The 115,343-nt window shown below is 37.4% G+C and carries 111 protein-coding genes, 10 tRNA genes, 2 other RNA genes, 1 pseudogene, 2 riboswitches and 1 other annotated feature (2 of these 127 only partly in view); of the genes and pseudogenes, 94 read left to right on the forward strand and 30 right to left on the reverse strand.

What is annotated here, in order from left to right; genetic code table 11:
* The 10 genes from PYW42_RS04445 to PYW42_RS04490 all read left to right on the forward strand — a co-directional run.
* Nucleotides 1-48: transfer RNA gene (locus PYW42_RS04445), tRNA-Glu, on the forward strand (it extends 24 nt beyond the left edge of the window).
* Nucleotides 49-75: 27 nt separating this feature from the next.
* Nucleotides 76-148 (forward strand) — tRNA-Val (locus tag PYW42_RS04450).
* Nucleotides 149-158: 10 nt separating this feature from the next.
* A tRNA-Asp gene (locus PYW42_RS04455) sits at nucleotides 159-234 on the forward strand.
* A 45-nt stretch (nucleotides 235-279) separates the two neighbouring features.
* Nucleotides 280-352, forward strand: a tRNA-Phe gene (locus PYW42_RS04460).
* 5 nt (nucleotides 353-357) lie between these two features.
* Nucleotides 358-438, forward strand: a tRNA-Tyr gene (locus PYW42_RS04465).
* 4 nt (nucleotides 439-442) lie between these two features.
* Nucleotides 443-516 (forward strand) — tRNA-Trp (locus PYW42_RS04470).
* Nucleotides 517-552: 36 nt separating this feature from the next.
* Nucleotides 553-625: transfer RNA gene (locus PYW42_RS04475), tRNA-His, on the forward strand.
* A gap of 14 nt (nucleotides 626-639) precedes the next feature.
* A tRNA-Gln gene (locus tag PYW42_RS04480) sits at nucleotides 640-711 on the forward strand.
* A 25-nt stretch (nucleotides 712-736) separates the two neighbouring features.
* Nucleotides 737-807: transfer RNA gene (locus PYW42_RS04485), tRNA-Cys, on the forward strand.
* 13 nt (nucleotides 808-820) lie between these two features.
* Nucleotides 821-904: transfer RNA gene (locus tag PYW42_RS04490), tRNA-Leu, on the forward strand.
* Between the two features lie 17 nt (nucleotides 905-921).
* Here PYW42_RS04490 and PYW42_RS04495 read toward each other — a convergent pair.
* From PYW42_RS04495 to PYW42_RS04505, 3 genes are all read right to left on the reverse strand, one after another.
* Nucleotides 922-1,182, reverse strand: coding sequence for a hypothetical protein (locus PYW42_RS04495; protein WP_002363651.1), 261 nt, complete (start codon nucleotides 1,180-1,182; stop codon nucleotides 922-924).
* 68 nt (nucleotides 1,183-1,250) lie between these two features.
* Nucleotides 1,251-1,418: riboswitch (M-box (ykoK) riboswitch) on the reverse strand.
* A gap of 62 nt (nucleotides 1,419-1,480) precedes the next feature.
* Nucleotides 1,481-2,260 carry an ABC transporter ATP-binding protein gene (locus PYW42_RS04500; protein ID WP_002410992.1) on the reverse strand — a complete coding sequence of 260 codons (780 nt, stop codon included), beginning with the start codon at nucleotides 2,258-2,260 and terminating at the stop codon, nucleotides 1,481-1,483.
* Nucleotides 2,261-2,348: 88 nt separating this feature from the next.
* Entirely contained in the window at nucleotides 2,349-4,121 is a 1,773-nt protein-coding gene (locus tag PYW42_RS04505; protein ID WP_002384764.1) for an ABC transporter permease subunit, read from the reverse strand.
* Nucleotides 4,122-4,165: 44 nt separating this feature from the next.
* Nucleotides 4,166-4,333: riboswitch (M-box (ykoK) riboswitch) on the reverse strand.
* A gap of 314 nt (nucleotides 4,334-4,647) precedes the next feature.
* Here PYW42_RS04505 and PYW42_RS04510 point away from each other — a divergent pair.
* From PYW42_RS04510 to PYW42_RS04520, 3 genes are all read left to right on the forward strand, one after another.
* Nucleotides 4,648-5,163, forward strand: coding sequence for a P-loop nucleotide/nucleoside kinase family protein (locus PYW42_RS04510; protein ID WP_002388943.1), 516 nt, complete (start codon nucleotides 4,648-4,650; stop codon nucleotides 5,161-5,163).
* A gap of 268 nt (nucleotides 5,164-5,431) precedes the next feature.
* Nucleotides 5,432-7,030 carry an Nramp family divalent metal transporter gene (locus tag PYW42_RS04515; protein WP_002382010.1) on the forward strand — a complete coding sequence of 533 codons (1,599 nt, stop codon included), beginning with the start codon at nucleotides 5,432-5,434 and terminating at the stop codon, nucleotides 7,028-7,030.
* Nucleotides 7,030-7,455 (forward strand): universal stress protein, encoded by a 426-nt coding sequence (locus tag PYW42_RS04520; protein ID WP_002358161.1) that lies wholly within the window; start codon nucleotides 7,030-7,032, stop codon nucleotides 7,453-7,455. The genes PYW42_RS04515 and PYW42_RS04520 overlap by 1 nt, the downstream gene beginning before the upstream one ends.
* Nucleotides 7,456-7,509: 54 nt before the next feature.
* Here PYW42_RS04520 and PYW42_RS04525 read toward each other — a convergent pair whose 3' ends face one another.
* Entirely contained in the window at nucleotides 7,510-9,180 is a 1,671-nt protein-coding gene (locus PYW42_RS04525; RefSeq protein ID WP_002388916.1) for a PucR family transcriptional regulator, read from the reverse strand.
* Between the two features lie 380 nt (nucleotides 9,181-9,560).
* On the opposite strand from PYW42_RS04525, the gene PYW42_RS04530 reads away from it, so the two are divergent.
* From PYW42_RS04530 to PYW42_RS04550, 5 genes are all read left to right on the forward strand, one after another.
* Nucleotides 9,561-11,222 carry a peptide ABC transporter substrate-binding protein gene (locus PYW42_RS04530; protein ID WP_002409356.1) on the forward strand — a complete coding sequence of 554 codons (1,662 nt, stop codon included), beginning with the start codon at nucleotides 9,561-9,563 and terminating at the stop codon, nucleotides 11,220-11,222.
* Nucleotides 11,223-12,473, forward strand: a complete 1,251-nt coding sequence (locus PYW42_RS04535) for an amidohydrolase family protein (RefSeq protein ID WP_002409355.1) — start codon at nucleotides 11,223-11,225, stop codon at nucleotides 12,471-12,473.
* Nucleotides 12,470-13,687, forward strand: coding sequence for an amidohydrolase (locus tag PYW42_RS04540; protein ID WP_002388777.1), 1,218 nt, complete (start codon nucleotides 12,470-12,472; stop codon nucleotides 13,685-13,687). Before PYW42_RS04535 ends, PYW42_RS04540 begins: the two co-directional genes overlap by 4 nt.
* Nucleotides 13,688-13,921: 234 nt before the next feature.
* Nucleotides 13,922-14,401 (forward strand): GAF domain-containing protein, encoded by a 480-nt coding sequence (locus tag PYW42_RS04545; protein WP_002358155.1) that lies wholly within the window; start codon nucleotides 13,922-13,924, stop codon nucleotides 14,399-14,401.
* Between the two features lie 66 nt (nucleotides 14,402-14,467).
* Nucleotides 14,468-14,899, forward strand: a complete 432-nt coding sequence (locus PYW42_RS04550; protein WP_002395025.1) for a VOC family protein — start codon at nucleotides 14,468-14,470, stop codon at nucleotides 14,897-14,899.
* A gap of 44 nt (nucleotides 14,900-14,943) precedes the next feature.
* Here the strand turns inward: PYW42_RS04550 and PYW42_RS04555 are convergent, their stop codons facing one another.
* From PYW42_RS04555 to galM, 3 genes are all read right to left on the reverse strand, one after another.
* Nucleotides 14,944-15,582 (reverse strand): sugar O-acetyltransferase, encoded by a 639-nt coding sequence (locus PYW42_RS04555; protein WP_002379300.1) that lies wholly within the window; start codon nucleotides 15,580-15,582, stop codon nucleotides 14,944-14,946.
* A 120-nt stretch (nucleotides 15,583-15,702) separates the two neighbouring features.
* Entirely contained in the window at nucleotides 15,703-15,849 is a 147-nt protein-coding gene (locus PYW42_RS04560) for a hypothetical protein (RefSeq protein ID WP_002384758.1), read from the reverse strand.
* 130 nt (nucleotides 15,850-15,979) lie between these two features.
* A complete protein-coding gene (gene galM, locus PYW42_RS04565; RefSeq protein ID WP_002406988.1) occupies nucleotides 15,980-17,038 on the reverse strand; it encodes a galactose-1-epimerase in 1,059 nt (352 codons plus the stop codon).
* A 198-nt stretch (nucleotides 17,039-17,236) separates the two neighbouring features.
* Here galM and PYW42_RS04570 point away from each other — a divergent pair, with 198 nt between their 5' ends.
* The 19 genes from PYW42_RS04570 (at nucleotide 17,237) to PYW42_RS04660 (ending at nucleotide 31,389) form a co-directional block, all read left to right on the forward strand.
* Nucleotides 17,237-18,400 carry a galactokinase gene (locus PYW42_RS04570; RefSeq protein WP_002384756.1) on the forward strand — a complete coding sequence of 388 codons (1,164 nt, stop codon included), beginning with the start codon at nucleotides 17,237-17,239 and terminating at the stop codon, nucleotides 18,398-18,400.
* A gap of 15 nt (nucleotides 18,401-18,415) precedes the next feature.
* Entirely contained in the window at nucleotides 18,416-19,405 is a 990-nt protein-coding gene (gene galE / locus PYW42_RS04575) for a UDP-glucose 4-epimerase GalE (protein ID WP_002361578.1), read from the forward strand.
* Between the two features lie 14 nt (nucleotides 19,406-19,419).
* Nucleotides 19,420-20,910, forward strand: a complete 1,491-nt coding sequence (gene galT / locus PYW42_RS04580) for a UDP-glucose--hexose-1-phosphate uridylyltransferase (RefSeq protein ID WP_002411158.1) — start codon at nucleotides 19,420-19,422, stop codon at nucleotides 20,908-20,910.
* Between the two features lie 6 nt (nucleotides 20,911-20,916).
* The gene (locus PYW42_RS04585; protein WP_002388863.1) at nucleotides 20,917-21,921 is read left to right on the forward strand and encodes a LacI family DNA-binding transcriptional regulator; all 1,005 of its coding nucleotides are present in this window, start codon (nucleotides 20,917-20,919) and stop codon (nucleotides 21,919-21,921) included.
* A gap of 9 nt (nucleotides 21,922-21,930) precedes the next feature.
* Nucleotides 21,931-22,497: a kinase gene (locus PYW42_RS04590; protein WP_002414355.1), complete on the forward strand. Its 567-nt coding sequence runs from the start codon at nucleotides 21,931-21,933 to the stop codon at nucleotides 22,495-22,497.
* Between the two features lie 27 nt (nucleotides 22,498-22,524).
* Nucleotides 22,525-22,824, forward strand: a complete 300-nt coding sequence (locus tag PYW42_RS04595; RefSeq protein WP_002384750.1) for a hypothetical protein — start codon at nucleotides 22,525-22,527, stop codon at nucleotides 22,822-22,824.
* 66 nt (nucleotides 22,825-22,890) lie between these two features.
* On the forward strand, nucleotides 22,891-23,403 hold the full coding sequence (locus PYW42_RS04600; protein WP_002407075.1) for a GNAT family N-acetyltransferase: 513 nt from the start codon (nucleotides 22,891-22,893) through the stop codon (nucleotides 23,401-23,403).
* A 30-nt stretch (nucleotides 23,404-23,433) separates the two neighbouring features.
* Entirely contained in the window at nucleotides 23,434-24,192 is a 759-nt protein-coding gene (locus tag PYW42_RS04605; protein WP_002386017.1) for an aminoglycoside adenylyltransferase domain-containing protein, read from the forward strand.
* Between the two features lie 23 nt (nucleotides 24,193-24,215).
* The gene (locus PYW42_RS04610) at nucleotides 24,216-24,656 is read left to right on the forward strand and encodes a GNAT family N-acetyltransferase (protein WP_002388826.1); all 441 of its coding nucleotides are present in this window, start codon (nucleotides 24,216-24,218) and stop codon (nucleotides 24,654-24,656) included.
* A gap of 192 nt (nucleotides 24,657-24,848) precedes the next feature.
* Nucleotides 24,849-26,003, forward strand: coding sequence for a multidrug efflux MFS transporter EmeA (gene emeA, locus PYW42_RS04615; RefSeq protein WP_002358140.1), 1,155 nt, complete (start codon nucleotides 24,849-24,851; stop codon nucleotides 26,001-26,003).
* A 151-nt stretch (nucleotides 26,004-26,154) separates the two neighbouring features.
* The gene (locus PYW42_RS04620; RefSeq protein ID WP_010816104.1) at nucleotides 26,155-27,471 is read left to right on the forward strand and encodes a Y-family DNA polymerase; all 1,317 of its coding nucleotides are present in this window, start codon (nucleotides 26,155-26,157) and stop codon (nucleotides 27,469-27,471) included.
* A gap of 4 nt (nucleotides 27,472-27,475) precedes the next feature.
* Entirely contained in the window at nucleotides 27,476-27,865 is a 390-nt protein-coding gene (locus tag PYW42_RS04625; RefSeq protein ID WP_002358138.1) for a hypothetical protein, read from the forward strand.
* Nucleotides 27,866-27,936: 71 nt separating this feature from the next.
* Nucleotides 27,937-28,134 (forward strand): hypothetical protein, encoded by a 198-nt coding sequence (locus PYW42_RS04630; RefSeq protein WP_002409887.1) that lies wholly within the window; start codon nucleotides 27,937-27,939, stop codon nucleotides 28,132-28,134.
* 17 nt (nucleotides 28,135-28,151) lie between these two features.
* A complete protein-coding gene (locus PYW42_RS04635; protein WP_002358136.1) occupies nucleotides 28,152-28,457 on the forward strand; it encodes a hypothetical protein in 306 nt (101 codons plus the stop codon).
* Between the two features lie 52 nt (nucleotides 28,458-28,509).
* On the forward strand, nucleotides 28,510-28,941 hold the full coding sequence (locus tag PYW42_RS04640) for a universal stress protein (RefSeq protein WP_002388824.1): 432 nt from the start codon (nucleotides 28,510-28,512) through the stop codon (nucleotides 28,939-28,941).
* Nucleotides 28,942-29,011: 70 nt separating this feature from the next.
* A complete protein-coding gene (locus tag PYW42_RS04645) occupies nucleotides 29,012-29,254 on the forward strand; it encodes a hypothetical protein (protein WP_002358134.1) in 243 nt (80 codons plus the stop codon).
* A 369-nt stretch (nucleotides 29,255-29,623) separates the two neighbouring features.
* Complete coding sequence (locus PYW42_RS04650; RefSeq protein ID WP_002386013.1) at nucleotides 29,624-30,070, forward strand: GNAT family N-acetyltransferase; 447 nt, start codon at nucleotides 29,624-29,626, stop codon at nucleotides 30,068-30,070.
* 139 nt (nucleotides 30,071-30,209) lie between these two features.
* The gene (locus PYW42_RS04655; RefSeq protein ID WP_002369662.1) at nucleotides 30,210-30,923 is read left to right on the forward strand and encodes a DsbA family oxidoreductase; all 714 of its coding nucleotides are present in this window, start codon (nucleotides 30,210-30,212) and stop codon (nucleotides 30,921-30,923) included.
* 70 nt (nucleotides 30,924-30,993) lie between these two features.
* Nucleotides 30,994-31,389, forward strand: coding sequence for a DUF805 domain-containing protein (locus PYW42_RS04660; protein WP_002358131.1), 396 nt, complete (start codon nucleotides 30,994-30,996; stop codon nucleotides 31,387-31,389).
* 185 nt (nucleotides 31,390-31,574) lie between these two features.
* On the opposite strand, the gene ebpR is transcribed toward PYW42_RS04660, so the two are convergent.
* Entirely contained in the window at nucleotides 31,575-32,996 is a 1,422-nt protein-coding gene (gene ebpR, locus PYW42_RS04665; RefSeq protein ID WP_002382000.1) for a pilus transcriptional regulator EbpR, read from the reverse strand.
* Nucleotides 32,997-33,170: 174 nt separating this feature from the next.
* On the opposite strand from ebpR, the gene ebpA reads away from it, so the two are divergent.
* The 4 genes from ebpA to srtC all read left to right on the forward strand — a co-directional run bounded on the left by ebpA (nucleotide 33,171) and on the right by srtC (nucleotide 40,900).
* Entirely contained in the window at nucleotides 33,171-36,635 is a 3,465-nt protein-coding gene (gene ebpA, locus PYW42_RS04670) for an endocarditis and biofilm-associated pilus tip protein EbpA (RefSeq protein WP_147594668.1), read from the forward strand.
* A gap of 3 nt (nucleotides 36,636-36,638) precedes the next feature.
* On the forward strand, nucleotides 36,639-38,069 hold the full coding sequence (gene ebpB / locus PYW42_RS04675) for an endocarditis and biofilm-associated pilus minor subunit EbpB (RefSeq protein WP_002388884.1): 1,431 nt from the start codon (nucleotides 36,639-36,641) through the stop codon (nucleotides 38,067-38,069).
* The gene (gene ebpC, locus PYW42_RS04680) at nucleotides 38,066-39,949 is read left to right on the forward strand and encodes an endocarditis and biofilm-associated pilus major subunit EbpC (RefSeq protein ID WP_002388874.1); all 1,884 of its coding nucleotides are present in this window, start codon (nucleotides 38,066-38,068) and stop codon (nucleotides 39,947-39,949) included. The genes ebpB and ebpC overlap by 4 nt, the downstream gene beginning before the upstream one ends.
* 93 nt (nucleotides 39,950-40,042) lie before the next feature.
* Nucleotides 40,043-40,900: an Ebp pilus assembly class C sortase gene (gene srtC, locus PYW42_RS04685; RefSeq protein WP_002360607.1), complete on the forward strand. Its 858-nt coding sequence runs from the start codon at nucleotides 40,043-40,045 to the stop codon at nucleotides 40,898-40,900.
* 21 nt (nucleotides 40,901-40,921) lie between these two features.
* Here srtC and PYW42_RS04690 read toward each other — a convergent pair whose 3' ends face one another.
* Both PYW42_RS04690 and PYW42_RS14145 read right to left on the reverse strand, forming a co-directional pair.
* Nucleotides 40,922-41,200: a hypothetical protein gene (locus PYW42_RS04690; protein ID WP_002363681.1), complete on the reverse strand. Its 279-nt coding sequence runs from the start codon at nucleotides 41,198-41,200 to the stop codon at nucleotides 40,922-40,924.
* Nucleotides 41,201-41,213: 13 nt separating this feature from the next.
* Nucleotides 41,214-41,507, reverse strand: a complete 294-nt coding sequence (locus PYW42_RS14145; protein WP_002358125.1) for a hypothetical protein — start codon at nucleotides 41,505-41,507, stop codon at nucleotides 41,214-41,216.
* A gap of 194 nt (nucleotides 41,508-41,701) precedes the next feature.
* On the opposite strand from PYW42_RS14145, the gene PYW42_RS04695 reads away from it, so the two are divergent.
* The 3 genes from PYW42_RS04695 (at nucleotide 41,702) to PYW42_RS04705 (ending at nucleotide 42,947) form a co-directional block, all read left to right on the forward strand.
* A complete protein-coding gene (locus PYW42_RS04695; RefSeq protein ID WP_002381996.1) occupies nucleotides 41,702-41,905 on the forward strand; it encodes a DUF378 domain-containing protein in 204 nt (67 codons plus the stop codon).
* 359 nt (nucleotides 41,906-42,264) lie between these two features.
* The gene (gene entV / locus PYW42_RS04700) at nucleotides 42,265-42,777 is read left to right on the forward strand and encodes an enterococcin EntV (protein ID WP_002358120.1); all 513 of its coding nucleotides are present in this window, start codon (nucleotides 42,265-42,267) and stop codon (nucleotides 42,775-42,777) included.
* Nucleotides 42,762-42,947, forward strand: coding sequence for a hypothetical protein (locus PYW42_RS04705; RefSeq protein WP_002384733.1), 186 nt, complete (start codon nucleotides 42,762-42,764; stop codon nucleotides 42,945-42,947). The genes entV and PYW42_RS04705 overlap by 16 nt, the downstream gene beginning before the upstream one ends.
* Before the next feature lie 134 nt (nucleotides 42,948-43,081).
* On the opposite strand, the gene ssrA is transcribed toward PYW42_RS04705, so the two are convergent.
* Together ssrA and PYW42_RS04715 are read right to left on the reverse strand one after the other, a co-directional pair.
* Nucleotides 43,082-43,448: a transfer-messenger RNA gene (gene ssrA / locus PYW42_RS04710) on the reverse strand.
* A 138-nt stretch (nucleotides 43,449-43,586) separates the two neighbouring features.
* Entirely contained in the window at nucleotides 43,587-43,892 is a 306-nt protein-coding gene (locus tag PYW42_RS04715; RefSeq protein ID WP_002360604.1) for a DUF898 family protein, read from the reverse strand.
* A gap of 334 nt (nucleotides 43,893-44,226) precedes the next feature.
* Here PYW42_RS04715 and PYW42_RS04720 point away from each other — a divergent pair, with 334 nt between their 5' ends.
* The 3 genes from PYW42_RS04720 (at nucleotide 44,227) to PYW42_RS04730 (ending at nucleotide 48,493) form a co-directional block, all read left to right on the forward strand.
* On the forward strand, nucleotides 44,227-45,969 hold the full coding sequence (locus PYW42_RS04720; RefSeq protein ID WP_010730748.1) for a collagen binding domain-containing protein: 1,743 nt from the start codon (nucleotides 44,227-44,229) through the stop codon (nucleotides 45,967-45,969).
* A gap of 124 nt (nucleotides 45,970-46,093) precedes the next feature.
* On the forward strand, nucleotides 46,094-47,689 hold the full coding sequence (locus PYW42_RS04725) for an ATP-binding cassette domain-containing protein (protein ID WP_002411160.1): 1,596 nt from the start codon (nucleotides 46,094-46,096) through the stop codon (nucleotides 47,687-47,689).
* Between the two features lie 69 nt (nucleotides 47,690-47,758).
* Nucleotides 47,759-48,493, forward strand: coding sequence for a methyltransferase domain-containing protein (locus tag PYW42_RS04730; RefSeq protein WP_002409881.1), 735 nt, complete (start codon nucleotides 47,759-47,761; stop codon nucleotides 48,491-48,493).
* Here PYW42_RS04730 and PYW42_RS04735 read toward each other — a convergent pair.
* The 4 genes from PYW42_RS04735 to PYW42_RS04750 all read right to left on the reverse strand — a co-directional run bounded on the left by PYW42_RS04735 (nucleotide 48,490) and on the right by PYW42_RS04750 (nucleotide 51,178).
* Nucleotides 48,490-48,891, reverse strand: coding sequence for a YxeA family protein (locus PYW42_RS04735; protein ID WP_010708640.1), 402 nt, complete (start codon nucleotides 48,889-48,891; stop codon nucleotides 48,490-48,492). The genes PYW42_RS04730 and PYW42_RS04735 overlap by 4 nt on opposite strands.
* A 110-nt stretch (nucleotides 48,892-49,001) precedes the next feature.
* Complete coding sequence (locus tag PYW42_RS04740; RefSeq protein WP_002409879.1) at nucleotides 49,002-50,354, reverse strand: amino acid permease; 1,353 nt, start codon at nucleotides 50,352-50,354, stop codon at nucleotides 49,002-49,004.
* Nucleotides 50,355-50,524: 170 nt separating this feature from the next.
* Nucleotides 50,525-50,710 (reverse strand): hypothetical protein, encoded by a 186-nt coding sequence (locus PYW42_RS04745; RefSeq protein ID WP_002358046.1) that lies wholly within the window; start codon nucleotides 50,708-50,710, stop codon nucleotides 50,525-50,527.
* A 180-nt stretch (nucleotides 50,711-50,890) separates the two neighbouring features.
* The gene (locus PYW42_RS04750) at nucleotides 50,891-51,178 is read right to left on the reverse strand and encodes a hypothetical protein (protein ID WP_002384728.1); all 288 of its coding nucleotides are present in this window, start codon (nucleotides 51,176-51,178) and stop codon (nucleotides 50,891-50,893) included.
* A 369-nt stretch (nucleotides 51,179-51,547) separates the two neighbouring features.
* Between PYW42_RS04750 and PYW42_RS04755 the strand changes: the two genes are divergently transcribed.
* The 9 genes from PYW42_RS04755 to pheT all read left to right on the forward strand — a co-directional run bounded on the left by PYW42_RS04755 (nucleotide 51,548) and on the right by pheT (nucleotide 66,973).
* Nucleotides 51,548-52,309 carry a (Fe-S)-binding protein gene (locus tag PYW42_RS04755; RefSeq protein WP_002365495.1) on the forward strand — a complete coding sequence of 254 codons (762 nt, stop codon included), beginning with the start codon at nucleotides 51,548-51,550 and terminating at the stop codon, nucleotides 52,307-52,309.
* A 12-nt stretch (nucleotides 52,310-52,321) separates the two neighbouring features.
* The gene (locus PYW42_RS04760) at nucleotides 52,322-53,794 is read left to right on the forward strand and encodes a LutB/LldF family L-lactate oxidation iron-sulfur protein (RefSeq protein ID WP_002365496.1); all 1,473 of its coding nucleotides are present in this window, start codon (nucleotides 52,322-52,324) and stop codon (nucleotides 53,792-53,794) included.
* Complete coding sequence (locus tag PYW42_RS04765; RefSeq protein WP_002361597.1) at nucleotides 53,787-54,506, forward strand: LutC/YkgG family protein; 720 nt, start codon at nucleotides 53,787-53,789, stop codon at nucleotides 54,504-54,506. Before PYW42_RS04760 ends, PYW42_RS04765 begins: the two co-directional genes overlap by 8 nt.
* Before the next feature lie 220 nt (nucleotides 54,507-54,726).
* The gene (gene lepB, locus PYW42_RS04770; RefSeq protein WP_002358039.1) at nucleotides 54,727-55,275 is read left to right on the forward strand and encodes a signal peptidase I; all 549 of its coding nucleotides are present in this window, start codon (nucleotides 54,727-54,729) and stop codon (nucleotides 55,273-55,275) included.
* Nucleotides 55,276-55,385: 110 nt separating this feature from the next.
* Nucleotides 55,386-58,976, forward strand: a complete 3,591-nt coding sequence (locus tag PYW42_RS04775; protein ID WP_002409878.1) for a PD-(D/E)XK nuclease family protein — start codon at nucleotides 55,386-55,388, stop codon at nucleotides 58,974-58,976.
* Entirely contained in the window at nucleotides 58,969-62,763 is a 3,795-nt protein-coding gene (addA, locus tag PYW42_RS04780) for a helicase-exonuclease AddAB subunit AddA (protein WP_002409876.1), read from the forward strand. The genes PYW42_RS04775 and addA overlap by 8 nt, the downstream gene beginning before the upstream one ends.
* Before the next feature lie 69 nt (nucleotides 62,764-62,832).
* Complete coding sequence (locus tag PYW42_RS04785) at nucleotides 62,833-63,177, forward strand: winged helix-turn-helix transcriptional regulator (RefSeq protein WP_002358035.1); 345 nt, start codon at nucleotides 62,833-62,835, stop codon at nucleotides 63,175-63,177.
* 43 nt (nucleotides 63,178-63,220) lie between these two features.
* Nucleotides 63,221-63,439, forward strand: a binding site (T-box leader).
* Nucleotides 63,440-63,495: 56 nt separating this feature from the next.
* Nucleotides 63,496-64,542: a phenylalanine--tRNA ligase subunit alpha gene (gene pheS, locus PYW42_RS04790; RefSeq protein WP_002358034.1), complete on the forward strand. Its 1,047-nt coding sequence runs from the start codon at nucleotides 63,496-63,498 to the stop codon at nucleotides 64,540-64,542.
* A gap of 7 nt (nucleotides 64,543-64,549) precedes the next feature.
* On the forward strand, nucleotides 64,550-66,973 hold the full coding sequence (gene pheT / locus PYW42_RS04795) for a phenylalanine--tRNA ligase subunit beta (protein ID WP_002358033.1): 2,424 nt from the start codon (nucleotides 64,550-64,552) through the stop codon (nucleotides 66,971-66,973).
* Between the two features lie 197 nt (nucleotides 66,974-67,170).
* Here pheT and PYW42_RS04800 read toward each other — a convergent pair whose 3' ends face one another.
* Genes PYW42_RS04800 through PYW42_RS04815 form a run of 4 tightly spaced genes read right to left on the reverse strand, consistent with a single transcriptional unit; the run spans nucleotide 67,171 to nucleotide 70,200 of the window.
* On the reverse strand, nucleotides 67,171-67,836 hold the full coding sequence (locus PYW42_RS04800; protein ID WP_002411163.1) for an amino acid ABC transporter permease: 666 nt from the start codon (nucleotides 67,834-67,836) through the stop codon (nucleotides 67,171-67,173).
* Nucleotides 67,837-67,847: 11 nt separating this feature from the next.
* Nucleotides 67,848-68,561: an amino acid ABC transporter permease gene (locus PYW42_RS04805; RefSeq protein ID WP_002363695.1), complete on the reverse strand. Its 714-nt coding sequence runs from the start codon at nucleotides 68,559-68,561 to the stop codon at nucleotides 67,848-67,850.
* 45 nt (nucleotides 68,562-68,606) lie between these two features.
* Complete coding sequence (locus tag PYW42_RS04810; protein ID WP_002409875.1) at nucleotides 68,607-69,434, reverse strand: transporter substrate-binding domain-containing protein; 828 nt, start codon at nucleotides 69,432-69,434, stop codon at nucleotides 68,607-68,609.
* 34 nt (nucleotides 69,435-69,468) lie between these two features.
* Nucleotides 69,469-70,200: an amino acid ABC transporter ATP-binding protein gene (locus PYW42_RS04815; RefSeq protein ID WP_002361604.1), complete on the reverse strand. Its 732-nt coding sequence runs from the start codon at nucleotides 70,198-70,200 to the stop codon at nucleotides 69,469-69,471.
* A gap of 264 nt (nucleotides 70,201-70,464) precedes the next feature.
* On the opposite strand from PYW42_RS04815, the gene racE reads away from it, so the two are divergent.
* From racE to PYW42_RS04830, 3 genes are read left to right on the forward strand one after another with little or no spacing between them, the layout of a single operon-like run.
* A complete protein-coding gene (gene racE, locus PYW42_RS04820; RefSeq protein WP_002409874.1) occupies nucleotides 70,465-71,292 on the forward strand; it encodes a glutamate racemase in 828 nt (275 codons plus the stop codon).
* Entirely contained in the window at nucleotides 71,285-72,640 is a 1,356-nt protein-coding gene (gene rph / locus PYW42_RS04825) for a ribonuclease PH (protein ID WP_002409873.1), read from the forward strand. The genes racE and rph overlap by 8 nt, the downstream gene beginning before the upstream one ends.
* A gap of 12 nt (nucleotides 72,641-72,652) precedes the next feature.
* Nucleotides 72,653-73,165, forward strand: coding sequence for a metallophosphoesterase (locus PYW42_RS04830; RefSeq protein ID WP_002381991.1), 513 nt, complete (start codon nucleotides 72,653-72,655; stop codon nucleotides 73,163-73,165).
* Between the two features lie 93 nt (nucleotides 73,166-73,258).
* Here PYW42_RS04830 and PYW42_RS04835 read toward each other — a convergent pair whose 3' ends face one another.
* Complete coding sequence (locus PYW42_RS04835; protein WP_002409872.1) at nucleotides 73,259-74,023, reverse strand: DeoR/GlpR family DNA-binding transcription regulator; 765 nt, start codon at nucleotides 74,021-74,023, stop codon at nucleotides 73,259-73,261.
* A 193-nt stretch (nucleotides 74,024-74,216) separates the two neighbouring features.
* Between PYW42_RS04835 and ulaG the strand changes: the two genes are divergently transcribed.
* From ulaG to PYW42_RS04885, 10 genes are all read left to right on the forward strand, one after another.
* Nucleotides 74,217-75,284 carry an L-ascorbate 6-phosphate lactonase gene (gene ulaG / locus PYW42_RS04840; protein WP_002378184.1) on the forward strand — a complete coding sequence of 356 codons (1,068 nt, stop codon included), beginning with the start codon at nucleotides 74,217-74,219 and terminating at the stop codon, nucleotides 75,282-75,284.
* A gap of 17 nt (nucleotides 75,285-75,301) precedes the next feature.
* The gene (locus PYW42_RS04845) at nucleotides 75,302-75,760 is read left to right on the forward strand and encodes a PTS sugar transporter subunit IIA (RefSeq protein WP_002409871.1); all 459 of its coding nucleotides are present in this window, start codon (nucleotides 75,302-75,304) and stop codon (nucleotides 75,758-75,760) included.
* A 12-nt stretch (nucleotides 75,761-75,772) separates the two neighbouring features.
* Nucleotides 75,773-77,260, forward strand: a complete 1,488-nt coding sequence (locus PYW42_RS04850) for a PTS ascorbate transporter subunit IIC (RefSeq protein WP_002366460.1) — start codon at nucleotides 75,773-75,775, stop codon at nucleotides 77,258-77,260.
* A 14-nt stretch (nucleotides 77,261-77,274) separates the two neighbouring features.
* Complete coding sequence (locus PYW42_RS04855) at nucleotides 77,275-77,574, forward strand: PTS sugar transporter subunit IIB (protein WP_002358018.1); 300 nt, start codon at nucleotides 77,275-77,277, stop codon at nucleotides 77,572-77,574.
* 13 nt (nucleotides 77,575-77,587) lie between these two features.
* A complete protein-coding gene (locus PYW42_RS04860; protein ID WP_002411164.1) occupies nucleotides 77,588-78,226 on the forward strand; it encodes a 3-keto-L-gulonate-6-phosphate decarboxylase UlaD in 639 nt (212 codons plus the stop codon).
* Between the two features lie 4 nt (nucleotides 78,227-78,230).
* Nucleotides 78,231-79,091, forward strand: a complete 861-nt coding sequence (locus PYW42_RS04865) for an L-ribulose-5-phosphate 3-epimerase (RefSeq protein ID WP_002410357.1) — start codon at nucleotides 78,231-78,233, stop codon at nucleotides 79,089-79,091.
* Nucleotides 79,081-79,791: an L-ribulose-5-phosphate 4-epimerase gene (locus PYW42_RS04870; RefSeq protein WP_002409869.1), complete on the forward strand. Its 711-nt coding sequence runs from the start codon at nucleotides 79,081-79,083 to the stop codon at nucleotides 79,789-79,791. The genes PYW42_RS04865 and PYW42_RS04870 overlap by 11 nt, the downstream gene beginning before the upstream one ends.
* Before the next feature lie 256 nt (nucleotides 79,792-80,047).
* Nucleotides 80,048-80,536, forward strand: coding sequence for a cyclic-di-AMP-binding protein CbpB (cbpB, locus tag PYW42_RS04875; protein ID WP_002358013.1), 489 nt, complete (start codon nucleotides 80,048-80,050; stop codon nucleotides 80,534-80,536).
* An 80-nt stretch (nucleotides 80,537-80,616) separates the two neighbouring features.
* Complete coding sequence (dapD, locus tag PYW42_RS04880) at nucleotides 80,617-81,318, forward strand: 2,3,4,5-tetrahydropyridine-2,6-dicarboxylate N-acetyltransferase (RefSeq protein ID WP_002358012.1); 702 nt, start codon at nucleotides 80,617-80,619, stop codon at nucleotides 81,316-81,318.
* A gap of 36 nt (nucleotides 81,319-81,354) precedes the next feature.
* Nucleotides 81,355-82,524 (forward strand): N-acetyldiaminopimelate deacetylase, encoded by a 1,170-nt coding sequence (locus tag PYW42_RS04885; protein ID WP_002393436.1) that lies wholly within the window; start codon nucleotides 81,355-81,357, stop codon nucleotides 82,522-82,524.
* Between the two features lie 44 nt (nucleotides 82,525-82,568).
* Here PYW42_RS04885 and PYW42_RS04890 read toward each other — a convergent pair whose 3' ends face one another.
* Complete coding sequence (locus PYW42_RS04890) at nucleotides 82,569-83,489, reverse strand: mechanosensitive ion channel family protein (protein WP_002382128.1); 921 nt, start codon at nucleotides 83,487-83,489, stop codon at nucleotides 82,569-82,571.
* A 169-nt stretch (nucleotides 83,490-83,658) separates the two neighbouring features.
* On the opposite strand from PYW42_RS04890, the gene PYW42_RS04895 reads away from it, so the two are divergent.
* Nucleotides 83,659-84,021, forward strand: coding sequence for a hypothetical protein (locus PYW42_RS04895; RefSeq protein WP_002358008.1), 363 nt, complete (start codon nucleotides 83,659-83,661; stop codon nucleotides 84,019-84,021).
* Nucleotides 84,022-84,049: 28 nt separating this feature from the next.
* Nucleotides 84,050-84,922: an aldo/keto reductase gene (locus PYW42_RS04900; RefSeq protein WP_002382129.1), complete on the forward strand. Its 873-nt coding sequence runs from the start codon at nucleotides 84,050-84,052 to the stop codon at nucleotides 84,920-84,922.
* 50 nt (nucleotides 84,923-84,972) lie between these two features.
* Here the strand turns inward: PYW42_RS04900 and PYW42_RS04905 are convergent.
* Both PYW42_RS04905 and gloA read right to left on the reverse strand, forming a co-directional pair.
* A pseudogene (locus tag PYW42_RS04905) lies at nucleotides 84,973-85,683 on the reverse strand (gamma-glutamyl-gamma-aminobutyrate hydrolase family protein).
* A 153-nt stretch (nucleotides 85,684-85,836) separates the two neighbouring features.
* Nucleotides 85,837-86,211, reverse strand: coding sequence for a lactoylglutathione lyase (gene gloA, locus PYW42_RS04910; protein WP_002409866.1), 375 nt, complete (start codon nucleotides 86,209-86,211; stop codon nucleotides 85,837-85,839).
* Between the two features lie 148 nt (nucleotides 86,212-86,359).
* Between gloA and PYW42_RS04915 the strand changes: the two genes are divergently transcribed.
* On the forward strand, nucleotides 86,360-86,806 hold the full coding sequence (locus PYW42_RS04915; RefSeq protein ID WP_002358001.1) for an NUDIX hydrolase: 447 nt from the start codon (nucleotides 86,360-86,362) through the stop codon (nucleotides 86,804-86,806).
* Between the two features lie 63 nt (nucleotides 86,807-86,869).
* Here the strand turns inward: PYW42_RS04915 and yidA are convergent, their stop codons facing one another.
* The 3 genes from yidA to PYW42_RS04930 are packed head-to-tail and all read right to left on the reverse strand — an operon-like array spanning nucleotide 86,870 to nucleotide 89,883.
* The gene (gene yidA, locus PYW42_RS04920) at nucleotides 86,870-87,682 is read right to left on the reverse strand and encodes a sugar-phosphatase (protein ID WP_002409865.1); all 813 of its coding nucleotides are present in this window, start codon (nucleotides 87,680-87,682) and stop codon (nucleotides 86,870-86,872) included.
* 18 nt (nucleotides 87,683-87,700) lie between these two features.
* Nucleotides 87,701-89,071: a dNTPase gene (locus tag PYW42_RS04925; RefSeq protein WP_002357999.1), complete on the reverse strand. Its 1,371-nt coding sequence runs from the start codon at nucleotides 89,069-89,071 to the stop codon at nucleotides 87,701-87,703.
* The gene (locus tag PYW42_RS04930; RefSeq protein ID WP_002390086.1) at nucleotides 89,068-89,883 is read right to left on the reverse strand and encodes a lipoate--protein ligase family protein; all 816 of its coding nucleotides are present in this window, start codon (nucleotides 89,881-89,883) and stop codon (nucleotides 89,068-89,070) included. Before PYW42_RS04930 ends, PYW42_RS04925 begins: the two co-directional genes overlap by 4 nt.
* Before the next feature lie 331 nt (nucleotides 89,884-90,214).
* Between PYW42_RS04930 and PYW42_RS04935 the strand changes: the two genes are divergently transcribed.
* The 3 genes from PYW42_RS04935 (at nucleotide 90,215) to PYW42_RS04945 (ending at nucleotide 93,264) form a co-directional block, all read left to right on the forward strand.
* A complete protein-coding gene (locus PYW42_RS04935) occupies nucleotides 90,215-90,652 on the forward strand; it encodes a YwiB family protein (protein ID WP_002382132.1) in 438 nt (145 codons plus the stop codon).
* 76 nt (nucleotides 90,653-90,728) lie between these two features.
* On the forward strand, nucleotides 90,729-91,346 hold the full coding sequence (gene rpoE / locus PYW42_RS04940) for a DNA-directed RNA polymerase subunit delta (RefSeq protein ID WP_002357996.1): 618 nt from the start codon (nucleotides 90,729-90,731) through the stop codon (nucleotides 91,344-91,346).
* 307 nt (nucleotides 91,347-91,653) lie between these two features.
* Entirely contained in the window at nucleotides 91,654-93,264 is a 1,611-nt protein-coding gene (locus PYW42_RS04945) for a CTP synthase (RefSeq protein WP_002409864.1), read from the forward strand.
* A gap of 40 nt (nucleotides 93,265-93,304) precedes the next feature.
* Here PYW42_RS04945 and PYW42_RS04950 read toward each other — a convergent pair whose 3' ends face one another.
* Both PYW42_RS04950 and recU read right to left on the reverse strand, forming a co-directional pair.
* The gene (locus tag PYW42_RS04950) at nucleotides 93,305-95,641 is read right to left on the reverse strand and encodes a PBP1A family penicillin-binding protein (RefSeq protein WP_002409863.1); all 2,337 of its coding nucleotides are present in this window, start codon (nucleotides 95,639-95,641) and stop codon (nucleotides 93,305-93,307) included.
* A gap of 41 nt (nucleotides 95,642-95,682) precedes the next feature.
* Nucleotides 95,683-96,300, reverse strand: coding sequence for a Holliday junction resolvase RecU (recU, locus tag PYW42_RS04955; protein WP_010730750.1), 618 nt, complete (start codon nucleotides 96,298-96,300; stop codon nucleotides 95,683-95,685).
* Between the two features lie 62 nt (nucleotides 96,301-96,362).
* On the opposite strand from recU, the gene PYW42_RS04960 reads away from it, so the two are divergent.
* From PYW42_RS04960 to PYW42_RS05035, 16 genes are all read left to right on the forward strand, one after another.
* Complete coding sequence (locus PYW42_RS04960; protein WP_002360568.1) at nucleotides 96,363-96,905, forward strand: SLOG family protein; 543 nt, start codon at nucleotides 96,363-96,365, stop codon at nucleotides 96,903-96,905.
* 93 nt (nucleotides 96,906-96,998) lie between these two features.
* Nucleotides 96,999-97,409 carry a cell division regulator GpsB gene (gpsB, locus tag PYW42_RS04965; protein WP_002357990.1) on the forward strand — a complete coding sequence of 137 codons (411 nt, stop codon included), beginning with the start codon at nucleotides 96,999-97,001 and terminating at the stop codon, nucleotides 97,407-97,409.
* A gap of 107 nt (nucleotides 97,410-97,516) precedes the next feature.
* An RNA gene (gene rnpB / locus PYW42_RS04970) (RNase P RNA component class B) lies at nucleotides 97,517-97,885 on the forward strand.
* Between the two features lie 237 nt (nucleotides 97,886-98,122).
* Nucleotides 98,123-99,286: a THUMP domain-containing class I SAM-dependent RNA methyltransferase gene (locus PYW42_RS04975; RefSeq protein ID WP_002357989.1), complete on the forward strand. Its 1,164-nt coding sequence runs from the start codon at nucleotides 98,123-98,125 to the stop codon at nucleotides 99,284-99,286.
* Between the two features lie 18 nt (nucleotides 99,287-99,304).
* Nucleotides 99,305-100,801, forward strand: coding sequence for a carboxypeptidase M32 (locus PYW42_RS04980; protein ID WP_002384705.1), 1,497 nt, complete (start codon nucleotides 99,305-99,307; stop codon nucleotides 100,799-100,801).
* 32 nt (nucleotides 100,802-100,833) lie between these two features.
* Nucleotides 100,834-101,550, forward strand: a complete 717-nt coding sequence (locus PYW42_RS04985) for a DnaD domain protein (protein ID WP_002357986.1) — start codon at nucleotides 100,834-100,836, stop codon at nucleotides 101,548-101,550.
* Between the two features lie 14 nt (nucleotides 101,551-101,564).
* The gene (gene nth, locus PYW42_RS04990; RefSeq protein WP_002357985.1) at nucleotides 101,565-102,212 is read left to right on the forward strand and encodes an endonuclease III; all 648 of its coding nucleotides are present in this window, start codon (nucleotides 101,565-101,567) and stop codon (nucleotides 102,210-102,212) included.
* Nucleotides 102,213-102,385: 173 nt separating this feature from the next.
* Nucleotides 102,386-103,150: a GntR family transcriptional regulator, LSA1692 subfamily gene (locus tag PYW42_RS04995; protein ID WP_002357984.1), complete on the forward strand. Its 765-nt coding sequence runs from the start codon at nucleotides 102,386-102,388 to the stop codon at nucleotides 103,148-103,150.
* Nucleotides 103,147-104,445, forward strand: coding sequence for a Sapep family Mn(2+)-dependent dipeptidase (locus PYW42_RS05000; protein ID WP_010816105.1), 1,299 nt, complete (start codon nucleotides 103,147-103,149; stop codon nucleotides 104,443-104,445). The genes PYW42_RS04995 and PYW42_RS05000 overlap by 4 nt, the downstream gene beginning before the upstream one ends.
* Before the next feature lie 169 nt (nucleotides 104,446-104,614).
* Nucleotides 104,615-105,568, forward strand: a complete 954-nt coding sequence (locus PYW42_RS05005; RefSeq protein WP_002361636.1) for a N(4)-(beta-N-acetylglucosaminyl)-L-asparaginase — start codon at nucleotides 104,615-104,617, stop codon at nucleotides 105,566-105,568.
* A gap of 19 nt (nucleotides 105,569-105,587) precedes the next feature.
* Nucleotides 105,588-105,917 (forward strand): PTS sugar transporter subunit IIB, encoded by a 330-nt coding sequence (locus PYW42_RS05010; protein WP_002408283.1) that lies wholly within the window; start codon nucleotides 105,588-105,590, stop codon nucleotides 105,915-105,917.
* Between the two features lie 18 nt (nucleotides 105,918-105,935).
* On the forward strand, nucleotides 105,936-107,291 hold the full coding sequence (celB, locus tag PYW42_RS05015) for a PTS cellobiose transporter subunit IIC (protein ID WP_002384702.1): 1,356 nt from the start codon (nucleotides 105,936-105,938) through the stop codon (nucleotides 107,289-107,291).
* A gap of 17 nt (nucleotides 107,292-107,308) precedes the next feature.
* Complete coding sequence (locus tag PYW42_RS05020; protein ID WP_002409860.1) at nucleotides 107,309-107,827, forward strand: GrdB-related putative oxidoreductase; 519 nt, start codon at nucleotides 107,309-107,311, stop codon at nucleotides 107,825-107,827.
* Nucleotides 107,828-107,863: 36 nt separating this feature from the next.
* Nucleotides 107,864-110,326, forward strand: coding sequence for a helicase C-terminal domain-containing protein (locus tag PYW42_RS05025; protein WP_002409859.1), 2,463 nt, complete (start codon nucleotides 107,864-107,866; stop codon nucleotides 110,324-110,326).
* Nucleotides 110,323-111,288, forward strand: coding sequence for an asparaginase (locus tag PYW42_RS05030; protein ID WP_002357976.1), 966 nt, complete (start codon nucleotides 110,323-110,325; stop codon nucleotides 111,286-111,288). Before PYW42_RS05025 ends, PYW42_RS05030 begins: the two co-directional genes overlap by 4 nt.
* Before the next feature lie 21 nt (nucleotides 111,289-111,309).
* A complete protein-coding gene (locus PYW42_RS05035; RefSeq protein WP_002409858.1) occupies nucleotides 111,310-111,993 on the forward strand; it encodes an HD domain-containing protein in 684 nt (227 codons plus the stop codon).
* Between the two features lie 16 nt (nucleotides 111,994-112,009).
* On the opposite strand, the gene PYW42_RS05040 is transcribed toward PYW42_RS05035, so the two are convergent.
* Complete coding sequence (locus tag PYW42_RS05040; protein ID WP_002409857.1) at nucleotides 112,010-112,504, reverse strand: YajQ family cyclic di-GMP-binding protein; 495 nt, start codon at nucleotides 112,502-112,504, stop codon at nucleotides 112,010-112,012.
* A 231-nt stretch (nucleotides 112,505-112,735) separates the two neighbouring features.
* On the opposite strand from PYW42_RS05040, the gene PYW42_RS05045 reads away from it, so the two are divergent.
* From PYW42_RS05045 to PYW42_RS05055, 3 genes are all read left to right on the forward strand, one after another.
* Entirely contained in the window at nucleotides 112,736-113,692 is a 957-nt protein-coding gene (locus tag PYW42_RS05045) for a YitT family protein (protein WP_002381974.1), read from the forward strand.
* A 202-nt stretch (nucleotides 113,693-113,894) separates the two neighbouring features.
* Nucleotides 113,895-114,764, forward strand: a complete 870-nt coding sequence (locus PYW42_RS05050; protein WP_002357972.1) for a class II fructose-bisphosphate aldolase — start codon at nucleotides 113,895-113,897, stop codon at nucleotides 114,762-114,764.
* 173 nt (nucleotides 114,765-114,937) lie between these two features.
* Nucleotides 114,938-115,343: the 5' end (the start) of a UDP-N-acetylglucosamine 1-carboxyvinyltransferase gene (locus PYW42_RS05055; protein WP_002409855.1), read on the forward strand. 887 nt of this gene lie beyond the right edge of the window; the window shows 406 of its 1,293 coding nt (coding positions 1-406); its start codon is at nucleotides 114,938-114,940; its stop codon lies off the right edge, out of view.

Raw genomic sequence — 115,343 nt, forward strand, 5'->3', positions numbered from 1 at the left:
CACCGCCCTTTCACGGCGGTAACACGGGTTCGAGTCCCGTACGGGTCATTTATTTTAATAGTAACATTCCTTTTTGGAGGTTTAGCTCAGCTGGGAGAGCACCTGCCTTACAAGCAGGGGGTCAGCGGTTCGATCCCGTTAACCTCCATTACTCGGTTGGTTCCGTGGTGTAGGGGTTAACATGCCTGCCTGTCACGCAGGAGATCGCGGGTTCAAATCCCGTCGGAACCGCCATTTAATGTTGTTACTTGAAAATTATTTGAACAAGCTTTTGTTTTAGGCGTGGTAGCTCAGTTGGTAGAGCAACGGATTGAAGCTCCGTGTGTCGGCAGTTCGACTCTGTCTCACGCCATTTATGGAGGAATAGCGAAGTGGCTAAACGCGACGGACTGTAAATCCGTTCCTTAGGGTTCAGTGGTTCGAATCCACTTTCCTCCATTTTAGGGGCATAGTTTAAAGGTAGAACAACGGTCTCCAAAACCGTTGGTGTGGGTTCAATTCCTGCTGCCCCTGCCATTTAATTATTTAATAGATACACTTTTTAAGATTACGGCGATCGTGGTGAAGTGGTTAACACACCAGATTGTGGCTCTGGCATTCGTGGGTTCGATTCCCATCGGTCGCCCTTTGTAATTTTATTGGGGTATAGCCAAGCGGTAAGGCAACGGACTTTGACTCCGTCATGCGTTGGTTCGAATCCAGCTACCCCAGTTTTTTTGTAACAAAAATGGAATATGGCGGTATAGCCAAGTGGTAAGGCAGAGGTCTGCAAAACCTTCATCACCGGTTCAAATCCGGTTACCGCCTTCCAAAATATCTTGCCGGCGTGGCGGAATTGGCAGACGCGCTGGACTCAAAATCCAGTTCCTTCACGGGAGTGCCGGTTCGACCCCGGCCGCCGGTATACTAAAGACTGTTAAATCATTGATTTAACAGTCTTTTTTGTTTATTATTTTCTAGAATACATAAAAAAACCATCTCAAAAAAATGAGATGGAAAGTTAAGTGAGAGAGTGATAAGTATAGTGCGAATAAATACAAGGGTTACAGAAGAATGTGGGGGTTCTGCATCATCGTCATTAAATGTTCCTGCAGTAGGAATATGAATTTCTGTCATATTATATTCAATAACTTGAACTGTGATGATTGCAACAGTTCCAATGATTGCTAACATAGTAGTCATACTTTCACTCCTCTCTTAATTTTAAATAAAAGTACTTACTTAACTGATTGACTAGAGACTAAAAATATATATCAACATGAACGTTGAGCTTTAGCACTATACAACGTAAAGATCACTCTTAGCTATTTTGAGAAAAGCCTTCTCCTCGACCAGTCTTGTTCTACTCATTGGTGTCTCTCGACATTTCTGAGCAATAGCCTATGTTTGTATAGGAGCCTCACCTAACTTATTACAAAGAAATAATAGTCTTTTAAGTAACTCTTTGTCAAGACATAAGCAGAAGTCAAAACAGTTCTATTTACAAATGAATGCGACGAACCATTTCTTCTGTTATTTGTTCTACAATATCAATGGTTGTTTTTGGCGAACGTTGATTTCTGGGGATATCGATTGAGTAAATTTTGGCAATACGACCAGGATTTGCATCCATTAATACAACCCGATCAGAAAGTTGAACTGCTTGTTGAACATCATGCGTGATCATCACAATTAATTTAGTCGCAATTTGATTGTTTAGCCAAATTTCTAATAAATCGTTAGATAATTGGCTGGCTGTAATGATATCTAAAGCTGAAAAAGGTTCGTCTAAGAGCAATAAGCTAGGTTCGATGGCTAAAGCACGAGCAAAGCCTACACGCTGTTTCATTCCACCAGATAACTCTCTGGGATAAGCTTTTTCAAAACCAGTTAAACCAATCATTTCAATGAGATTACTGACTCTTTTATTTATTTGTTCGCGAGAAATTTCTTTACGGTTTTCTAAGCCAAAGCTGATATTTTTTTCAACTGTCAACCAAGGAAAAAGGGCAAAATGTTGAAAAACCATGCCGATATTGGCATCAGGCTCATTAATGATTTTATCTTCAAAAGTAATTTCACCTCTAGTTGTACGAAGAAGTCCAGCAATACTTCTGAGCAACGTTGATTTTCCTGTTCCTGATTGTCCGATAATACTTAAAAATTCATTCGTTTTAACTGTTAAATCAATATTTTCAAGGACTTTTAAATGTTCTGAATGTCCTTCAATTTCAAATTCTTTATATACTGATTTTATGCTTAATAATTCTTTATTTTCCATCGTCTTATTAGATAGGTCAAGGGAAATCACCTATCGTTCTCCTCTCTAGTTTATCTTAAAAATTTAGTCGAGTTGAGTCGTCCAGCTATTAATAGTGAAATTTTTGTTTTGCTGCTCGATATAAAGGTTGCCAAACAAAGGCGATACATAAACCAACAACGAAACACATCGCTAAGGTTCCTAAGGCAGATTTATCTTTTACGCCATCGTTTGCCGCAATATATTGTCCTAGGCCAGTAACATCTATTGATTTTTTGCCCCATTGAATGCTTTCTGCTGCGATATCAGCGTTCCAAGCAGCACCAGCAGCGTTAATAATTGCTGTAATGAGGTAAGGTAAAATAGAAGGGATCAAAAATTTTGTCCACCATTGCCATTTAGATAATTTAAAAAGTTTGGTTACGTCACGAATATCATCAGGGATGGCTAAGTAGCCAGCAATTACATTAAAGAAAAAATACCATTGGCAACCAACCATGATGAGTGGTAAAATCCACCATTCTAATTTGTTGAAGCCCATACTAATAATCAACACAATGAATGGAGTATAAACATTTGACGGAATGGAGCCTAAAATTTGTCCAATCGGTTGAACGATACTTAAGCGCCGATTATCATTCGCAACCCAGATTGCTAAGGGAGTAAAGATAATGCCAGCAACGACCATGGCCAAGGTAACCCGTAGTGTAGTATAAAGGGTTAATCTAGGAATCATGCTGAAATCTTGATGGGGCAAGAAATGATAGAGCTTAATAGAACAATAAACCCCAATAATGGTTAAGCTGACATACCATAATGTTTTGAAGAAATGGCGTAATTTTGCTAGTAATCGATAGAGATAGTCTAGCTTGAAAAAGTACCAAACTTTTGGTAAATCGTAAATCCAAAAATGACTGAATTTCACAAAAGCTTTTGAAAAGTATTTCGTTAAAGTTGCTTTTTTTAATAAATGATAAATGATGGATTTAGGTGGCGTCGTACTTTCGACATCTGTTTCATATTTAAAATAATAAGTGGCTCGAACTAAAGGTTGAAAAACTAAAAAGTTTAAAATCACCACATTGATTAATAAGGCAAAAACAGCCCATAAACAGGATTTAAAGTCGGCTCGATTTAATGCTACTTGGATATAAGAACCAATTCCTGGTAAATAAAGGTTGGTTTCTTTAGGAAAGGCAACAGAAGCTTGCTCGCTGGCCACCAAGGCAAACCAAGCCGCAGTTTGAGAAATAATAACGTTCCAAAGTAAGCCAGGAATTGAGTAAACAAATTCAAGCCGCCAAAATTTTTCCCAAGCATTGTACTTGAACTGATCGGTCACATTGACTAGATCTGAAGGAATAACTTCCATTATTTGATAAAGAGTCAACATGATGTTCCAAGCTTGACCTGTGAAGATGGCAAAAATAGCAACCGCTTCTGCGCCCATCACATTTCCTGGAAATAAACCAAGTAACCAAGCAGTTGTAAAGGTCAAAAAACCTAGCAATGGAACAGATTCAAGGAAATTAACTAATGGTAAAATGACTCTTCGTGCCGTTTTATATTTTACGGCTAAAATACCAAAAACAAAGGAAAACAGGAAGGACCAAGCCATCCCCACAATCATTCGAAACATGGTTCGAATTGAAAAGTAAAAAAGATTTGATGGAGATAAGAAATCATCTGTTTTACTTGGTGTTGCGAGGAATTCTTCTGAGGGAAGGGTGTGGAGAGGGCGATTCATTTTTAGCCAAGAGAAGACGATGATAAAAATGAAAATGCCTAAAATGATGAGCAAGGTAAGATTCCCGATACTTTTAGCAAGTAGGGTATTTTTCTTAGATGATGCAGTGACAGCTTTCAATTTAAAAACCTCCAATTAATCATATTAAAGAGGTCGCCGAATAAAAGAAGAAGATTATAGGGTAATCACAATAATTGAGCTTTGGCTTTCTGAGACGTAAGAAAAAAATTCTAGTTATCTTAGGAAAGCCTTAATTCGACAATCCCTGCTTTACTCGTTACTGTCTCTCGACATTTCCGAGCGATAACCTGTGTTCTTCAGAGTAACCTCACCTAATATGATTCTATTTGATTTACATGCTTATCATACTCGTGACTAAAAATAAAACAATTTCTAGCTGGTTATACCTGAATTACTGTTTGTTGTTATTCTATTCAATTATTCTTAAAAAGATTGCCCACATTCTGTTTTTTTAGGGAGAAATTATCAGATGAGTATGTTATATAACCCGAGGTTAATAGCGTAGGATGTTGTATTTTTAGTTTGTCTCGTTTACTGTTAAAGATGTAAGTAGTAACTATAAGTGAATGGCTAAAAAAATTAAAAGTAATCTAGCACCTAAATTAAACAACAAAGAAATTTGTTCAGAAGAAAGGAAATTATGATAATTATTTGGTTAAACGGTGCGTTTGGATCCGGAAAAACGACCATTGCACATGAGTTACAACAAAAACTTCCCAACGCAATCATTTATGATCCAGAAATTATTGGTAGTGCATTGATGGAGCTAGTTCCCGAAGAAATGAAAGAAAATGATTTTCAGGAGTATCAGGAATGGCGTTGCTGGAATGCTCATTTATTAAAACGAATGTCCAAAGAGTCTGGACGGCCGATTATTGTTACAATGACCCTTTATAAAAATGAATATGAAGAAGAGCTGATTGGATATCTGAGACGAGCAGGCATTGACGTTTATCATTTTTTGTTAGCGGTCGAGAAAGAAGAAATTTTACAAAGATTATTGAAAAGAAATGATGGAACTTTTGAATGGGGGAAAAATAAGTTGCCCGAAGTACTTGAAGGTTTTCGTCAGATTAAGTTTACCGAGATTTTTAGAAATCATTCAGCTGACACGACAGAAATTGTAGCATCCATTCTTAATAGAATAACCGAATAAAAATAAAATAAGGGACCTAAGCCGAAATGACTTAGGTCCCTTATTTTCTACTTCTTAAGATAATCAACTACCAGCTACCCTGATTTCTTCAAACTTTAAGATCGCACATTTACGACAATCTATTTTTACACTGTCAAAATTTTCTTTCAAGTCTTGCATTTTGTTATTTTTAGCAGTATATTTTAGGTGTACCTAAAATATACTAGAGGTTAACCTTCTAACGGGAAGGGCCTTTTAAAATTATTGCAAAACGAAAGAAGGAATTGAATTGAAAAATTCAGAAGAACATGAACCAAAGCAAAGACATCATTTGATTGAATATGCAAATGGTCCTTCGCTTGAAGAAATTAATGGCACCATCGACGTGCCTAAAAATATGAGTTTTTGGAAAACGTTATTTGCTTACTCAGGTCCAGGAGCATTGGTAGCAGTGGGGTATATGGATCCAGGAAACTGGTCTACTTCAATTACTGGGGGACAAAATTTTCAATATTTATTGATGTCGATTATTTTAATTTCCAGTTTGATTGCAATGTTGCTCCAATATATGGCTGCTAAATTAGGCATTGTTTCACAGATGGATTTAGCACAAGCGATTCGTGCTAGAACTAGTAAGACGTTAGGTATTGTATTATGGATTTTAACAGAGTTAGCAATTATGGCTACAGATATCGCTGAAGTTATCGGGGGCGCAATTGCCTTATATTTATTATTTCATATTCCTTTAGGTCTGGCTGTCTTCATTACGGTATTTGATGTTTTACTTTTGTTGTTATTGACAAAAATTGGTTTTAGAAAAATTGAAGCTATTGTTGTTGCTTTAATTGTTGTTATTTTTGTGATTTTTGCTTATCAAGTGGCATTGTCAAATCCAGTATGGGGAGATGTAATTAAAGGGCTGGTTCCTAGCGCAGAAGCTTTTTCTACATCACATGCGGTGAATGGGCAAACGCCACTGACAGGTGCATTGGGGATTATTGGTGCAACAGTGATGCCTCATAATTTGTATTTACATTCTTCTGTTGTCCAAAGTCGTAAAATTGATCGTAAAGATAAAACCGATATTCAACGCGCTTTACGCTTTTCAACTTGGGATTCTAATATTCAATTAACGATGGCATTTTTTGTTAACTCTTTGTTATTGATTATGGGTGTGGCCGTTTTTAAATCCGGCAGTGTCAAAGATCCTTCATTCTTTGGTTTGTTTGATGCTTTATCAAATCCAGCGGTTATGAGTAATTCTATTTTAGCGCATATTGCAGGTTCTGGAATTTTATCAATTTTATTTGCGGTAGCCTTATTGGCATCAGGACAAAATTCAACAATTACAGGAACCTTAACTGGTCAAATTATTATGGAAGGGTTTATTCATATGCGCGTACCAATTTGGTTACGTCGGATGGTCACACGTTTGTTATCTGTTATTCCTGTCTTAATTTGTGTTTTAATGACCAGCGGAAAAAGTACAGTGGAGGAGCATATTGCGATTAATAATTTAATGAACAATTCACAAGTTTTTCTAGCATTTGCTTTGCCATTTTCGATGTTGCCTTTACTGATGTTTACAGATAGCCGTGTTGAAATGGGTGAACATTTTAAAAACTCGTGGTTAATTAAATTGTTAGGCTGGGTTTCTGTCATTGGCTTAATTTACCTCAATATGAAAGGCTTACCTGATCAAATTGAAGGATTTTTCGGTGATAATCCGACAGCGAGTCAAATTACGTTAGCCGATAATATCGCCTATGTCATCATAGCACTCGTCATCCTCTTGTTAGTTTGGACGGTTGTGGAATTATATAAAGGCGATAAACGATATGCACAGCAGCTTGCAGCTATGGAGCAACAAGTAGAGGAGGTTAAATAATGAAATTTTCAAAAATTATGGTTGGTGTTGAAGAGTCGCCAGATGCGTTAAAAGCATTTCATTATGCTATCCAAAAAGCAAAAGAAGAACAAGCTGAATTGGTTATTGTTTCGATTTTAGAAGAGAAAGAGATTAATGTTTACCAATCGTTAGATAAAAATTATTGGCAAGAACAGTTGGCGAAATTAGAGAAACAAACGGAAAAATATCAACAAGAAGCGTTAGCGAATGGCATCGATAAAGTAAGTGTAATTGTCAATGAAGGGAACCCAGGAGAATTAATTATTAATAAGCTTATTCCTTTGAATAAACCAGATTTGTTAATTATTGGCTCCAAGTCAACTAGCAAATTAAAAAGCTTTTTTGGTAGCCAAGCAGCTTATATGGCTCGATATGCACCGATTTCTGTAATGATTATTCGCTAACAAAATTGAAACAGTTAAAAAAGCCGCCACGATTTACTATTCGTGGTGGCCTTTTTATAGTAATTTTTGTTTATATAAATAAACAGCCAAACTTAGTTGTAGCGAACTATCAGGAAATTCTAAAGTTAAGTGAAGAATCTCTTCTATTTTTTTTAAGCGGTAAATAATTGTATTACGATGTACATACATATTTGTGGCAGTCAACGAAATATTTTTATTCGATTGAAAGTAGGTGTTGATGGTTTCTAGTAGGGAACTTTCATGTTTTTGATCTTCTTTTTCTAATGGTTCAATCAATCGTTGATATATTTTTTGTTTGGCTTGTTTGGTCAGGGTTTCGATCATTAAACGATAAAAAAAGAGGTCGTCATAATTCAAAATAGTTCGTTGTTGTAATTCTTGACTTGCTTGTGCTAAGTGGAATGTTTCTTGTGCTAATTTATAAGAATCACACAGATTGGTGATTTTTTTGACAGTTGGCCCAATCGCTAATTTAAATGATAATTTTGGATTCAGTTTCATTAGTTGCTCTAGTAAATTCTTGGCAAGATGAGTGGTTTGTGCAAGGTAGGTGGCTTCCTCTTGCGCTGGATTTTCTAGTAATAAAATAAAGCCAGTTTGTGTAGGAAAGGCAGTAATTTTTTGTCGATATCCTTCTAAAATATGATTCAATTGATGGCCAATGCTATTCATTTGAATAGTCGGATTAAACAGTTGTTCCAATTGTTCAATGGCTACAAGCAAGAGACTAAATGTATCTTTTTCATTTAATTGCAGATAATTACTAAATTCTTGCCAAGCTTGAGGATTGGTATTTTTTTCTTGGATAAGGTCTTGAAACAGCGCCCCGATCTTTTGCCTCGTTGTTAAATTTTCCGAAGATTCTAATTGAAGTTGTGGTAAAAGGTAGTGAGCACAGACCTCTACAGATAATAAATCAATCGTCTGTAATTTTTTGGTAGTTTGCCAAATCACTAAGTAAGATAAGCTGAGATTTTTCTTTTTGATGGGTAAAATTCGCAAAGATAACTGATGGTTCGCTAAGGAAAATTCAACAGTCAATGGTTCTTTATAAAATAATAGGAGCTCATTGTTCTGGGCTTTTAAAGCTGTCTCAAACTGTTTTTTGAGAGTCGCGTTGTTTAAAATACTGGTGATTCTTGTTGGCGCATCAGGTAAATCAAAATGATTCATAATCTGAAAACGCTCGTCTAAAAGCATTACAGGCGCTTGAATCGCGGCACTTAATACTTCCAGTAATTGGGTACTTTTTCCGCCAGCTTTGATAATTGTATAAAATTTATTATGCATATGAACAGAATGTTGGCTAATCGTTTCGTCAGGTTGATTGACTCGGCGATTGACCAATGAAATAATTTGAGAAAAGTTGTAATTATAAGGGATTGAGAGAATTGGTAATCCGACGTCATTCGCTAATTGGATCATCTCTTGTGGAACTTCATTGAAATAACGTTGGACTTTAAAGCCTAGAGCAGCGCAGTTCATATTTGCTAGTTCTTGAATAAGACGTTTTTGCAAGCAAGGCTGATCTTTGAAAATATAGCCGGTAGTTAATAAAATTTCTCCTGGCGTTAACCAGTCAAAAGCATCAGGATTTTCTAAAATATTTGCTTGTAGAATTGGCGCATCTAAATTGGTCTCGTGCGTCAATAAGGTTAAACCAGGTAGTTCTTCTGCATGGAGTAGATCAGTGACCGTCATCATTAGCAAGGCCTCCTTTTGTATGAATTATCTAAAAATTAAGTGTATTTATTGTAAGATGTTACAAAACTATTTTAGGGAAAATAAGGTATCCTTATACTAATAGAAAAAAGTTCCAAGTCATTACGTGATTGGTAGTCACAAATGACCAAATAAGAACAATCAGCGCTTACAACCTATAGAAACGCATCGTTTAAAGATATAGCAATAGTATACTTAATTTTTAATGCTTTTACTATTGTTTCAGCTACTTTAAATTTCTCAAGTATTTCTATAATCTGTAAGTTTTTTGAGACTCTTATCAGATATGCTTCTTTTTCTATATTTTATCAGAAAATTCTGGTAACTTTGAAGGTTATAGTTTGTAAAATGGAGGGATCGGTATGAAGAAATTAAAAATGTTAGGATGCGTCGGTTTGCTTTTAGCTTTAACGGCTTGTCAGGCGGGAACGGGAAACTCGGCTGATAGTAACAAAGCAGCGGAACAAAAAATTGCAATTAGTTCTGAAGCGGCTATTTCGACAATGGAACCACACACAGCGGGGGATACGACCTCGACTTTAGTCATAAATCAAGTTTATGAAGGACTCTATGTTTTAGGTAAAGAAGATGAATTAGAGTTGGGGGTCGCTGCCGAAGAACCAGCGATTTCTGAAGATGAAACCGTTTATACATTTAAGATTAGAGAAGATGCCAAATGGTCGAATGATGATCCAGTAACAGCAAACGACTTTGTTTATGCATGGCAACAAGTTGCTTCCCCTAAATCAGGATCGATTCATCAAGCTTTATTTTTTGATGTCATTAAAAATGCTAAGGAAATTGCTTTAGAAGGCGCAGATGTGAATACTCTTGGGGTTAAGGCGCTAGATGATAAAACGTTAGAAATAACTTTAGAACGGCCCACCCCTTATTTGAAATCTTTGCTTTCGTTTCCTGTTTTGTTTCCGCAAAATGAAAAATATATCAAAGAACAAGGGGATAAATATGCCACTGATGCAGAACATTTGATTTATAATGGTCCTTTTAAATTGAAAGAATGGGATAATGCCTCTTCCGATGACTGGACCTACGAAAAAAATGATACGTATTGGGATGCTGAAAAAGTTAAATTAACAGAAGCGAAAGTTTCAGTAATTAAGAGCCCAACGACAGCGGTGAATTTGTTTGACTCGAATGAATTGGATGTAGTGAATAAGCTAAGTGGTGAATTTATTCCTGGTTATGTTGATAATCCAGACTTTCTTTCAATTCCTCAATTCGTCACATACTTTTTAAAAATGAACAGCGTTCGTGATGGAAAAGAAAATCCGGCTTTAGCGAACAACAATATTCGTAAAGCGTTGGCACAAGCTTTTGATAAAGAAAGTTTTGTAAAAGAAGTCTTGCAAGATCAATCAACGGCTACAGATCAAGTAATTCCTCCGGGACAAACGATTGCGCCAGATGGAACAGATTTCACAAAACTAGCTGCTAAGAAAAATAACTACTTAACCTACGATACAGCGAAAGCAAAAGAATTCTGGGAAAAAGGGAAAAAAGAAATTGGGCTGGATAAAATCAAATTAGAATTTTTAACAGATGATACAGACAGCGCCAAAAAAGCTGCTGAGTTTTTCCAATTTCAATTGGAAGAAAATCTAGATGGATTAGAAGTGAATGTTACTCAAGTTCCTTTTACTATTCGTGTTGATCGTGATCAAACGAGAGACTATGATTTAGAATTATCTGGTTGGGGAACCGATTATCGTGATCCATTAACAGTTATGCGCATCTTTACTTCGGATAGTACCTTGGGCGGCGTAACGTTCAAGAGTGATACGTATGATCAATTAATTCAAGAAACTAGAACAACACATGCGGCTGATCAAGAGGCTCGTTTAAATGACTTTGCTCAAGCACAAGATATTTTGGTGAATCAGGAAACGGTTTTAGCACCAATCTACAATCGAAGCATTTCTGTATTAGCTAATCAAAAAATCAAGGATATGTATTGGCATTCATTTGGACCTACGTACAGTTTAAAATGGGCTTATGTTAACTAATTGAATGAAGGTAGGAAGGGGTTTGTCATGCTTTTAAAAAACTGTAAATTAGAAACAGGATTTTCTACTGTGAATCAGCGAATTGTTGCGACAGAAACAGCTAGCTATGATATTCGAATTGAAAACGAGGTCTGTACTGCGGTCGCACCGCAGTTAAGGCCTTTAGAGAACGAAACAGTTATCGATGTGAATCAGCAACTCGTTTTACCTGCTCTAAGAGAAATGCATATTCATATTGATAAAACGTATTTTGGGGGACCTTGTAAGGCCTGTCGTCCACTAACGAAAGGAATTTTAACACGTATTGAAGAAGAAACTTGGCTGTTACCTGAACAATTACCAACTAGTTTAGAACGTGCTTGCCAAGTTATTGAGCAGTATATTCAACAAGGCCATTATCATATTCGCAGTCATTGTAATGTAGATCCATCTATTGGAACGAAACATATTGAAATCACTAAAGAAGCATTTAGTCGATATGAACAATACATTACTCATGAAATTGTGGCTTTTCCTCAACACGGATTACTCCGCTCACAAGTCGAACCTTTGATGCGCGAAGCCTTACGCATGGGGGCAACTCATGTTGGCGGCGTTGATCCAGCCCTTGTGGATCGTCATGTGAATCATTCAATCGCAAAAATATTTGAATTAGCTACCACATTTAATAAAAAAATTGATGTTCATTTACACGCCCGTGATACTTTGGGACTTTATGAATTTAATAAATTTGTTGATTATACAGAACAAGCAAAGATGTTTGGCAAAGTTACTTTAAGTCATGCTTTAGCCTTAGGGAGCTTAGAAGAAGCAGCAATTAGAGACATTGCGCAAAAATTTAGCGAAACAGGTATTGATTTGACTTCGACTGTACCAATTGGAATGCCCACCATGCCGATTCCAACCTTGGTTGAACAAGGTGTTAAGATCTCCGTGGCTCATGACAGTTTGACGGATCATTGGTCGCCTTTTGGCAGTGGCAATACAATAGAAAAATTAAATACAGCCGCTCAAAGATTTAAAATTAGCGATGAGTATCGCTTGAATCGTTTATGGGGCTTAGCGAGTAATTTTGTAACGCCTCTTGATCCTAACGGGCAGCGAGTTTGGCCTAATGTCGGCGATTCTGCAGATTTCCTACTATTTAATGCTGAGAGCACTGCTCACGTGATTGCACGCCAACAGCCAATCCAACAACTGATACTAAAAGGACAACTGGTTGAAGCCGTTCAAAAGGGGGAAAAAGAATGACAGCATCCATTGTTTATTTGAATAATGTTCGTTTAGAAACTGGTTTTGCTAAAGACCACCACGAATTAACGTATACTAAAACCGCACGCTATACTTTAGCGATTCAAGAAGGCAAAATCCAAGCGATTATTCCGCAAAATCAAGTCACTGAAAAGCAACAAGGCACTGATTTAAACGGACAACTGGCTATTCCCGCTTTTCAAGAGAGTCATAATCACTTAGATAAAACCTACCTTTCATTAGGCTGGCGTGCTAGCCAACCTGTTAAAAATTTAAAAGAGCGTTTAGCAGACGAAGCCAGTGAACTTAAATTGTTAGCTCCGTCAACAGAACAACGAGCGACGGCCATGATTGAAAAATTGATTGGTTATGGAGCCTCTTATATTCGGACACATGTCAACATTGATCCTTATGTAGAACTAGAAAACTTCTGGGGCGTCAAAAGAGCCTTAGAAAAATATGCGCATGTGATTGATTATGATATTGTTGTCTTTCCACAGCATGGATTATTAAAAAATCCCCACACGGTTTTACTCATGAGAGAAGCCCTAAAAAATGGTGGAACAATGGTTGGCGGTTTAGATCCTGCAGGCATTGATTATGCAATTGAAGAATCTTTAGAAACTATTTTCGATCTGGCAGAAGAATTTCAAGTAGGAATCGATATCCACTTGCATGATACGAGGGAAGTTGGCGTTTATACAATTGATAAATTTTTAGACATTTTAGAAGAACGAAAATTTACTCAGCGAACCGCTATCAGTCACGCCTTTGCGCTGCTAGATGTACGACCAGCAGAAAAAGAAAAACTATACCAACGCTTGGCAACGCATCAAACGGCGATTATGTCTACAATTCCCTATGATCCTCGTTATTTATTGCCACCAATTGATGTGTTACGCCAAGCTGGTGTATCGGTTCATTTAGGTAGTGATGGCTTTTTTGACTCTTGGAGTTCTAATGTTTCAGGTGATTTATTTGAAAAATTACGTAATTTTTGTGAAATGACAGGAAAGATTACAGAAGAGCAACTTACTCAAGCTTACGTCCATGGCTGTGGCAAAGAAGCACCTTTTTCATTTGAAGAAGAACGTCTTTGGTTTACAGAAGGCGACGAAGCAAACTTTATCTTTACAGAAGCAGCTTCTACAGCAGAAGTGATTGCTAGAAAACCGCAGAAACGCCAGATTATGTTGAAAGGACAATGGGTTTAACTTGCTTTAAAATTAGGTAGAAATAGAATGCTAAAAAGCCAAACAGAGGAAACGGGGTTCAGCTCTGAGCAACGCACAGTGTTAGTCCTGCGGTTACTCGTCACAGTTTAATGCGTATAAAGTGCTTCTGCTCACAACGTGGATCAGCTTTTCAAGTTTGTTTGACTCACTTTAACATAGCACTTTTGCGTATCTTCCTTTATAATAAGACAAAATGAAGGAGATGAACCAAGCATGACTGAACAAACGAGAGAAAACAAAAAAGCAGCCTACGAATTGTGCTTACAACAATTGAGCGGTTTGTTAGAAATAGAAACGGATGCTATTGCAAATTTAGCAAACTCGTCCGCGTTAATTGCACAAACATTACCAGATACCGTTTTTGCTGGGTATTATTTATATAAAGATGAAGAATTAGTTTTGGGGCCTTTTCAAGGGAAAGTCTCTTGTACCAGAATTAAAATGGGCAAAGGTGTCTGTGGTGAGTCCGCGGAAAAACAAGCTACATTGATTGTTGATAACGTGAAGACACACGCCAATTATATTTCTTGTGACTCAGCTGCGATGTCTGAAATCGTTGTACCGATGGTAAAAAATCATCAATTGGTCGGTGTTTTAGATATTGATAGTGGTGTAACAAATAGCTATGATGCGGTTGACCAACTGTATTTGGAAAAATTTGTTACCTTGTTACTAGAAAAATCAGATTTTTAAGCAGACTATTTTTGCTTTCTGACAAATCATGAGAAAATAAAGTATAAAATTTGATCATGAAAGAAGGTGAGTCATTTGTTAGAGCTGTATATAAATTTTAAAGGTGAAGCAAAAGAAGCAATTACGTTCTATGAAGATGTTTTTGATACAAAATGTCAAAATTTAATGACTTTTGGCGAAGCACCTGAAGATCCTGAGCATCCTATAAACGACGAGATAAAGGATTTAGTGATGAACGCAAGTATCATTATTGAAGGAACCTATGTAATGATTTCAGATGTTCCTGATATGTTTGGTTTTGAAGTTACGGAAGGAAATAACCTTTCGCTCGTGGTTAGCACAGATGATGATGAAAAAATTGATCGCTTATTTAAACGATTATCTGAAGGTGGCACTGTTACAATGCCATTATCTGAAACTTTTTGGTCCAAAAAGTATGGTTCCCTAAAAGATCAGTTTGGCATCCATTGGATGTTTAATTATTATGAAGAAAATTAAAATAAAAATCCCCAATCCGTTATTTTCATTGGATTGGGGATTTTTTATTCATGAAAGAATTGCTTCTTAGCGATTTGATACTGCCGTTGCTTTTCTGTCCAAAATTGCTGATCGTTTTCATCAATTTTGCGAATGACTTTTGCTGGATTACCTCCAACAATCGTGTTGGCAGGAACGTCTTTTGTAACCACAGCACCAGCAGCGACAATAGCATTTTTTCCAATTGTAACGCCAGGTAAAATGGTGGCACTTCCGCCAATCCACACGTTATCTTCAACAATAATTGGCGTCCCGAATTCTAATTCTGCAGTTCGAATCGTTGGATCAATTGGATGGCCGGCAGTATAAAAACTAGCACGAGGGCCAACCATGACATTATCACCGAAGATGATTTTGTTTACATCTAAAAAAATGCAATCCATATTTGCATAAAAATTTTCTCCTACCTCAATATGGCGACCGTAATCTACATGGAGGGGTGGGGTGATATATAACTCATTGCCAGTTTTTCCTAATAATTCTTTTTCTAGGGCCACAATTTCTTTCACATTATCGATAGGAAGTTGATTGATTTTTTGAGCTAACACCTTGCCTTTTGTTGATTTGTTTTCGGGTAAAATGGTGGGGGCGTAATATAATTCACCTTTTAACATTTGCATATAATCAAAGTCATTTTGTTTCATGTAAGCGCTCCTTTAGGCTTTTTCTCTATTGTATCAAATCAATACAATAAGTCGAGGAATATGTAAAATAAAAAAGGACAGATAGCAAAATAGCCTTGCTTATCTATCCTTTACCTAAGGTTATCCAATTTTTTTAACTCTCCCGCCAATTTTATCTGCTAATTTTTGTGCTTCTTTTTCAGAGTGGTAAACTAAACAACCTGATTTATCTCGCGTACGTTTGCCATCTGCAGTTAAATAGCCATGAAAAAATTTGATTGCATACATAGACATCACCGCCTTTCTAATTGAAAATAGTGTAAATGGAGCGATTAAAAATGTCAAATAATAGAAGTGCTCTTAACCATTCTTATCTTTTTTAGTTCGAAGATAAGCTTGGTTAAGAGCACCATTTCACTTAATAAATTAGTTTGAAACGGGTCGTTGAGTGAAATTCCTGTTCAGGTGAGAGGGTGATAGAACCGAACAACGGAAATCTTTCAGCACCAGGACAGACTTGGGTTTCAAATGTGAGCGCTCCGTGATTGACTAATTTTTGCCCTTGAATATCGGGACCGTTATCAGCAAAATTTGCTGAAAAAATAACAACTGAAGGTTGATCAGTGAACATCTCTAAGGTGATATCTTTAGTAGGACTTTTTAAGATAACATCTGGGTTAATTAAATCATGATTGGTTAAGATGAAAGGGTGATCGAAGCCGTTCATCTTTTGAATTTGTTCATCGGTACTTGAAAAAACCTCAGCTAATTTTTTAGGTTTTTGTAAATCAAAAGCTGTCTGGTCGACGGAAGCTAATTCTCCAAGCGGTAAAACTCTTTCATCAAGCGGGACAAACTTTTGGGCATTTATTTGTAACTCATGCGCATCAATGGGAATTGCAGGATTTCCAGTTAAATTAAAGTAGACATGATTGGTTGGATTAAAAAGTGTTTGTTCATCTGTAGTTGCCTGATACTCAATTTGCCATTCATTTTCTTCAGTCAATGTATACGTGACTGAAACAGTGAGATTTCCAGGAAAACCATTTTCACCAGCAGGACTCTCTAGCCAAAATTTCACAGAAGGATTCACTTGTGCCTCTTGGATTTCGCTGTGCCATTTTTTACTTTCAAACCCAGGTGTGCCGCCGTGAAGTGTTGTTTGAGTAGGAGTATTAATCATCGTTTGATACGTTTTACCCGCTAGTTTAAAGGAGCCATCGGCAATTCGACCAGCTGTTCGACCAATTGTTGCACCAAAATATAAGTCTTTAGACAAATATTCATCTGCTGAGGGAAAGCCTAGCACGAGTGATCGGGATTCATTTTTTGTAAGAGGAACGTCGAGCGCAACAATTCGCGCACCAAAATCTGTTGCTTTTAAAGTCACACCATTTTTATTCGTCAGTGTGTAAAGAAGCATTCCTTGTCCAAATGATTCAGTTGAAATAGTCAAAATAATCAATCCTTCCTTCAAGTAAATATTTAGTAAATTTAATTTTGTTTTTTAGATTATTTAAATAGTCGAAAAGAAACGCTAAGAAAATAGATCTTTATTTAATTGTATTGTACACGTTTTCAACCGAAATGACAATTAAGGAAATGTTAAGTAAATATTTGCAAAAGTTTAGTAAATATTATACAATTTGTTTACTAGTGAAAGGAGCGATTAGTGATGGAAGAACTGTTAATGAATCGATTTGTAGAAATATTTGGTGAGAAAGGGACAGCCTGTTATTTTGCCCCTGGAAGAATTAATTTGATTGGTGAACATACAGATTACAATGGCGGTCATGTTTTCCCAGCGGCTATTACGTTAGGGACATTTGGTGTGGCAAGAAAAAGAGACGACCAAAAAATTCGGATGTTTTCTGATAATTTTAAAGAGGTTGGTCTCATCGAATTTTCATTAGAAGATTTAACCTATTCAGATTCAGATGATTGGGCAAATTATCCTAAAGGCGTTTTAAATTACTTGATTGAAAGCGGACACAATATTGATTCTGGCTTAGATGTGCTCTTCTACGGTACGATTCCTAATGGTGCTGGCTTGTCTTCTTCTGCTTCTATTGAACTTTTAATGGGAACGATCTGTAATGATTTATATGCTTTACACTGTCCAATGCTTGAATTGGTGCAAATCGGTAAAAAAGTGGAGAATGAATTTATTGGCGTTAATTCGGGAATTATGGACCAATTTGCCGTGGGGATGGGAGAAAAAGATCAAGCTATTCTACTAGATACCAATAATATGCACTATGAAATGGTTCCCGCCAAATTAGGTGAGTATACGATTGTCATTATGAATACTAACAAACGTCGTGAATTAGCAGATTCAAAATATAATGAACGCCGTGCAGAATGCGAAGAAGCCGTTCGTTTGCTTCAAAAAGAGTTATCTATTGAGTTTCTAGGTGAATTAAACAGCGAGACATTTGAACAATATCAAGCATTGATTGGAGATCCAACGTTGATTAAACGAGCGCGTCATGCCGTCACAGAAAATGAACGAACTTTATTGGCAAAACAAGCGCTAACTGAAGGGGATTTGGAAGAATTTGGCTTATTATTAAATGCCTCACATCGTTCGCTAAAAGAAGATTACGAAGTAACTGGCATTGAGTTAGATACCTTAGTGGCTTGTGCGCAAGAACAACCAGGCGTTTTGGGCGCACGGATGACTGGTGCAGGGTTTGGCGGTTGTAGTATTGCTTTGGTACCAAAGCAAAATATAGATGCATTTATTGAAGCTGTTGGCCAGAGTTATCAAGATAAAATTGGCTATGCTGCTGATTTTTATCCTGCATCAATTGATGATGGTGCCAGAAAGTTATTTTAGAAAGGAAGGCTTTAAATGTCTATTTTAGTATTAGGTGGCGCAGGCTACATCGGCTCACATGCCGTCGATCAATTAATTTCAAAAGGCTATGCCGTTGTTGTTGTTGATAATTTATTAACGGGACATCGTTCAGCAGTTCATGAACAAGCGACTTTCTATGAAGGCGATATTCGTGATAAAGCTTTTTTACGTAGCGTCTTTGAAAAAGAATCAATTGAAGGGGTGTTGCACTTTGCGGCCAATTCTTTAGTAGGAGAATCCGTGGAGAAACCGTTAATGTATTTCAATAACAATGTTCACGGCACTCAAATTGCCTTGGAAGTCATGCAAGAATTCGGAGTGAAACATATTGTTTTTTCTTCCACAGCGGCCACTTATGGCGAACCAAAAGCAATGCCTATTACAGAAGAAACCCCAACGAATCCTAAAAATCCGTATGGGGAAAGTAAATTAATGATGGAAAAAATCATGAAATGGTGCGACAACGCTTATGGAATGAAATATGTTGCTTTGCGTTATTTTAATGTTGCAGGAGCAAAAAAAGATGCCTCAATTGGTGAGGATCACACGCCAGAAACGCATATTGTGCCAATTATTTTACAAGTGGCATTAGGCCAACGAGCAGAGCTAAGTATTTTTGGGGATGATTATGATACACCAGATGGCACGTGCATTCGAGATTATGTTTACATTGAAGACTTGATTGCAGCACATATTTTGGCTTTAGAATATTTGAAAAATGGCGGCGAAAGTGACGTCTTTAACTTGGGAAGCAACAACGGCTATTCTGTTAAAGAAATGTTAGATGCTGCTCGCGAAGTGACAGGCCAAGAAATTCCTGCAACAATCGCGCCACGCCGAGCAGGGGATCCTAGTACGTTAATTGCTTCTAGTGAAAAAGCCAAACGAGTTTTAGGCTGGCAACCAGAAGTAACTGAGGTCAAGGATATTATCGCCACCGCTTGGCAATGGCATGTGAAACATCCTCAAGGCTATAATGAATAGGAGAACATCAGATGATGAAAGAAAGTAGTAAATGGATTGCTGCATTTGTAGAGATAATCATAGAAAATGGCGATTGGACGGAAACAGACCGCTATTATTTGACGAATCGGATTGCCAAACTAGTTGGCTGTGATTTTTTTGAACAACCAGAAGCGGTTGCTTGTGAGCAAGAACCGTTGCGTGTGGTGGAACATCTTTTAAACATTGCACAAGCCAATCACCAAATCGATGACTCAATTACGGAAGCAGAACAACTAGAAGCGGAGTTAATGGATTTTATTACGCCGACCCCAACCATCATTAATCAGAAGTTTATGGATTATTATCAAGAGTCTCCACGAAAAGCAACGGATTATTTTTATCAGTTATGTAAAACGAATAACTACATTAAAACGAAAGCAATCGCCAAAAATATTATTTTCCCAATGGACTCACCCTATGGTAAACTAGAAATTACCATTAACTTATCGAAGCCAGAAAAGGATGCTCGAAAAATTTTGGCTGAAAAGAAAATGAGTCAAAAAAAATATCCAGCGTGTATGTTATGTATGGAGAATGAAGGCTATTATGGCCGTGTAAATTATCCAGCACGGACAAACCATCGGATTATCCGACTAAATTTAGAGGACGAAGCTTGGGGCTTTCAATATTCGCCATATGCTTACTATAATGAGCATGCGATTTTCTTGGACCAACAACATCGAGAAATGAAAATCGAGAAAAAAACGTTCCAGCGGCTCCTTAAAATTACGGAGTTATTCCCTGAATATTTTGTGGGCTCTAATGCAGATTTGCCAATTGTTGGTGGTTCTATTTTATCTCATGATCATTACCAAGCAGGACGTCATACATTTCCAATGGATTTAGCACCAATGGAAAAAAGATTTTCTTTGAAAAAATATCCTGAGATAACTGCTGGTATTTTAAAATGGCCGATGTCTGTGATTCGTCTTCAAAGTGATCGTCAAGAGGAACTAGTTGAGGCGGCCGAATTAATTTTGACCAAATGGCGCAATTATTCTGATGAACGTGTCTCAGTTCGGGCCTATTCAGAAGATGGCACACCGCATCATACGATTACGCCAATTGCCCGACGCAAAGGGTCATTATTTGAATTGGATTTAGTTTTACGAGATAATAATGTTTCGGAGGAATTTCCAGATGGCATTTTTCATCCACATCCAGAAGTACAACATATTAAGCAAGAAAATATTGGCTTAATTGAAGTAATGGGACTAGCTATTTTGCCACCAAGGCTAGCACAAGAATTAAGAGAAGTCGAAAAGTATTTATTAAAGCAACCCAATCAAATTGCTGAAAGTCATCGAGCTTGGGCGGATGAACTCAGTCAGCAAACCATCACTGAAGCCAATGTCAAAGAAGTGATCCAACAAGGAATTGGGACAATTTTTGTTCAAATTTTAACAGATGCCGGCGTCTTTAAACGTGACGAAGAAGGTCGTCGTGCTTTTGAACGATTTATTCAATGTATAGAAAATGATTAGTTTGAGGTGAGGAACATCGTAACCATTAAAGATATAGCAGAGCAAGTCGGTGTTTCTTCAGCGACAGTTTCGAGAGTTTTGAACTATGATGAAACATTATCAGTTAGTGATGAAACGAAGAAGAAAATATTTGAAACAGCAGAAACGTTAAATTATAAAAAGCGAGCCAGAAAAAAACAAGCAGGCAAAAAGAAAATTCGGTTTGTCCAATGGTTCAGCGATCCAGAAGAACTGGATGATATTTACTATTTATCGATTCGTTTAGGTGTTGAAAAGCGGGCAGAGGAATTGGGTTTTCTTTTAGTCAAAGAATCTCTGACAAACCTGTCTCAAAAAAGATTTGATGGGACAATTGCCCTAGGAAAATTTGATGAAAAGCAAGTGGCGGCCTTAGCCGCCTTAGGCGCACCTCTTCTATTTGTAGACTTTGATGCAATGGCTTTTGGCCAAAACTCCATTGTTGTTGATTTTGCTGGAAGTGTTAAAACAATTGTGCAAGAATTTTTGGCGCAAGGGCATCAGAAAATTGGTATGCTTTCTGGGCAAGAATATACGAAAGAGTCCCACGTGGCATTGGTTGATCCACGTTTTGTCGCTTTTAAAGAAACCTTAAAAGATCTGGACCTTTATCATCAAGAATGGGTTGTCGAAGCAGCTTTTTCTGTTGAAGAAGGCTATCAAGCGATGAAAGACTTTATTGAAGAAGCGGACACTCGTCCAACCGCTTTTTTCGCTGCAAGTGATACATTGGCGATTGGTGCAATGCGGGCGTTACAAGAAGCAGCCATTCGTGTGCCAGAAGATATTTCTATCATTGGTTTTAATGATATTAGTGTCGCAAAATATGTTTCACCAACATTAACAACAGTTAAAGTTCATACTGAATGGATGGGTGAGCTAGCCGTTGAGACAATGAAAGAGTTATGCTTGAATCCCCCCCCAGTTCCTAGAAAAATTATTGTCGGAACGGAATTCATTCAGCGAGATTCAACGAAACATTCATCAAAATAACAGCAAAACTTGGAGAGTTTTTTCCAAGTTTTTTGCTCTTTTGTGCTGGTTTTCAACAATCAAGAAAATGGAGGGAAACAGATGCAACCGAAATTAATTATTTTACGTGGTAATTCTGGTAGTGGTAAAACAACGATAGCTAACGCGCTTCATCAGTGTCTTAAAGAACAATCGTTATTGATTTCTCAAGATGTGGTGCGCAGAGAAATGCTTCGTGTTAAAGATGAAACAGGTAATCTAAGTATTGCTTTGTTAAAACAGTTGGTAGCTTTTGGGTATCAAGAATGCCAGTATGTGATTGTTGAAGGGATTTTTCAAAAAGCCATTTATCATTCCTTTTTTCAGGAAATAATCCATCTCTTTGAAGGAAACGTTCAGGTTTATTATTTTGATATTTCTTTTGAAGAAACGTTGAAAAGACATAGCCAGAGAAACAAGAATCAAGAATTTGGTGTCGTGGAAATGAAACGTTGGTGGCTACCAGAAGATTATTTAGGGCTTGCGGGAGAACAGCGGTTATCTGAACAACTGTCTGAAAAGCAGATTATCAGGCAAATTTTAGCAGATATTCAGTAGTAAGTGCTGCGCTTTTTAGAGAAATGGATGTTGTGGTATGATAAAAAAGAAGGAGTGGTTTCAATGGATTACCAAGAACGATTAAAAAATTTACCACCTGAAGTCATGACAGCTTTTTCAGAATCATTTATTTTTTTAATCAGTAACGATAAAGTTCAACATTTTCCTGCACGAGACTTAACGCAAGCTGAAATGATTCAACGAGTGAAAGAGAAATTAGGTGAAGCGGTGACGTGGTCCTTATGGCAAGGGTTCGTTATTGCTGTTAATTCAGAAAAAACATGTGTTGCTGTTTTGCCCAAATATCATCAACTCGATGGTTTTTGAAAATGAATAAGGGAGCGAAGAATTATTCGCTTCGTTTTATAAAATGAAAACGCTTTTCGGGAGGGAATGCTAATGTCTGAGCTAGTGGTTATTAGAGAAATGCAAGAGAAAGATATCTTAGCGCTGGATACTCAATTTGTCCAACAAGGTTGGCCAAGTCGCCAAGAGATTGTAATGAACTATTTAGAAGAACAATTAGTCAAGCAACGAACGGTTTTTGTAGCGGAGAAAAAGGCAACGCTGTTAGGTTATGTGACGTTACTGCCATTAGCTAAGGAAGGACCTTTTAAAAATTTATATCCTGAAATAGCTGATTTCAATGTATTCTTGCCATTTCAAAAACAAGGAGTGGGGCGGTTATTATTAAATCGTGCAGAAAATGTTGCCAAAAGTTATGCAGATACTGTTTCCTTGGGAGTAGGCCTGCATCCTGGTTATGGTGCAGCGCAAAGATTATATATCAAACAAGGATATGTGCCAGATGGTTCAGGAGTTTGGTTTCAAAATAAGCAGCTGAAACCAAACGAACGGTGTGTTAATGATGATGAGTTAGTTCTTTATTTATCGAAAAAACTATAGCAATTGTCAATCAATAATGGAGGAATAATCGTGGTTCATCAATTATTAGCTCAAATGGAAAATGGATATATGAAAATAATAAAAGAAAATTTAGTTGGAATATATCTTCATGGTTCTTATGCTTTTGGAACCTATTGTCATTCAGTAAGTGATTTGGATGTACTGATTGTGGTTTATGAAAAGCTTACTATTGATGAGAAGAAACAATTATTAGATTATACAATTAATATTTTAGATAAGTGGGCACCAAAAAAAGGGATAGAATTCCATGTGCTACAATTAAAAGATACAATAAATTTGAGTTATCCGATTCCCTTCGATTTACATTTTTCTCCGATACATCGTTCCAGATATCTGACTAATAAAAATAAATATATTGAAGATATGATGGGATACGATGAGGATCTAGTGGCACATCTTATGATTACAAAATTATATGGAAAAGTACTCGTAGGAAAACCGATTGATTCCGTTTTTGGCTGGATAGATCAAAAGAAATATTTTGAAAGCATTGTAGCTGATGTGAAAGAGGCAAAAAAAGAAATTGTTCAACAACCTATGTACGTTATTTTAAATCTGTGTAGAGTAATGGCGTTTAAGCAAGAGAATAAAATTTTATCAAAAAGGGCTGGCGGGGAATGGGGCCTAGTACATTTTCCTACTAATTATCATTCGCTGATACAACTAGCTTTAAAAGAGTATCGAGGCGAAACAGTTTTGTTAGAGCAATACAATGATTCAGAATTAAATGATTTTGCGGATATTACGCTTTCGTTATTATTTAAGTAAGAATGTAAAGGAGGGTGTTACCCTTGATTAGAAAAATGAAGCCAACAGATGCAGCGGCGTTAACTATCATTAATAAAGAACAATTGGGCTATGAAGTTCCCGTTGACGTGACCTGTAAACAGATTGAGAAATTACTACTAGCCAGTGACAGAGAGTTTTTATATGTTTATGAAGAAACGAAGACAGGCAAGATTTTAGGCTATGTGCATGCGCAACTGTATGAAACAATTTATTCCCAAACGTTATTGAACGTTCTGGGATTAGCAGTGGCAAAAGAAGCAGAAGGCCGTGGAATTGGCAAACAATTAATGATGAAACTAGAAACGGAAGCTAAAAAGTATAACTTGTCTGCGATTCGCTTAAATTCAGGGGAACAGCGTACAGCAGCACATCAATTTTATGAACACATTGGCTATGTTTCTGATAAAAAACAAAAGCGATTCATTAAATACTTGGATACTTAAGTTATGTCTTTAAAAAATAACAATTTCCTTTAAAAAAATAAGTAAAAACTAGTGAAATTTTCAGTGAATTAGTGTAAAATGTATCTCAATGACTCAACGAGTGTTTCAGCCGAAACACTGTCAAAGAAAGTACATACAAAGAAACAGAAATAGCCATTTTTGATGGCTGTTTTTTTATGGAGGAGGCAAATTATGACGAAAAAAAATAGTATGATGTACTTAGCAATTTCTAACTTATTTCTTGTTTTTCTAGGCGTAGGCCTAGTCATTCCCGTAATTCCCCAATTAAAAGAAGAAATGCATTTTTCTGGTACCACAATGGGAATGATGATTTCTATTTTTGCGATTGCCCAATTAATCACATCGCCAATCGCAGGTGTCCTTTCGGATAAAATTGGTCGGAAAAAAATGATTGCGACGGGTATGTTGGTGTTTTCAATTTCTGAGTTATTATTTGGTTTAGCCCAAGCGAAAAGCGGTTTTTATATTTCTCGTGGTTTAGGTGGGATTGCCGCCGCTTTATTAATGCCGTCAGTGACAGCCTTTGTGGCAGATATGACCACGATTTCTGAACGTCCGAAAGCGATGGGACTTGTGTCAGCTGCAATTAGTGGTGGTTTTATTATCGGACCAGGAGTTGGTGGTTTTATTGCTTATTTAGGTATTCGCGCTCCATTTTTTGCGGCCGCATTTTTAGCGTTTATTGGTTTTATTTTGACATTAACTGTTTTGAAGGAGCCGGAGAAACGAATTTTAGCCGCTGTTGAAGCGAAAAAAGGTTCATTTATGGATATTTTAAGAAATCCAATGTTTACCTCATTATTTGTGATTATCTTAATTTCCTCTTTTGGCCTGCAAGCGTTCGAATCTATTTATAGTATTATGGCGACTATTAATTTTGGCTTTACCACAAGTGAAATAGCAATCGTGATTACGGTTAGTGGTATTTTAGCGTTGATTTGTCAGTTGTTTTTCTTTGATGCAATCGTCCAAAAAATAGGTGAAATGGGTTTAATCCAATTAACCTTTTTTGCAAGTGCCATTTTTATTGCCGTGATTGCCTTTACAAAAAATAATTTAGTTGTTGTATTTTCAACGTTTATTGTCTTTTTAGCGTTTGACTTGTTTAGACCAGCAGTAACTACTTATTTATCCAAACATGCTGGAGATCAACAAGGAACCATCAACGGACTAAATTCGACATTTACAAGTTTTGGTAATATTTTAGGACCAATGGCAGCAGGAGCTTTATTTGATATCAATCACTTTTTCCCTTATTATGTTTCAGCAGTAATTCTGTTAGGAACGGGCTTTTTATCGTTATTTTTAAATCGAAATAAGATGTAAAAGAAAAAATAAGTATTTGGAATATAAAAATTCCGAATACTTATTTTTTTTGATCACCGACCGTTCTTGAAAAAAACAAAAAAATAAACAGTGTTCGCTTGATTAATCGAACGTTTGTTCGTATAATGATTTTGCAAGTGAGGTGATGTTTATGAAATTTGATTATGAAAAAGAACCTAGTCGCGATATTCTTTGTATTGATTGCAAAAGTTTTTACGCTAGTGTAGAATGCGCAGAACGTGGGTTAGATCCGTTGAAAACGATGTTAGTAGTGATGAGTAATGCCGAAAATGCGGGGGGATTAGTTTTATCAGCATCGCCAATGGCAAAAAAAGTTTTAGGTGTTTCAAATGTTACGCGTAAAAATCAAGTGCCCGCTCATCCTGATTTATATGTGGTCCCGCCACGAATGAATTTGTACATGAAAAAAAATCAAGAAATCAATAATTTATATAAAAAGTTTGTCGCAGATGAAGATCACTCTGTGTTTAGTGTAGATGAATCATTTCTTGATGTAACGGCTTCTTTAAGTTATTTTCATTGTGAAACCGCCTATAAGATGGCTCGGATTATCCAAAGAGTCGTTTATAATCATGTGGGTATTTATGTGACCGTTGGGATAGGGGACAATCCGTTACTGGCTAAATTGGCGTTGGACAATGGCGCCAAACATTCGCCAGATTTTATTGCAAAATGGCGGTATGATCGTGTACCAGATACTGTCTGGCAGTTGCCTTCTTTGACAGATTTTTGTGGGATTGGTCGCAGAATGGCTAAACGACTGAATCGTTTAGGAATTGATTCTGTATATGAGTTAGCGCAAGCGAATCCGCATCTTTTACAAGAAACATTTGGCGTGATGGGGCTTCAATTGTATGCTCATTCATGGGGGATTGATCGTACCTTTTTAGGAAAAAAAGCACCACATAAAGCTGAAAAATCATTTGGAAATAGTCAGATTTTACCGAGAGATTATGCGCGAAGAGATCAGATTGAACTAGTCTTAAAGGAACTGACAGAACAAGTGGCTACTCGTTTAAGAAAAGCGCATTGTCAAACGGAATGTATCACAGTCTACGTTGGTTATTCCAAAGGTCAAATTGACCGTGAAGGACGAACTGGTTGGCGAAAACAACAAACGATTCCTGCAACAAACAATACAAAAGTTTTGATCACCTATGTATTAGCCCTTTTTAGAGAACATTATCTAGCGGGAACCGATGTCCGGCAATTAGGGCTTTCATATGGGAAATTAGTTTGGAATGAATCTTTACAATTAGATTTATTTTCGGAACCAGAAGAGCAAATTAGTGAAATGGAGTTAAACTATCTGATTGATAAAATCCGACAAAAATTTGGCTTTCAAGCTTTAATTCACGCCTCTTCTTTGTTGGAAGGCGCGACGGCAATTCATCGTTCAGGATTAGTCGGTGGACATGCTGGAGGAAATGTCGGTTTAGGAGGATAACATCATGAAACGAACAAAAAAAGAATTTACACCTTATAATGAGTACCATGATCGGCCCTTTGAACTGAAATGGGCGACCGCTTTTGCATTGGGGGAGTTACAAGAAGGAATCGAAGCTTCTGACGAATATTCTAAGAGAGCGTTTGAACGCTTACCGCAACAGACAACAGAAGAAATTGAAGAATACTTAGAGCAGTCTTTAAAAAATAACCAAGTTTTAGAAATCCAATTGAATACATTGGATGATTTTGGCCGTGTTCAACCGCCAATTGTTGGTGTTTTTGAAGGGATGAGTTCAATGGAGTATGCAAAAGTTGGACATACACATATTTTATTTGAAGAGATTCGGCATATTAAAAGTCATGAGTTTACAAAGTGGTCGAGCCTTGATTAAAAAACTATTGTTATACGTGCGTTTTGTGAAAACATATGAGATAATGTTCATAGGTAATAGAAATAAAAATTATGGAGGTGGCTAGGATGGGACATCATTTAAAAGGACACCATGGCAAAAAAACAAACGAAAATGGCGGTTTTTTAACAAAGTTATTGGCAGGCGGCGCCTTAGTGGGCGTAGGAAAAAAGTTATACGACAATCGTGAAAAAATTAAAGAGCTGTTAAGTGACGACAAAGAAAAAGGCAACGACACTGAAAACAAATAAAGGACTGGATTGACGGAATGGTAAAAGATGCAGCGTATATTATTGAAGAGATTACCACGATTTTAGAAGGAACCTATTTTGTGATAACCAAGAAAGCGAATAAGCGCCGCATGTGTTTACATGTTTCAGATACCGCGAAAGAATTTTTACGTTGTCGACTGGAGTATGAAACATTCTTAGAGCAACAGTTTGATTATGCCACAATGTTTTTAGAAACATGTACGGAAGATGTTTCTGTTGAAATTCAAACGGGACTACTTGAAGAAACAAATTATCAAGCATTAACCGTGGAAAAATTACAACAGATAGCCACTAAAATGTAACACAGCTGTTGTGTTAGTTTTGATTCTTAATTTGGTTAAGGAGGCGGATAAAATGTCAGTATATCAACATATTTTGGTTGCTCTTGATGGCTCAGATCAATCTGAAAAAGCTTTTCATGAAGCTGTCAGGATTGCCAAAGAGGAACAAGCCACTCTTTATTTAGCTACAATTATTAATGATGCTGAATTTACGACGAGTCCATTTTCTTTTGAAGAATTGTATGATTTAGAAAAACACAAGTCAGAAGAAATGCTCACTGAAAAGGCAAAACAAGCGAGTGAAATTGGTGTAAAAACAGTCAAAAAAATTGTTGAGCTTGGGAGCCCAAAACGTTATCTTGCCAACACGATTTCTGAAAATTATGCCATAGATTTAATTGTGCTAGGTGCCACGGGAAGAGGTGCTATTCAACGAACCTTGATTGGTTCTACTACAGATTATGTGGTTAACCATGCTTTGTGCAATGCCTTAGTCGTTCGCTAATTGTGAGTAAATAATCAAGGGAACAATGTTTTATCGGGACGTTTTTTTAAATTAAACGAGAGGTGAGTTTATGAAAACAAAAATCGGAAAAACAGTTATCTTGTCAGCATTTTTATTCACAAGTTTCCTTTTACTGAGTGGTTGTACCTCGGCTGGCGAAGAGATGGAAAAAACAATTGATCGACAGAAAGAAAAAGTCGATAAAACGGTCGATAAGCAGAAACATAAAAATGAAAATTCCATGGAAAGTTACGACGAAAAAGTTGACCGTTCTTTAGATAGTCAAGAAGACAAAATCGATACTACTGAGTAACGGGAAAGCTTTCAACTATCGGCTAGTAAATAAATAATATACAAAAGGGAGCATCCACTGCAGTTATTTCTCACAGCGGATCCTCTCTTTTGTGGTTAAAAAGAAAAAGTTAACTGCTCCCCAACAGTTAACTTTTAATCATGTTGCACATAGTTAAAACACTCTATATATCATTTATATCATTTGAAACGGGTAGTGTAAAAAGAAATCTCTTGAAAAGAGTCTCCATTTATAGGGAAGATTTCCCATAAAAAAGAGAAACGTATAATCACAGAGAGTTAGAGAAAGCAAAGGGAAATAAGTATGTTAAAATAAGAAGCAAGAAAGAATACAAGTATGCAGAAAATAACAACTAATTAGGTGAAAATAATGGAAATACATTTTGAAAAAGTAACAAGCGATAATCGTAAAGCAGTGGAAAACCTACAAGTTTTCGCTGAACAACAAACCTTCATTGAATCAATGGCAGAAAATCTAAAAGAATCAGACCAATTTCCAGAATGGGAATCGGCAGGTATTTATGACGGCAATCAATTAATCGGCTATGCCATGTATGGACGTTGGCAAGATGGGCGCGTTTGGCTAGACCGCTTTTTAATTGATCAACGGTTCCAAGGACAAGGTTATGGGAAAGCAGCCTGTCGACTTTTAATGTTAAAGCTAATAGAAAAATACCAAACAAACAAGCTATACTTGAGTGTTTATGATACGAACAGCTCAGCAATTCGGTTGTATCAGCAACTCGGTTTTGTATTTAATGGTGAATTAGATACGAATGGTGAGCGGGTAATGGAATGGACACATCAGAATAAGTAGATAGAACAGGTGAGACAAAAGCCATAGCGCATTTTGTTTCATCTTTTTCTTTTAATTGGCTTCATTTGTTTACTTTTAGTAAGTAAAATGGTAAATTTAGTTCAATCTGTTTTGAAAAAAGAGTTACTGGAGGGTAAGGATGAAAATAGAATTTTTCCATGATGTTATTTGTAGTTTTTGTTTTCCAATGTCTGACCGCATGCATGAGATTCAACAAGAATTTCCTGAAATTGAATTGATTCATCGGTCGTTTGCGTTAGGATGGTCAGCAAACGATTTTGAAACAATGTTTGGCTCACGAGCAGCAGTAAAAGAAGAAGTTTTGACGCATTGGGTGCATGCCAATCAAAACGATTCAAAGCATCGTTTTAATATTGAAGGGATGAGGAAGCAACGATTTGATTTTCCAACATCAAAGAATGCATTATTAGCAGCAAAAGCAGCTGGATACATTGGCAACCAAGACACTTATTGGTTACTGTTTGATAAGTTACAAGAAGGTTTATTTATGAGAAGTTTAAATATTGAAGAGCCAGAAGTAATTGAGGAGCTAGTAAAAGAGACAACGATTGATTTTGCTTTATGGAAAGAAGCTGTTGCTTCCGAGGCTGTTTGGACGGCGGTTCAAGAAGATTTCGCGCTAGCTTCTGCTTATGGTCTACAAGGAGTTCCCGCACTAATCATTAATCAAAAATATCTAATTAATGGTGCAGTACCGAAACAGCAAATCAGCCAAACTATTCAAAAAATTCTCGCAGAAGAAAAACAACAGCAACCGTTAGTTTCATTAACTCCTTCTTCTGAAGAGTCCGCTTCGTGTGAGTTTAAGGAAGGCACATGGACGTGTCATTAAGCAGCTTAAAATAACGTTATTCTTTGACAAAACGAAAGACTTCTGTAATAGTTAATGCGGGGGTGATAATATGTTTAACGCATATAGAGAATACTGGAATAATATTACAACAATGAATGCGTCAGCAACACGAGCACAATATTGGTGGCCACAATTAATTAATTATTTGGTGTTAGGGATTTATTCAGCAATTACGGGCGTTTACAGATATATTGAAGTAACACCCAATGATGGAACAATCATTAAAGAATGGAATACCGTGACCATTATCTTTTTCTTGCTGACTGCTTTAATTTGGTTGGCAAACTTTACTGTTCGAGCAAGAAGATTGCATGATCGCGACCACAGTAACTGGTGGATTTTATTCTATTTACTTCCTTTTATCGGTACTTTAGTGATCTTCATTACATTAATTTTACCAAGTAAAAGTCACACAAGATGGCCAGTGAATCAATCAGAAATTTAATTTGCTGGTTTCGTTTAGCTGATTATCTTAAGAGTGAAAATAGGACATAAGTCATTTCGACTTATGTCCTATTTTCTTTTTTATTTCAGAAAAATAAAAATATCTTCTGTATGATGGCACCTCACATTACGCGGTTCTTGCTAAAAGGGCTATCTTTTTGGTAGATAGGGAAAACCATTAAGACGTTAAAAGTTTAATAAATCGAGCAATTCTCTTTTGTTAGAAAATAAGATAGCATCATTAATTAAAATACTTGGAACACTGGTTTCAATAATTGGTTGATTGGTAATAATCAAGTCAAATTCTTCGAGTCGATGGTCACCTAATTGTTCTTCCGTAATTGCTAACGTATTTGAACGAATCCGATGCAAAGCTAAAATATCGTGGACATAGTTTCCAATATATTGACTATGATTCAGGCCCATGTCGCTAATAATCAAAATCTTTTTTGAGTCGAAACTCTGGTTAATTTCTGGAAAAGTATTAAGCAACCAAAAAATATAAGAAGATGAATAGTTTAATAGATTTGTTTCTAAAAGAGCGGAAAAGAAATGCAATTCTGCTTTTAATCGTGCATATAAGTGAAGCTGAGTAAAATGAATTTGTCGAGTGAAAAAGGTGGCCCTTTGTGTCAATTCGGAGGTGTCAAAAGGCACTAATTGAGAAAACAAATAAAGACAGGTTAACAAGTGAACAGCGAAGTCGACGACTTCTTCTGTTAATTGTTCAATCTGTGAAAAAGCATTAAATTTTAAATTTTCACGTATTCTTTGACTGATGACTTCTTGGTCTTCGGAGTAGTATTGCTGAAAAGCGCCTCTTTGAAAATATCGGAGAACTTCCCGATAGGTTTCACGGCTGAGTCCAGTGAAATGACGACTGAGTAAAAGATAATCTTCCATTTTGATTGGACTCTTTTTATCTGTTTTTTTCTGGAAACGTTGTTGAAATCCTTGATGCTCTCTTAATAAATCAACAATAAAATACATAATAAAGAAATCGTGTTCATAACTGTTATCCATACTAATAATATTTAATTGGCATTGATTACGACGCATTAATTGTTTGATTTCCTGCTTATCTAATTGATAAGGCAATTCATAATGACCATAATACATTAAAAAGAAAAAGGTTGTAAAAATACGTAAAGGCAATTCTTCTGTTTGGCTAGTTAATTGATAGCCTTGATCAACGATAACGCGAAGAGAGTAAGTTTCCAAGACCTGATTACACTGCTTCAATTTTCGAGCAAAAGAAGAGCGACTAATATTAATGGTATCGCAATAATATTCGATGGTTTTGCCAGGATTTTGGATAAACTCATGGAGCAATTGGGTGGTCGTTGACGTTTTTGCCATATCCGTCAGCACGTTTAAATATAAGGACACATTAAAGTTTTCTAAACGATAGCCTAATTTATGCGATGTTTTAATGGTTAAACTTTCGCCCCAACGCTGTTTAATCTCCTCAATATAACGAATAAAAGTAGACTCAGAACTACCAATATATTTTGCAAGTTCTTTTTTAGTCATCCATTTATCAGAAATGGATAAGACACGAATGATTTCTTCCATTTTCCGATAATTTTTTTCTAAAAACCTAATCATATTGTTTCCTCCCAAGTCCTTTACTTTAATGAAACAATCATCGAAACAATAACGCAATTTCAGAAATGAAACCGCTTGGTATGAAATCTGGCGTGATTTAATGAGCTCCTTCTCTGTATAATAATTATCAGATTAGAATAATGAAATTTTACGTGCTAGGCAATTCTAATTTAACTGTTAATTCATAAAAGAAAGGAGAGAACAGACATTAAATTACTAAAGAAATTTGGGGTTTTCGGCGTAGTCTTTTTACTTGTCTCATCCTATTTCATACCGCTCATTGGCTATGCAGAAACAGCCAAAGAAGTTGAAATTACATCCGCTCAAATGATAACAGATGAGAATGATAAAACGAATATTAATATCGAGTTAAATCTTCTCAACCAAACAGAGCAGCCATTACAACGAGAAATTCAATTGAAAAATGCACAGTTCATGGATACTGCTGTAATTGAAAAAGACGGATATTCTTACCAAGTGACTAATGGTACGCTTTATCTGACTTTGGACGCACAAGTAAAAAAGCCGGTACAGCTTTCGTTAGCTGTTGAGCAAAGTTCGCTTCAAACAGCTCAGCCACCTAAGTTATTGTATGAAAACAACGAATATGATGTTTCAGTTACTTCTGAAAAAATAACAGTAGAGGATTCTGCTAAAGAATCAACTGAACCAGAAAAAATAACTGTACCAGAAAATACGAAAGAAACTAACAAAAATGATTCGGCTCCAGAAAAAACAGAACAGCCGACCGCAACAGAAGAGGTAACCAATCCATTTGCAGAAGCAAGAATGGCGCCAGCTACTTTGAGAGCGAATCTGGCACTGCCTTTAATTGCACCACAATACACGACGGATAATTCTGGGACTTATCCGACAGCTAATTGGCAGCCCACAGGCAATCAAAATGTGTTAAACCATCAAGGGAATAAAGACGGTAGTGCACAATGGGACGGCCAAACGAGTTGGAATGGGGACCCTACTAATCGCACAAATTCTTATATTGAGTATGGCGGTACAGGAGACCAAGCCGATTATGCCATCCGAAAATATGCTAGAGAAACAACAACACCAGGGCTTTTTGATGTATATCTTAATGTGCGTGGGAATGTTCAGAAAGAAATCACGCCATTGGATTTGGTCTTAGTCGTTGACTGGTCCGGTAGTATGAATGAAAACAATCGGATTGGTGAAGTTCAAAAAGGAGTGAACCGTTTTGTTGATACATTGGCAGATAGCGGTATTACCAATAACATCAACATGGGCTATGTTGGCTACTCAAGTGACGGTTATAATAACAACGCCATTCAAATGGGGCCGTTTGATACAGTCAAAAATCCAATTAAAAATATTACGCCAAGTAGCACTAGAGGAGGAACTTTCACTCAAAAAGCATTAAGAGATGCTGGTGATATGTTAGCAACGCCAAATGGACATAAGAAAGTCATTGTACTTTTAACGGATGGCGTCCCAACCTTCTCTTATAAAGTGAGTCGAGTTCAAACAGAGGCGGATGGTCGCTTTTACGGGACACAATTTACGAATCGACAAGATCAACCAGGTAGCACTTCTTATATCTCTGGTAGCTATAATGCGCCAGATCAAAACAATATCAATAAACGGATTAACAGTACGTTTATCGCCACGATAGGTGAGGCAATGGCCTTAAAACAACGTGGGATTGAAATACATGGATTGGGCATTCAATTGCAAAGCGATCCACGAGCTAATTTATCTAAACAACAAGTTGAAGATAAAATGCGTGAGATGGTGTCAGCCGATGAAAATGGAGACCTTTATTATGAATCCGCGGATTATGCACCAGACATTTCTGATTATTTAGCGAAAAAAGCCGTTCAGATTTCAGGAACGGTTGTAAACGGAAAAGTAGTTGATCCAATTGCTGAACCTTTTAAATACGAGCCAAATACATTATCAATGAAAAGTGTGGGTCCTGTTCAGGTTCAAACATTACCAGAAGTGTCGCTAACAGGCGCTACAATTAATAGTAATGAGATTTATTTGGGTAAAGGGCAAGAAATTCAAATTCATTATCAAGTACGTATTCAAACAGAGTCAGAAAACTTCAAACCTGATTTTTGGTATCAAATGAATGGTCGGACAACGTTTCAGCCATTAGCCACGGCCCCTGAAAAAGTTGATTTTGGGGTTCCTTCGGGAAAAGCACCTGGCGTGAAGTTAAACGTGAAAAAAATCTGGGAAGAGTATGATCAAGACCCAATAAGTCGGCCAGATAACGTGATTTATGAAATTAGTAGAAAGCAAGTAACTGACACAGCCAACTGGCAAACTGGGTATATTAAATTATCAAAACCAGAAAATGATACCAGCAATAGTTGGGAGCGCAAAAATGTAACCCAACTTTCCAAAACCGCGGATGAAAGCTATCAAGAAGTTCTTGGACTTCCCCAATACAACAATCAAGGACAAGCTTTCAATTATCAAACAACCCGTGAATTAGCAGTTCCTGGTTACAGTCAAGAAAAAATCGACGATACTACTTGGAAAAACACGAAGCAGTTCAAGCCATTAGATTTAAAAGTAATCAAAAATTCTTCCTCAGGTGAGAAAAACTTAGTGGGAGCCGTTTTTGAATTGAGTGGTAAAAATGTTCAGACAACATTAGTGGACAATAAAGATGGGAGCTATTCCTTGCCAAAAGATGTGCGCCTACAAAAAGGGGAACGCTATATATTAACTGAAGTAAAAGCACCTGCAGGACATGAGTTAGGTAAGAAAACGACTTGGCAAATTGAGGTGAATGAGCAAGGCAAAGTAAGCATCGATGGACAAGAAGTGACCACCACAAATCAAGTTATTCCATTGGAAATTGAAAATAAATTTTCTTCTTTGCCAATCAGAATTAGAAAATACACCATGCAAAATGGCAAACAAGTGAACTTAGCAGAGGCGACTTTTGCGTTGCAAAGAAAAAATGCTCAAGGAAGTTACCAAACTGTGGCAACTCAAAAAACAGATACTGCAGGATTGAGCTATTTTAAAATTAGTGAACCTGGTGAGTATCGAATGGTGGAACAATCAGGACCATTAGGCTACGACACTCTTGCTGGAAATTATGAATTTACTGTTGATAAATATGGGAAAATTCACTATGCAGGCAAAAATATTGAAGAAAATGCGCCAGAATGGACACTGACACATCAAAATAATTTGAAACCTTTTGACTTAACAGTTCATAAAAAAGCCGATAATCAGACGCCACTTAAAGGAGCGAAATTCCGTTTAACAGGACCAGATACGGATATTGAATTACCAAAAGATGGCAAAGAAACGGATACTTTTGTTTTTGAAAACTTAAAACCAGGGAAATATGTTCTAACAGAAACCTTTACGCCAGAAGGATATCAGGGGTTAAAAGAACCAATCGAATTAATAATTCGTGAAGATGGTTCAGTCACGATAGATGGGGAAAAAGTAGCAGATGTTTTAATTTCTGGAGAGAAGAATAATCAAATTACTTTAGATGTTACGAACCAAGCAAAGGTTCCTTTACCTGAAACTGGTGGCATAGGACGCTTGTGGTTTTACTTGATAGCGATTAGTACATTCGTGATAGCGGGTGTTTATCTCTTTATTAGACGACCAGAAGGGAGTGTGTAATCAATGAAAAACGCACGTTGGTTAAGTATTTGCGTCATGCTACTCGCTCTTTTCGGGTTTTCACAGCAAGCATTAGCAGAGGCATCGCAAGCAAGCGTTCAAGTTACGTTGCACAAATTATTGTTCCCTGATGGTCAATTACCAGAACAGCAGCAAAACACAGGGGAAGAGGGAACGCTGCTTCAAAATTATCGGGGCTTAAATGACGTCACTTATCAAGTCTATGATGTGACGGATCCGTTTTATCAGCTTCGTTCTGAAGGAAAAACGGTCCAAGAGGCACAGCGTCAATTAGCAGAAACCGGTGCAATGAATAGAAAACCGATCGCAGAAGATAAAACACAGACAATAAATGGAGAAGATGGAGTGGTTTCTTTTTCATTAGCTAGCAAAGATTCGCAGCAACGAGATAAAGCCTATTTATTTGTTGAAGCGGAAGCACCGGAAGTGGTAAAGGAAAAAGCTAGCAACCTAGTAGTGATTTTGCCTGTTCAAGATCCACAAGGGCAATCGTTAACGCATATTCATTTATATCCAAAAAATGAAGAAAATGCCTATGACTTACCACCACTTGAAAAAACGGTACTCGATAAGCAACAAGGCTTTAATCAAGGAGAGCACATTAACTATCAGTTAACGACTCAGATTCCAGCGAATATTTTAGGATATCAGGAATTCCGTTTGTCAGATAAGGCGGATACAACGTTGACACTTTTACCAGAATCAATTGAGGTAAAAGTGGCTGGAAAAACAGTTACTACAGGTTACACACTGACGACGCAAAAGCATGGATTTACGCTTGATTTTTCAATTAAAGACTTACAAAACTTTGCAAATCAAACAATGACTGTGTCGTATCAAATGCGTTTAGAAAAGACCGCTGAACCAGACACTGCGATTAACAACGAAGGACAATTAGTCACGGACAAGCATACCTTGACTAAAAGAGCCGCAGTTCGTACAGGCGGCAAGTCTTTTGTCAAAGTTGATAGTGAAAATGCGAAAATCACCTTGCCAGAGGCTGCTTTTATCGTCAAAAATCAAGCGGGGGAATACCTCAATGAAACAGCAAACAGGTATCGTTGGCAAAAAGAAAAAGCATTAGCTAAAAAATTCACGTCTAATCAAGCCGGTGAATTTTCAGTTAAAGGCTTAAAAGATGGCCAGTACTTCTTAGAAGAAATCTCTGCACCAAAAGGTTATCTTCTGAATCAAACAGAAATTCCTTTTACGGTGGAAAAAAATTCTTATGCAACGAACGGACAACGAACAGCACCGTTACATGTAATCAACAAAAAAGTAAAAGAGTCAGGCTTCTTACCAAAAACAAATGAAGAACGTTCTATTTGGTTGACGATTGCAGGCCTGCTAATCATTGGGATGGTAGTCATTTGGCTATTTTATCAAAAACAAAAAAGAGGAGAGAGAAAATGAAGCAATTAAAAAAAGTTTGGTACACCATTAGTACCTTGTTACTAATTTTGCCACTTTTCACGAGTGTATTAGGGACAACAACTGCATTTGCAGAAGAAAATGGGGAGAGCGCACAGCTCGTGATTCACAAAAAGAAAATGACGGATTTACCAGATCCGCTTATTCAAAATAGCGGGAAAGAAATGAGCGAGTTTGATAAATATCAAGGACTGGCAGATGTGACGTTTAGTATTTATAACGTGACGAGCGAATTTTACGAGCAACGAGCGGCAGGCGCAAGCGTCGATGCAGCTAAACAAGCTGTCCAAAGTTTAACTCCTGGGAAACCTGTTGCTCAAGGAACCACCGATGCAAATGGGAATGTCACTGTTCAGTTACCTAAAAAACAAAATGGTAAAGATGCAGTGTATACCATTAAAGAAGAACCAAAAGAGGGTGTAGTTGCTGCTACGAATATGGTGGTGGCGTTCCCAGTTTACGAAATGATCAAGCAAGCAGATGGTTCCTATAAATATGGAACAGAAGAATTAGCGGTTGTTCATATTTATCCTAAAAATGTAGTAGCCAATGATGGTAGTTTACATGTGAAAAAAGTAGGAACTGCTGAAAATGAAGGATTAAATGGCGCAGAATTTGTTATTTCCAAAAGCGAAGGCTCACCAGGCACAGTAAAATATATCCAAGGAGTCAAAGATGGATTATATACATGGACAACGGATAAAGAACAAGCAAAACGCTTTATTACTGGGAAAAGTTATGAAATTGGCGAAAATGATTTTACAGAAGCAGAGAATGGAACGGGAGAATTAACAGTTAAAAATCTTGAGGTTGGTTCGTATATTTTAGAAGAAGTAAAAGCTCCAAATAATGCAGAATTAATTGAAAATCAAACAAAAACACCATTTACAATTGAAGCAAACAATCAAACACCTGTTGAAAAAACAGTCAAAAATGATACCTCTAAAGTTGATAAAACAACACCAAGCTTAGATGGTAAAGATGTGGCAATTGGCGAAAAAATTAAATATCAAATTTCTGTAAATATTCCATTGGGGATTGCAGACAAAGAAGGCGACGCTAATAAATACGTCAAATTCAATTTAGTTGATAAACATGATGCAGCCTTAACTTTTGATAACGTGACTTCTGGAGAGTATGCCTATGCGTTATATGATGGGGATACAGTGATTGCTCCTGAAAATTATCAAGTGACTGAACAAGCAAATGGCTTCACTGTCGCCGTTAATCCAGCATATATTCCTACGTTAACGCCAGGCGGCACACTAAAATTCGTTTACTTTATGCATTTAAATGAAAAAGCAGATCCTACGAAAGGCTTTAAAAATGAGGCGAATGTTGATAACGGTCATACCGACGACCAAACACCACCAACTGTTGAAGTGGTGACAGGTGGGAAACGTTTCATTAAAGTCGATGGCGATGTGACAGCGACACAAGCCTTGGCGGGAGCTTCCTTTGTCGTCCGTGATCAAAACAGCGACACAGCAAATTATTTGAAAATCGATGAAACAACGAAAGCAGCAACTTGGGTGAAAACAAAAGCTGAAGCAACTACTTTTACAACAACGGCTGATGGATTAGTTGATATCACAGGGCTTAAATACGGTACCTATTATTTAGAAGAAACTGTAGCTCCTGATGATTATGTCTTGTTAACAAATCGGATTGAATTTGTGGTCAATGAACAATCATATGGCACAACAGAAAACCTAGTTTCACCAGAAAAAGTACCAAACAAACACAAAGGTACCTTACCTTCAACAGGTGGCAAAGGAATCTACGTTTACTTAGGAAGTGGCGCAGTCTTGCTACTTATTGCAGGAGTCTACTTTGCTAGACGTAGAAAAGAAAATGCTTAATTTCTAGCATCACCGAAGAAATTTTTAGAAAAACAAAGAGCCTGGGCCAATCACTGTCCCAGGCTTTCATGCTTTATTTTTAAGGAGGAAGCAATGAAGTCAAAAAAGAAACGTCGTATCATTGATGGTTTTATGATTCTTTTACTGATTATTGGAATAGGTGCATTTGCGTATCCTTTTGTTAGCGATGCATTAAATAACTATCTGGATCAACAAATTATCGCTCATTATCAAGCAAAAGCAAGCCAAGAAAACACCAAAGAAATGGCTGAACTTCAAGAAAAAATGGAAAAGAAAAACCAAGAATTAGCGAAAAAAGGCAGCAATCCTGGATTAGATCCTTTTTCTGAAACGCAAAAAACAACGAAAAAACCAGACAAATCCTATTTTGAAAGTCATACGATTGGTGTTTTAACCATTCCAAAAATAAATGTCCGTTTACCAATTTTTGATAAAACGAATGCATTGCTATTGGAAAAAGGAAGCTCCTTGTTAGAAGGAACCTCCTATCCTACAGGTGGTGCGAATACACATGCGGTCATTTCAGGACATCGTGGTCTCCCTCAAGCCAAATTATTTACAGATTTGCCAGAATTAAAAAAAGGCGATGAATTTTATATCGAAGTTAATGGGAAGACGCTTGCTTATCAAGTAGATCAAATAAAAACCGTTGAACCAACTGATACAAAAGATTTACACATTGAGTCTGGCCAAGATCTCGTCACTTTATTAACTTGCACACCGTATATGATAAACAGTCATCGGTTATTAGTTCGAGGACATCGTATCCCATATCAACCAGAAAAAGCAGCAGCAGGAATGAAAAAAGTGGCACAACAACAAAATTTACTATTATGGACATTACTTTTAATTGCCTGTGCGTTAATTATTAGCGGCTTCATTATCTGGTACAAGCGACGGAAAAAGACGACCAGAAAGCATGGAAATTAACGATTCGTATAATAAAAGTGACTATGTTTTTATTTTTTTAAACCCTTTACGTAGTAAATCAATGACCAAACCTAAGCAAAAATAAGTACAAAAATGAAGCCCAGAAGAAATCAACATTCTGGTTGTTAAAGGCTGCTGGGAATAATAAGTATCCAGCACAGGCGTTTGGTGAATAATAGAAAAACCTAGAAAATCTGTAAGGGCCAATAGAAATCCCTTACTATCATATCCAGAAAACCAAAGTAGTATGACGAAAAGGCTAAACATACTAAAAAAAAGAGTAAAAAAATAGCTTTTCAATTTTTAATCCTCCTTATCGTGCATAATTGAACCAGAGAAACAGAAGTATTAACGAAATAACTAAAAGAGCAAGCCCTGAATAAAAAGCGACAAAGGGCCAATCAATCGACTGTTTAAATTCCTGCCAAGTTTGGATTTTTCTGTTTTTTTTCGCGCTATCCTCAAGCGTGAGTAAATAATTCAATAGTAAGAGGAGCAGCAACACCGTGAAATCATTTGTGGTAAAAAGCACATGTAAAAATAGAATGACAAAGACAACACGGGATAACACTCGATTCCGCAAAATTAAAAATAACTTAGCACGCATAATAAACCACCATTTCTTATCAGAGATAATGAATCTGTTTTTGTCTACTCTTTAGTTATATCATAAAATTCTTAATAACGAAAAAATGATTCGAGAAAATAATTGAAAAAAGTTTTTTTCCTGAATCATTATTTTCGTAAATAAAGAATAAACGTGTTACTCTTGGCTTATCAAATTTGGAAGGAGTGTTAAAAATGAAATATCTGGATATTATTGCTTTAATTTTATTGATTGTCGGAGGTTTAAACTGGTTATTAGTTGGTGCATTTAATTTTGATTTAGTTGCAACAATTAGTGGCGGTGCAACCACACCATTAGCAAAAATTATCTATATTATTGTCGGAATTTGTGCGATTTATTCTATTAAGTTTTTAGCTCCTTTGTTCCGCGAACCATAGGATTGATTTAAAAGATTTAGATAACGTGAAGTTATTTTGACTTAGCAATTGAGAGTTTCCTTGAGAAAGGGGACTCTTTTTTTATTTTCTATATTCGTTTCAGAAGGTTTAGATAAGCTCAAAAAATATTTCAAGAGAGCTGCGTTGTTTTCAAAATAGAACCTAGCATTACCTCGAACGTACCTCAAATAACCTGTGTCTTTTTTTGAATCATTAGTTCAAATTGATGTGATCACTAGTGAGAAAAATCAGCTCTAGGATATATAGGAAAATATAAGCATCAAATAGGGATTTTGATGATAAATTATCTTTTTCCTTGTTATGATTATAACAAGGAAAAAGAAAGTAGGGATTTATTTATGGAATTACAGGTGACAAAAAAGGCTAAATTTTTTTGTTTGGCGATGGCATTACTAATGACATTAGGTATTTTTATCAGCGCTGGTACAAGTGTTTATGCATCTGACCAGCTAGAGGATTCAGAAGTTGAGGCTGTAGCAAAAGGACTGGAAGAAATGTATGCGAATGGAGTGACGGAAGATAACTTTAAAAACTATGTCAAAAATAATTTTGCTCAGCAAGAGATTTCTTCAGTTGAGGAAGAATTAAATGTAAATATTTCTGATGCTTCAACAGTAGTTCAAGCACGTTTTAATTGGAATGCATTAGGAAGTTGCGTTGCTAACAAAATCAAAGATGAGTTTTTTGCAATGATTAGTATCAGCGCAATTGTAAAAGCTGCACAAAAGAAAGCCTGGAAAGAATTAGCAGTGACTGTATTACGCTTCGCTAAAGCCAATGGGTTAAAGACGAATGCTATTATTGTAGCTGGACAACTAGCTTTATGGGCAGTTCAATGTGGGCTAAGCTAATGAATTTAAAAGATCATGTTACGGAAATAGTAATTACTTTTATCATCGCTTTTGTGTATACTTGGATAGATTCAGGAGAAATTGAAATCTTAAAAACTCTTTTGATAACAATAATATTTTTAGCCATGTTCTATGCAATACCCAAAATCACCAATAGAAAAAGAAAATGAAGTGGTTTTAGAAAGATAATGTGATAGGAAGTGTAAGAGGAGGTAACGAGCCTTCTCTTGCTTATAGAAAAAAAGAGCTAAAACCTTTATTTTATAAGGTTTTAGCTCTTTTTTGTTTTTCTCTACTTTTCTAAAAATGGAGACGGCGGGAGTCGAACCCGCGTCCAAACATATTGCCACTTAAATCTCTACGTTCATAGACACTCATTTAAAGGTTCGCTTTACAGCGTGCCGAGTGACAGGCATTCTGTATTGCTAGTCTGGTAAGCTCTTCTAAATTTTACAGACGGAAAAATTTAGCGTATCCCACTTCGATTAGGACCCTGACCCGAGCACATGGGCGATGCCGGGAGGATCTTCGCTAGCTGGTTTTTAGGCAGCTAAAGCGAAAGAATTGTTTTCGTTTTTAGCAGTTATATTTAACTGTAACGTTTTAACGTAGCCGTAACCTACGAAACGCAATTCAAGCTCAACTATGCCTGTCGAATCCGTAACGCCCCCGAAATAACATAAGTATCCCTTGATACTTATCAAAGTATAGCATAAATTCCTTGTTTTTTCAAAGAGTAGGATAACACTCTGTTAGATATTCATAAAAAGAGGAAGGATGGACCGTAACTCAGTTCATCCTTCCTCTTTTTATGAAAGTGTGTGGGTATGTTTTGTAATCCATTGTTGCAAACGGATATTCAACCAAAAACCATAAATTCCTAAAGTAATTATAGTTAATAAAAGCCATTTAATCCAATGACCGAATAATTGCATAGCTGTACCGTCAAAATAAAGGCGTTTACCATCAATAACGGTATGCTTGATTTTCCAGTTGTACATCATACAAATTCCCCAAGGTGCGCAAATGCCTAATGTAAAGACAGTAATCAAGGTTGCTAAAATTGAAGTCCCGATATACGTTGCTAAACCACCGTCAAAATATGAATTTTTCATTCTTTTCCTCCTTATCTCATAAACTTTATTATAACAAGAATAAATGGCCTGGGAAACAAAATGAGGATGAAATAAGTATTTTTATTCATTATTGATGTGAAATATGTTATTTATGCAACTCAAATTTGGTAGCATTAGATATTTTGTAACAAATGTTATCTAATGTAACTACCATAATAAACCGTTTTCCTTAGAAAGTGAATTAGAAATTTTAAAAAAAGGCTATTTAAATGAGCATTAATATTGTGTGAGATATATCTTTTTGCTATTGTCAACTTCTGAAAAAGACCACTAAGTGGAAAAAATAAGAGAAAAGAAGGGTGAATAATTTTTTATGACAAAAAGTGTAAAATTTTTAGTGTTACTGTTGGTAATGATTCTACCAATTGCGGGGGCGTTATTAATTGGTCCAATTTCATTTGGCGCCGAATTGAGCAAAAGTCCAATCGTTGACAAAGTAGAATTAGATCACACTACTTTATATCAAGGGGAGATGACCTCCATTAAAGTATCTTTTAGTGACAAAGAAAATCAGAAAATAAAACCTGGAGATACTATTACTTTAACTTTACCAAATGCATTAGTTGGAATGACCGAGAACGATGGCTCACCACGAAAAATCAATTTAAATGGTTTAGGGGAAGTTTTTATCTATAAAGATCATGTTGTAGCAACATTTAATGAAAAAGTTGAATCTTTACATAATGTGAATGGGCATTTTTCTTTCGGGATTAAAACGCTTATCACCAATAGTTCGCAACCGAACGTGATAGAAACGGATTTCGGAACAGCAACGGCGACTCAACGTTTGACGATTGAAGGAGTGACTAACACAGAGACTGGCCAAATTGAGCGAGACTATCCGTTTTTTTATAAAGTAGGCGATTTGGCTGGAGAGTCAAATCAAGTACGTTGGTTTTTAAATGTGAACCTCAATAAATCCGATGTCACAGAAGATATTTCAATTGCGGATCGACAAGGAAGTGGTCAACAATTAAATAAAGAGAGTTTTACATTTGATATTGTGAATGACAAAGAAACTAAATATATTTCACTTGCCGAGTTTGAGCAACAAGGTTATGGCAAAATTGACTTTGTGACAGATAACGACTTTAATTTACGTTTTTATCAGGATAAAGCACGCTTTACTTCCTTTATCGTCCGTTACACTTCGACAATCACAGAAGCAGGCCAACATCAAGCAACATTTGAAAATAGTTATGACATCAATTATCAACTAAACAATCAAGACGCAACGAATGAAAAAAATACATCACAGGTTAAAAATGTTTTTGTAGAAGGCGAGGCAAGCGGTAATCAAAATGTGGAAATGCCAACAGAAGAAAGTCTAGACATTCCTTTAGAGACAATAGAAGAATGGGAACCAAAGACACCTACTTCGGAACAGGCAACAGAAACAAGTGAAAAGACAGACACAACAGAAACTGCAGAAAGCAGTCAACCAGAAGTTCATGTCTCACCAACAGAAGAAGAAAATCCAGATGAAGGTGGAACACTAGGCACGATTGAGCCAATCATACCTGAAAAACCAAGTGTGACAACTGAAGAGAATGGCACAACAGAAACTGCAGAAAGCAGTCAACCAGAAGTTCATGTGTCGCCAACGGAAGAAGAAAATCCAGATGAAAGTGAAACGTTAGGTACAATTGCACCAATCCTACCTGAAAAACCAAGTGTGACAACTGAAGAGAATGGCACAACAGAAACGGCAGAAAGCAGCCAATCAGAAGTTCATGTCTCACCAACAAAAGAAATTACTATAACTGAGAAAAAACAGCCATCCACAGAAACAACTGTGGAGACAAATAAAACTATTACATCAAAAAATCAACCACAAATACTAAACGCTCCATTAAATACATTGAAAAATGAAGGAAGCCCACAATTGGCTCCCCAACTGCTTAGTGAACCAATTCAAAAATTAAATGAAGCAAACGGGCAACGAGAACTTCCCAAAACAGGCACAACAAAAACACCGTTTATGTTAATAGCAAGAATACTGGCAAGTACATTTGCTGTTTTAGGTGTAAGTTATCTACAAATCAGAAAGAATTAACAATAGAAAAGCCATCCAGCTTTCGCTGGGGGGCTTTTCTATTTTCTGGAGATAAATTGCTGATAGGCGCCAATCAAAAACTATGCTACAGTAAGGTATATAATGCTCGAAAAGGAGGGAGTAAATGACTAAAAAAATATGGTCGCACTTTCAGAAAAGCTTCACTTGGTACATTTTGATTGGTGTGATTGTTTCATTATGTAGTGCTTTAGCAATTTATTTTTTTCAACAGTTGTTAGATCATTATCAAAAAAGTTTCCAACTAGGGTTGTTAGTAGCGTATGGAACGACAATTATTTTAATTCCGCTATTGTCTTACTGTGAACAGAAACCGAAAGCTTACTTAACTAATGGCATCTATTTCTATTTGAAGAAATTAAGTTTAATAAAAATGAGCAAGATTTCCTATGAAGAATATCTAAAACTGGGAGCGGGAGCTTTACTACAAAAAGTAGAAGTTGGTGCAGCAGCTGGGAGAAATATCCACTTGAATTTTTATGGGCGCTTATTTCGAGAGCTAATTCCAGAGACGTTATTTAATTTATTTTTCATAGCATTGATTGATAAAAAATTACTACCAGCAATTCTAATTGGTTATGTGATTGTATTTATTTTAACCAAAATACTTTTGAAAACGCTACAAAAAATGAAAGAAAAAACACTTATTTCTGAAGAAGCAATGAATGCTACTTTGATACGAGGGATGACAGAACTAGTAACTTTTAGAATTAATCGAAAATATAAAAAAGAGATTGAAAATTACGCGTTAATGGCAGAGGAAAATAGTCAAAATATAACAAAAATGACTATGATCCATGAATTTTTCTTTGGCTTTTTTGCCTTGTTAGTTGCACTTATCAAAGTAAGTATTGTCGTACTTAGTTTTACTAACGTCGTGACGCTAAGTTTAGGTGGACTTGTAGCGATAGTGATGTATATCGATCGAATTTATACGCCGATAGCCATATTTAATGTTTTATTTGTTCAATATAATTTGGATAAAGTAGCCTATCAGCGCTTGGAAGATTTTTATAAAAAAGAAGATGATCCTGACTTAATGGTTTCCGGCAAAGCGTTACCTGAAATTCAAACAATTTCATTAAAAGATGTATGTTTTAGCGTAGATAGTCAAACGATTATGTCCCAACAAAATCGACAATTTTCAATGAATAAAACCTATGGCTTGATTGGAAAAAGTGGGACAGGTAAATCTACCCTGATTAAATTGATTTTAGGATTATTGAAGCCGACAGAGGGGACAGTTTATGTGAATCAATTTCCTCTAACACAATTTAATTTGGAAGATTATTATGAAAAAGTTTTTTATTTATCTCAAGATGTGCCAATATTTCAAGGAACGTTGAAAGAAAATATTGTATTTAATCAAGAAATTTCTGATGAACAAGTAATTGAAGCTATGTATCGTTTTCAGTTGGGGGAACTTTATGAACGGTTGCCGGAAGGTTTAAACACTATTGTGAGTGAAAAAGGAATGAATTTTTCTGGTGGCGAGAAACAACGGATTGCTTTTACACGCTTAGCATTTACACAAGCAGAGATCCTTATTTTAGATGAGGCGACTTCTGCATTGGACGAAAAGACCGAAGAAAAAGTGTTACAAGAAGTACAAAAATTTACCCATAATAAGTTGACTATTTTGGTTACTCATCGACCTAAAACCCTGCGATTTGTAGATGAAATTATTGATTTAAATGAGTGAACTTGTTAGCTCTTTGGCGCTTCTTTTGCTACACTTTTTATAAGAATTGAGAGAAAGGGGCAACTGTTGATGAATAATAATGAGCAAGAATTAGCGGAATTTTGGGATGAATTTGCAGAAGAATATGAAGAAATTCAACAAGAATCGCCATTTCCAATTGCTCGAGAATTACGTGATTTCTTGGTCCAAGAAGGCATTTTTCCGTGTCAGACATTTCTGGATATCGCAGGTGGGACGGGACGATATTTACCTTTTTTTCAAGAGCAAGTCACGGAGTATACGCTAGCCGATATTTCTCAGAGAATGTTGGAGATTGCGGAAGCAAAAGCACAAAGCAACGTTGTTTTTCTTCACCAAAGCCAAGAAAGACTGATTGAGACTGGGAAAAAATTTCAAGTCGTTTTTTCAGCGATGAATCCTGCTTTGGATACGCCGGAAAAAGTTAATGCATTGTGCCAATTAAGTGAGAAATGGTGTCTTATATTTCGGCTAGTGGAAGAGCAAGATTCGTTATTTTCTCCTTTTGAGCAAGAGAGCAACCCGCAGTTAAAATGGATGGCAAAATACAAAGCATTTCTAAAAAAAGAACAGCGACCTTTTTTCACAAAAAAATTTTTCTTTGAAGCATCAGAAGCTATTTCAAAAGACTTTTTCCGCAGCTATTTTGAAGAACAATGGTCAGTTCCAATTTTAGAACAACGCGTACAAGAAATTTTTGGTTCTCATGAAATTAAGCAAAATCAGCGTACCATTATTTATGAATTAATTGCGATTCCATGTAAAAAAACAACCAGCGATGACTAATTATCGCTGGTTGTTTTTCGGTTATTTAATTGTGCGAAAGCTTTTTCTGGAATCTCTTTTTTATCAATTTTGACAGGAGATTGGATGATTCTTTTTTTACTAATGGTTGCTTCTATGTAAGCATTTGGTTCCAAAGGTTGAGGATTTTTGTCTGTCCGTTCGTAGTCCATAACTTGCGTTTTTCCATTACTTTTAACAAAAGTTAGTCGATAGTGTAAAGAATATTGGCCATCTATGCTTTTTTGATTGTCATCTACTGTTTGTTTTCGTTCAGGAATTTCTAGAGGAACTTGTGCATAGGCTTTTTCACTCTTATATGTATCTGCATAATAACGATAGCCTGTATAACCACCAACAATGAATAAGCCAATAAATAAAATAGCGCCGATTTTTTTCATTTTTTCTCCTCCTAACAATTTACAAAAATAGCATAGCAAAAGAAGAAGGAGATGGAACATCGAAAAAACGAACAGTTATCTTACAAAACTGTTCGTTTTTTTTGGTCTATTTAGCTTTCATCAGAGAGTAGAAAGGAATCATTTTTCTTACGATAACTAAAGAAAATAACAAAGTACAGTAGACCTGTTAAAAGAGTGACGCCTAACGAATTTGTAAATAAGATGCCAATAAAGATGAGTCCTAAAATGATTAAAGCAAGGAGATTAATACTTTTTTCAAAGAGAGACCCTCGTTTTAAAGACAGAACAAACGCCGCAGCGCTAATTAAAATCCAAATTAGCAAGACAGTGTAAGAGAGAGAACCGGCTAAGTAACCAAATAATTCATCGCCAACAAAATAAGAAAGAATAACGCCCAGATATAAAACACTTGCGCAGAAGAAAACTGAACGTTGAGGTACTTGGTGCTTGTTTAAAACCGCTAGTTTACTCATGGGTCCTTTTTTATCTTTTAAGCGAAAATATAAAAGGCGAGAAGAGGCGTATACCCCAGAATTAATAGAAGAAAACAAGGCTAAAATAATCACAAAATTTACGATGTCAGCAGCAAAAGGAATATTCATTTTTTCAAAAACCATAACAAATGGACTCACCGTTGTGCTTGCTAATGTATTCCAAGGGAAAATAATCAAAAGTAAGAATAATGGAATGATATAGAAGGAAATAATCCGTCCCATCACACCACGAATCGCTTTAGGAATGGCTTTTTTAGGATCATCTGCTTCACTGACAGTGATCGCGATTAATTCTGAACCGCCATAAGAATAAATAACTACTAATAAAGAATTAACAATACCTTTCATGCCATGTGGGGCGAAGCCACCATGCTTAGTGATGCTTTGTAAAGTAGGGAAGACACCACTGCCTAGCATTTGTTGTCCCACTAGATAAACACCAAAAATAATTAACAAAATGATGACACTAATTTTAGCAAACGCCAACCAATATTCTGTTTCTGCAAATAAACGAACCGAGTAAAGATTAATGAGCGTCGTTAAAATAGCTAAAATAAAAACAAAAAACCAAGCAGGAATATTAGGAAACCAAAGTTGTAAAAAGGAAGCTGCGGCAACCGCTTCTGCGATAATATTAATTGTCCACATGGAATAATAAACCCAATCAATAAAGTCAGCAGAATGTGCACCTAAAAATGGTCGAACTAAGCCAGACAAACCATGATGTGTGTCTCCGCCATCTAAAACGAGTTTTCCTAAACCACTCATGACGATGAAGAGAACAGCACCGCCAATTAGAAAGGCGATTAAAACAGAAGGACCAGCAATACCAATTGCTTCGCCACTTCCTTTAAAAAGACCTGCGCCAATCGCTCCCCCTAAGGCTAACATCGTAATGTGGCGCGAGCTTAATTGTTTTTTTAAGGTTGTTTGTTGTGTTTCACTCATAGGATTCTCCTTTAATTGAAAAAAATAATATGAAAATAACTTTCTTTATTATATACAATTTTCTGACAATTACAACTATTCTGTCAATGAAAATGAAAAAATAAGTGAAAAATATTATGAAAATAAAAAAATCGAGCAATTTAAGTGATTAAAATCGCTCAATTTTTTTATTAATTTTTATTTTTTAATAGAGTCATAATTGTTAATGGAACAGTAATGACTACATAGCCGATGATACTAGCCACTACTAAATAAGCTATAGGACTCGAGAAATTAAATAAGTCCGTTAAAAGTATTGCGACAATCATTGAAATAGCATAACAAATGAATAATTGAATAAACCGCTTTGCAGACAAAAAATCACCTCTTCCTAATTAGTTAAAGTCTCTTTTCAATCATTTAGTATACACCTGAAAAGAAGAATAAACTATCATTAATTAAAAGAAAAAGTGAAACCACTAGCGGATTTTTTGTTCAGCTGATTATCTTAAGAATTAGAAAATGGGACATAAGTCATCTCGACTTATGTCCCATTTTCATTTATGACGTTGGCTTCGTGTAAATTGAGAAGTCTCGTCCTCTCTAGTGGTTGATTGCTGTGTTCGTTGTACGGCTTGCTTTTCTGGCTCGCTCTTTTTTGCAACATCAGTCACAACGTTTGGCTTCTGAGAAGGGGGAACAGTTGTTTTTTTGTTTAAAGTTGGCGTAGTTCTTTTTGTTTCTTTCTTTTGTTTCTTTTTATTATTTTTATCATTTCCAGTGACTGTCAAATAGATAATCAGAAAAATCATTAGGATCGTTGCAACAATTAATAGAATAAACATGTTAAATGAAATGAACATGCATGGCCCTCGTTTCTCGTTTTTTCTTAGTTTACCAAAATTTCAAAATTTCGTCACTCTTTTCTTCAGAAAAAACGAATTTCAAAGGGGTTAAAAGAAACTTTTATAAAAAAGCCTCCTTTTTTGTGTGAAAATGCACAAAATTTCTGGAATCGTTTGCTGTTAAAACCAGATACTGGTAAAATAATTATTGTATAAGAATCATTTTAAAAAACGATTTTTGTTACAAATAACGTATTTGTTGAAAAGGCACTGTGAAGTAGTTAGAGACGACAGCCAAGTGACTTTTAATGACAGCCGCCCAATTAATTTCATGGAGCCTTTTCGTAGAAAACGAGGAGGTTATTTTGCGTGAAAGTGAGTATATTTTCGACATGCGTGGTGGATTTACTTTTTCCAAATGTAGGGCAAGCAATGGTAGAGGTTTTGGAACGTTATGGCTGTGAAACGGTTTTACCAACAAGCCAAACGTGTTGTGGTCAGCCAACGTACAATAGTGGCTATGTGACAGAGAGCACGACAACGCTTAAGAATCAAATTGATAGTTTTGACGGTGCCGATTATGTGGTGGGACCTGCGGGGTCTTGTGTCGGCATGATGAAAGAATACCACAAATTTTTAGCAGATGATCCTATTTATGGACCAAAAGCACAACGTTTAGCTGAGCGAACTTATGAGTTTAGTCAGTTTCTTTATCGTGTCTTAGGGGTCAAAGATGTTGGCGCAACGTTACATGGGAAAGCCACTTATCATCGTTCTTGTCATATGACGCGAATTTTAAATGAACGAGAATCACCCTTTGTTTTGTTGGATCATGTGAAAGGATTAGAAATGATTCCTTTAGGACATCTTGAAAATTGTTGCGGATTTGGCGGAACGTTTTCAGTGAAAATGCCAGCTATTTCTGAACAAATGGTGACGGAAAAAATGAACGATGTGATTGATACAGGCGCAGAAATTTTAATTAGTGCGGATATGGGTTGCCTGATGAATATCGGGGGTAAATTCAATCGTGATGGGAAAAAGATTAAGATTATGCATATTGCAGAAGTCCTTAATCACGAAGTGGATGAAGCACGCATGGATCAACCGCAAATCATATCGGTAGGGTAAGGGGGAAGAACTGTGGGATTATCAACGAGCAATAAGCCGTTAAGTGAACGAATTGAAGAAAGTAAAAAAGATGTGTTTATGCAAAAGGCTGTCGCCAAAGCACAAGATGCCCAATGGGAGAAACGAGAAGGTGCGCGGGAAGCTTTAGGCAATTGGCCACAATGGCGTGAACTGGGAGAACAAATTCGCCAACATACAATTCAGTATCTGCCTGACTATTTAGAAGAGTTCAGTGATAACGTTGCCAAACGAGGTGGCAAAGTCTTTTTTGCTCAAACCGCCGAAGAGGCCAATGAATATGTGAAGCAAGTGGTTCTAGAAAAAAAGGCGAAAAAAATTGTGAAATCTAAATCAATGGTGACGACCGAAGTCGATATAGATCCAATGTTATTGGGATTAGACGATGTTAGTGTGATGGAAACAGATTTGGCGGAATTCATTTTACAAATGGATGACTGGGATGAGCCGTCACATATTGTTTTCCCAAGTATTCATAAAAATCGCGAACAGATTCGTCAGGTTTTTGCGAAAAAATTAGGGTATCAAGGAGATAATGACCCGGTAAATTTGGCACGCTGTGCACGAGAAGTGATGCGCAAATTCTTTTTGGAAGCGGAGATTGGCATTACAGGTTGTAATTTCGCTATTGCGGATAGCGGCTTAATTAACTTAAATACAAATGAAGGAAATGCTGATTTGACCATCAGTATTCCTAAGACACAAATCGTGTTAATGGGGATGGAAAGAATCGTACCAACAATGCGTGAAGCAGAGGTTTTAGATAACCTTTTAGCCAGAAGTGCCGTTGGTCAAAATTTAACAACGTATGTGACGTTTGCCGGGCAAAAAAATGCGGATGAATCCGATGGTCCAGAAGAATTTCACGTGGTCATTTTGGATAACGGACGTTCAAAAGCGTTAGGAACAGCCTTTCAGCCAGTCTTACAGTGTATTCGTTGTGGGTCTTGTCTGAATGTTTGTCCGGTCTATCGCCATATTGGAGGGCACGGTTATGGCTCTATTTATCCAGGACCAATTGGTGCTGTGCTTTCTCCAATTTTAGGTGGATATAAACAGTTTGGGGAATTGCCTTATGCATCTAGTCTTTGTGGGGCATGTACGGAAACGTGTCCTGTGAAAATTCCATTGCACGAATTATTAATTGAACATCGTAAAGTGATGACCGATGATCTGAAAATGAAACATGGATTTGAAGATTTCCAAATGCGTATGGTAGGTAAAGCCACTGGTTCACCAGCAATGTTTAAAGCAGCCATGAAAGTCGATCATGCTGCAGCGGGCATTTTAAGTAAACAAAAAGACATTACTGTTGAAAACATGTACAATCATGGAGGCTACCTTGATAAAGGACCAGGGTTAGTAAAAGGTTGGACCGATGTTCGTGATTTGCCAAGACCACCAAAATCTTCAGAAAACTTCAGAAGTTGGTTCAAAAAACATCAAGAAGGTGAAAAAAATGACTAATGAAGCGATTCAAAATCGAGAACCTTTTTTACAAAATCTACGAGAAAAATTAGGCGTAGAAAAACAGCCTGTTTCGGCCCATCCATTTGAGCCAGTTAATCATTTACCAGAAGAACAGTTGGCAGATAAAACACCAGCAGAGCTATTAACGATTGTGAAAGAACGTGTGGAAACGATTCACACGAACTTAGTGGAAACCACACAAGAAAATTTACTGACGACGATTCAGCAAATTGTTGCTGAGTTTGGTGGGGGCAATCTTTTATTGCCAACAGATGCACGTTTTGAAGCCTATGGATTAGCTGATTTAGCTAAGTCATTAGAGGCTGTTTCTGTTAAGCAATGGCAACCTGGAAGTGAGCAACGAGAAGCGAATATTCAAACAGCTGCTCAGGCAAATATCGCGATTGCCTTTGCTGAGTTTTTACTAGCTGAATCAGGAACGATTGTGGTGGAGTCCAATGCGGGGCAAGGCAGAGCTTTACACTTTTTACCGAAGCATTACATTTCAATTATACCGTTTAGCAAACTCGTTCCACGTTCGACTCAGCCAGCAGCTTTTTATACAGAAAAAATAGAAAAAGGTGAAAAAATCGGCTCAGCGATTCACTTTATTTCAGGGCCTTCTAATTCAGGAGATATTGAAATGCAACTGGTTGTCGGGTTGCATGGTCCTTTAGAAGTTTGTTACGTGGTTGTGATGGATCGCTAAAACGCTAGAAGCATAATCAATTCAGCCCTTTTTAGAATTGATTATGCTTTTTTTATGAGCAGGATCAAAAAAGTAAGAATCAAATTTGAAAGAAATACGTTTTTTTTCTGACCATTTTGTAAAAAAAGCGTACATAAAAATTAATTGGGTGTTAAGCACTATAGGATTGATTTACTTTGTGGTAGAATATGAGACATAAGATAATAAGGTTTTTGGAGGAATGAGTTTGAAATCAAAAGAATTAATTAAAACAGTCGTCTTTTTTGCCTGTTTAGCTTTGGGTCTGTTTTTACTGAGACAATTTGTATTTACGCCTGTCGTAGTGAGAGGTCATTCAATGGATCCAACGTTAGCAGATGGTGAACGGGTAATTACGTTAAAAAACACAGAAATTAATCGTTTCGATATTATTACTTTCCCAGCGCCAGATGAACCAGATAAAAATTATATTAAACGTGTGATTGGTTTACCTGGAGATACAATTGCGTACAAGGATGATACGTTGTACATCAATGGAAAAGAAGTTGACGAACCCTATTTAGATGAATTTAAAAAAGCCTTAACAGATGGTCAACCTTTGACAGGCGATTTTTCATTAAAAGAAAAAGTACCAGCAGATAGCTACTTTGTTTTAGGTGATAATCGACGGAATTCAAAAGACGGTCGTGTCATTGGTTTTATTCATAAAAAAGATATTTTGGGTGAAGTGAAATTTGTGATGTGGCCATTCTCACGGTTTGGTCCAATACCAGAAGTGTCAAAACAATAAAAGAGACAATGAGTAAAAGAGAAGGACGGAAATGTGTAAAAACAAACACATGTTTCCGTCCTTCTTTTGTGGTAAAATAAAGGCAGTGCAAAGGAAAAGGATGTGAAACCATGAGTGTGCAGTTTATTAGAGGAACCGCCGTGGCAGACTTAGAAGCGCCACTTATACAGGCGACAAAACAATGGCTAGAGGAAGACGCACAGCATGAAGTATTCTATTTAGTCCCGAACCATATTAAGTTTGAGCAAGAAATTCAAGTCTTGCAAAAGTTACGTCAATTACAGACAACTACGTCTGATTCAATAACCAGTACCCGTCTGCAGGTTTTTAGTTTTTATCGTTTGGCTTGGTACTATTTACAACATACACCTTTTTACTCGGCAGATGTTTTATCTGATGCAGGTGCTGCGATGATTTTTCGCAAAATTTTAGTAGAAGCAGAAGAAGAGTTACAAATTTTTAGAGGTGAAATTAACAAGCCTGGCTTTATTCAGCAACTATTTCAGCTTTATCAAGAAATGCGCGAAGGCAATATTGAGATTGCGGAGCTTTATCCATTTTTAGAAAAACAAACGGAGAACCCTAAAGGACAAGATTTACAACTTAAGTTTCAAGATTTAACGTTAATTTTTACGCGATTCCAATTGCAAATGAGTCAGTATGGCTATGAATCAGCGGAGATTATTCAACATTTAAGCGAGTATTTACAAACGGTTGATTTGTCGAATGTTCAATTCGTTATTTCAGGCTATCAGCAGTTTACTGCCAGAGAATTAAAGTTGATTGAAGTGCTAATGGCGCAAGCAGGTTCTGTGAAAGTAGCCCTTTTATTGGACAAACAATATCCGCATGACTTACCTGATCCGCGGTCGTTATTTTATGAAGCGGGACAAACCTATCATCAGCTTTATCAACTAGCAAGACAGAAGCAAATCCCGATTCTTTCAGATTATGTGGAAAAGAAAGAGGTATTAATTACAAATCCAGATTTGCAAGGATTAAACGATTATTGGATTCAATCGCAAGAACACCTGCCTCCATTAAGCACAGCTGACTGGAGGGGCGATGGCTTATTTCTGTGGCGTGCTGAAAACGTTAAAGAAGAATTAACACATGTTGCAACCGAAATTCGCCGTTTAGTGGTGGAAGAAGGGTATCGGTACAAAGAAATTCAGGTGTTGACTCGTGATTTAGATTGTTATGAAAATTTATTAGAACCGATTTTTGCGGAACACGAGATTCCTGTTTATGTCGACCGAGATATGGCTATGGATCGGCATCCTTTAGTCGAATGGATTGAATCTTTATTTGCTATTCATTCGTACAATTATCGTTATCGTGATGTGCTCCGTTTTTTGAGAACGGAATTATTTATGCCAATGAATCAACTCGCTACTTCTGAAGAAAGCTTGACTGATTGGTTAAACCAACGGAACGCTTGGCGCAGAAAAGTTGATATTACCGAAAATGTAGTCCTGGCATACGGCTATGAAGGTTATTATTGGTCGCAAGAAAAAGATTGGGAATTTATTCGGTATGATTTTGAAGCGGAAGAGCAAGAAGATGTCGCTACGATGGAAGAAGAGTCAAATGCGATTCGTCAATCGCTTCAACGGCTGTTACCTAGTTACTTTCAAGCAATGATAAGTGCCAAAACTGGTTTGGAAGCAGCGACCGTCTTCTATCACTTTTTACTGCAAAGTGGTGTGGCAACACAATTAAAAATGTGGCGCTTACAAGCTATCGAAGCCGGTCAACTAGAAACAGCTCGTAACCATGAACAGACTTGGGATGCATTGATGTCGTTACTAGATGAATACGTCACTGTTTACGGAGAAAGTTCGTTTGATTTTACAACGTTTCAAGAAATATTTGTTAGTGGCTTGGAAGGTTTGCACTATAGTAAAGTGCCGACAGCGATTGACCAAGTACAAGTTCGCGCAATGGATTTAACTCGACCTGGCGCTGCCAAGGTTACTTTTGCTATTGGGATGACGGAAGAAATTTTTCCACAAAAGATTGAAAATAAAACACTATTGTCTGATGAAGAACGTCAGACAATCAATGATACTTTAACGGAAAACCAATATTTACGTGGGACAACCGGACGCAAAATTGCGCAAGAACCTTATGTTGCGTATCTTGTCTTTTCTTCAGCGCGAGAACGGTTATATTTAACCTATCCAAGTGTTAAAGATACCGCTCAAGAAGTCAAACCGTCTCCTTATTTTAAAAATATCCAAAAAGATTTAAACTTGCCCGTTTTTGAAAAAAATGAAACAACCATTTTCGATGATGAAACGACCAGTTTAGCCCATATTAGTACGTATCGGACGTTAATCGGTGAATTAACGCGTTTGAAAAGACAACGGAAAGAAACACAAGAAGGATTGTTGCCTTTCTGGTTAAATATGGAAAAAGCGCTAATGAACCAATCAATTGCGCCGCTAGCCAAGCAAGTTTTCGAAAGTTTAACGCATCAAAATATTCCTGAAAAGATTGGTGAGGTCTTAGCAGAACCTTTATATGGTAAAGATATTTATACATCCGTTTCTCGGATGGAGAGTTTTTATCGGTGTCAATATCAATACTTTTCTCGCTATGGCTTACGTTTGAAAGAAAGAGATGTCTTTGGGCTTTCGCCAGCAGCTACAGGGGAATTTTTCCATGAAGCATTGGATCAGTTCTTTAAATTATTGATTATGAATCAACGGAACTTATCTGAATTAACCGATCAGGAAGTCAATTTATTGGCGGAGGAAGTGCTAAATAGTATTTTAGGGGATGCGCGTTTTTCTGTATTAACGACCTCTAGTCGCATGAACTATATTCGCTATCAATTGAGTCAAACAATTAAAAAAGTCAGTTGGGCGCTGAAACGCCAAAGCCAACGAAGTGGCATGACGACTGTTCAAACGGAAGTGTTATTTGGCCAAATTGCCGCTAAAAAAGGAATTTCTGGTTTGGAATTACCATTAAAAAATCAAGGGAAAATTCATGTTCGGGGAAAAATCGACCGGATTGATCAATTGGTTACACCCGAATCAACCTATTTAGGTGTGATTGATTATAAATCGAGTCACCGTAAATTTAATATGACAGAAGCGTATTACGGCTTAGCCATGCAAATGCTGACGTACTTGGATGTGGCTTTAATGGATGCTGTGCAATTAGTTGGTCAAGAAGCTAAACCTGCTGGCTCACTTTATCTGCATGTACACAATCCTACGTTATCTTATGAAGGCAAAGACGACATTGAACAACAAATGCTTAAAAAATATCAGTTTGATGGTCTTTTGATGAAAGACCCAGATTTATTGGATCATTTAGATACGAGTCTGCAAGCTAAACAAAGTTCGTTGCTGTTTCCGATTGAAGAATCCGCCAAAGAACAAATTAAACCTGGTCGTCGCCAAGAAGATAAATTTGTGACAGAACCAGAATTAGGCGCGTTGCTTTCCCATAACCGAAATAAATTTATTGAAGCGGGGAATCAAATTATTGGCGGCGAAGTTCAACTTAATCCCGCTTATCAAGGCAAGGAACGGATTGCTTGTCGCTATTGTCCGTTTCGAAGTGTCTGTGATTTTGATGTGATGCTAAAAGAAAATAATTATCATCGTATTGAGAATTTATCCAAAGAGGAAATTATGGCGCGCTTGTTAAACAAAGATGAGGAAGGAGCAACCGAAGATGAGTAAAACAATTCCACTACGTCCAGCCAATGAGCAATTCACCGACAGTCAATGGCAAGCGGTGTTTGATGGCGATGAAAATATCTTAGTTTCTGCTTCGGCTGGCTCAGGAAAAACCACTGTTTTAGTCCGCCGTGTCATTGAAAAAGTCAAAAGCGGCGTCGATATCGATCGTCTCTTGATTGTGACGTACACTGAAGCCGCCGCCCGTGAGATGAAAGAACGTATCCAAGTGGCTTTACAAAAGGCAATGAATGAAGAACAAGATCCAGAAAGAAGACGGCATTTTTCTCGTCAAATTGCTCTTTTGCCAACAGCCAATATCAGCACGTTACATGCCTTTTGTTTAACTGTTATTCGTCGTTTTTATTATTTAATTGACATAGATCCAGTTTTTCGGATGTTAACAGATGAAACAGAAACATTGTTATTAAAAGAAGATGTTTGGGATGCATTACGTGAACAATTTTATGCGGAAAATCAAGAAGCGTTTTACCAATTAACAGCGAATTTTTCCAATGACCGTAGTGATGACGGACTCACTAACTTAATTTTTTCTTTTTATGAATTTGCCAAAGCCAATCCTGATCCAGAGGCGTGGATTAATGGCTTAACACAAGCCTACGAAGTAGGGGATCAGCTAGGCGAATCAACGTTATTTCAGACGTATTTAAAACCGCTAGCCGTTGAGACGTTACAACGAACTCTTCAGCGTTACGAAGAAATGGTGACCTTAACAGAGGGCGAAGAGAAACTTCAAAAGATTTGGTATTTAGCTCAAAATGAAAAGGAACAAACAAAACAATTTTTACAATTTTTAGAGAGAAATGATTTAGAGAGCGCCTATAATTTGACTGAATTGTTGAGCTTTGACCGCTACCCAACGGTTCGTGCCGAAGAGTTGAAACCAACCGCGGAACAAGCCAAACAGTTACGAGAACAAAATAAAAAAGCGTTAAATGATTTGAAAAAGCAACTGTTTACACTTTCTCCAGATGCCATGAAACAAGTCTTGAAAGAGGCCACGCCCATTGTTCAAGAAATGGCTCACGTGGGGAAACAATTTATGGAGGCCTATGGCGCAGAAAAACGGCTTAAAAATTTAGTGGATTTTAACGATTTAGAACATTATACGTTAGCTATTTTAGCGAAAAATCAGGCAGATGGCTGGCATGCATCAGAAGCCTCGGTTTACTATCGCGAAAAATTTGATGAAGTGTTAGTCGATGAATACCAAGATATCAATCAATTACAAGAATCTATTTTGTATTGGTTGCGCCGTCCGCTTAGCACAGAAGGAAACCTTTTTATGGTAGGAGATGTGAAACAGTCTATTTATTCTTTCCGCTTGGCAGATCCTACATTGTTTATTGAAAAATACAATCAGTATGGGCAAGGCAAAGAGGGCAAACGAATTATTCTAGCTGAAAATTTTCGTTCCCGCAAAGACGTTTTAGACTTTACGAATTTAGTATTTAGTCAATTAATGGATGAGCGAGTGGGCCAAATTGCTTACGATGAGTCAGCCGCTTTGGTTCATGGTTTTGATCAATTTTCGGAGGCGGCTGATTATTCAACTGAATTGCTAATTTATGAAAAAAAAGCAACAGAATCAGTTGAATTTCCAGAATTACAATCCCCTGAGTTGTTGATTGAAGATAAGACAGAAGGGGAGCTTTACGTTACTGCTTTGAAAATTCGTGAATTAATTGACCAAAATTTCTTGATTTATGATAAAAAGCTGAAAACGGATCGACCGATTACTTATCAAGATATTGTCTTATTAACGCCTACGAAGAAAAATAATTTAACTATTTTAGATGTTTTTAAATCATTAGAAATTCCAGTTCAAGTCAATGATGCTCAAAATTATTTCCAAGCAACGGAAATTCGTACAATGATTGCCTTGCTTCAATTGATTGATAATCCCTATCAAGACATTCCTTTGGCAGCTGTGTTACGTTCACCAATTGTTGGATTAAAAGAAAACGAATTAGTGCTTATTCGTTTGGCTAATAAGGAAACCAGTTACTACGAAGCATTTTTAACGTTTAATCAAAAGATGGAACCAACCATGGAGGAAGCAGTTGTTCAGGAAAAAACTATACGTTTTGCTGAATCATTAGAAAAATGGCGGGAACAGGCTCGACGCAACCAGATTAGTACCTTGCTGTGGACGATTTATCGGGAAACGGCCTACCTTGATTATGTTGGCGGGTTGCCTGTTGGCAAACAACGCCAAGCCAATTTATATGCGTTGGTCGATCGGGCCGCGGCGTATGAAAAAACAACCTTCCGCGGATTATTTCAATTTGTTCGCTTCATCGAAAAAATGCAAGAAAAAGACAAAGATTTAGCGGAACCAGTCGTTTTAAGTGAAGAGAATGCCGTACGCGTCATGACGATTCACGCTAGTAAAGGGTTAGAATTTCCGGTGGTATTCGTTTTAGATATGACCAAAGAATTTAATGTCAGTGATTTGAATGAACGCTATATCTTTGAAGAAAATTTAGGGGTAGGCATTCGTTATTTACAACCTGAAGAACGAGTTATGTACGATACTTTACCATTTTTGGCGATTAAACAAGTACGATTAAGAAAATTACTATCCGAAGAAATGCGGAAGTTATATGTGGCGTTGACACGTGCAGAACAAAAACTTTTTCTGGTAGGCTCCTATAAAGACCAAGCGGCGATGTGGAAAGAGTGGCTGAAAGTTGGCGATGTAGAAACACTGGTGCTACCAGCTGAAAATCGCTTGCAAAGTAAAAGTAGTTTAATGAATTGGGTAGGGATGACATTGGTACGTCATCAAAAAGCCGATGAATATCAGCAAGAAGTAGTAGTAAGTAACGTTCCGCAAGTCAAAAAGCACCCAGCTAATTTTCATATTCAGTGGTTCAACGAAGAACAACTACGAGCAGCCATTCAGCAATTACAATTGCCAGAAAGACAAGCAGAGGATTTAGCCGAAAAAGCGCAATTATCTGCTGACAAAATCAATCGTGGTCTTGCACGGTTAAGTTTCAATTATCCGTTTGAAGTGGCTACTCGGACTACCAGTTATCAGTCTGTTTCTGAAATCAAGCGAGTATTTGATGACCCCGACAACAAAGAAATTGGTAAAATTGAGGTTCGGGAAGACAATACTATTCAAGCGCAACCGTTGATTGTCAATCGAATGATTGAAGGAGATTTAAGTAAGCCTAAATTTTTAGATACGGTTCAAGCGCCCTCAGCAGCTGAAATTGGGACAGCAACCCATTATTTATTACAACTAATTGATTTAAGTACGCAACCTTCTTATGAGGAAGTGCGAGCTGTTCAAGAACGCTTAGTGGAAAATAAATTGATTTTACCAGCAATTGCTGAAAAAATGAATCTGGAACAAATCGTGGCCTTCTTTGACACCGCCTTAGGAAAACAATTGATTCAACACCATCAAACCGTTAGAAGGGAACAACCTTTTTCTATGCTGATTGAAGCAGAAGAGCTCATTCAAAATTATCCAGAAACGACACAAGATGATTTATTAATTCATGGGATTATTGATGGCTATATCGAATTAGACAATCAATGCATTTTGTATGACTATAAAACCGATCATGTAAAAGGCACCTCTCCCCAAGCGATTTCTGAAATTGTCGAACGGTATCGCGGACAGATGAATCTTTATCGTAGAGCGCTACAAGAGTCAACGCATAAAGAGGTGTCGCACGTCTATTTAATTTTATTAAATGGAGGAGTAATTATTGACATGCAGACAGGAAATGTTGTAGATTTTATAAAGTAGAAAAAATTAGAAGCAGAAACACTTACATTTTGTAAGGAATGTGCTATACTCATTGAAGAGGTGAGGAAGATGGAAAAAGTAAAAACAGAATCGTTTGTACTTTGTCCCAAATTTGAAAAATCATTTTCAATACTTGGTAAAAAATGGAATGGTTTAATTATTGATGTTTTATTAGAACGAGGTCCTCAACGTTTTGGCGAATTAAAAGAAAAAATTCCAATGTTAAGTGATCGTGTCTTAGTAGAGCGATTGAAGGAACTAGAAGCTGAAGGAATTATCACCAAAGCTGTTCGTTGCGGTGAAGGAAATCGCTTAGAATATTTCCTGACCGAAAAAGGCGAAGACTTGCAATTAGCAATGGAACAAATTCAACATTGGGCAGAAAAATGGGTAAAAGACGAAGAATGCAGTTGACCGCAAGCAAAACTTCTTGTAAACTAAACGTAATTCAATAACTAAAAAAACAGTGATGGAAACAAGTAGTTTGAATTGACGTGTTTTAGGGAGAGTCAGCCAGAGACTGGAAGCTGATTTACACAGTCACCAAGCGAAATTCACTTCCTGAGTTTGTTTGTTTTCAAGAAGAAAGCAAACCGGTAATTGCCGTTAAATGAAATGAGTGCATGACAACAATTTGTTATGAATTAGGATGGTAACACGATAGCTCGTTCCTTTGAAAGGAATGGGTTATCGTTTTTTTTAGTTTAAATAAAAGATAGAGGGGAACGCATAATGACATTACAAGCGCAATTAGAAGCTCTTAGAGACAATACGCTCAAAGAAATCGCACAAGTTGCTACTTTAAAAGAATTAAACCAAATTCGCGTAGAAACATTAGGGAAAAAAGGGCCAATCACCGAAGTATTAAGAGGCATGAAAAACCTTTCACCAGAAGAACGACCAGTGGTGGGGGGCTTTGCAAATGAAATTCGTGATTTATTAACAGAAGCAATTGAAGCGCGCAAAGTTGTTTTAGAAAACGAAGCGTTAAATGCGGCACTAAAAGAAGAAAGTTTAGATGTAACTTTACCTGGGAAACAAATGCCTCAAGGCACACGTCATATTTTGACACAAGTTATGGAAGAAATTGAAGATATTTTCTTAGGCATGGGTTATCAAGTAGTGGAAGGATACGAAGTAGAATCGGATCACTATAATTTCGAACGCATGAATCTACCAAAAGATCATCCGGCACGCGACATGCAAGATACGTTTTATATTTCAGATGAGATGTTAATTCGTACGCATACTTCACCAGTTCAAGCTCGAACAATGGAAAAACACGATTTTTCAAAAGGTGCATTACGAATGATTTCTCCTGGGAAAGTATTCCGTCGTGATACAGATGATGCGACACATAGTCACCAATTCCATCAGATTGAAGGCCTTGTTGTCGATAAAAATGTCACAATGGGTGATTTAAAAGGGACGTTAGAAGTCATGATGAAAAAAATGTTTGGTGAAGATCGTAAAATTCGTTTACGTCCTAGCTATTTCCCTTTTACAGAACCTTCAGTCGAAGTAGATGTTAGCTGTTTTAAATGTGGCGGCGCAGGTTGTAACGTCTGCAAACATACAGGTTGGATTGAAATTTTAGGTGCGGGGATGGTTCATCCAGATGTGTTACAAATGTCAGGGATTGATCCAACAGAGTACTCAGGCTTTGCCTTTGGCTTAGGACCAGATCGCGTTGCTATGTTACGTTATGGTGTAAATGATATCCGTAATTTTTATCAAAATGATTTACGTTTCTTAAATCAATTCAAGGTAAAGGAGTAGTTGAAAAATGTTAGTTTCTTATAAATGGTTAAATGAATATGTTAATCTTTCAAACGTTACTCCGCAAGAATTAGCGGACAAAATGTCTGTGACAGGTATCGAAGTTGAGGGCGTTGCTGTACCTGAAGAAGGATTAAAGAAAATTGTTGTCGGTGAAGTAAAAGAATGTGTTCCTCATCCAAACTCTGACCACTTATCAATTTGCCAAGTAGACATCGGTGAAGAAGAATTGTCACAAATTGTTTGTGGAGCACCAAATGTAAAAGCCGGAATTAAAGTCATCGTAGCATTACCTGGTTCAAGAATTGCAGGAAATCAAAAAATTAAAAAAGGCAAAATGCGTGGCGAAGTCTCTAACGGAATGATTTGTTCGTTAGAAGAGCTAGGGTATTCAGATAATGTCGTACCAAAAGCCTATGCTGAAGGGATTTATTATTTACCTCAAGAAGCAGTGAATGGGACACCTGTTTTCCCTTATTTAGACATGGATGATGCGATTATTGAATTATCAATTACACCAAACCGTGCAGATGCACTAAGTATGAGAGGGGTAGCCTATGAAGTTGGCGCAATTTATCGTCAAACGCCTCAGTTTAATGATCCCGAACTCAAAGAAGATGCTTCAGATAACGTGGAAAATTACGTAACAGTGACTGTTGAAGATTCACAAGATGCACCAGCGTATCAAATTCGTGTCATTAAAGATGTGACGATTGCAGAAAGTCCTCAGTGGTTGCAAAATCGATTGATGAATGAAGGAATCCGTCCGATTAACAATGTGGTGGACGTGACAAATTATATTTTATTATTATTTGGTCAACCATTGCATGCATTTGATTATCAAAAATTAGATAGCAAAGAAATCTTGGTTCGTCGAGCAACAGCAGCAGAAGAACTAATTACATTAGATGGTGAAACACGTCAATTAACAGAAGAAAATATCGTCATTACGAATGGAAAAACGCCTGTCGGCTTAGCCGGAGTAATGGGTGGGGCTAATTCTGAAATCAGTCAAGAAACAACAACTGTGGCTTTAGAAGCGGCATTGTTCAATCCATTGTCTATTCGCAAAACGTCTAAACAATTCAATTTACGGAGTGAATCTTCAAGTAGATTTGAAAAAGGCATCAACCAAGCGACAGTTGGGTTAGCTTGTGATGTGGCAGCCGCGATGATTGCAGAGTTAGCCGACGGAACAGTGGTTTCAGGCACTGCAGTTGGTTCTGAAGTGGCCGTTAAAGAAGCGCAGGTAGCTGTGACTTTAGAACGAATCAACCAATATTTAGGTACTGCATTAGATGAAGCAACGGTGAATGAAATTTTTGAAGCACTCGGTTTTGCTTATGAAGTAAATCAAGGCGCATATGAAATTACGATTCCACCAAGACGTTGGGATATTGCGATTGAAGCAGATATTATTGAAGAAGTGGCGCGCATTTATGGATATGATCATTTACCTTCAACATTGCCAAGTGGAGAAACAGTTGCTGGAAGTCTAACCAAAGCACAACATGTTACGCGCCAATTAAAGAGCTTACTGGAAGGTCATGGTACGAGTGAAGCCATCAGCTATGCGTTGACAACAGAAGAAAAATCCCGTCAATTTATGATGAAAGAAAGTCAAACAACACGTTTGCAATGGCCAATGAGTGAAGAGCGTTCTGTGTTACGTATGAACTTAATTTCTGGTTTATTAGATGATGTCGCATACAATGTGGCGCGTAAAAATAATAATATCGCCTTCTACGAAGTAGGACGCGTTTTCTACCAAACAGAAGATCCAACAAAAAATTTACCTACAGAAGAAAATCACTTAGCACTTGCTTTAACTGGTAATACAATGGTTAAAGATTGGCAAACAAAAGCAACAGCCGTTGATTTTTATACAGTAAAAGGCTTAGTGGAAAGTATTGTAGCTGTTTTAGGATTAACAGAAAAAATCAGTTATCAAGCGACAACGGCGATTCCAGAAATGCATCCAGGCCGGACAGCATGGATTTATTTAGAAGATGAAGTGGTTGGTTTTGTCGGACAAGTTCACCCAACGACAGCAAAAGCGTACGATATTCCTGAAACATATGTTGCTGAATTAAACTTGCAACAATTAGTAGCCACAGAAGCAGGCGGGGTTACTTATGAAGCAGTTTCTAAATTCCCAGCAGTTTCTCGAGATATTGCTTTATTAGTCGATGAAACAGTTACCAATCAAGAACTAGTTAAAACTATTTCAGATAACGCAGGTAAATATTTGAAAGAGATTCATTTATTTGATGTATATCAAGGTGAAAAACTAGGCGCTGGCAAAAAATCAATGGCGTATAGTTTAACTTTCGTTAATGCAGAAGCGACATTAGTGGATGAAGAAATTAACCGTTCAATGGAAAAAGTTGAAAAAGCGCTAATTGAAAAACATCAAGTAGAAGTAAGATAAAATAAAAACAGGAAAGTGGGGCATAAGTCGAAATGACTTATGCCCCACTTTCTAAATCTTAAGATAATCAGCTGAACAAAAGCAGCTCCTTCGGAAATAAGCCGAAATTCTCCAAAAATTAAAGAACAATTTTCGGAAATTCCTTCTTATTTCTTGGAGCTAAACACTTTTGTCTCAGCCTCCTGTTTTTAACTACATTAATAACTTTTCGCCCAATTTCGTGAAAGCCAACGTGAAAATTGTGAGATACTAAAGTTAATAATGAAATAAATTAGGGCGACGATTCCGTAAATAGTGAATACTTGTCCTGTTTGTGCGTAGCGCCCCATTAAGATATAAGATTTGCCAAAGAGTTCTTGTAAAGCAATCACGGAATACAAGAAACTTGTATCCTTGATGACAGTAACAAACTGAGAAACAATTGCTGGTAAGACATTGCGAATGGCTTGAGGCAAAACAATATGATAAAGAATTTGCCAATTTGAAAAACCTTGAGAACGTGCCGCTTCAATTTGGCCTTTGTCGACCCCATTTAAACCACCACGAATAATTTCCGCTAAAGCAGCGGTGGTAAACACAGTAAAACTCACAATTCCAGCAGGTATGGATTTGATTTTGAAAATCAAAAAAATAACATAAATCCACAATAAGTTTGGAATATTACGCACCACTTCTACATAAATACTGGCAAGTAACTTCAGTGGTCCATGGGTTTGATTTCGCAAAACGGCTAGAATGGTGCCAAAAATCGTACTCAAAATAATTGAGACGAAGGAAATATAGAGCGTCAATTTTAAGCCGTTAAATAGAAATTGAAAATTATTTGCTGTCAGTAATTGACGCATTTCTTCTGAAAAAGGCATCTGTTTTCCTCCTATCTGCTATATGCTTTCTTATTTTTTTCTTCCATTTTTCTAGCCAAATTCGCTAATGGGAAGCAAAGAATGAAATATAAGAAACCAGCAAGCGCAAAGGCGGGAATATAGTTCAAGTTGACAGACGACCAACTATTGGCAGCAAACATTACGTCAGCGCCAGAAATAATGGCAACTGTTGACGTATTTTTAATTAGGTTCACTACTTGATTGGTTAAAGGCGGTAACATAATCCGCCATGCTTGTGGTAAAATCACATACCGCATCGTTTGACCGTACGTTAATCCTTGGGAGTAAGCCGCTTCAAATTGCCCTCTTGGGACAGCTCCGATTCCTGAGCGAACCACTTCAGAAATGTAGGCGCCATGATAGAGGCCTACACACAGAATGGCAATCGTAGTAATAGAAAATGAAAGCAGCGGACTTAGCAGAGGAAAGCCATAATAGACTACGATAAATTGAATCAACAAAGGTGTGTTTTGAAAAAATTCTACATAGACACGACTAATTGCGTGTAAAAGTTTACTTTTGGTCGCTGATAAACTGCCAAAGAAAATGCCTAAAGCAAAGGCAACTAAGATCGCTCCTAAAGAAAGCAGAATAGTATAGAGAAATGCCTGACCAAAAATTCGCCAATCTTGAAATAAAGCCTCCCAACGATATAAGGCAAATGGCCCTTCTTCAAGCCAGGAAATATTGGCTAACAAAAACATAAAAATCCCTCCTAAAATTTTTGATTCTTCAAGTCTTAGGAATGATTAACTTTTTAAGCCCCAGTCTTGATAAATTTTTTCTAGTGTGCCGTCTTTTTCCCATTTTTCAATTAAACCATTTAGATAATCATTTAATTCAGTATTTGCTTTCTTTGTGGTAATTCCATATTCTTGTGGCGAAAAACCATCTTTTAAAATTTCTGTCTTGCCATCCACATAGCCAGATAGGATTGATTTATCCACTGAAAATGCATCAATTCGTTTAGAAGTTAACGCTGTTTTTAATTCTGGATAGGAACCTAATTCTTGATAAGTAAATTTGATTCCTTCCTCTTGCGCTTTTTTCTCTAAGTTTTCTTTTGTCGTAGCAGATTGTGCAACGCCGATTGTTTTTCCGTCTAAATCTTTCATGCTGGAGAAGTTATCCTCTTTGCGCACAAGGAAACCAATCTCATCTGTATAATAAGGAGTTGTAAAATTATAAGTCTTTTTACGTTCATCAGTAATTGTAAATGTAGCAATTACCATATCTAGTTCACCATTGTCTAAAAGGGGACCGCGCGTTTTCGCTGTCACGCCCACAAATTCCACATTCTCTTCGCTGCCGGTAATTTCTTTCGCAATCAAGCGTGCAATATCTGGTTCCATTCCTTCATTTTTGTTTGTATCAGGATTCATATAGCCAAAATTAGGAATGTCTTCTTTGACACCTACTTTAATTTTCCCTGCTTTTTTTAATTGTTCTACTGTGACCGTTTTGTTTGATGAAGCACTTTTGGAAGTTGAGTCATTGTTGCCGCTACCACAGCCAACAATGATGCCTGCTAATACAAGTAAGGAGAGTCCAGCTAGCCATTTATTTTGTTTTTTCATTGTTCATTCCTCCAATTTTTTGTTTTTTTATTCATTACCCGTTATGAATAATTTTACTTAGAAATTCTTTTGCACGAGGGTTTTCAGTGCTTGTAAAGAAATGTTCAGGCGTTCCTTGTTCAATAATCTGTCCTTGGTCCATGAAGATTACACGGTCAGCCACTTGACGAGCAAAGCCCATCTCATGTGTGACACAAACCATGGTAATATTTTGTTTGGAAAGATCGACCATTACATCTAAAACTTCTTGAATCATTTCTGGATCAAGTGCCGAAGTCGGTTCATCAAAAAGGATAATCTCAGGATGCATATTTAAGGCACGAGCAATAGCGACCCGTTGTTGCTGCCCGCCAGAAAGCTGCGAAGGATAAGCAGAAGCTTTATCAGCCAAACCGACTCGTTCTAAATACTCCATGCCAGTACGAACCGCTTCTTCTTTGGAAACGCCCATCACTTTAATCGGTGCTAACGTTAAATTATCAATAATCGTTTTATGAGCATATAAGTTAAAATTTTGAAAGACCATGGCAACTTTCTGGCGAACCTTTTGAATCGGTGCTTTCGGTTTGGTGATGTCAATGTTATCAATTACGACGGAACCATCATTGACTTTTTCCAATTGGTTCATACACCGAATTAATGTACTTTTGCCAGAGCCAGAGGGTCCGATAATGACAATTTTTTCTCCTTGTTCTACATTCAAAGTAATATCTTTTAAAACGTGATGCTCCCCAAAATACTTATTTACATGTTCTAAAGAAATCATAGGCAGTCTCCTTTGCAATCATTTGGTAGAAAAGATAACAGAGGATTCGGTGAGAAACATGTTATTTAAATTAAATTAACCAAATGTATTTCTAATTGTATTCTCAATGTTAGGAATTATAACATACAAAAAAATGAATTACTAGTTTTTTAATCGAAAAAGATTTCCTTCAAAAAAAGAAATAAATGAGAGCAAAACAGGAAAAATTGACAATAGTCCTTAAAAAGTAGAAAATAAAGGCAGTGAATAAAAGGCAAAGGTAGGATGAGAATGAGCAATCAAGAAGCCATTGGATTAATTGATTCTGGCGTTGGTGGATTAACTGTTTTAAAGGAAGCGCTAAAACAATTACCAAATGAACGATTAATTTATTTAGGAGATACAGCCCGTTGCCCATATGGTCCACGACCAGCCGAACAAGTCGTTCAGTTTACTTGGGAAATGGCCGATTTTTTATTGAAAAAACGAATAAAAATGCTAGTAATCGCATGTAATACCGCGACGGCTGTCGCATTAGAAGAAATTAAAGCTGCCTTGCCAATTCCAGTTGTCGGTGTTATTTTACCTGGCGCACGAGCAGCCGTTAAAGTCACAAAAAATAACAAAATTGGTGTCATAGGTACCTTAGGGACAATCAAAAGTGCTTCCTATGAAATCGCCATTAAAAGTAAGGCACCAGCAATTGAGGTGACTAGTTTAGCTTGCCCTAAATTTGTCCCCATTGTTGAAAGTAATCAATATCGTTCTTCCGTAGCAAAAAAAATTGTGGCAGAAACACTTCAAGCACTACAATTAAAAGGACTTGATACGTTGATTTTAGGTTGTACCCATTACCCGTTGTTACGTCCGGTGATTCAAAATGTGATGGGGAGTCATGTGACATTAATTGACTCAGGAGCCGAAACAGTTGGCGAAGTCAGCATGCTTCTCGATTATTTTGACATTGCCCATACGCCTGAAGCGCCTAAACAGACCCATGAATTTTATACAACTGGTTCTGCAAAAATGTTTGAAGAGATTGCAAGCAGTTGGCTTGGTATAGAGAACTTAAAAGCACAACAGATTCACTTAGGAGGAAACGAAAATGATTAGACATGATAGTCGTGCACCAAAAGAATTGCGAAAGATCACTATTGAAACCAATGTTTTTAAACATCCAGAAGGTTCGGTGGTTATTTCGTTTGGCGATACAAAAGTAATTTGCTCAGCCACTGTCGAAGAAAAGGTTCCCCCATTTTTACGAGGCGGGGGAACAGGTTGGGTAGCAGCTGAATATAGCATGCTCCCTCGCGCGACGAACACAAGAAATATTCGGGAAAGTGCGAAAGGAAAATTAACAGGGCGAACAATGGAGATTCAACGTTTGATTGGGCGGTCATTGCGAGCTGTTGTTGACTTAGAAAAGTTAGGGGAACGGAGCATTGTTGTCGATTGTGATGTGATTCAAGCAGATGGGGGAACCCGTACAGCTAGTATTACAGGCGCTTTTGTTGCTCTACGCTTAGCAGTCAATCATTTATTGATGACTGGTGCGCTAGCGGAAGACCCAATTAAAGAGCATTTAGCTGCTGTCAGCGTGGGTATTTTACCCGATGGTTATTGTGTGCTGGACTTAGATTACGCAGAGGACTCGAATGCTGCAGTGGATATGAACATCGTGATGACCGAGTCTGGTGAATTTGTGGAAATTCAAGGAACCGGTGAAGAAGCTACCTTCTCAGGAGATGAGTTAAATGCCATGCTCTTTTATGGAAAAACAGGGATTGAGGAATTAATTACGTATCAGAAAGAAGCGCTTTATGCTTTAGCCTCTGAAGAAGTCCCTTCGCAAGATTCAGAAGAGAAAGTGATTGTCATTGCGACTAGAAATCCTGGTAAAGCGAAAGAGTTTAGTTCAATTTTTGGTGAAAAAGGATATACAGTTAAGACGTTATTAGATTATCCGAATTTGCCAGATGTAGAAGAAACTGGTCGAACATTTGAAGAAAATGCTCGTCTAAAAGCTGAAACAATTGCAGAAATTTTACAGAAACCAGTATTAGCAGATGATTCAGGATTAATTGTTGATGCGTTAGGGGGAATGCCAGGAATCTATTCTGCTCGTTTTGCTGGTGAACCAACTAATGATGCTTCAAATAATGCGAAACTATTGCACGAGTTAACGGGCGTGCCAAAAGAAAAAAGACAAGCGCGTTTCCATTGTACATTGGTTTTTGCTGAACCAAAGAAAGAAAGTCTGGTGGTCGAAGCTGAATGGCCAGGAGAAGTCGGTACGATTCCTCGTGGTGAAGGAGGCTTTGGGTACGATTCACTTTTCTATGTTCCAGAGCTTGGTAAGACGGCAGCTGAATTGTCTGGAGAAGAGAAAAATAAAGTCAGTCATCGTGGACAAGCAGTGGCAAAATTAAAAGAACAATGGGAAGAATGGCTAAAAAAATAGGAGTTGAAACGTATGAAAATCTTGGTAGTAAGCGATAACCATGGCGATCGCGACTGTTTAGTTGACTTAGTGAATCATTATGAAGGACAAGTCGATGCACTCTTTCACTGTGGTGATTCTGAATTAGAACCGACAGATGAACTTTGGCAGAAATTAATTGTAGTCCAAGGAAATTGTGATTTTTATGATGAATTTCCCAAAACTGTGACTAAAAAAGTGGGGGATCAAGTTATTTATATGACACATGGTCATTTAGCCAATGTTAGAATGGGACTCACGACACTTGCTTTACAAGCGGAAGAAGCAGGAGCGACAATTGCCTTATTTGGTCACACTCATGTACTGGGCGCAGAGCGACACAATAACATTCTCTTTGTTAATCCGGGAAGTATTCGTTTACCTCGTGGACCAGTTCAAGAGAAAACATATGCCATAATTGAAAGTACACCTGAACAATATCTCGTTCAGTACTATAACAAAGAGCACCAACCATTGGAACGATTAAAGGCAACGTTTACGAAGTAAGTGAATGTTAAGAAATAAGTGCTACTTTTTTATTTATCAGATTTTGAGCGTAGGACAAAAATCTCTTTTTGATTTTTGTCCTACGCTCTTTTTTTAGTCGACTTGGATAACCTTTAAGCCGGTCTTACGAAGTTCTGTAATTAAAGTTGATGAGCAATGTTTGTCTGTAATCAAACAATCAAAAGCGGTAATATCAGCAATTTTAAATTTAGATGTCAAGCCGATTTTTCGATGGTCCGCGACCAGAATTTTTACTTTTGTTGTTTGTTTTATCATAAGCTCATTAATTTTTGCTTCATTGAAAATTTTTGTAGTGACGCCATGTTCTAAACTGACCCCGCTACAGCCAATTACGCAAACATCGGCATGCGTTGCGGTGATTGTGTTAATGGCAATATCTCCTACCAGAACTTCTTTGGGAAAACGTAATTCGCCTCCGGTCAAAATATAATTGTATTGAGAAACATGAGGCTTGGTGGCAATTTTTAAATTATTCGTTACGATGGTCAGATGGTCGGCCTTTAAATAATGGAGAATATTCAAAGCAGTGGAACTTGAATTAATGAAAACGGTATCATAATCACTTAGATAGCTACAAGCAACACGAGCAATGGCTTGTTTTAATAACTCCAGTCCTGATTGATCAAAGTCTTTCTGATTTTGGTCGTTGTAAATACAATACCCATATTTTCGAATGATGTCATTCTTAGTTTCTAAGACATTTAAATCACGACGAATTGTGCTTAAGGAAACATTTAAAGCATCTGCTAATTTATAGGTAGTCATTTGTTTGTTTTTTTGCAGCAGCGCGAGAATGTTTTGTTGCCTTTTTTCAATGGTTTCTAATGAACTTTTCAAGTAATACAACCTCCTTTAGTTATTTTTTTGGACACGGTCCCCCATGAAATAGTATAACTCATAGGAAAACAAAACACGTAAAAGAATCATTAAAAGTGCAAACAATCATATAAAAGGGTTTTCATTGTGATTTTTTGCGGCTATGATTTTCTTATAAAGCATAACACAATCATTTGAGAAGAGGAGTGGTAGCATGAGCAAATCGATTCATGAAATTACAAAAGAAAGTTGGTTGAAGGCGACATTTCCAGAATGGGGCACTTATTTAAACGAAGAAATTAATCAGACAACTGTGCTTCAAGGAACGGTTGCACTCTGGTGGCTTGGTTGTACAGGCATTTGGCTGAAAACGCATGAGAACACGAATATTTTATGTGATTTATGGTGTGGAACAGGAAAACAAACGCACGGGAACGGCTTAATGAAAAATGGACATCAAATGATGCGCATGAGTGGTTGCCAAAAAATGCAACCTAATTTAAGAACACAACCTTTTGTGATTGATCCTTTTGAAATAAAAGAGGTTGATGCTTTAGTTGTCACACATATTCATTCAGACCATTTGGATATTCACACAGCTGCTGCTGTTCATCAAAATTGTCCTAAGGCTCTATTTATTGGTCCAAAAGAAGTAGTGAAAACATGGCAGCGTTGGGGTGTTCCGGCAGAAAAAACACGGGTTATAGAACCTGGTCAAGAAATAAAAGTGAATGATGTGAATGTAGTGGCCTTGGAAGCTTTTGATCGAACCGCGCTAATTACTTCTGATGATCCTGAAAATACATTTAAAGGTAAAATGCCTCAGGACATGAATGAACTAGCTGTCAATTATCTATTTGAAACCTCAGGTGGTACGGTATATCACGCCGGAGACTCTCATTATTCTAACTTGTTTGCGAAACATGGTAATCAATATGCAATTGATGTTTGCTTAGGAGCATATGGCGAAAATCCTCGCGGTATCACAGATAAAATAACTTCTGTTGATATGTTGAGAATGGCAGAATCTTTAAATGCGAAAGTAGTCATTCCTGTTCATTATGATATTTGGTCTAATTTTATGGCGGATCCAAAAGAAATCATGGAAATTTGGAAATTTAAAAAAGATCGTTTACATTATCAATTTAAACCATATATTTGGCAAGTGGGTGGCAAATTTGTTTATCCAGATGACAAAGACAACTTAGAATTTAACTTTGATCGTGGCTTTGATGATGTTTTTGTTAAAGAAAATGATACACCATTTCCTTCATTCTTGTAAGAAAGGCTGGATGTACAATGTTAACTTATTTTTGGGAGCAAGAGCTTATTCATTACCCTGATAAAGAACCGGTTAGTTGGCAAGAAGCGATTCAGGAAAGTTGTTTGATTTTACTCCAAAAACACATCATCGATCAGAGTTATGTCGATGAGATTATTCAGTGTGTCGAAACGTTTGGACCTTATATCATCATTGCTCCTGAAGTAGCTATGCCACATTCATCAGAGGAAAGCGCAGGCGTTTTTGGAACGGCCATTTCTTTTACAAAATTTAAGCAATCTGTCACTTTTACTGGCGATCAAGAAGCAAAAACAGCAACATTATTTTTTACATTGGCAGCCCAAAATCCCGCCGAACATCTTGAAAATATCCAGCAATTGATGGATTTATTGATGACGGATGGCGTGATTGCTGACTTGTTAGAGACAAATACGCCAATGGATTTTAAAGAAGTTATGGAGAAATATCAATTATAGGGGGAAAAATCAATGGGGGAGTTCTTGTTAAATAGTTGGACTTATTTTGCTACGAACGTTTTAACACAGCCAGCATATTTGATTGGTTTCATTGTGTTATTAGGTTATCTCTTGTTACGGAGGCCCTTTTATGAATGTTTAGCAGGTTTTCTGAAAGCAACAGTTGGTTATTTTATTTTGAGTGTTGGTTCTGGTGGTTTGGTTAATAATTTTCGCCCTATTCTAGTAGGCTTGAAAGAGCGATTTAATTTACAGGCGATGGTTACCGATCCATATTTCGGGCAAAATGCAGTCGATGCAGGATTGATGAAAACCTTTGGACGAACCTTTGGTGATGTGATGATTTTGTTATTGATCGCATTTATTATGAATATTTTGTTGGTTCGTTTTCAAAAATATACAAAATTGAGAGCCGTTTTTACAACAGGGAATGTTCAGATTCAACAAGCAGCTACCGCTTTCTGGATTTTACTCTTTTGTTTTCCTAACTTAGGTAGAATCGAAGTACTAATTTTTATGGGCTTAATTCTTGGGTGTTATTGGGCAGTTGCTTCAAATTTAACGGTAGGGATTACGCAGGAATTAACAGAAGGTGCTGGTTTTGCGGTAGCCCATCAACAAATGTTTGGCATATTTATTTTTGCAAAATTAGCAGAATGGTTGAAAAAACGTGATCAAAAGAAACATCGTTCAGAGAAGGTCGATAAAAAATTGGAAGATATCGAATTACCAGGATTTCTATCCATTTTTAATGAAAATATGGTTGCTACGTCCATTTTGATGCTCTTTTTCTTTGGCATTATCTTGCTTGTTTTGGGACAAGATTATTTAATTCAAGCTAAATTTATGCAAGAAGGGCAGAGTTTCTTCTTTTATATCATGACCACTTCATTAAATTTTGCTGTCTATTTAGCTATCTTACAATTAGGCGTTAGAACCTTTGTCGACGAGTTGACGCAGTCATTCCAAGGAATTTCAAATACCATTTTACCAGGTGCTGTTCCTGGGATTGACGTAGCAGCGACTTTCGGGTTTGGCTCGCCCAACGCAGTAACAATTGGGTTTCTCTTTGGCGCATTAGGCCAGTTTTTAATGATTGGCTTACTGATTCTATTAAAGTCTCCGACAATCGTTATTGCGGGTTTTATCCCATTGTTTTTTGATAACGCTGTCATAGCTGTTTATGCAAATAATCGTGGCGGAGTAAAAGCTGCTTGTTTATTCCCATTCCTTTCAGGTTTAATCCAAGTAGGTGGCTCAGCTTTATTTGCTACATGGATTGGATTATCTCAATATGGCGGTTATTTGGGTATGTTCGATTGGGCAACAGCTTGGCCGTTATTTACAATCATTATGAAAGTTCTAGGCTATGTTGGCGTAGCAGTGGTGGTGATTGGGTTACTAATAATTCCGCAACTTCAGTATCGAAAAAATCCAGAAGGTTACTTTATGATTGTCAATGATTATGAACAATATGCTAAAAAATTTCAAGAGAATTAAAGGAGGAATTTGAAATGAGAATACTTGTTTCCTGTGCCAATGGTTCTGGCACGAGTCTAATGATGATGCGGAGTGTTGAAAAAGCAATGAAAGAATTAGGTGTACCGATTACAAAAATTCATCATTGCGCCATTTCAGAAGGAAAAAGCTCTGCTAGCCAATACGACGTTGTTTTTACTCCAGTCAATTTTTTACAAATGTTTCAGCAAGCAGAAAAACGTGGAGTCACAGTGATTGGCATTAAAAATGTAATGTCTGCAAAAGAAATTCAAGAAAAATATATGGCTTCAGATCGTTATCAAAAATCTGAATAAAAGGGTGGTAAAGATGAAAAGACCAAACTTACAAATCGCTTTAGATCATAATAGCTTAGAAGACGCTTTAGCAGATTGTATGAAAGTTGGAGAAATTGTCGATATTATCGAAGTTGGCACTATTTTGTGTTTACAAGAAGGCCAAAAAGCAATTCGTTGTTTAAAACGCATGTTTCCTAATAAAACGATTGTTGCTGATACAAATTGTGCTGATGCGGGCGGTACAGTTGCTCGTAATGTCGCACAAGCAGGCGCTGATTTCATGACGGTCATTTGTTGCGCCACCTTACCAACGATGGCTGCAGCTCAAAAAGAAGTCCGAGAATTACAAGTAGAACTATATGGAAATTGGACAATGCAACAAGCTCGACAATGGCGAGAATTAGGGATTAATCAGGTGATTTATCATCAAAGTAGAGATGCTCTTTTAGCTGGCGGCAGCTGGGGAGAAAAAGATTTGAATAAAGTTCAAGAACTAATTGACTTAGGCTTTGAAGTGTCCGTCACAGGTGGTTTAACTGTCGAAACGCTTGAATTGTTTCAAACAATGGCAGTTGCAACATTTATTGCGGGCCGTGGGATTACCGAATCAAAAAATCCTGAACAAGCAGCCAAAGATTTTCAAAAAAAAATCGATCAGATTTGGAAGTGATAAAATGGCACGAATTGGACTGTATGAAAAAGCACTCCCGCAAAATTTAACTTGGGCAGAACGATTAACATGGGCCAAAAAGTTAGGGTTTGATTTTTTAGAAATGTCAATTGATGAATCCGATGAACGTTTAGCACGATTGGCTTGGACACCAAGCCAGTTACAAGAACTTTATCAATTAATGGTGAAAGAAGATTTTTTTATCCATTCTTTGTGTTTAAGTGGTCATCGGCGGTTTCCTTTAGGCTCTTTAAATAAAGAAACACGTGAAAAAGGGCGGAAAATTTTATCTCAAGCGATTCGTTTGGCTCATCAATTAAACATACGGGTAATTCAAATAGCTGGCTATGACGTCTTTTACGAAGAAAAAACTGCCGAAACAAGGGAATTTTTTCTTCAAGGTCTGAAAAAGGGCGTTGAGGAAGCTGCACAATACGGTGTCATTCTGGCTGTTGAGATTATGGATGACCCTTTTATGAATAGCATACAAAAATTTCTAGAAATTAAGGAACAAATTCCGTCTCCTTTTTTGCATGTTTATCCTGATTTAGGTAATTTGTCTGCTTGGCCGGAAAATAATCCGGCGGTTGAGCTTGAAAAGGGAATTGCTGAAATCGCTGCTATTCACTTAAAAGATACCTTCGCTGTAACAGACACATTTGAAGGGAAGTTTCGGGAAGTTACTTTTGGAGAAGGCTGTGTTGATTTTACAGGCTTATTAAAAACACTCAAGCGGTTAAACTATAGTGGTCCTTTTTTAATTGAAATGTGGAATGAAACGGATTTGAATTTTCAAGAAAAAATTCAAGCCGCGCAGCAGTATCTCTATCCCAAATTAGCAGAGGTGGGTTATTATGAACAATAAAGCGATCATCCAAGCAATGAAACAACGTGTTTATGAAGCGAATCTGGCTTTGCCAAAACTGGGCTTAGTCAAATTAACGTGGGGCAATGTTAGTGAAATCAATCGGACATTAGGGATTATCGTAATTAAACCAAGCGGCGTCAAGTATCAAGAAATGACCAAGGAACAGATGGTAGTGACTGATTTAAACGGACAACTATTGGAAACCAATGCATTAAAGCCGTCTTCTGATTTACCCACGCATCTTTATCTTTATCAAAAAATGCCAGAAATTGGAGCGATTGCGCACACGCACTCCCTGAATAGTGTTACGTGGGCTCAAGCAGGGCGAGCCTTACCTCCTTACGGTACCACCCATGCGGATGCTTTTTATGGCGCTGTACCTTGCACAAGAGCGCTCTCTGAAAGTGAAATTAAAGAAAACTATGAAGAAGAGACTGGCAAAGTCATTGTTGAAACATTTCATGAACAAGAACTAGATCCTTTAGCAATTCCAGGAGTGCTAGTTTATGGACATGGCCCATTTACTTGGGGAATGACTCCGGAAAAAGCAGTTGAAAACAGCTTGATTTTAGATGAAATCTGTTCAATGGCACGTTTGACGGAAATAATTAATCCAGCTGTTGAACCAATTGATCATTTTTTATTGGATAAACACTATCTTAGAAAACATGGGATTTCCGCTTATTATGGTCAGTGATGGCTGTGATGAAACGTGTGAAAAAGAAGGATAATTGACTGATTAATTGGTCTTTTATAAAAACTTAGTTGTCTGTTATGGGACAACTAAGTTTTTATTTTTTTGAGAAAGCGTTCTCTTTTTTTGGGGAGAATAGAACAAAACGTTAATTTTCGTTTGTTAAGTTATGAAGAATTTGCGAATTCCAAGACTTTTTCCGCAGAATTAGGTACAATAAGTTACGTGTTAAAGAATTAGAAATGGAGGCAACCCAATCATGATAGGGACTGCTGTAAAAGAATTATTATTAGAAAAACAAGAAACATTTTTAGTACCCGCTGAAAATGTCGCCAATGTAATGTGTTTAAATCCGTTAAGTCACGCGGCATTAGTCTTATCGCAAGTTCGCTATTCCAAGATTCCTGTGTTAGATAAGGGAGATCGCTTTGTTGGCTTAATCGGCTTGACAGACGTTGTAGATAAAATGTTTGATTTGACTTCAGTGGATTTTGAAAAATTGAATGAATTTACTGTGGCCGATGTAATGGAAGTCAATGTTCCTGTAATTGGTGAATCGTGGGATTTAGAAGAAGTGTTACATTTATTAGTAGATGCTTCTTTTTTACCAGTGGTTGATGATAATCAACGCTTTAAAGGTATCATTACACGCAAAGAAATTTTAAAAGCGGTCAATCATATGGCGCATGAATTAGAAAAACATCATCTTGTTCTGCCTAAATCAGAAGAAGAAATGAAAGTAATTTAAATAAAACGCAAGAAACTCTTTACTTTTTTCTCATAAATGCGTTATTCTGTATGATAACACGAAGTAAAGGAGTGCTGTGATTGGACGCATATGAGATTATTCAGTATATTGGCGATGCCAAAAAGCAAACGCCTGTTAAAGTAACACTGAAAGGGCAATTAAAAGAAGTCACGTTTCCGGAAACAATTAAGGTCTTTAATAATTGTAAAACTGGGACATTGTTTGGCGATTGGGCTGACGTAAAACCTTTTTTAGAAGCAAACAAAGAAAAAATTGAGGATTATGTTGTAGAAAACGATGCACGTAACTCAGCAATTCCTTTTCTTGATCTGAAAGACATTAATGCTCGGATTGAACCAGGTGCTTTGATTCGCGAAAAAGTTGAAATTGGCGATCAAGCGGTGATTATGATGGGGGCTATTCTAAATATTGGCGCCGTCGTTGGTGCAGGGACTATGATCGATATGGGCGCTGTTTTGGGCGGTCGTGCAACTGTAGGGAAGCATTGTCATATTGGCGCAGGAACGGTTTTAGCTGGTGTCATTGAACCACCAAGTGCCGCACCTGTGGTTATTGAAAACGAGGTTGTCATTGGAGCGAATGCGGTCGTACTAGAAGGGGTTCGTGTTGGTGAAGGTGCCGTTGTGGCTGCTGGGGCAGTAGTTGTGGAAGACGTTCCAGCGCATACCGTTGTTGCAGGCGTGCCAGCAAAAGTAATTAAACAAATTGATGATAAAACCAAGAGTAAAACAGAGATTTTAGAAGAATTACGTAAACTCTAAAAATAAATTAGTCAGTCGCGATGAAGAAACTTCTTCATGGCGGCTTTCGATTACCCAAAAAATGAAGGAGTGGCTTTTGTGGAGCAAGAAGAATTAATTGCGATTAGACGGCAACTACATCAAATACCTGAAATCGGTTTAGAAGAAAAGGAAACACAAGCCTTTTTACTTAATGAAATTGATAAAATGAAGCAACCTTATCTGCAAGTTCGAACATGGCAAACTGGGATTTTAGTCTTCATAGAAGGCAAAAATCCTCAGAAAACCATCGGCTGGCGTGCTGATATTGATGGTTTACCTATTCAAGAGGAAGTGGTTTCTGCTTTTCAATCAAAACGACCAGGGTTTATGCATGCCTGTGGGCACGATTTTCACATGACAATCGGTTTAGGGGTTTTGAAAGAATTAAGTCAACAGCAACCAGACAATAACTTTTTATTTTTATTTCAACCTGCTGAAGAAAATGAAGCAGGTGGGATGTTGATGTATGAAGACCATGCGTTTGGTGAGTGGTTACCTGATGAATTTTATGCGCTTCATGTTAATCCTGATTTGCCAGTCGGAACTATTAGTACCAGAGTAGGGACATTGTTTGCTGCCACTTGTGAAGTGAACATTACCTTAAAAGGAAAAGGTGGACATGCGGCTTTTCCACATCAAGCAAATGATATGGTCTTGGCGGCTACCAATTTAATTCAGCAAGCGCAAACGATCGTTAGTCGAAATGTTGATCCTGTGGTTGGGGCAGTCGTTACTTTTGGGACTTTTCATGCAGGGACTGCCTGCAATGTGATTGCCGAAGAAGCAACTTTATCTGGTACAATTCGCACATTGACAGCAGAAACGAATGAACAAACGCAGCGAAGAATTCGCGAAATTAGTGAAGGTATTGCGCAATCTTTTCAATGTGAAGTAACTGTTCATCTTGATCAGAAAGGGTATTTACCTGTAGTGAATGAGCCCGCATGTACCACGAATTTTATTGAATATATAAGCAAACAAGCAACAGTTCAATTTCAACAAGCACCGGTTGCAATGACAGGTGAAGATTTTGGCTATCTATTGTCTAAAGTCCCAGGCACGATGTTTTGGTTAGGCGTGGCAAGTCCCTACAGCCTTCATTCTGCTAAGTTTGAACCCAACGAAGAGGCGTTATTGTTTGGAGTGGAGGCAGTTAGTGGCTTTTTAAAATCATTGGACAATTAGAAAAACAGCCACCAGATAACTAATAAGTATCTGGTGGCTGTTTTTTATTTTGCAATAATGGGCGTATTGGGAATCGTAAAGCCGGCCTCTGTTAATGCTTTGATATATTGGGCTAGAAATTCTTCTTTGACCGCAAATTGTTTGCCGTTTAGTACATACATGGTCGTTCGCACCGCAAAGTTGCCATTGCCTAAATCGACCATACCAAAAATATCTGGCCCAGTTTGAATACTTTCGATATACTTTTCTTTTAATGTTTCATTGACTTCTGTAATCACTTCACAAATTTTTTCATAACCTTCTTCAGGATTGATGCGGACATCAATTAACACTTGCATATTGGCACGAGACAGGTTACTGATTGTGGTGATGTTTCGGTTTGGAATAAAATGAACAGTTCCATCAACCGCTTTAATTTGAGTGGTTCGTAATCCGACAGAAGTAACTGTTCCTTCAATATTTAACGCCAATAAGCGAATATAATCGCCTACATCCATTTGTTGTTCTAAAATAATGAAAAATCCGGTAATTAAGTCATTCATGAATCCTTGAGCCCCTAAACCAATGGCAACACCGGCAATTCCCGCTCCAGCTAATAATGAGCCAACAGGCACACCGACAATGGTCAAAAGAGAATAGATGAAGAAAAAGAACAGCGTATATTGAAATGCATTAATGATTAAAGTGTGTAATGTTTTTAAACGGCTTTCACTAAAATGTTGCTTTTTACTATAATTTGCATAGGTGCGATCAATTAAATATTTCCCGATTCGCTGAATAATAAAAAATAGAAAAATTAAAAATAAAATTGATAAACTTTTTTCAATTAAGGTAGCGACAATGGCATCCCAATTAATATTGTTCCAAAAGCGTTGTAGCGCGCTCACTTTTTTTACGGTCGCTTCTGCTAAATCAGGAGCAGAAGAATCGACTGTTTCAGTACTGGCTAAACCAAGTATCAACATAAAAATCCAACTTTCTCTAAAATTTCTTCTTTTAGTATACTAAATCTCTCGGCGAAAGGGGAAGAAAATAGAAAGTTTTTTTAAAGACTTAACATGTTTTTTTAGGAATGTTATAATTTTGTAAATAAATAATATATTTTATAATTTTGTTAAAGGTTGTGAGTGCTGCGTGAAAGTTTCAATTGAATGGGCAAAAAATGATTTACTTTCTAAATTACCTGTAACAATTTTTATTGATGAGCGATGTGCTACTCGCTTGACGGCTGACAAGCGACGAACATTTATCTTCCATAATCCAGTCGCTTTACGATTAGGGAGTCGTTTTTTTAGTAGTCAGATAATCGAAATTGCGGAATCATGTACATTGAAAGTTTCCTTTAATTGGTCCTGTGTTTATCTCTTTTGTATCTGGTTACTTGCAGTTAAACTGTGGATTGGAAGCGTTAGCGGTCGAACAATTGTAGTTGTGGCACTAATCGGAGTGCTGACCTATTGGCGTCGTTATTTATTAAAAATAAAGAAAATGACCTGACAAGTCGTGATTGTTTCATGAAAGAAGAATGCGTAGTATACTAAAAGTAATGAAAATGAAGGGACTGAAGAAACACATGACTTTGGATAAAACAAAAAAATTAGCAAATGGCAATGAAATGCCACGCCTAGGTTTAGGCGTTTGGCGTGTAGAAGATGGCTCAGAAGCAACAAATTCAGTAAAATGGGCTTTAGAAGCGGGTTATCGCTTGATTGATACGGCAGCCGTTTATAAAAACGAAGCAGGGGTGGGCGAAGGCATTCGTCAATCGGGTATTCCCCGCGAAGAAATTTTCGTGACGACGAAATTATGGAATGAAGATCAAGGCTATGAAAATGCGATTAAAGCGTTTGATAAAAGCTTAGAAAAATTAGGGCTAGACTATGTTGATTTATATTTAATTCACTGGCCTGTTGCTGGTAAATATAAAGAATCATGGAAAGCATTAGAAGAAATTTACGCAAGTGGTCGTGCCAAAGCAATTGGCGTTTCCAATTTTCATCAACATCATTTGGAAGATTTATTAACAGAAGCAAATGTTGTGCCAATGGTGGATCAAATTGAATTACATCCTACGTTAACACAAGAACCGCTACGAAAATATTTAGCCGAAAATAAGATTGCCGTGGAGGCTTGGTCTCCTCTAGGACAAGGTAATTTATTATCTGAACCAGTACTAGTGAAAATTGGTGAAAAATATGGTAAATCAGCGGCCCAAGTGATTATTCGTTGGCACTTACAAAATGATATTATCGTGATTCCTAAATCTGTTCACGAAAAAAGAATTCAGGAAAATTTTGCTGTCTTTGATTTTGAATTAACACCAGAAGAAATAACCGCAATTAATCAGTTAAATAAGGATCATCGTTTTGGTGCAGATCCAGATAATTTTGATTTTTAAGTATGATAGCAAGTAAAAACGGAGGGGCGAAAGACGTCCCTCCGTTTTTACTATAATTTTTGAACAAAGTAGTTAAAGAGTGCTTGGGATTTGGCATCACGTGCGTACATTAGTTCAGGATGCCATTGAACAGCTAATAAAGGCTGCTGTTCATTTGTTGATTCCACTGCTTCTGCAAGGCCATCAGAGGACCAAGCAGTAACGCGTAAATCTTTTCCTAAAGTATGTAGTGCTTGGTGATGGTACGAGTTGACTTGACCAGTTGTACCATATATGTTTGATAATTGACTGTCTGGTTCAACATCAATACGATGCGTCGCAAAGATTGGTTGAGTGGGTTGTTGTCCGTGCTTAACTGACCATTGAGGATACATCGATAAATCTTGATATAATGTGCCACCTAAAGCAACATTGACTAATTGCATTCCACGGCAAACCGCAAAAATAGGTTTGTTTTGTTTTAAGGCTTCTTCAATTAGGGCTAACTCAAACTCGTCACGATCACGATTCGTTTCTTCTAATTTTATATGGGGTTCTTGTCCGTAAAATTCAGGGGCAACATCTTAACCGCCTGCTAAAAGTAGTTTATCAATTTGTTGTATATACGTAGCGGCTAATTCTTTGGGGCCAATTGGCAAAACGAGAGGAACGCCACCTGCGGCTTGAACAGCGCTAACAAAACCTTGTGGGGTGTAAGTCACTTGGTTACCGTGAAACACTTCAGCTGCCTGCAAAAGTTGATTGCCAGCGATTCCAATAATTTTTTTGTCATAATAACATCACATCCTCAATAAATTCATACGTTCTATTGTAGCACTTTTTTTGAAAAAAGTGTTTGAGAAGAAGTCGAGACAAGTTTTGTCTCGGACAGCTCTCAAACACAAAAAGCTCAGTAAGTGAACAAGTGAAACTTTTTAACGTTCACGAATGACTTCGATTTTATAACCATCTGGGTCGACAACAAAGTAATAAGATGGTGCAGTTCCAGGTAAGCCTTTTAAGTCAGTGACAGTTAAGCCAGCCACTTGATGTTTTTCGTGTAATCCTTCTAAATCATCTGTACTGATGGCGATATGACCATAACCGTTTCCTAAATCGTATGCTTCATGATCATAATTATAAGTTAGTTCTAGTTCGTAGTCGTCTCCTGGTAAAGTTAGATAAACCAAAGTAAATTTATTTTCTGGAAAATCACGACGGCGACTTTCTTCAAAATTGAAGGCTTTTTGATAGAAATCTAATGATGCCTCTAAATCTTTTACACGCACACATGTATGAGCCATTTTCATAGTTAAAAACTCCCTTTCAAACTTAATTATATTTCCAACGTTAATAGTAGCATAGATAAACGTGAAATGTAGAGAAAAACGCTTGGTTTCTGACTTGTTCTAAAGGAATTTCTCAGGTAAAATAGATGAAAAGAGAAGAGGTGCGCCAATGAAAACGCCAACGTTTGGAAAAAGAGAAGAGACATTGACCTATCAAACAAGATATGCTGCATACATTATTGTTTCAAAGCCAGAAAATAACACAATGGTTCTGGTACAAGCGCCAAATGGAGCTTATTTTTTACCAGGAGGCGAAATTGAAGGCACCGAAACGAAAGAAGAAGCGATCCATCGAGAAGTGCTAGAAGAATTGGGAATAAGTGTAGAAATTGGCTGTTATTTAGGGGAAGCTGATGAATATTTTTATTCGAACCATCGCCAAACTGCCTATTATAATCCTGGATATTTTTATGTAGCGAATACTTGGCGGCAACTTAGCGAACCCTTAGAAAGGACCAATACTTTACACTGGGTTGCACCAGAAGAAGCAGTCCGTTTATTAAAAAGAGGAAGCCACCGTTGGGCCGTTGAAAAATGGCTAGCGGCAGCATCATAAAATAACGAATAACCCTCAATCTATGTTGATTAGATTGAGGGTTATTGTTATTGAAAAGAATGTTTAAATTAAAACCATTTTTTCAATAATTTGAGCGACACCATCTTCGTCATTACTAGTGGTATGCACATCGGCAATTGTTTTAACATTTTCTGTCGCATTGCCCATCGCAACACCAATCCCAGCGTAATCAATCATGGATAAGTCATTTTCATTGTCACCAATGGCCATCACTTCGTTTTTATTTAAGCCTAAATGGTCTGCCAATTTTGCTAGAGCATTGCCTTTGCTAGCATTTTTATTCATGATTTCATAGTAAAAAGGCGTACTTTTAACAGTCGTATATTTTTCGGTAAAATGTAATGGTAATTTTGCAATGGCAGGATCTAAAACTTCCGGCTCATCAATCATCATCATTTTAATAATGTTCATCTCTGGTGTCATTTCATCCACCGTACGATATTTCAAAGGCATGTTCACTAAAGATGCTTCGTGAATCGTATATTTACCAATATTGCGATTGGCAGTGTAAATAGCGGAATCATCAATTGTGTGCAAGTGAGCGCCGACTTTACGAGAATACATTTCAATTTCTAAAAAATCCTCATAACTCAAGGTATAGCGTGAAATAATCGTATTATCTTTGGTTGCTTGGACAAGCGAACCGTTGTAGGTAATCACGAAATCATTTTCACCATATAAGGCTAATTCATCCAATTGTTCTTTCACGCCTGGCAAAGGACGGCCTGTACATAAAACAATACGAACGCCTTGCTCATTTGCTTTTTGGAGCGCTTCTTTGACCCGTGGGGTAATCTTGTGTTGTGAATTTAGCAATGTTCCGTCGATATCAATAGCAACTAACTTAATTGACATAGAATCCTCCTAGAAAACCTATTTTTTTAAAACTAACGCACCATTATGAATGTAACTTGAAAACTCACGATACGTCTCATCAAATAAATCGTAATGTTTTTTATTTCCTTGGTCAAGCATTTCTTTAGGGAAATAGAAACGTTCATCTCCTTGACTTTGACCAGCAAGTGCTGCAACTAGGGGACTAACCGTTGCCAATTCCACTAATGAGCCATCTTTTTGCATCAATTCAATTTGTGTACGATGACGGTCTTTATTTGGACGATAAAAATCGTAAGGTAAATCATAGCTTGAATTAATGGCAGTATAATATTTAGGGTTGAAACCAACTTTTTCAATCAATTCCCTTAAATAAGCAATCGTTGCTGCGCTCTCTTTTTCGTTCGTAAAGGTGGCTGACTTCAGAGGCTTACGCATAAGGAAACGTTTGGCTAAATCACCTAGAATTGAATCAGGCACATCCATCCATTGTGTAAAGTACGTAGAGAGGACGCCATCATCCAATTTTAAATATTCTTGTAAGGTGAAGTCCCCTTTAAAGAATGGTACAAGCAGAGAGGCTTGTAAATCATAGTCAAATTCAGGGTTTTCAAATAATTCTTTCGCCCGATGCAATAAATGATCAAGAATCACTTCCATCCCACGAGAAACAGGGTGGAAATAGACTTGGACATACATTTGATAACGACTAACGATATAGTCTTCCACCGCATGCATCCCATTCATAGCAAAGGCAATGCCTCCTTTGTAGGGTCGAATCACACGTAAAATTCTAGTTAAATCGAAGGTTCCGTATTCAGTCCCTGTAAAGTAAGCATCACGTAACAGATAGTCCATACGATCGGCATCAATTTGACTAGAAATCATTTGCACCACTTGAGGATTTGGGTATTGTTTAGTAATAACGCTGGCGACTTTTTCAGGAAAATCTGCCGAAACACGATTTAAAATTTGATAGACTTCCGTTTCTGGTGAGGTGATGATTTGGACCGTGATTGCTTCATGGTTTGTATCAAAAATATGCTCGAATGTATGTGAATAAGGACCATGACCGACATCATGTAATAAAGCTGCGCAAAGTGTAATCAAGCGCTCGTCGTCATTCCAGCCGTTTTCACCTAATCGTTCCACAGAGTAGTTACGTTGGAAAATCTCACAAATCCGACGTGTAATTTCGTAAACACCCAAAGAATGGGAAAAACGACTATGTTCGGCACCGTGAAACGTAAAAGAAGAAGTACCTAGTTGCTTAATGCGACGTAATCGTTGCACTTCAGCAGAATTAATAAGGTCTAAAATCACTTGATGTTGGACATGAATATAATTATGGACGGGATCACGGAAAACTTTTTCGATTGGTAATCGTTGCTCTTTATACGGAATCGTCATACGATCTCTCCTTTAATTAAGGCGTTTCGTTGCGCCATTTTTTCCAGCTGGACAGTTAAATTTGTTTGGAACCATTCTGAGGTTATAATTGGTTCGGTTAAGTTTGGATCAATAGATTTTTCAAATTGTTGAGGTAATGCTTCGATTAAACGGGTTTTTACGGCGTCTATTGTTAATGGAGTCTCAATCAGCGTTTCTAAATTTGCCATCACTGCTGGATCAACGGGTGGATAGCCATTTTCACCAAATTGTTCTTGTAAGCCAGCAAGGTAAAAGTCTCGAACCACTTCTCCACGAGCAAGTTGATTGCCGTTAACGCTGATGTAAATCATGACAGCAATACCGTCTTTGACGCGTCGTTGGGCAATCCCTGCAAACTTTTGACCGCCAATACTTAAATCATAAGTACCGGGACAATAGGATGTAGTAATTTCAAAGGCGTCAATCTCTTTCTCCGGAAAACTCTGACGGAGCCAAGCCCACATTAATTCATAAGCCGCATCGATACTTAATTTGTGTTCAGAATTATTTGGTAAAATAAGTGAAACATTTAAAATACCCGAATCGGCAATCACCCCTAAACCGCCGGCATTGCGAACGACTACAGAATAATCGTTTTCTTGCAGAGAAGCGATGCCTTCTTTTAGATGTGGTACACGGGTATCTTTCATGCCAAGAATCATTGCTTGATCCAATTGCCAGAAATGAATGATTGGTTGGTGCTGCATTCCTGAAAAAGTGGTTAAAACATCGGTCAAGGCAAAAGGTAAAAAATAGTCACTGTTTGTTAAACAACCTGAATCAAGGAGCATAAATGATTCGGTGTGAAGGGGAAAAGTTGTGCTCATAAAAAACGTCCTGTCTATTTATAATTACGTCATTTAATACGTTTATTTTCTTACTCTCTCTTATATTATATACAAAAAACGCAAAAAAGCATGTTATATAAACGAATTCTGAAGGAATTCTCTAAAATAGTAAACGGTTTTCTTATTAAATAGATGAAACAAATGCTTGCAACCCGTGAAAAGAGCTTATACAATAAGAAAAGGTACATAAGCAAGGAAAAATTGACTTTAGTTGACAAATACATTGAAAAAGTCAACAATAAGAAAGTTATATTTTGGAAAAGGAGTGACCATTATGGATTTATCAACAGGCGTTCCTGTATCGATTCAACTAAAAACGATTGTCCAACAAGGCAACGAACAAAAAGATTTTTTCTTTGACTTAGAAGGTCAATTAGTAAAAATGGGTGATACATTATACATTCGTTACAAAGAAGAATTATTAGAGGATACAGAACCAACCCCCGTAACCATTAAAATTGAACCAGACGGGCATGTTCAGCTGATTCGTGCCGGCGAATTACGGATGCGTTTAAGATTTGGCTATCAGGAAAAATTAGATACAAGTTATCGAACCCCTTATGGCTTGCTACAGATTAGTACGTTTACACATAATTTGCGTGTTAGTTTAAAAGATCAACCAATGTCTGGTAAGATTTTAGTTGATTATGATTTATACTCTCAAACAGAGCGAATCGGAGAATATCATTTAGAATTAGAATTTACTGCATAAATATTGCAGAATAGAATTGATTTTTTTTCAATGTTTTTGTATGATAAGGAGTAGACTGTGAAAGGACGTGTACCTCTTGGAAATTAATGTATTTGAAGGGTTAAACAAAAAAGAATTATCCATGATTGAAGTAGCACACGCTATTTTAGAACAACATGCAGATGTAATGGATTTTTCTGATTTAGTTAACCAAATCCAAAATTATCTTGGCAAGTCTGATAGTGAAATTCGTGACCAATTAGCACAATTTTATACAGATTTAAACATCGACGGTAGCTTTATATCATTGGGAGACAATCGTTGGGGCTTACGTTCATGGTATCCAATCGATTCAATCGATGAAGAAGTTACACATGGCTTGGAAGAAGACGAAGAAGATGCACCACGTCGTAGAAAACGTAAAAAAGTAAATGCCTTCATCACTAATCCAAACGATGAAGATGTAATTGACTATAACGATGACGATCCAGAAGATGCTGAATTAACAAATGATGATGAAGAAGACATCTTGTACGATGATGAAGAAGATGAAGATGAAGAAATCAAAGCATACAACTCTGACTTACAAGAGATTGGTGCAGATTCAGACGATGATGAAGAAGACATTCCGCAAATCGAAGAAGATTTAACAATCATTGATGACGATGATGTTGAAGATGAAGACGATTTTGATGACGAATATTCTGAAGAGTAAGAAACCAAAAAGCTTGATTCCTAAGAAGGAGTCAAGCTTTTTAGTTGAATGCTTAAGAAAAATGAGAAAATAGAAAAAATTATTTTCTTGAATAGAAGTACTTGACCTGATGTCCGTTTGCTTGTATTATACTACTTGGGCACCTTTAAGAAGGTCAGAAGTTTGAACGAACTTACAAGCTCCCTATTCGTAATGGATAGGGAGCTTTTCTATTTTTGTTTCTTTTTTATTTGGAGAAACGTAAGAGTCTCAAAGTTGTTTTACTTCTCTCTACAAAATATTATCAAAGAAAGGGTTTTTAACTATTATGACAAAATACATCTTTGTTACAGGTGGCGTGGTTTCTTCTATCGGAAAAGGGATTGTCGCAGCATCTTTAGGACGATTATTAAAAAATCGTGGATTAAAAGTAACGATTCAAAAATTCGATCCATATATTAATGTGGATCCGGGGACAATGAGTCCTTACCAACATGGAGAGGTTTTTGTCACAGATGATGGTGCCGAAACAGATTTGGACTTAGGTCACTATGAACGTTTTATTGATATTAACTTAAATAAATACTCAAACGTAACCACTGGAAAAATTTATTCAGAAGTCTTACGTAAAGAACGTAAAGGGGAATACTTAGGTGCAACAGTGCAAGTTATTCCACACATTACCAATGAAATCAAAGAAAAAATCATGCGTGCAGCGAAAATGACGGATGCCGATGTGATTATCACAGAAGTAGGTGGTACTGTCGGCGACATCGAATCATTACCTTTCCTAGAAGCATTGCGCCAAATGAAAGCTGATATGGGTAGTGACAACGTAATGTACATCCATACAACCTTGATTCCTTACTTAAAAGCGGCTGGCGAAATGAAAACTAAACCAACACAACATAGTGTCAAAGAATTAAGAAGTTTAGGGATTCAACCAAATATTTTAGTGGTCCGTACGGAATTACCTGTTTCTCAAAACACTAAAAACAAATTAGCACAATTCTGTGATGTTAATCCGGAAGCGGTAATTGAATCTCGTGATGTTGAAACGTTATACTCCATTCCATTAGCACTTCAAGCACAAAACATGGATCAAATTGTTTGTGATCATTTAAAATTGGATGCACCGGCTGCAGACATGACTGAGTGGCGTGCATTAGAAGAAAAAGTTCTTAACTTGAAAAAGAAAACAAAAATTGCGCTGGTTGGTAAATATGTTGAATTACCAGATGCCTATATTTCTGTTGTAGAAGCATTAAAACATGCTGGGTTTGATTTTGATTCAGATATCGAAATTGATTGGGTTGATTCACAAGAATTAACTGCTGAAAATGTCGCTGAAAGAATTGGTTCAGCAGATGGTATTTTGGTTCCTGGTGGTTTTGGTGATCGTGGAATTGAAGGAAAAATTGAAGCGATTCGTTTTGCTCGCGAAAATGACGTACCATTCCTTGGTATTTGTTTAGGTATGCAAATGGCCTGTGTAGAATTTGGTCGTAACGTTGTGGGCTTAGAAGATGCTGGTTCTGCAGAAACTAATCCTGACGTGACAATTAACATTATTGATTTAATGGCAGATCAAGAAAACATCGAGAATTTAGGTGGCACACTACGTTTAGGTTTATATCCATGTAAATTGAAAAAAGGAACGAAAACTGCGGCAGCATACGGAAATGAAGATGTTGTCCAAGAACGTCACCGTCATCGTTATGAATTTAACAACAAATATCGTCAATTATTTGAAGAAAATGGCTTAGTTTTCTCTGGAGTTTCACCAGATAATCGTTTAGTTGAGATTGTTGAAATTCCTGAAAAACAATTCTTTGTGGCTTGTCAATTCCACCCAGAATTAATTTCTCGTCCAAATCGCCCACAACGCTTAATCAAAGGATTTGTTGGTGCAGCTTTGGCAAATAAAGAAAGTAAATAAGCAAAAATGGACGAAGTGATTCAGTTCACTTCGTCCATTTTTATGCTGCTTTATTTTCATCTGGTTTAGAACTACTTTCAGGTGGTTGCGGCGGTTCTTGTGAACTAGAACTTGATGGTTCAGGTGGTTGTTCCGATGTTGCCGGTTGCTCTGCTGAGGAAGAGCTTGCCGGTTGTTCGGTTGAGGGTGGCGCTTCAGAGGAAGAAGGCGCACTTTCTGAACTAGAACTTGATGAACTTTCCGCTTCTTTTGTGGAAGAGGATTCCACCGTACTGCTAGATTCCGGCTGTGGTGCTGAAGAGGTAGTACTTGGTAAAACTTGTACATTTGGTACCTCATAGGCATCTTTCACGTATAATTCATTACCTACCCGCACAACACTGTCTGGCTGCACCCAGTCATCGTTTGAAACATTTTGAGACAAGTAACTCATTATTTCACGATAAACATCCGAGGCAATCCCATAGTATTCTTGATAGATTGGTGTATTTCGATCATTGTATCCAGTCCAAACAGAAACGGCATAGTGTGTTGTATAACCAACAAAGGTACTATCCGGGGCAATTCCTTTTTCTGTTGTGCCCATTCGCGCTAAATCTTCATCAGTATAGTTAGAAGTCCCTGTTTTGGCCGCTTGGATTAAGCCTGGAATGGCGCCGTTAAATCCTGTTCCGCCGTTTAAAACATCTTTTAACATATCCGTCATCATATAAGCGGTAGAGTCTTTCATCGCACGTTTACCATCAGGTTGATAATCAACGCTAGTTCCATCATTGAAAACGACTTTGTTTACGTAATACGGTTTGTTGTATATCCCGTTATTGGCGAAAGCCGCATAAGCTGCTGCTAACTTCAATGAGGAAATTCCATATTTATCGCCATCTACATCGCTTGTGTTACTTGAAATGGCATTCGAGGCTTCTAAGTTTTTATAGTCAATTCCTAGTCCTTTAATGAAAGGCATGATGTTTTCTTTACCAACTTCATCAAACGTCTGGACCGCGGTCGTGTTACGAGAACCCATAATCGCACGGCGCATAGTAATGACGCCTTGATATGTTAAATCAGAGTTGAAGACATCAATGTCGGTACCAGGATATTTCGTTGGTTTATCCACCATGAGGCGACCTGTCGAATAATTTAAATTCTCAATTGCGGGACCATAATCCATGATTGGTTTCACGGTTGAACCAACATCACGTTGGGTGTTAACAGCTAAATTGTTTCCTAATTGCACATCATCAGGAATGTGACGACCACCAATTTGTGCTCGGACCTGTCCAGAGGCAACATCAATAACGGTTGAAGCTACTTGCATTTTATCATCTGGAAACGCAACGTATTGATCACTGTTGACAATATCGTAAAGTTGTTTTTGGGCATTCATATCTAAGTTTGTGTAGATATCTAGTCCGTCTGTGTAAACATTTTTGCCAGTTTTTGCTTTCACTTCATTGATTACTTCTTTGACGTAATTATCTACGACTTTTCGATTGTCATCACTGGCTTTTAATGGCACTAAGCCTTCATCGATTGGGGTCGCTTTGGCTTTTTCGTACTCTGCTTTCGAGATTTTTTTATTGTCGTACATTGTGTAGAGTACAACATCCCGACGTTCTTTAGCAGTATCTGGTTTTGTATAGGGATCGTATGAGTTTGGCGCTTGTGGCATTCCTGCCAGTAGGGCCGTTTGTGGTAAATCAAGTTCAGATAAATGTTTACCATAATAATTTTCAGCCGCTGTTTCCATTCCATAAAAACCATTCGCCATGTAGACTTTGTTAATGTAGTAAGTTAAAATTTCTTCTTTTGATTTTTCACGTTCTAAACGAACAGCCATCCATGCTTCTTGTGCTTTCCGTTTCAAGGTTTGGTCAGATTCTTTTGTAGAGAAGTAGGACAATTTAATTAATTGTTGGGTTAAGGTACTTCCGCCTTGTAATCCACCATTTTTGACATTTGAAAGGGCAGAACCGATAATCCGAATCGGATCCACACCAATGTGTTTATAGAAACGACGGTCTTCGACAGAAACAATGGCATCTTTTAATAATTGAGGCACATCATTTGGTTGAATTAATTCACGCTTTTCTGCGCCTAAATCCTCAAAAATTTCATTATTAATATCGTAAAGCTTCGATGAAACTGTCGCATTCAGTTTGTCATCTTCTAATTTTGGGGCTTGTCGTGCATAGAACCAAAAAAGACCAACGCCTGCTAAAAAAACGACCATCCCAGCGATAAGTAAGCCAAGAAAGATTTTTAAAACAAGCCGTTTTTTCTTTTTCGGCGGTTGTGTCTTTTTCTTGTAACTCGACTTCGATGAGGTGTTGGATGCATGTCTAGCAGCTCGCGAGCCTGAATTTGCGGTTGGCATAAATAGCAACTCCTTTGTTATACTTTCAAAACTTTATGAATCTAGTGTGTCTGAATATATTGTTCCACTGCGTCGAGATAAGGGATTCGCGGTGCGATTCCAAAAGATAATTCAATTCCTTCTTTCTCGATGAGTGCAAGCGGCATAGATTTTTTTCCAGTAACTGCTTGGTTTTTCCAATGCGTTATTAGATTTTCACCACTAAAAAAGAAGCAGCGTTTTAAGCTTGAAAACCATAATAGCACAAAACAAATCCCTTGTTGTGCTATACATTGTTCCATATGATCAATTTGATGTTGATGAAAATTTTTAAAGGGAAAGGACGTGGTATTTTTCGTTTCTTTCGCTTCAAAATCTATGTAACGGCCTTGATATACACCGTTATAATCAGTCGTTGAAGCTTGTCTAAAGTAGGCCTCCTTAATAACAGCCGCACTTCGTTTGGGATAATCTACTTTAACAATTTGAACAGGAGTGGGTTTCTTATGAACGACTGCTTGCTTATTCAATAGATAATATTGATTGCTTTGATTGATCGCTTCTTCGAAATCCATCCCACGATTACCAAATTCAACGGGGCGTTTCTTTTTTACTTGTTTTTTTGGTGATTGTGCTTCATGATGATTATAAGGTATTCCGTTAGGATAATGGAACGACACGTTTATCACACTCCTAGCCTGTATTATACCAAAAAAAAGACCTGAAAGAAAAGGGATGACTTATGGAAATGATAAAAACCCTCTATGTCACCGGTTATCGCAGCTTTGAATTGGGGATATTTCAAGGAAAAGACCCGAAAATCACAGTTATTAAAAATGTCTTAAAAAAAGAGTTAGCCAGTTATATTGAAGCGGGAGTAGAATGGATTTTGATTTCTGGCAATTTAGGTGTTGAACTTTGGACAGCTGAAGTAGTTGGGGAATTAAAAACGGAATATCCAGAAGTCCAGCTAGGTTTGCTTTATCCATTTAAAGACTTTGGCAATAATTGGAATGAACAAAATCGAGAACTGTTAACGAAAGCGGAAAGTTTGGCTGATTATATCAACTCAGTAAGTCACCAGCCCTATCAATCGCCAGCACAATTAAAAATGCATACAAAATTTCTTTTGGAACATTCTGGGGGCAGCTTACTTATTTATGACAAAGAGTACCCTGGCAAAACGGAGTATTTTTTAAAGGATGCACAACATTTTTCGGAACGAGAACCCTATGATATTCGCTTAATTACAATGGATGATTTACAAAACTCGGTGATTGATTAGAGAATCTGTTTGATTTTCTAGCTATTTTTCGTTACAATAGTATTTGTGGAACTATGAAATTTTCTATCGTAAATAAACAAATGAGGTGTAAACATGGCAAATTTAGTATATAGTCCTAAAGACATTTTACAAAAAGAATTTAAAACGAAAATGATGAACGGGTATGACCCAATTGAAGTAGACGAATTTTTAGACAATGTCATTAAAGACTACGAAGCTTATAATAAAGAATTATTAAGCTTGCAAGAAGAAAACAGCCGCTTAATGGCAAAATTAGACCAATTATCAAAAGCCCAACCAACGCCTCGTGTTGCTCAAGAAGTACCAAAAAGTGCAGCAGTGACCAACTTTGATATTTTAAAACGTTTATCAAACTTAGAGCGTGAAGTTTTTGGTAAAAAGTTAGATGAAACACCTTCAACACCTGTAACGCCTTCCGCACCGTCAATGACTGCAGAACCAGCGAACCATGATGTTGATAATGCACAAACACGTCAATTTTAACAAGACAATTTAAGTCAAGTTTTCACGAGGAACAAAAAGCATTTGTTAGAATAGCGGACACTTGTTGTAGTGTGTAAATTTTTGCTGTTCGTTTAAACAGGTTTGTAATTTTCGGGTGATCGCGGTTTGCTTTTGCAAGCTGAGGAAAGTCCATGCTCGCACAAGCTGAGATGCTTGTAGTGTTCGTGCTTAGCGAAATCATAAGCTAAGGTACTCTTTTAGAGTAACGGCAGGAAAAATGACTAAGGTTTCGACTATGTCAAAGTATCCTTGAAAGTGCCACAGTGACGAAGCGATGTGGGAAACTCCATCGGTGGAACGCGGTAAACCCCTCGAGCGAGCAACCCAAACAATGGTAGGGGCGCTCTTCTAAAGGAAATGAACGAGTAGAAGAGGCAGAGTTTACTCTGCAGATAGATGATGACCGTCACCAATTTTTCCTGAAGAATTGGTGATACAGAACATGGCTTATAGAAAATTACAAGTAATTCAGGAAGACCTTCCAACGTAGTTGTGAAGGCTTTTTTTACGAAAAGAATAAAAAAATGTTAAAATAAAGAAACTGAGATAAAAGTAGTAAGCTGTCTGTTCTAAAGAGGCCGCGACAGGACCGTTTAGTTCAGAGAAAGCGGACAATTATAAAAAACAAGCGGAGCAGTAGTCGGCAGGACTGTTAGCTCCAGACAATAAAAAAGAGTCAAGAAGGAGTTTTTATGACGAAAGAAAAAACATTCAAACTTGTTGCAACGGCTGCTAGTGGCTTAGAAGCATTAGTTGGAAAAGAATTGCGTGATTTAGGGATTCCCTGTGAAGTAGAAAATGGCCGGGCCGTCTTTGAAGGCACTGTTGAAACAATTGCTACTGCCAATTTATGGCTACGGACAGCAGATCGGATTAAAATCGTCGTTGGCGAATTTAACGCCTATAGTTTTGATGAATTATTTGAAAAAGTTAAAGCACTTCCTTGGGAAGATTATTTGCCTTTAGATGCAGAATTTCCAGTTGCAGGTAAATCAATTAAGTCAAAATTGTATAGTGTTCCTGATTGCCAAGCCATCACCAAAAAAGCCATTGTTAACCGTTTAAGAGAAGTTTACCATCGTCCAGCGACGGTGCCCTTAACTGAAACAGGAGCTTTGTTTAAATTAGAAGTGGCTCTGCTAAAAGATAAAGTGACGTTGACGTTGGACACGACTGGGCCAAGTTTATTTAAACGAGGCTATCGCATTGAAAAGGGGGGCGCACCTCTTAAGGAAAACATGGCAGCTGCTTTAGTGATGTTGACCAATTGGCGCAAAGATCGTCCTTTTTATGATCCAGTTTGTGGTTCTGGAACAATTTGTATTGAAGCAGCATTAATTGGCCATAACATTGCCCCTGGCTTTAATCGTAGTTTCACTTGTGAAACATGGGATTGGGTTGATCCAGCAATTTTTGAAAAAGTACGTAACGAAGCCGAGGCAAAGGCAGACTACGATGTTGAATTAGATATCTGTGGTTCAGATGTTGATGGGCGAATGATTGAAGTCGCACGAGCGAATGCTGAGGAAGTTGGTTTAGGTGATTCAATTACCTTTAAACAATTGGCATTAAAAGATTTTACAACCGAGAAGGAATATGGTGTAATGGTAGCTAACCCGCCTTATGGTGAGCGTTTAGGAGAAGAGGAAAGTGTTCGTCGTTTGTATAAAGAAATGGGCCATGTTTTCCGTCCGTTAACTACTTGGAGCAAGTATATACTGACGAGTGATCTTGCTTTTGAAGAATATTATGGTGCCAAAGCTACTAAAAAACGGAAGCTTTACAACGGAGCCTTACGAACAGATTTATTCCAATACTGGGGAACACGTCCACCAAGAAAACCACGGGAAGACTAAGAAAGCTGGTGTAAAAAAATGAAGGAAGCTGTATTTTTACAAGAAGTGAAAGAAATTCAATTACTAAAAAATGCCTTGACATTATTAGACTGGGATTCATCAACTGGGATGCCAGAAAAAAGTAGTCCTTTTCGAGGAGAAGTAGAAGGGTATTTAACCGGATTATATTTTGAACGAAGTATTGGCCCAGTTATTCAAGAAGCATTGGCCTATTTTGAGACACGCCCTGAAGAATTATCTGAATTAGGGAAACTGGTTTTTGAAAAAGTAAAAGAAGAATATGCTTTGAATAAAAATGTTCCAGCTGAACGTATGCAAGAATATGTTAAAGTATTAAACCAAGCACATACAGATTGGTTAAAAGCACGCGCTGCACAAGATTTCGGCTTGTTAGAAGAAACCTTAACGAAGGTCGTTGCGTTCCAAAAAGAGTTCATTCCTTATTGGCAAAAAGAAGAAAAAACTCCGTATGATGTGTTATTAAATCAATTTGAACCAGGGATGACGGTTGAGAAACTAGACCAAGTATTCGACCAAGTAAAACAAGGGATTCAAGAGATTCGGACCGTTTTGGCAGAAAAAGGTACGCCGCCTAGAACTGACTTTTTATCTAGAAAAATGACCAAAGAACAACAACGCCGTTTTGTGATTGGTGTGGTTGAGCAATTAGGCTATGATTTTTCAAAAGGCCGATTAGATGATACAGTTCATCCATTTATGACAGCTCTAAATCGAAATGATGCGCGGATTACTACGCGCTGGGAAGAAAATAATTTCTCAATGGCAACATTTGGTGTGATTCATGAAGCGGGTCATGGGATGTACGAACAAAATTTTGATCCTAAATTTGACTTTACGCCGCTAAGCGAAGGTGCCTCTATGGGGATTCACGAATCACAATCGCTCTTTAATGAAATTATCATTGGTAGCAACCGGGCTTTTTGGCAAAAACAATACCCGTTTTTCCAAGAATGCGCAGAAGGTACTTTTGATGATATTGCTTTTGAAGATTTCTATGCTTCTTTAAAAGAAACGAAAGCAAGTTTGATTCGGATTGATTCCGATAGTCTCACCTATCCTTTGCATATCATTATTCGTTATGAAATTGAAAAAATGTTATTTAATGGTTCTTTGGAAGTCGCTGATTTGCCAAAAGTGTGGAACGAAAAATACCAAGAGTACTTAGGCGTATCACCTGAAAATGATTTAGAAGGTGTCCTTCAAGATGTTCATTGGTCTGGAGGTAGCTTTGGTTATTTCCCATCTTATGCCTTGGGTTATATGTACGCCGCGCAACTATTTCACGCAATGAAACAAGAATTATCTGTTGATGAAATTTTAGCTTCGGAGGATTATTCTGACATCCGTAAATGGTTAACACAACATATTCATCAGTACGGCGCTTCACGTAAACCAAATCAATTAATTTATGATGCAACGGGAGAAGAATTGAATCCTGGTTATTTAATTGATTATATGAAAGCTATTTATTTTGATGTTTATCAAGTGCAATAAGTGAAACAAGCAAGGGGAAGTGGACAACAACAATGTTATCAATTCGTGAATATTTAGAAGCTGGTGAAACAACAATCTCAAACTTACTATTTGATCATTACCAAAAAATTGGTTTGAAAGATGATGAATTTCTCTTTTTACTGCAACTTTTTCGTTCGCAAAATGCAGGCGATTTATTTCCAGACTTAATGGCGATTGCAGAGACGATGGGCAAAACGCCAGATACGATTTATAAGTTGTTAAATCAATTGGTTTCTCGCGGATTTATTCGAATTGAAACACAACAAAACCAAAAAGGTCAAATGATGGATACGTATGATTTACTGCCTGTTTTTCAAAAGATTCAATTATTTTTACAAACGAGCAAAGAAAAACAAGTTGTCGCAAACCACGAAGATGAAATTAAACAGCTTTACCAAGGCTTTGAAAAAGAATTCGGACGTCCACTTTCACCAATTGAATTAGAAATGATTGGTCAGTGGTTGAACACGGACCATTATTCCCCTGAATTAATCCGGTTAGCGTTGCGAGAAGCCGTTTTAAATCAGGCGTATAGTTTGAAATATATTGATCGTATTTTACTTGCGTGGGAGCGTAAAAATATTACCACCAAAGAACAAGTTGCTGCTGATCAGAAAAAACGAAAAGATTCTATGATTCAAAATGAGATTGAACAACAAGGTCAGACACAAGAATCGTTGCCAAAGGTTACATTACACAATTGGTTAAATCCAGAAGACAGTGAATAAAAAGGAGGTGGGCCATGCTATCAAAAGAGAAAACAATGGAAGCTATTGAAATTATGTATGAGATGTTTCCAAATGCAGAATGTGAATTAAAACATAAGAATCCTTTTGAATTATTAATTGCTGTGATTTTAAGTGCGCAAGCAACCGATGTATCGGTAAATAAAGCGACTCCTGGTTTATTCGCAGCTTTTCCAACACCAGAAGCTTTAGCAGCTGCGCCGGTGGAGGAGATTATTGCTAAAATAAAAACCATTGGCTTATATCGCAATAAAGCAAAAAATATTAAAGCGTGCGCACAACAACTTTTAGAACGTTTCAATGGAGAAGTTCCGCAAACCAGAGATGAACTGGTCAGTTTACCTGGCGTGGGGAGAAAAACAGCCAATGTAGTAATGGGAGATGCTTTCGGCGAACCGGCTTTTGCAGTAGATACACATGTGGAACGAGTGTCCAAGCGCCTTAGAATTTGTAAGCTAAATGCGAATGTTACTGAAGTTGAGCAAACCTTAATGCGTAAAGTTCCGAAAGAACTCTGGGTGAAAACGCACCATACCATGATTTTCTTTGGGCGTTATCACTGCCTAGCAAGAGCGCCTAAATGTGAAGCCTGTCCGCTACTCTATATGTGTCAAGAAGGCAAAGAACGGATGAAAGGGAAATAACACATTTTTTCCTAAAAAAGCGAGCCACAAGTCCAACCGACTTGTGGCTCGCTTTCTTTTTTTGATTTTTAAGAAACGCAACAAATGATTGCGGTTTCTTAAAAATTGATTTAGTATAGACAGTGTGGTATATACTAGAAAATTTATTTTTTTGAAGAAAGATAGGCGATGAAATGACAGAAAATGCACCCAAATTTAAGCAAATTTCTGCAGAAATTGAAAAGAAGATTCGAGACGGTCTGTATGTAAGTGCACAAAAATTACCTTCAGAATATGATTTAGCTAAAGAATATAACTGCAGTCGCTTGACCATCCGTAAAGCGATTGATGATTTGATCCGCAAAAATATTTTGGTAAAACGACATGGTAAAGGTAGTTATGTGATGTCGCAAGCGAAAATTCAAAGTGGTCGCGCTGGCTTACAAGGTTTTACTGAGGCAGCCAAAGCTTACGGGAAAAAAAGCCAGACAGAAGTCATTTCCTTTGAAGAAGTAGTACATCCCGCTGAGAAAATTCGGGAGGCGCTCCAAGTAGGCAAAAATGAGGCAATTTATGAACTGATTCGCCGCCGAATGTTAGACGGCGAACCAATGACAGTTGAAAAAATTTATTTGCCACAGGCATACGTACAAGGCCATACGAAGCAAGACTTCGAGGGCTCTCTTTTCTGCTTAATCGAGAAGAACGTCGAGATTGCTTATTCGCATCAAGAAATTGAAGCAATCTTAGTTGAAGCGGAAATTTCAGAATTATTGAATGTTCCTGTGGGCCAACCACTTTTACAAGTCCACTCTATCACCTATGCGCTTGATGCAACTCCTATTTTATATGATGTCTCTTTATATCGAGCAGATCGGTACACGTTTAAAAACACACTGACCCGCTATAGCCCGTCTGAAAACAACCAAGTGGAGCTAGGAGGTTCTTGGAACGAATGAAGATCAAAGAAGAAATAGCCGCTCAAAAAGATTTATTTTATGAAGACTTAAACAAAATTATCGCGATTCGAAGTGTGAAAGGGTCGCCTAAAAAAGAGGCACCTTTTGGCGAAGGACCGAAAAGAGCCTTGGAAGAAACGCTGAAACTTGCAGAGCGTTATGGTTTTCAAACTGGGATTGTCAATGACGCAGTTGGCTATGCGCAATGGGGAACAGCGGAAGAATATCTGGGAATTATTGGTCATTTAGATGTAGTACCAGAAGGTTCTGGTTGGTCAGTGCCGCCCTTTCAATTAACGAAAAAAAATCAACGTTTGTATGGTAGAGGAATTCTAGATAATAAAGGTCCTATCTTGGCTTGCCTGTATGGAATGAAATTACTGAAAGAACTTGGTTACCAACCAAAGAAAACCATTCGCTTAATGTTTGGCACGGATGAAGAAAGTGGGAGTGGAGATATCCCCTTATATTTAGAGAAGGAAAACGCACCCGTTTTTGGATTTACTCCAGATTGTAAATATCCAGTAGTTTATGGGGAGCGAGGGATTGTTAATTATGAGATCACAACGACCATCCCAGATGATTCAAGTGAACAAATTGGTCAGATTATAGGTGATCAAGCAAAAGACCACGTACCTGATCAATTAAGTGTGGTGATTGCGGGAAAAACAACAGCAATCACGGGAAAACGTGCTCCTTCCAATGCGCCAGAACTAGGCAAGAACGCGATTACTTTATTGGCACAGAAAATTAGCGAGGAACAGTTAGTCAAAGGAAATTTATTACAGTATTTCGACTGGTTAACCGCTAGTTTTCACGAAAAGCACTATGGCGAAGGAGTAGCTCTGGACTTTAAGGATCAGGATAGTGGGCAATTGATTTTAACGCCCTATGCGTTGGAAAAAAGAGGACAGCAATTGGTGTTATCATTGGCCGTGCGTTATCCTGTTTCTATTACAGAAAACGAAGTAACCACGCAGCTAACGAAGGCACTATTTCCAGAAAGTGAAGTGACCGTCATCCGCCGCCTCCCTAGTACGCTGTTTCCAAAAGATGAGCGCAATGTTCAAAAATTAACCAAGGTTTATGAACAAATTACTGGCTTAGATGGGACGCCAGTCACAACTACAGGTGCTACGTATGCTCGCTTTATGCCGAATATCGTTGCTTTTGGTCCATCATTTCTTGGTCAAAAAGGCATTGCGCATAACCAAGATGAATATATGGATGAAAAAGATTTACTGCTTAATCTGGAAATCTATATGCAAGCGATGATTGCATTAACAGAAGCATAAAACCAATAGAAGATACACGTATGAGAAGAAGCCAATGTGTTTCGTAGAGGTCGCATACGTGTATCTTCTATTTTTCTGTATAAAATTTCATTTTCAGTATATACAAAACAGTATATACTAGTTTATAATGGTGGAGAAATGTAAGCGTTAACGAAAGGGCGGATGGAAAATGACTTGGGGTGCAATTGCGACATGGCGGATGGCACATGATGGGTTACTAAAAGCTACAGAAGAATTACAACAAGGAGGTGCTGCAGGCACGGCCGTGGAACAATTAATTAAAGAAGTAGAAGACTATCCTTTTTATAAGTCAGTGGGCTACGGCGGTTTACCTAATGAGGAAGGGATTTTAGAAATGGATGCTGCCTATATGGATGGAGACACATTTGCAATTGGTGCTGTGGCGGGAATTACAGATGTTAAAAATCCGATTTCAGTGGCTAAAGCATTAAGTAAAGAGAAGTTTAATAGTTTTCGTGTTGGCGCAGGTGCAACGAAATATTCAATGTTGCACGGTTTTGAAAGAAAGAATATGTTGACAGAACGCGCTAATCAATGGTGGCAAAAGCGTTTAAAAGAAATTCAGGAAAATCAGTTGAACCCCTATGATGGGCATGATACTGTCGGCGCTATTACGTTAGACCAAACAGGATCAATGGCAGCTGGCACTTCCAGTTCGGGACTCTTCATGAAAAAAGCAGGACGTGTTGGCGATTCACCACTGTCAGGTTCTGGTTTTTATGTTGATAGCGAAATTGGTGGTGCTGCGGCTACAGGCTTAGGTGAAGATTTAATGAAAGGCTGTCTTTCTTATGAAATCGTTCGTTTAATGGGGGAAGGGCGCTCGCCACAACAAGCATGTGATCAAGCGGTCTATGCTTTTCACGAAAAATTGACCCAACGTTATGGGAAAGCAGGAGCTTTTTCACTGGTGGCCATGAACAAACAGGGAGACTGGGGCGTAGCTACGAATGTGGAATTTACTTTTACGGTTGGTACTGATATGCAGCAACCAGAAATCTATATTGCAAATCCAGGCAAGAATCATACCACAGAGATTCAGCCGATTTCACAAGAATGGTTAGCGGCCTATGAAAAAAGAATTAAAGCACCAATTGAATAGATGAGGAGAGTGAAGGAACATGAGTAAAAAACAAATTTATCTTTTTTGTGATGCAGGGATGTCTACAAGTATTATGGTGAATAAAATGATGGAAGTGGTTGAAAAACATCAAATGCCTTTAATGATTACTGCTTTTCCTATTGCAAGAGCACAAGAAGTGGTTGAAGCAGAGAAGCCTGTTGCTATTTTATTAGGACCACAAGTCCGTTTTTTATTAGAAAAAACAAAAGAACAATTTGCTCCGCAAGGGATTCCTGTCGCTGCAATTACGCCAGAAATTTATGGCATGATGGATGGCGAAAAAGCATTGAAAGAAGCACTGCGGTTAATTAAGCAAAATAAAAAATAATAGATAGGAGTGACGACCGTGCAAAAATTTTTGGATTGGTTAGAGCGCGTATTGACCCCTTTGGCAAAAGTGATAGGAGAAAATAAGTATTTAGTAGCGATTCGTGATGGCTTCCTTTTATCAACGCCCTTGTTGATTGTTGGTTCGGTCTTCTTATTAATAGCTAATTTTCCTTTGCCACAATGGGATACTTGGATGTCTCATTTGCTTGGTAAAGACTGGGCGACAATGATGTCTGTTCCAGCTAGTGCTAGTTTTGATGTAATGACCATTCTGGCCGTTGTCGGTATTGCCTATAGTTTAGGGAAACAATTCAATGTGGATGCAATGCAAGCAGGAATTATCGCATTGGTTTCATTTTTTATTGTAACGCCTTATCAAACATTATTTACACCGGAAAATAGTTCAAAGGTTTATGAAGTTACTAGTTTACCTTTAAAATGGATGGGTTCCAGTGGCTTGTTTTTAGGAATGATTGTCGCATTAATTGCGACTCGTTTATTTGTGGCCATTGTTCGTAAAGGGTGGACAATAAAAATGCCAGAAGGAGTGCCACCAACAGTGGTTAAGTCTTTTGAGGCCCTGATTCCGAGTTTTTTAGTTGTTACTCTCATGTTTTTAGTCAATTGGCTGGCTGCTTTAACTCCTTATGGTAATTTACAAGATGTTATTTTTGAATTTCTACAAACGCCCTTATTGAGTCTTGGTAATACCTTAGGTGCAATGAGCATTGCTTATTTATTTTTACACTTCTTTTGGTTCTTTGGCATTAACGGAGGTAGCGTGGTTGGCGCAGTCTTTAATCCTGTTTTGCGGGCATTGTCTGTTGAAAATTTACAAGCATTTAAAGACGGTCATGAAATTCCCAACATCATCACTGGACAATTTCAAGATATGTTTGCAACATTTGGTGGCGCCGGTTCCACACTCTCATTAATCATTGTGATGGTCTTATTCTGTAAAAGTCAACGAATTAAAAAGCTTTCGCAACTTTCACTAATTCCTGGTGTTTTTGGGATTAACGAACCAATCATTTTTGGGTTACCAATTGTTTTAAATCCAATCCTTTTAATTCCATTTGTTTTAGTACCCGCAATTAATATTATTATTGCCTATTTTGCTATGGATTGGGGATTAGTTCCATTGACGAATGGTATTCAATTGCCGTGGACGACCCCACCAATTATCTCAGGATTTTTAGTCAGCGGTTGGCAAGGATCAATTCTGCAAGCTCTCTTATTGGTACTAGGAATGTTCATTTACTATCCTTTTATTCGAGTTATGGATGACCAATATTTACGTGAAGAATGGAAAGCACAAGAAGAAGAGAGTGAAGAAATTGATTTTGATTCCTTTGACTTCGATGATTTATAAAAAAGGAGGAAATAGGCGTGAAAAAAATCCTTTTAGTCTTAAACCACAGTTTAGCAGGATTTGGCAGTGATGAACAAGCTCAGCTGAAACCAAGTGGTAAAAAAGCTCCCTTAGGTCCAGGGGTAACATTGCTACCATTTTTACAGAAGCAAGGAGCGGAAATTGTTGCGACACTTTATTGTGGTGACCAATATTATTTGGAAAACGAGGAAGAGGTAGCAAAGAAATTTATTGGCTTTGCAAAAAAGTTTCATGCCGATGCGGTACTTTGCGGACCTGCCATGCATTATCCTAATTTTGGAGAAATGGCCGCTCGTCTAGCTTGTAAGTTTAATGCTGCGGGCATTCCTGCAATTGTAGCGATGGCAGAAGAAAATCCAGCAGTTAGTCACTATTATCAGCAAGTACCGATTGTGAAGATGCCCAAAAAGGGCGGCATTGGTTTAAATAATTCGTTTAAACAAATGGCGCAATTGGTCGTGGCAAAAGCAAATGGAAAAGAAACCAAACAGTTAGAAGAAACGAGTTGTTTTTAATTGTTGATAATCTAAAGAGAAATCCAGAATGAACGCATGATTGTGTTCGTTTTGGATTTTTTGCTTTTGTTTAGCGAATGTATGTTCTATAATAGGGAGGCAGATAGGTGGGATTACGTGAAATCAACGAGAAAAATTGCGGTGCGTCAAGTGGTCGAATTTATTTTAAGGCGGGGAAGTATCGATTCTCGCCATGTGAGTGAACATACACCACAAGAAGGTAGTCGCCTTCATCGAATGTTGCAAAAGGAAGCGGGGAGCCTTTATCAAAAGGAAGTATCTTTAAAAATTGAGGTGCCTTTAAATGGACATAATTATTGTGTAGAAGGTCGTGCAGACGGCATTTTTGTGAAAGAAACTGGGCAAGTGGTCATTGATGAAATTAAAACATCCGAGCCAGCGTTTGAAGAATTGCCGCCAGAAAAGGTCGAATTGTTTTGGTATCAAGCGATGTGTTATGGTCACATGTATTGCCAACAAGAACAACTTTCTGAAATAACGCTTCAACTCACTTATTATCAGACCACCACAAAACAAATCACACGACAAGAACGCCATTTTACAGAAGCTGCATTAGCGGAGTTTTTTACTGATTTGATGAAGCGCTATGAACAGTGGGTAATTTTTAAAGAAGAGTGGCGTATTTTGAGAAATAAATCATTAAAAAATCTTAGTTTTCCTTACGGGGAGTATCGCAAAGGGCAACGAGAATTGGCGGTAGCCGTTTATAAAACAATTCTTAGTAAACAGCGGCTCTTCGTGGAAGCACCAACTGGAACAGGCAAGACAATGTCCACTCTTTTTCCAGCGATGAAAGCAATTGGTGAAGAAGAAGGCGAACGGATTTTTTATTTAACAGCTAAGACCATCACGCGGCAAGTGGCTGAAGATGCTGTCAAAGCGCTGTCCGAAAAACAAGCGCAAACTAAGAGTATTACGTTAACAGCAAAAGATAAAATTTGTTTTTTAACTGAACGAAATTGTACACCAGAATATTGCCCGTTTGCTGACGGCTATTATGATCGTTTAAATGAGGGACTGTGGGATTTATTGCAACATGAAAATCATTTAACGAGAGAGGTTATTGAACGGTATGCACAAAAGCACCAATTGTGTCCATTCGAGTTGTCGCTAGATGCAAGTCTTTGGTGTGATTTAATTATTGGCGATTACAATTATCTATTTGATCCAACGGTTTATTTACGGCGCTTCTTTGAAGAACCCCAAAGTGCAGAAGAGAATATTTTTTTAGTGGATGAAACCCATAATTTGGTTAATCGTTCACGGGAGATGTATTCGGCCGCTATTTCTAGGAATGCGGTTTTGCAAATTCAAAAAAGATTGCAAAAAGAATCTGTTCAATTAAAAAGAGCTTGTCAAAAAGTCTTAACTACGTTTGATGATATTGAAGCAATCTGTGAAGAAAAAGACACGGATTTTTTTGCCCAACGCGCGCCAATTGATTCATTAGTTAAACAGATACAGCGATTAACAGAAGTAATTGCAGAATGGTTGCCAGAAAATCAACACATTGAGGAATTGGCGTCGATTCTCAGTTTTTATTTTGATTGTTTAAGTTATCTTCGAATCAGCGAGTATTACGACAACGGCTTTTATACGTCTATTTCTTTGCGAAACTATGACTGCGTTGTGAAACAATTTTGTGTCGATCCGGCTTATTTATTGTCACAACGATTAGATAAAGGGAAAGCGAGTATCTTATTTTCGGCAAGTTTAACACCTCTGAATTATTATCAAGAAGTGCTTGGTGGAGGTGAAGAAAGCCTACGTTATCGGATTCCGTATCCTTTTCCAGAAGAAAATCAATTGTTGATGATTGGTAGTCATCTCCAAACAACCTATAAAAACCGTGAAAAAAGTTATCCACAGATTAGTGAACTTTTAGGGAAGTTAAGTGAAACAAAAACAGGTAATTATTTAATTTTTTTCCCTTCTTATGCCTATATGGATGATGTCTATCAAGTATTTAGCCAACGTTACCCGCAAGTAAAAACTCAAATTCAGGGAACGGACTTAAACGAAAAAGAGCGAGAAGCATTTTTAGCTGAATTTAAAGAGAATCCTCAAGAAACTTTCATCGGTTTTTGTGTTTTAGGTGGTATATTTTCAGAAGGAATTGACTTGAAAGGTACCCGATTGATTGGTACGATAATTGTTAGTGTCGGGCTACCACAAATGAATCCGGAGCAAGAACTGATTCGCACTTTTTATCAAGAAGAGCGAGGGCAAGGGTTTCAATTTGCGTATCAAATTCCTGGCATGAATAAAGTCTTGCAAGCGGCTGGACGTGTCATTCGAGATGCGCAAGATAAAGGCTTTGTGTTGTTATTAGACGAACGATTTGAATTACCAAGTGTCCAGCGTTTCTTTCCGCCGCATTGGTTGGCGCATCGTAAGGCAAACACCAATGAACAACTCATTCAACAAGTGAAACAATTTTGGTTAAAAAATAAAGAAAACAAAGGAGGAAACAAATGAAGACCATTTTAGTCCTTCATACAGGTGGGACCATTTCCATGTCGAAAGTAGCAGGAGGAAGTGTTGCCCCGAATGAAAAAAATCCGTTGATGGAACAAGAAGCATTATTTTCTGGCAAGGTTCATTTAGTTGTCGAAGATATTTTTAATATTCCCTCACCACACATGACCTTAGAACGGATGTTTCAATTAAAAGAACGGATTCAAAAAGCCTATTCTGAACCAATTGATGGCGTGGTTATTACGCATGGAACAGATACATTAGAAGAAACTGCTTATTTTTTAGATATAACCTTAGAGAAAAAAATCCCCATTGTTTTAACAGGAGCAATGCGGTCAAGTAACGAAATCGGTAGTGATGGCTTGTATAATTTCATCAGTGCTATTTGGACTGCTTGTTCAGACGAATCGTACGATAAAGGTGTTTTAGTCGTGATGAATGATGAAATTCATACGGCGCGTTATGTGACAAAAACACATACAACGAACGTAGCGACGTTTCGGACGCCAACTTTTGGACCAATAGGAACCATTGCGAAAGAACGTGCTTTTTTTGCGAAAGAGGTCTTACCGCAAGAAGTTTGCGATGTTTCTTCTGTGAAAGGAAATGTTCACGTAGTGAAGGCCTATGCGGGGATGGGTGAACGGATGTTTGAATTATTAAACACCCCAGAAACGGATGGGTTAGTAATTGAAGCGCTAGGTGCGGGTAATTTACCGCCAGAAACGCTCCCAGCATTACAAAAGATGCTAGACAACGGGATTCCAGTCGTTTTAGTTTCTCGTTGTTCCAATGGCATCGCTGAAGATATCTATGATTATGCTGGTGGTGGCGTTGGCTTGAAAAAAATGGGGGTCGTTTTTGCCCGTGGTTTAAACGGACCGAAAGCGCGGATTCGTTTAATTGTTGGTTTAAACAGCGAAAAAAATCCTGCAGAGTTAAAAGAATTTTTGGAACAGTAACTAATTTTAAGGAGAAAATAAATGAAGCTGTTTGAACGCATTCATCAAGATACTGAAATTCGACAAATTTATGATGCAATTGGTCAAATGGAAGATGAAGAAGCTGGGTGGGCATACCATAATTGGTTTCATGTAACCAATGTCGTAGCCATGACGGAAATGATTTTGAAACAACTTGCTGTTTCAGAGGAGTATTTAGAAGCGGCAAAAATTGCGGCACTGCTCCATGATGTGGGTGCGCTACAAGGAAAAGCAGGACATGCACTTCGGGGGAAACAATTTGCAGAAGCATATTTTCGTAAGCAAAAGATTTGTTTGCCTTATCAAGAAGAAATTTTATCTTCTATAGAAAATCATAGTAACGGCTTTGATTCGGAAGAGCTAATGACGCTAGCGCTAATCATTAGTGATAAATTAGATATTACAACCTCTCGTGTTGCCAAGGCTGGTTATTTCGTGCCGGGAATGCGGCAACTTCAATTTTTAAAGAAAATTGAAATTATGCTTTCAGAACAAGAGGTTTGTGTCTCGTTTACGGCAGAAGAAGAACTGGATTTAGAAGAATTAAATGCGTTTTATTTTATGCCAAAGGTCTTCAAAGCAATTGCCGCTTTTTCAGAAAAAATTCAACGCCGACCAATCGTTTTATTGAATAATCAAGAATGGCCGGTACCAAAACCAAAAAATCCTTCAACTGTTCATTAACAGTTGAAGGATTTTTTTAGCGATAATTATTAAACTCAAGAGCTATTGGTAAATCTAATTCTCGTAAAAGAGCCATGACTTTTTGTAAATCATCCCGACTTTTTCCAGTTACCCGAATTTTGTCTTCTTGGATTTGTGACTTAACTTTAATCCCAGAGTTTTTGATAGCTGTGTTGATTTTTTTCGCATTTTCTTTATCAATACCACTGATTAAATCACCATATTGGCGAGCAGTACCGCCTAAGGCTTTTTCACTTTCTGAGAAATGAATATTTTTAATCGGAACATTGCGTTTGACTAATTTTCCAAATAAAATATCCTTCACTTGCTCGACTTTATAATCATCTTCAGCTACGACTACTAGTTTATCGTTTTCCAATTTAATATCAGCAATTGACCCTTTAAAGTCAAAACGATTTTTCAATTCTTTCAAGGCAATTTGAATTGCGTTTTTGACTTCCTCCATATTGACCTCTGAAACTACATCAAAACTTGCTTCTTTTGCAGCCATGTAAAAACCTCCTAAAATATTCTTTGCTTCATCATATCATGAAATAGTAAAAAAGGTTAGGCTAGAATCATTTTGAATAGAGAAATAAGAAGATCAATTTTAGGGATATCTTCCCGCATTCTTTCATGGAAACGTTGCAAAAAAAATTTTCAATGTTCGCTTTTAGCCCCTTTTCTTTTAGGATAGAACCTGTTATTCTAAGTCAGAAGAATAGCGAAGGAGCGAAGAAAAATGAGTCGATTGGTTAGTACTTACCAAAGAAATGAATCGATAAAAAAAATAGCAGTGATGGCGATAACCGCTTTGACTTCTGCGGTCGGTTTGAATTTCTTTTTGATTCCGGCAAAAGTTTTTTCGGCAGGGATGAACGGAATTGCGCAAATCATTGCTACATTATTATATACAAATTTAGGAATCCATATTAATACAGGGATCTTCATTTTATTTTTAAACATTCCCGTCTTCATTCTAGGGTTTGTAAAATTAGGGAAACAATCAACGATTCTTAGTTTCATCAATGTTATTGGCATTTCCGTTGTCACTATGTTTGTGCCAATCGTAACAGTCACAACGAATCCTTTGATGAACGCAATTATGGGTGGTGTCTTAGTCGGCGTTGGCGCAGGGCTTTCATTGAAAATGGGCTTTAACACTGGTGGCATGGACATTATTTCACTGATTCTTTCAAAAACAACAGGGAAAACAGTTGGTAATTTTATGTTCTTATTAAATGGTATTATTGTGCTGTTGGCTGGTTTTGTATTTAACTGGGAAAGTGCGTTGTATACTATTATTTCTATTTACTGTTTGAGTCAGGTGGTCGACATGATTCATACCAGTCACCAAAAAGTCACAGCAATGATTGTCACCACGAGACCAGAAGCCGTTGCCTTAGAAGTTTCTCAACAAATTGCTCGTGGCATGACCTTGTTGCCTTCAATCGGCGGCTATTCAGGTGCAGAAGGTCGGATGATTATGATGGTCATTACTCGCTACGAACTCTATGATTTAGAACAAGCAGTTTACAGTATCGATGAGAATGCCTTTGTAAATATTTTACCAACACAATCGGTTTTAGGGCGTTTTGCCAATGAAGATGAACAACGGATTTTTCATAGTACAGGAACATTTCCTGAGCTTCAATCTTACAAGGTGAAACGTTATCCACCAAAGAAAAAATTAAAATAGCAAGTCGGCCTTCAGATCCCAAAGTCTTAACGGGAAAACTGGAGGTTTTTTTATAAAAATGAAGGTTATGTGAAAGAATAGACAAAAATTTTCTGAAAAAGGGAATTTTACTAGAAAAGTGTCAGGAATTCTGCTAAAATAGAACCGTTGGTTAGGGAACACCTAACAAATAAAGTTTTTAAAAACTTAGGAGGAATTTTTTATGCCAGTAGTATCAGGAGCAGAATTCTTAAAAGCAGCACGTAAAGGCGGCTATGCAGTAGGTGGCTATAACACAAATAACTTAGAATGGACACAAGCGATTTTAGAAGCAGCAGAAGCTAAAAAAGCACCAGTTCTAATCCAAACATCAATGGGCGCTGCTAAATACATGGGCGGCTACAAAGTAGCTAAAGACATGATTACTAATTTAGTAGACTCAATGAATATCACAGTTCCAGTAGCAATTCACTTAGACCACGGTGACTACGAAGCTGCTTTAGAATGTATCGAAGTTGGCTATACTTCAATCATGTTTGATGGTTCTCACTTACCATTCGAAGAAAACTTAAAATTAGCGAAAGATGTAGTTGAAAAAGCTCACGCTAAAGGTATTTCTGTTGAATGTGAAGTTGGTTCAATCGGTGGTGAAGAAGACGGAATCATCGGTACTGGCGAATTAGCTGATATCGAAGAATGTAAACAAATGGTTGCTACAGGTATTGACTACTTAGCATGTGGTATCGGTAACATCCATGGTCAATATCCAGAAAACTGGAAAGGTTTAGCATTTGATCACTTACAAGCAATTGCTGAAGCTGTCGGTTCTGATGTACCTCTAGTATTACACGGAGGTTCTGGTATTCCTCAAGAACAAATTGAAAAAGCAATTTCAATGGGTATCTCAAAAGTTAACGTAAATACAGAATTCCAATTATCATTCGCTAAAGCAACGCGCGAATATATTGAAGCTGGTAAAGATTTAGAAGGTAAAGGATTTGACCCTCGTAAATTATTAGCACCAGGTAAAGCTGCAATCATCAAAGATGCAGAAGAACACATTGATTGGTTCGGTTCAGCTAACAAAGCTTAATCAACTAGTTACGTTAAAGACAGCCACAGCACGTGGCTGTCTTTTTTATTTTTTGTTATTTTTTCATTCTATTAAAATACCTGAGAAGTTTTCTTTTTTCTTAAGCTTGATTATGATAGAATGATTGGGTAGTTTATTTAGAAAACGTATATTACAGATAGGTGAGAATATAAATGAAAAAAATCGTAATCAATGGGAATCGTCCATTAAAAGGCGAAGTAACCATTAGCGGCGCCAAAAATAGTGTGGTCGCTTTAATTCCAGCTGCTATTTTAGCAGATTCGCCCGTGACTTTAGATGGCGTTCCTGACATTCAGGATGTTCACTCATTAATTGAAATTTTAGAAATTATGGGTGCTAAAATTACTTTTGAAAATAATACATTAATTATTGACCCAACAGAAGTTGTTTCTGTGCCAATGCCAAAAGGAAAAATCAATAGCTTACGTGCGTCCTATTATTTTATGGGCTCACTTCTTGGTCGATTTGGGGAAGGCGTTGTCGGCTTACCTGGCGGTTGTTACTTAGGCCCTCGTCCAATTGATTTACATATCAAAGGATTTGAAGCATTAGGCGCTC

Origin of the sequence: Enterococcus faecalis (assembly GCF_029024925.1) — a bacterium.
Taxonomy (GTDB): Bacteria; Bacillota; Bacilli; order Lactobacillales; family Enterococcaceae; genus Enterococcus; species Enterococcus faecalis.

Coding starts and splice junctions, on each gene's coding strand:
- PYW42_RS04495 (WP_002363651.1), bottom strand. CDS start 1,182: ATGACTACTATGTTAGCAATCATTGGAACTGTTGCAATCATCACAGTT.
- PYW42_RS04500 (WP_002410992.1), bottom strand. CDS start 2,260: ATGGAAAATAAAGAATTATTAAGCATAAAATCAGTATATAAAGAATTT.
- PYW42_RS04510 (WP_002388943.1), top strand. CDS start 4,648: ATGATAATTATTTGGTTAAACGGTGCGTTTGGATCCGGAAAAACGACC.
- PYW42_RS04520 (WP_002358161.1), top strand. CDS start 7,030: ATGAAATTTTCAAAAATTATGGTTGGTGTTGAAGAGTCGCCAGATGCG.
- PYW42_RS04525 (WP_002388916.1), bottom strand. CDS start 9,180: ATGATGACGGTCACTGATCTACTCCATGCAGAAGAACTACCTGGTTTA.
- PYW42_RS04530 (WP_002409356.1), top strand. CDS start 9,561: ATGAAGAAATTAAAAATGTTAGGATGCGTCGGTTTGCTTTTAGCTTTA.
- PYW42_RS04540 (WP_002388777.1), top strand. CDS start 12,470: ATGACAGCATCCATTGTTTATTTGAATAATGTTCGTTTAGAAACTGGT.
- PYW42_RS04545 (WP_002358155.1), top strand. CDS start 13,922: ATGACTGAACAAACGAGAGAAAACAAAAAAGCAGCCTACGAATTGTGC.
- PYW42_RS04555 (WP_002379300.1), bottom strand. CDS start 15,582: ATGAAACAAAATGACTTTGATTATATGCAAATGTTAAAAGGTGAATTA.
- PYW42_RS04560 (WP_002384758.1), bottom strand. CDS start 15,849: ATGTATGCAATCAAATTTTTTCATGGCTATTTAACTGCAGATGGCAAA.
- PYW42_RS04570 (WP_002384756.1), top strand. CDS start 17,237: ATGGAAGAACTGTTAATGAATCGATTTGTAGAAATATTTGGTGAGAAA.
- galE (WP_002361578.1), top strand. CDS start 18,416: ATGTCTATTTTAGTATTAGGTGGCGCAGGCTACATCGGCTCACATGCC.
- galT (WP_002411158.1), top strand. CDS start 19,420: ATGAAAGAAAGTAGTAAATGGATTGCTGCATTTGTAGAGATAATCATA.
- PYW42_RS04595 (WP_002384750.1), top strand. CDS start 22,525: ATGTTGTGGTATGATAAAAAAGAAGGAGTGGTTTCAATGGATTACCAA.
- PYW42_RS04600 (WP_002407075.1), top strand. CDS start 22,891: ATGCTAATGTCTGAGCTAGTGGTTATTAGAGAAATGCAAGAGAAAGAT.
- emeA (WP_002358140.1), top strand. CDS start 24,849: ATGACGAAAAAAAATAGTATGATGTACTTAGCAATTTCTAACTTATTT.
- PYW42_RS04620 (WP_010816104.1), top strand. CDS start 26,155: ATGAAATTTGATTATGAAAAAGAACCTAGTCGCGATATTCTTTGTATT.
- PYW42_RS04625 (WP_002358138.1), top strand. CDS start 27,476: ATGAAACGAACAAAAAAAGAATTTACACCTTATAATGAGTACCATGAT.
- PYW42_RS04630 (WP_002409887.1), top strand. CDS start 27,937: ATGGAGGTGGCTAGGATGGGACATCATTTAAAAGGACACCATGGCAAA.
- PYW42_RS04635 (WP_002358136.1), top strand. CDS start 28,152: ATGGTAAAAGATGCAGCGTATATTATTGAAGAGATTACCACGATTTTA.
- PYW42_RS04640 (WP_002388824.1), top strand. CDS start 28,510: ATGTCAGTATATCAACATATTTTGGTTGCTCTTGATGGCTCAGATCAA.
- PYW42_RS04645 (WP_002358134.1), top strand. CDS start 29,012: ATGAAAACAAAAATCGGAAAAACAGTTATCTTGTCAGCATTTTTATTC.
- PYW42_RS04650 (WP_002386013.1), top strand. CDS start 29,624: ATGGAAATACATTTTGAAAAAGTAACAAGCGATAATCGTAAAGCAGTG.
- PYW42_RS04655 (WP_002369662.1), top strand. CDS start 30,210: ATGAAAATAGAATTTTTCCATGATGTTATTTGTAGTTTTTGTTTTCCA.
- PYW42_RS04660 (WP_002358131.1), top strand. CDS start 30,994: ATGTTTAACGCATATAGAGAATACTGGAATAATATTACAACAATGAAT.
- ebpR (WP_002382000.1), bottom strand. CDS start 32,996: ATGATTAGGTTTTTAGAAAAAAATTATCGGAAAATGGAAGAAATCATT.
- ebpB (WP_002388884.1), top strand. CDS start 36,639: ATGAAAAACGCACGTTGGTTAAGTATTTGCGTCATGCTACTCGCTCTT.
- ebpC (WP_002388874.1), top strand. CDS start 38,066: ATGAAGCAATTAAAAAAAGTTTGGTACACCATTAGTACCTTGTTACTA.
- srtC (WP_002360607.1), top strand. CDS start 40,043: ATGAAGTCAAAAAAGAAACGTCGTATCATTGATGGTTTTATGATTCTT.
- PYW42_RS14145 (WP_002358125.1), bottom strand. CDS start 41,507: ATGCGTGCTAAGTTATTTTTAATTTTGCGGAATCGAGTGTTATCCCGT.
- PYW42_RS04695 (WP_002381996.1), top strand. CDS start 41,702: ATGAAATATCTGGATATTATTGCTTTAATTTTATTGATTGTCGGAGGT.
- entV (WP_002358120.1), top strand. CDS start 42,265: ATGGAATTACAGGTGACAAAAAAGGCTAAATTTTTTTGTTTGGCGATG.
- PYW42_RS04705 (WP_002384733.1), top strand. CDS start 42,762: ATGTGGGCTAAGCTAATGAATTTAAAAGATCATGTTACGGAAATAGTA.
- PYW42_RS04715 (WP_002360604.1), bottom strand. CDS start 43,892: ATGAAAAATTCATATTTTGACGGTGGTTTAGCAACGTATATCGGGACT.
- PYW42_RS04720 (WP_010730748.1), top strand. CDS start 44,227: ATGACAAAAAGTGTAAAATTTTTAGTGTTACTGTTGGTAATGATTCTA.
- PYW42_RS04725 (WP_002411160.1), top strand. CDS start 46,094: ATGACTAAAAAAATATGGTCGCACTTTCAGAAAAGCTTCACTTGGTAC.
- PYW42_RS04730 (WP_002409881.1), top strand. CDS start 47,759: ATGAATAATAATGAGCAAGAATTAGCGGAATTTTGGGATGAATTTGCA.
- PYW42_RS04735 (WP_010708640.1), bottom strand. CDS start 48,891: ATGAAAAAAATCGGCGCTATTTTATTTATTGGCTTATTCATTGTTGGT.
- PYW42_RS04740 (WP_002409879.1), bottom strand. CDS start 50,354: ATGAGTGAAACACAACAAACAACCTTAAAAAAACAATTAAGCTCGCGC.
- PYW42_RS04750 (WP_002384728.1), bottom strand. CDS start 51,178: ATGTTTATTCTATTAATTGTTGCAACGATCCTAATGATTTTTCTGATT.
- PYW42_RS04765 (WP_002361597.1), top strand. CDS start 53,787: ATGACTAATGAAGCGATTCAAAATCGAGAACCTTTTTTACAAAATCTA.
- lepB (WP_002358039.1), top strand. CDS start 54,727: ATGAGTTTGAAATCAAAAGAATTAATTAAAACAGTCGTCTTTTTTGCC.
- PYW42_RS04775 (WP_002409878.1), top strand. CDS start 55,386: ATGAGTGTGCAGTTTATTAGAGGAACCGCCGTGGCAGACTTAGAAGCG.
- addA (WP_002409876.1), top strand. CDS start 58,969: ATGAGTAAAACAATTCCACTACGTCCAGCCAATGAGCAATTCACCGAC.
- PYW42_RS04785 (WP_002358035.1), top strand. CDS start 62,833: ATGGAAAAAGTAAAAACAGAATCGTTTGTACTTTGTCCCAAATTTGAA.
- pheS (WP_002358034.1), top strand. CDS start 63,496: ATGACATTACAAGCGCAATTAGAAGCTCTTAGAGACAATACGCTCAAA.
- pheT (WP_002358033.1), top strand. CDS start 64,550: ATGTTAGTTTCTTATAAATGGTTAAATGAATATGTTAATCTTTCAAAC.
- PYW42_RS04800 (WP_002411163.1), bottom strand. CDS start 67,836: ATGCCTTTTTCAGAAGAAATGCGTCAATTACTGACAGCAAATAATTTT.
- PYW42_RS04805 (WP_002363695.1), bottom strand. CDS start 68,561: ATGTTTTTGTTAGCCAATATTTCCTGGCTTGAAGAAGGGCCATTTGCC.
- PYW42_RS04810 (WP_002409875.1), bottom strand. CDS start 69,434: ATGAAAAAACAAAATAAATGGCTAGCTGGACTCTCCTTACTTGTATTA.
- PYW42_RS04815 (WP_002361604.1), bottom strand. CDS start 70,200: ATGATTTCTTTAGAACATGTAAATAAGTATTTTGGGGAGCATCACGTT.
- racE (WP_002409874.1), top strand. CDS start 70,465: ATGAGAATGAGCAATCAAGAAGCCATTGGATTAATTGATTCTGGCGTT.
- rph (WP_002409873.1), top strand. CDS start 71,285: ATGATTAGACATGATAGTCGTGCACCAAAAGAATTGCGAAAGATCACT.
- PYW42_RS04830 (WP_002381991.1), top strand. CDS start 72,653: ATGAAAATCTTGGTAGTAAGCGATAACCATGGCGATCGCGACTGTTTA.
- ulaG (WP_002378184.1), top strand. CDS start 74,217: ATGAGCAAATCGATTCATGAAATTACAAAAGAAAGTTGGTTGAAGGCG.
- PYW42_RS04845 (WP_002409871.1), top strand. CDS start 75,302: ATGTTAACTTATTTTTGGGAGCAAGAGCTTATTCATTACCCTGATAAA.
- PYW42_RS04850 (WP_002366460.1), top strand. CDS start 75,773: ATGGGGGAGTTCTTGTTAAATAGTTGGACTTATTTTGCTACGAACGTT.
- PYW42_RS04855 (WP_002358018.1), top strand. CDS start 77,275: ATGAGAATACTTGTTTCCTGTGCCAATGGTTCTGGCACGAGTCTAATG.
- PYW42_RS04860 (WP_002411164.1), top strand. CDS start 77,588: ATGAAAAGACCAAACTTACAAATCGCTTTAGATCATAATAGCTTAGAA.
- PYW42_RS04865 (WP_002410357.1), top strand. CDS start 78,231: ATGGCACGAATTGGACTGTATGAAAAAGCACTCCCGCAAAATTTAACT.
- PYW42_RS04870 (WP_002409869.1), top strand. CDS start 79,081: ATGAACAATAAAGCGATCATCCAAGCAATGAAACAACGTGTTTATGAA.
- cbpB (WP_002358013.1), top strand. CDS start 80,048: ATGATAGGGACTGCTGTAAAAGAATTATTATTAGAAAAACAAGAAACA.
- PYW42_RS04885 (WP_002393436.1), top strand. CDS start 81,355: ATGGCGGCTTTCGATTACCCAAAAAATGAAGGAGTGGCTTTTGTGGAG.
- PYW42_RS04890 (WP_002382128.1), bottom strand. CDS start 83,489: ATGTTGATACTTGGTTTAGCCAGTACTGAAACAGTCGATTCTTCTGCT.
- PYW42_RS04900 (WP_002382129.1), top strand. CDS start 84,050: ATGCGTAGTATACTAAAAGTAATGAAAATGAAGGGACTGAAGAAACAC.
- gloA (WP_002409866.1), bottom strand. CDS start 86,211: ATGAAAATGGCTCATACATGTGTGCGTGTAAAAGATTTAGAGGCATCA.
- PYW42_RS04915 (WP_002358001.1), top strand. CDS start 86,360: ATGAAAACGCCAACGTTTGGAAAAAGAGAAGAGACATTGACCTATCAA.
- yidA (WP_002409865.1), bottom strand. CDS start 87,682: ATGTCAATTAAGTTAGTTGCTATTGATATCGACGGAACATTGCTAAAT.
- PYW42_RS04925 (WP_002357999.1), bottom strand. CDS start 89,071: ATGACGATTCCGTATAAAGAGCAACGATTACCAATCGAAAAAGTTTTC.
- PYW42_RS04930 (WP_002390086.1), bottom strand. CDS start 89,883: ATGCTCCTTGATTCAGGTTGTTTAACAAACAGTGACTATTTTTTACCT.
- PYW42_RS04935 (WP_002382132.1), top strand. CDS start 90,215: ATGGATTTATCAACAGGCGTTCCTGTATCGATTCAACTAAAAACGATT.
- PYW42_RS04945 (WP_002409864.1), top strand. CDS start 91,654: ATGACAAAATACATCTTTGTTACAGGTGGCGTGGTTTCTTCTATCGGA.
- PYW42_RS04950 (WP_002409863.1), bottom strand. CDS start 95,641: ATGCCAACCGCAAATTCAGGCTCGCGAGCTGCTAGACATGCATCCAAC.
- PYW42_RS04960 (WP_002360568.1), top strand. CDS start 96,363: ATGGAAATGATAAAAACCCTCTATGTCACCGGTTATCGCAGCTTTGAA.
- gpsB (WP_002357990.1), top strand. CDS start 96,999: ATGGCAAATTTAGTATATAGTCCTAAAGACATTTTACAAAAAGAATTT.
- PYW42_RS04975 (WP_002357989.1), top strand. CDS start 98,123: ATGACGAAAGAAAAAACATTCAAACTTGTTGCAACGGCTGCTAGTGGC.
- PYW42_RS04980 (WP_002384705.1), top strand. CDS start 99,305: ATGAAGGAAGCTGTATTTTTACAAGAAGTGAAAGAAATTCAATTACTA.
- PYW42_RS04985 (WP_002357986.1), top strand. CDS start 100,834: ATGTTATCAATTCGTGAATATTTAGAAGCTGGTGAAACAACAATCTCA.
- nth (WP_002357985.1), top strand. CDS start 101,565: ATGCTATCAAAAGAGAAAACAATGGAAGCTATTGAAATTATGTATGAG.
- PYW42_RS04995 (WP_002357984.1), top strand. CDS start 102,386: ATGACAGAAAATGCACCCAAATTTAAGCAAATTTCTGCAGAAATTGAA.
- PYW42_RS05000 (WP_010816105.1), top strand. CDS start 103,147: ATGAAGATCAAAGAAGAAATAGCCGCTCAAAAAGATTTATTTTATGAA.
- PYW42_RS05005 (WP_002361636.1), top strand. CDS start 104,615: ATGACTTGGGGTGCAATTGCGACATGGCGGATGGCACATGATGGGTTA.
- PYW42_RS05010 (WP_002408283.1), top strand. CDS start 105,588: ATGAGTAAAAAACAAATTTATCTTTTTTGTGATGCAGGGATGTCTACA.
- PYW42_RS05025 (WP_002409859.1), top strand. CDS start 107,864: ATGATTGTGTTCGTTTTGGATTTTTTGCTTTTGTTTAGCGAATGTATG.
- PYW42_RS05030 (WP_002357976.1), top strand. CDS start 110,323: ATGAAGACCATTTTAGTCCTTCATACAGGTGGGACCATTTCCATGTCG.
- PYW42_RS05035 (WP_002409858.1), top strand. CDS start 111,310: ATGAAGCTGTTTGAACGCATTCATCAAGATACTGAAATTCGACAAATT.
- PYW42_RS05040 (WP_002409857.1), bottom strand. CDS start 112,504: ATGGCTGCAAAAGAAGCAAGTTTTGATGTAGTTTCAGAGGTCAATATG.
- PYW42_RS05045 (WP_002381974.1), top strand. CDS start 112,736: ATGAGTCGATTGGTTAGTACTTACCAAAGAAATGAATCGATAAAAAAA.
- PYW42_RS05050 (WP_002357972.1), top strand. CDS start 113,895: ATGCCAGTAGTATCAGGAGCAGAATTCTTAAAAGCAGCACGTAAAGGC.